Source organism: Streptomyces sp. NPDC049915 (assembly GCF_040656475.1).
Taxonomy (GTDB): Bacteria; Actinomycetota; Actinomycetes; order Streptomycetales; family Streptomycetaceae; genus Streptomyces.
The window spans coordinates 115,344-196,897 of the sequence record NZ_JBFAMH010000014.1 but is presented as its reverse complement, the minus strand read 5'-3'; the positions used below and the strand labels follow the sequence as shown (position 1 = coordinate 196,897).

Annotated in this window: 80 protein-coding genes (1 of these 80 only partly in view); 31 read left to right on the top strand and 49 right to left on the bottom strand. The window is 71.7% G+C overall.

Annotation, left to right across the window (positions count from 1 at the left end):
• Window positions 1-570: 570 nt before the first annotated feature.
• The 6 genes from proC to AB0J12_RS24335 form a co-directional block, all read right to left on the bottom strand.
• Entirely contained in the window at window positions 571-1,383 is an 813-nt protein-coding gene (proC, locus tag AB0J12_RS24360; protein WP_363266489.1) for a pyrroline-5-carboxylate reductase, read from the bottom strand.
• Between the two features lie 135 nt (window positions 1,384-1,518).
• Complete coding sequence (locus tag AB0J12_RS24355; RefSeq protein ID WP_363266488.1) at window positions 1,519-2,295, bottom strand: ABC transporter permease; 777 nt, start codon at window positions 2,293-2,295, stop codon at window positions 1,519-1,521.
• Window positions 2,292-3,083, bottom strand: a complete 792-nt coding sequence (locus AB0J12_RS24350; RefSeq protein ID WP_363266487.1) for an ABC transporter ATP-binding protein — start codon at window positions 3,081-3,083, stop codon at window positions 2,292-2,294. Before AB0J12_RS24350 ends, AB0J12_RS24355 begins: the two co-directional genes overlap by 4 nt.
• Window positions 3,084-3,180: 97 nt before the next feature.
• The gene (locus AB0J12_RS24345) at window positions 3,181-3,996 is read right to left on the bottom strand and encodes a class I SAM-dependent methyltransferase (protein ID WP_363266486.1); all 816 of its coding nucleotides are present in this window, start codon (window positions 3,994-3,996) and stop codon (window positions 3,181-3,183) included.
• 72 nt (window positions 3,997-4,068) lie between these two features.
• Complete coding sequence (locus tag AB0J12_RS24340; protein ID WP_363266485.1) at window positions 4,069-4,563, bottom strand: EamA/RhaT family transporter; 495 nt, start codon at window positions 4,561-4,563, stop codon at window positions 4,069-4,071.
• Between the two features lie 79 nt (window positions 4,564-4,642).
• On the bottom strand, window positions 4,643-4,954 hold the full coding sequence (locus tag AB0J12_RS24335) for an SH3 domain-containing protein (protein WP_363266484.1): 312 nt from the start codon (window positions 4,952-4,954) through the stop codon (window positions 4,643-4,645).
• Window positions 4,955-5,133: 179 nt separating this feature from the next.
• Here AB0J12_RS24335 and AB0J12_RS24330 point away from each other — a divergent pair, with 179 nt between their 5' ends.
• Window positions 5,134-7,305 carry a serine/threonine-protein kinase gene (locus AB0J12_RS24330; protein WP_363266483.1) on the top strand — a complete coding sequence of 724 codons (2,172 nt, stop codon included), beginning with the start codon at window positions 5,134-5,136 and terminating at the stop codon, window positions 7,303-7,305.
• 148 nt (window positions 7,306-7,453) lie between these two features.
• Here AB0J12_RS24330 and ilvD read toward each other — a convergent pair whose 3' ends face one another.
• The 4 genes from ilvD to AB0J12_RS24310 form a co-directional block, all read right to left on the bottom strand.
• Window positions 7,454-9,307: a dihydroxy-acid dehydratase gene (gene ilvD, locus AB0J12_RS24325; protein ID WP_363266482.1), complete on the bottom strand. Its 1,854-nt coding sequence runs from the start codon at window positions 9,305-9,307 to the stop codon at window positions 7,454-7,456.
• Window positions 9,308-9,433: 126 nt separating this feature from the next.
• Window positions 9,434-10,072 carry a TetR family transcriptional regulator gene (locus AB0J12_RS24320; protein WP_363266481.1) on the bottom strand — a complete coding sequence of 213 codons (639 nt, stop codon included), beginning with the start codon at window positions 10,070-10,072 and terminating at the stop codon, window positions 9,434-9,436.
• Entirely contained in the window at window positions 10,069-10,893 is an 825-nt protein-coding gene (locus AB0J12_RS24315; protein ID WP_363266480.1) for a sugar phosphate isomerase/epimerase, read from the bottom strand. Before AB0J12_RS24315 ends, AB0J12_RS24320 begins: the two co-directional genes overlap by 4 nt.
• Before the next feature lie 344 nt (window positions 10,894-11,237).
• Entirely contained in the window at window positions 11,238-12,170 is a 933-nt protein-coding gene (locus AB0J12_RS24310; RefSeq protein WP_363266479.1) for a Ppx/GppA phosphatase family protein, read from the bottom strand.
• Between the two features lie 179 nt (window positions 12,171-12,349).
• On the opposite strand from AB0J12_RS24310, the gene AB0J12_RS24305 reads away from it, so the two are divergent.
• On the top strand, window positions 12,350-13,156 hold the full coding sequence (locus tag AB0J12_RS24305; protein ID WP_363266498.1) for a hypothetical protein: 807 nt from the start codon (window positions 12,350-12,352) through the stop codon (window positions 13,154-13,156).
• Window positions 13,157-13,221: 65 nt separating this feature from the next.
• Here AB0J12_RS24305 and AB0J12_RS24300 read toward each other — a convergent pair whose 3' ends face one another.
• Window positions 13,222-14,961 carry a hypothetical protein gene (locus tag AB0J12_RS24300; protein ID WP_363266478.1) on the bottom strand — a complete coding sequence of 580 codons (1,740 nt, stop codon included), beginning with the start codon at window positions 14,959-14,961 and terminating at the stop codon, window positions 13,222-13,224.
• A gap of 220 nt (window positions 14,962-15,181) precedes the next feature.
• On the opposite strand from AB0J12_RS24300, the gene radA reads away from it, so the two are divergent.
• Both radA and disA read left to right on the top strand, forming a co-directional pair.
• Complete coding sequence (radA, locus tag AB0J12_RS24295; protein WP_363266477.1) at window positions 15,182-16,591, top strand: DNA repair protein RadA; 1,410 nt, start codon at window positions 15,182-15,184, stop codon at window positions 16,589-16,591.
• An 80-nt stretch (window positions 16,592-16,671) separates the two neighbouring features.
• Window positions 16,672-17,796, top strand: coding sequence for a DNA integrity scanning diadenylate cyclase DisA (gene disA / locus AB0J12_RS24290; RefSeq protein WP_363266476.1), 1,125 nt, complete (start codon window positions 16,672-16,674; stop codon window positions 17,794-17,796).
• Between the two features lie 58 nt (window positions 17,797-17,854).
• Here disA and AB0J12_RS24285 read toward each other — a convergent pair whose 3' ends face one another.
• Window positions 17,855-18,694 (bottom strand): hypothetical protein, encoded by an 840-nt coding sequence (locus AB0J12_RS24285; protein ID WP_363266497.1) that lies wholly within the window; start codon window positions 18,692-18,694, stop codon window positions 17,855-17,857.
• Between the two features lie 507 nt (window positions 18,695-19,201).
• On the opposite strand from AB0J12_RS24285, the gene AB0J12_RS24280 reads away from it, so the two are divergent.
• From AB0J12_RS24280 to cseC, 5 genes are all read left to right on the top strand, one after another.
• Complete coding sequence (locus tag AB0J12_RS24280; protein ID WP_363266475.1) at window positions 19,202-20,131, top strand: A/G-specific adenine glycosylase; 930 nt, start codon at window positions 19,202-19,204, stop codon at window positions 20,129-20,131.
• Window positions 20,132-20,462: 331 nt separating this feature from the next.
• Window positions 20,463-21,002, top strand: coding sequence for a SigE family RNA polymerase sigma factor (locus AB0J12_RS24275; RefSeq protein WP_363266474.1), 540 nt, complete (start codon window positions 20,463-20,465; stop codon window positions 21,000-21,002).
• Entirely contained in the window at window positions 20,990-21,658 is a 669-nt protein-coding gene (locus AB0J12_RS24270) for a hypothetical protein (protein ID WP_363266472.1), read from the top strand. Before AB0J12_RS24275 ends, AB0J12_RS24270 begins: the two co-directional genes overlap by 13 nt.
• Before the next feature lie 131 nt (window positions 21,659-21,789).
• Window positions 21,790-22,494 (top strand): two-component system response regulator CseB, encoded by a 705-nt coding sequence (gene cseB / locus AB0J12_RS24265; RefSeq protein ID WP_363266471.1) that lies wholly within the window; start codon window positions 21,790-21,792, stop codon window positions 22,492-22,494.
• 12 nt (window positions 22,495-22,506) lie between these two features.
• Entirely contained in the window at window positions 22,507-23,862 is a 1,356-nt protein-coding gene (gene cseC / locus AB0J12_RS24260) for a two-component system sensor histidine kinase CseC (RefSeq protein WP_363266470.1), read from the top strand.
• Window positions 23,863-23,942: 80 nt separating this feature from the next.
• On the opposite strand, the gene AB0J12_RS24255 is transcribed toward cseC, so the two are convergent.
• Entirely contained in the window at window positions 23,943-25,514 is a 1,572-nt protein-coding gene (locus AB0J12_RS24255; RefSeq protein WP_363266469.1) for an MDR family MFS transporter, read from the bottom strand.
• A 151-nt stretch (window positions 25,515-25,665) separates the two neighbouring features.
• Here AB0J12_RS24255 and AB0J12_RS24250 point away from each other — a divergent pair, with 151 nt between their 5' ends.
• The gene (locus AB0J12_RS24250; protein WP_363266468.1) at window positions 25,666-26,253 is read left to right on the top strand and encodes a TetR/AcrR family transcriptional regulator; all 588 of its coding nucleotides are present in this window, start codon (window positions 25,666-25,668) and stop codon (window positions 26,251-26,253) included.
• 28 nt (window positions 26,254-26,281) lie between these two features.
• Here AB0J12_RS24250 and AB0J12_RS24245 read toward each other — a convergent pair whose 3' ends face one another.
• Window positions 26,282-27,010 (bottom strand): M23 family metallopeptidase, encoded by a 729-nt coding sequence (locus AB0J12_RS24245; RefSeq protein ID WP_363266467.1) that lies wholly within the window; start codon window positions 27,008-27,010, stop codon window positions 26,282-26,284.
• A gap of 437 nt (window positions 27,011-27,447) precedes the next feature.
• On the opposite strand from AB0J12_RS24245, the gene AB0J12_RS24240 reads away from it, so the two are divergent.
• Complete coding sequence (locus AB0J12_RS24240; RefSeq protein ID WP_363266466.1) at window positions 27,448-28,086, top strand: HAD family acid phosphatase; 639 nt, start codon at window positions 27,448-27,450, stop codon at window positions 28,084-28,086.
• 87 nt (window positions 28,087-28,173) lie between these two features.
• On the opposite strand, the gene AB0J12_RS24235 is transcribed toward AB0J12_RS24240, so the two are convergent.
• Window positions 28,174-30,699 (bottom strand): ATP-dependent Clp protease ATP-binding subunit, encoded by a 2,526-nt coding sequence (locus AB0J12_RS24235; RefSeq protein WP_363266465.1) that lies wholly within the window; start codon window positions 30,697-30,699, stop codon window positions 28,174-28,176.
• A gap of 430 nt (window positions 30,700-31,129) precedes the next feature.
• On the opposite strand from AB0J12_RS24235, the gene AB0J12_RS24230 reads away from it, so the two are divergent.
• Entirely contained in the window at window positions 31,130-31,945 is an 816-nt protein-coding gene (locus AB0J12_RS24230) for an SCO3374 family protein (RefSeq protein WP_363266464.1), read from the top strand.
• Here the strand turns inward: AB0J12_RS24230 and AB0J12_RS24225 are convergent.
• The 10 genes from AB0J12_RS24225 to AB0J12_RS24180 all read right to left on the bottom strand — a co-directional run bounded on the left by AB0J12_RS24225 (window position 31,924) and on the right by AB0J12_RS24180 (window position 40,374).
• Window positions 31,924-32,259 carry an Lsr2 family protein gene (locus AB0J12_RS24225; RefSeq protein ID WP_363266463.1) on the bottom strand — a complete coding sequence of 112 codons (336 nt, stop codon included), beginning with the start codon at window positions 32,257-32,259 and terminating at the stop codon, window positions 31,924-31,926. The genes AB0J12_RS24230 and AB0J12_RS24225 overlap by 22 nt on opposite strands.
• Before the next feature lie 250 nt (window positions 32,260-32,509).
• On the bottom strand, window positions 32,510-33,043 hold the full coding sequence (locus tag AB0J12_RS24220; protein ID WP_361633733.1) for an amino-acid N-acetyltransferase: 534 nt from the start codon (window positions 33,041-33,043) through the stop codon (window positions 32,510-32,512).
• 9 nt (window positions 33,044-33,052) lie between these two features.
• A complete protein-coding gene (locus AB0J12_RS24215) occupies window positions 33,053-33,529 on the bottom strand; it encodes a BlaI/MecI/CopY family transcriptional regulator (protein WP_363266462.1) in 477 nt (158 codons plus the stop codon).
• A 196-nt stretch (window positions 33,530-33,725) separates the two neighbouring features.
• On the bottom strand, window positions 33,726-33,905 hold the full coding sequence (locus AB0J12_RS24210) for a hypothetical protein (RefSeq protein ID WP_363266461.1): 180 nt from the start codon (window positions 33,903-33,905) through the stop codon (window positions 33,726-33,728).
• Window positions 33,906-33,994: 89 nt separating this feature from the next.
• Window positions 33,995-34,651 (bottom strand): hypothetical protein, encoded by a 657-nt coding sequence (locus AB0J12_RS24205; RefSeq protein ID WP_363266496.1) that lies wholly within the window; start codon window positions 34,649-34,651, stop codon window positions 33,995-33,997.
• Window positions 34,652-34,926: 275 nt separating this feature from the next.
• Window positions 34,927-35,724 carry a type III pantothenate kinase gene (locus tag AB0J12_RS24200; RefSeq protein WP_363266460.1) on the bottom strand — a complete coding sequence of 266 codons (798 nt, stop codon included), beginning with the start codon at window positions 35,722-35,724 and terminating at the stop codon, window positions 34,927-34,929.
• A gap of 9 nt (window positions 35,725-35,733) precedes the next feature.
• On the bottom strand, window positions 35,734-36,711 hold the full coding sequence (gene nadC / locus AB0J12_RS24195; protein WP_363266459.1) for a carboxylating nicotinate-nucleotide diphosphorylase: 978 nt from the start codon (window positions 36,709-36,711) through the stop codon (window positions 35,734-35,736).
• A 5-nt stretch (window positions 36,712-36,716) separates the two neighbouring features.
• Complete coding sequence (locus tag AB0J12_RS24190; RefSeq protein WP_363266458.1) at window positions 36,717-38,450, bottom strand: L-aspartate oxidase; 1,734 nt, start codon at window positions 38,448-38,450, stop codon at window positions 36,717-36,719.
• Window positions 38,447-39,439, bottom strand: a complete 993-nt coding sequence (gene panC, locus AB0J12_RS24185; protein ID WP_363266456.1) for a pantoate--beta-alanine ligase — start codon at window positions 39,437-39,439, stop codon at window positions 38,447-38,449. Before panC ends, AB0J12_RS24190 begins: the two co-directional genes overlap by 4 nt.
• Complete coding sequence (locus tag AB0J12_RS24180) at window positions 39,436-40,374, bottom strand: DUF2520 domain-containing protein (protein ID WP_363266455.1); 939 nt, start codon at window positions 40,372-40,374, stop codon at window positions 39,436-39,438. The genes panC and AB0J12_RS24180 overlap by 4 nt, the downstream gene beginning before the upstream one ends.
• A gap of 217 nt (window positions 40,375-40,591) precedes the next feature.
• Here AB0J12_RS24180 and AB0J12_RS24175 point away from each other — a divergent pair, with 217 nt between their 5' ends.
• Entirely contained in the window at window positions 40,592-41,815 is a 1,224-nt protein-coding gene (locus AB0J12_RS24175; protein WP_363266454.1) for a beta-eliminating lyase-related protein, read from the top strand.
• On the opposite strand, the gene AB0J12_RS24170 is transcribed toward AB0J12_RS24175, so the two are convergent.
• On the bottom strand, window positions 41,787-41,978 hold the full coding sequence (locus AB0J12_RS24170; protein WP_363266453.1) for a hypothetical protein: 192 nt from the start codon (window positions 41,976-41,978) through the stop codon (window positions 41,787-41,789). The genes AB0J12_RS24175 and AB0J12_RS24170 overlap by 29 nt on opposite strands.
• A 209-nt stretch (window positions 41,979-42,187) precedes the next feature.
• Between AB0J12_RS24170 and AB0J12_RS24165 the strand changes: the two genes are divergently transcribed.
• A complete protein-coding gene (locus tag AB0J12_RS24165; RefSeq protein WP_363266452.1) occupies window positions 42,188-43,294 on the top strand; it encodes a DUF5937 family protein in 1,107 nt (368 codons plus the stop codon).
• Window positions 43,295-43,362: 68 nt separating this feature from the next.
• On the opposite strand, the gene AB0J12_RS24160 is transcribed toward AB0J12_RS24165, so the two are convergent.
• The 3 genes from AB0J12_RS24160 to AB0J12_RS24150 are packed head-to-tail and all read right to left on the bottom strand — an operon-like array spanning window position 43,363 to window position 45,936.
• The gene (locus tag AB0J12_RS24160; protein WP_363266451.1) at window positions 43,363-43,995 is read right to left on the bottom strand and encodes an AAA family ATPase; all 633 of its coding nucleotides are present in this window, start codon (window positions 43,993-43,995) and stop codon (window positions 43,363-43,365) included.
• A 33-nt stretch (window positions 43,996-44,028) separates the two neighbouring features.
• Window positions 44,029-44,700 carry a response regulator transcription factor gene (locus tag AB0J12_RS24155; RefSeq protein ID WP_363266450.1) on the bottom strand — a complete coding sequence of 224 codons (672 nt, stop codon included), beginning with the start codon at window positions 44,698-44,700 and terminating at the stop codon, window positions 44,029-44,031.
• A 33-nt stretch (window positions 44,701-44,733) separates the two neighbouring features.
• Entirely contained in the window at window positions 44,734-45,936 is a 1,203-nt protein-coding gene (locus AB0J12_RS24150; protein ID WP_363266449.1) for a sensor histidine kinase, read from the bottom strand.
• Between the two features lie 118 nt (window positions 45,937-46,054).
• Between AB0J12_RS24150 and AB0J12_RS24145 the strand changes: the two genes are divergently transcribed.
• On the top strand, window positions 46,055-47,077 hold the full coding sequence (locus tag AB0J12_RS24145) for an SAM-dependent methyltransferase (protein ID WP_363266448.1): 1,023 nt from the start codon (window positions 46,055-46,057) through the stop codon (window positions 47,075-47,077).
• A 48-nt stretch (window positions 47,078-47,125) separates the two neighbouring features.
• Here the strand turns inward: AB0J12_RS24145 and AB0J12_RS24140 are convergent, their stop codons facing one another.
• A complete protein-coding gene (locus AB0J12_RS24140; protein WP_363266447.1) occupies window positions 47,126-48,277 on the bottom strand; it encodes an NADH-quinone oxidoreductase subunit D in 1,152 nt (383 codons plus the stop codon).
• A gap of 31 nt (window positions 48,278-48,308) precedes the next feature.
• On the opposite strand from AB0J12_RS24140, the gene AB0J12_RS24135 reads away from it, so the two are divergent.
• The gene (locus AB0J12_RS24135) at window positions 48,309-48,836 is read left to right on the top strand and encodes a PH domain-containing protein (RefSeq protein ID WP_363266446.1); all 528 of its coding nucleotides are present in this window, start codon (window positions 48,309-48,311) and stop codon (window positions 48,834-48,836) included.
• Window positions 48,833-50,167: a PH domain-containing protein gene (locus AB0J12_RS24130; RefSeq protein WP_363266445.1), complete on the top strand. Its 1,335-nt coding sequence runs from the start codon at window positions 48,833-48,835 to the stop codon at window positions 50,165-50,167. Before AB0J12_RS24135 ends, AB0J12_RS24130 begins: the two co-directional genes overlap by 4 nt.
• Window positions 50,168-50,707: 540 nt before the next feature.
• On the opposite strand, the gene AB0J12_RS24125 is transcribed toward AB0J12_RS24130, so the two are convergent.
• Both AB0J12_RS24125 and AB0J12_RS24120 read right to left on the bottom strand, forming a co-directional pair.
• Window positions 50,708-51,721 (bottom strand): hypothetical protein, encoded by a 1,014-nt coding sequence (locus AB0J12_RS24125; RefSeq protein WP_363266444.1) that lies wholly within the window; start codon window positions 51,719-51,721, stop codon window positions 50,708-50,710.
• Window positions 51,722-51,844: 123 nt separating this feature from the next.
• Window positions 51,845-52,972 carry an alpha/beta hydrolase-fold protein gene (locus AB0J12_RS24120; RefSeq protein ID WP_363266443.1) on the bottom strand — a complete coding sequence of 376 codons (1,128 nt, stop codon included), beginning with the start codon at window positions 52,970-52,972 and terminating at the stop codon, window positions 51,845-51,847.
• Between the two features lie 234 nt (window positions 52,973-53,206).
• Here AB0J12_RS24120 and AB0J12_RS24115 point away from each other — a divergent pair, with 234 nt between their 5' ends.
• The 6 genes from AB0J12_RS24115 (at window position 53,207) to AB0J12_RS24090 (ending at window position 58,353) form a co-directional block, all read left to right on the top strand.
• On the top strand, window positions 53,207-55,018 hold the full coding sequence (locus tag AB0J12_RS24115; protein ID WP_363266442.1) for a phosphatidylglycerol lysyltransferase domain-containing protein: 1,812 nt from the start codon (window positions 53,207-53,209) through the stop codon (window positions 55,016-55,018).
• Window positions 55,019-55,128: 110 nt separating this feature from the next.
• Window positions 55,129-56,052, top strand: coding sequence for a dihydropteroate synthase (gene folP / locus AB0J12_RS24110; protein ID WP_363266441.1), 924 nt, complete (start codon window positions 55,129-55,131; stop codon window positions 56,050-56,052).
• Window positions 56,049-56,552, top strand: coding sequence for a nuclear transport factor 2 family protein (locus tag AB0J12_RS24105; RefSeq protein WP_363266440.1), 504 nt, complete (start codon window positions 56,049-56,051; stop codon window positions 56,550-56,552). The genes folP and AB0J12_RS24105 overlap by 4 nt, the downstream gene beginning before the upstream one ends.
• A 259-nt stretch (window positions 56,553-56,811) precedes the next feature.
• The gene (gene folB / locus AB0J12_RS24100; protein ID WP_363266439.1) at window positions 56,812-57,171 is read left to right on the top strand and encodes a dihydroneopterin aldolase; all 360 of its coding nucleotides are present in this window, start codon (window positions 56,812-56,814) and stop codon (window positions 57,169-57,171) included.
• Window positions 57,168-57,779, top strand: a complete 612-nt coding sequence (gene folK / locus AB0J12_RS24095) for a 2-amino-4-hydroxy-6-hydroxymethyldihydropteridine diphosphokinase (protein WP_363266438.1) — start codon at window positions 57,168-57,170, stop codon at window positions 57,777-57,779. Before folB ends, folK begins: the two co-directional genes overlap by 4 nt.
• An 85-nt stretch (window positions 57,780-57,864) precedes the next feature.
• A complete protein-coding gene (locus AB0J12_RS24090; protein WP_363266437.1) occupies window positions 57,865-58,353 on the top strand; it encodes a DUF3180 domain-containing protein in 489 nt (162 codons plus the stop codon).
• A gap of 40 nt (window positions 58,354-58,393) precedes the next feature.
• Here AB0J12_RS24090 and folE read toward each other — a convergent pair whose 3' ends face one another.
• The 6 genes from folE to dacB form a co-directional block, all read right to left on the bottom strand.
• Window positions 58,394-58,999, bottom strand: coding sequence for a GTP cyclohydrolase I FolE (gene folE, locus AB0J12_RS24085; protein ID WP_363266436.1), 606 nt, complete (start codon window positions 58,997-58,999; stop codon window positions 58,394-58,396).
• 133 nt (window positions 59,000-59,132) lie between these two features.
• Window positions 59,133-61,172 (bottom strand): ATP-dependent zinc metalloprotease FtsH, encoded by a 2,040-nt coding sequence (ftsH, locus tag AB0J12_RS24080; RefSeq protein ID WP_363266495.1) that lies wholly within the window; start codon window positions 61,170-61,172, stop codon window positions 59,133-59,135.
• 183 nt (window positions 61,173-61,355) lie between these two features.
• A complete protein-coding gene (gene hpt / locus AB0J12_RS24075; RefSeq protein ID WP_031165039.1) occupies window positions 61,356-61,916 on the bottom strand; it encodes a hypoxanthine phosphoribosyltransferase in 561 nt (186 codons plus the stop codon).
• 64 nt (window positions 61,917-61,980) lie between these two features.
• Entirely contained in the window at window positions 61,981-63,021 is a 1,041-nt protein-coding gene (gene tilS, locus AB0J12_RS24070; protein WP_363266435.1) for a tRNA lysidine(34) synthetase TilS, read from the bottom strand.
• A 191-nt stretch (window positions 63,022-63,212) separates the two neighbouring features.
• Entirely contained in the window at window positions 63,213-64,346 is a 1,134-nt protein-coding gene (locus tag AB0J12_RS24065; RefSeq protein ID WP_363266434.1) for a zinc-dependent metalloprotease, read from the bottom strand.
• 154 nt (window positions 64,347-64,500) lie between these two features.
• Window positions 64,501-66,069, bottom strand: coding sequence for a D-alanyl-D-alanine carboxypeptidase/D-alanyl-D-alanine-endopeptidase (gene dacB, locus AB0J12_RS24060; protein WP_363266433.1), 1,569 nt, complete (start codon window positions 66,067-66,069; stop codon window positions 64,501-64,503).
• A gap of 79 nt (window positions 66,070-66,148) precedes the next feature.
• Between dacB and AB0J12_RS24055 the strand changes: the two genes are divergently transcribed.
• Both AB0J12_RS24055 and AB0J12_RS24050 read left to right on the top strand, forming a co-directional pair.
• Window positions 66,149-66,640, top strand: coding sequence for an inorganic diphosphatase (locus AB0J12_RS24055; RefSeq protein ID WP_363266494.1), 492 nt, complete (start codon window positions 66,149-66,151; stop codon window positions 66,638-66,640).
• Window positions 66,641-66,753: 113 nt separating this feature from the next.
• Window positions 66,754-68,415 (top strand): threonine/serine exporter family protein, encoded by a 1,662-nt coding sequence (locus AB0J12_RS24050; RefSeq protein WP_363266432.1) that lies wholly within the window; start codon window positions 66,754-66,756, stop codon window positions 68,413-68,415.
• Between the two features lie 101 nt (window positions 68,416-68,516).
• Here AB0J12_RS24050 and AB0J12_RS24045 read toward each other — a convergent pair whose 3' ends face one another.
• On the bottom strand, window positions 68,517-69,425 hold the full coding sequence (locus AB0J12_RS24045) for a VTT domain-containing protein (protein ID WP_363266431.1): 909 nt from the start codon (window positions 69,423-69,425) through the stop codon (window positions 68,517-68,519).
• Between the two features lie 140 nt (window positions 69,426-69,565).
• Here AB0J12_RS24045 and AB0J12_RS24040 point away from each other — a divergent pair, with 140 nt between their 5' ends.
• Complete coding sequence (locus tag AB0J12_RS24040) at window positions 69,566-69,931, top strand: YbjQ family protein (RefSeq protein WP_363266430.1); 366 nt, start codon at window positions 69,566-69,568, stop codon at window positions 69,929-69,931.
• Between the two features lie 21 nt (window positions 69,932-69,952).
• On the opposite strand, the gene AB0J12_RS24035 is transcribed toward AB0J12_RS24040, so the two are convergent.
• Window positions 69,953-70,720: a MerR family transcriptional regulator gene (locus tag AB0J12_RS24035; protein WP_363266429.1), complete on the bottom strand. Its 768-nt coding sequence runs from the start codon at window positions 70,718-70,720 to the stop codon at window positions 69,953-69,955.
• Between the two features lie 101 nt (window positions 70,721-70,821).
• Here AB0J12_RS24035 and AB0J12_RS24030 point away from each other — a divergent pair, with 101 nt between their 5' ends.
• The gene (locus AB0J12_RS24030) at window positions 70,822-72,228 is read left to right on the top strand and encodes a glutamate decarboxylase (RefSeq protein ID WP_363266428.1); all 1,407 of its coding nucleotides are present in this window, start codon (window positions 70,822-70,824) and stop codon (window positions 72,226-72,228) included.
• Window positions 72,229-72,251: 23 nt separating this feature from the next.
• Here the strand turns inward: AB0J12_RS24030 and AB0J12_RS24025 are convergent, their stop codons facing one another.
• The 4 genes from AB0J12_RS24025 to AB0J12_RS24010 all read right to left on the bottom strand — a co-directional run bounded on the left by AB0J12_RS24025 (window position 72,252) and on the right by AB0J12_RS24010 (window position 76,042).
• Window positions 72,252-72,893, bottom strand: coding sequence for a PadR family transcriptional regulator (locus tag AB0J12_RS24025; RefSeq protein WP_363266427.1), 642 nt, complete (start codon window positions 72,891-72,893; stop codon window positions 72,252-72,254).
• A 69-nt stretch (window positions 72,894-72,962) separates the two neighbouring features.
• Window positions 72,963-73,517, bottom strand: coding sequence for a DinB family protein (locus AB0J12_RS24020; protein WP_363266426.1), 555 nt, complete (start codon window positions 73,515-73,517; stop codon window positions 72,963-72,965).
• Window positions 73,518-73,633: 116 nt separating this feature from the next.
• Window positions 73,634-75,094 carry an aldehyde dehydrogenase family protein gene (locus AB0J12_RS24015; protein WP_363266425.1) on the bottom strand — a complete coding sequence of 487 codons (1,461 nt, stop codon included), beginning with the start codon at window positions 75,092-75,094 and terminating at the stop codon, window positions 73,634-73,636.
• Window positions 75,095-75,181: 87 nt separating this feature from the next.
• Window positions 75,182-76,042, bottom strand: a complete 861-nt coding sequence (locus tag AB0J12_RS24010) for a helix-turn-helix transcriptional regulator (protein ID WP_363266424.1) — start codon at window positions 76,040-76,042, stop codon at window positions 75,182-75,184.
• Window positions 76,043-76,349: 307 nt separating this feature from the next.
• On the opposite strand from AB0J12_RS24010, the gene AB0J12_RS24005 reads away from it, so the two are divergent.
• Complete coding sequence (locus AB0J12_RS24005) at window positions 76,350-76,844, top strand: ATP-binding protein (RefSeq protein WP_363266423.1); 495 nt, start codon at window positions 76,350-76,352, stop codon at window positions 76,842-76,844.
• An 80-nt stretch (window positions 76,845-76,924) separates the two neighbouring features.
• On the opposite strand, the gene AB0J12_RS24000 is transcribed toward AB0J12_RS24005, so the two are convergent.
• From AB0J12_RS24000 to AB0J12_RS23985, 4 genes are all read right to left on the bottom strand, one after another.
• The gene (locus AB0J12_RS24000; protein WP_363266422.1) at window positions 76,925-77,194 is read right to left on the bottom strand and encodes a DUF397 domain-containing protein; all 270 of its coding nucleotides are present in this window, start codon (window positions 77,192-77,194) and stop codon (window positions 76,925-76,927) included.
• A gap of 146 nt (window positions 77,195-77,340) precedes the next feature.
• Window positions 77,341-77,799: an SRPBCC domain-containing protein gene (locus AB0J12_RS23995; protein WP_363266421.1), complete on the bottom strand. Its 459-nt coding sequence runs from the start codon at window positions 77,797-77,799 to the stop codon at window positions 77,341-77,343.
• A 31-nt stretch (window positions 77,800-77,830) separates the two neighbouring features.
• A complete protein-coding gene (locus tag AB0J12_RS23990; protein WP_363266420.1) occupies window positions 77,831-78,184 on the bottom strand; it encodes a metalloregulator ArsR/SmtB family transcription factor in 354 nt (117 codons plus the stop codon).
• A 7-nt stretch (window positions 78,185-78,191) separates the two neighbouring features.
• Window positions 78,192-78,566 (bottom strand): VOC family protein, encoded by a 375-nt coding sequence (locus AB0J12_RS23985; protein WP_363266419.1) that lies wholly within the window; start codon window positions 78,564-78,566, stop codon window positions 78,192-78,194.
• 181 nt (window positions 78,567-78,747) lie between these two features.
• Between AB0J12_RS23985 and AB0J12_RS23980 the strand changes: the two genes are divergently transcribed.
• Together AB0J12_RS23980 and AB0J12_RS23975 are read left to right on the top strand one after the other, a co-directional pair.
• Window positions 78,748-79,233 (top strand): hypothetical protein, encoded by a 486-nt coding sequence (locus AB0J12_RS23980; protein WP_363266418.1) that lies wholly within the window; start codon window positions 78,748-78,750, stop codon window positions 79,231-79,233.
• A gap of 61 nt (window positions 79,234-79,294) precedes the next feature.
• On the top strand, window positions 79,295-79,831 hold the full coding sequence (locus tag AB0J12_RS23975) for a DUF4232 domain-containing protein (protein WP_363266417.1): 537 nt from the start codon (window positions 79,295-79,297) through the stop codon (window positions 79,829-79,831).
• A 135-nt stretch (window positions 79,832-79,966) separates the two neighbouring features.
• Here the strand turns inward: AB0J12_RS23975 and AB0J12_RS23970 are convergent, their stop codons facing one another.
• The gene (locus AB0J12_RS23970) at window positions 79,967-81,058 is read right to left on the bottom strand and encodes a DUF2786 domain-containing protein (protein WP_363266416.1); all 1,092 of its coding nucleotides are present in this window, start codon (window positions 81,056-81,058) and stop codon (window positions 79,967-79,969) included.
• Window positions 81,059-81,187: 129 nt separating this feature from the next.
• On the opposite strand from AB0J12_RS23970, the gene AB0J12_RS23965 reads away from it, so the two are divergent.
• Window positions 81,188-81,554, top strand: partial view of a Clp protease N-terminal domain-containing protein gene (locus tag AB0J12_RS23965; RefSeq protein ID WP_363266415.1) — the 5' portion only. Its footprint extends 362 nt past the window's final position; only the first 367 of its 729 coding nucleotides appear in the window; its start codon is at window positions 81,188-81,190; its stop codon lies off the right edge, out of view.

Sequence of the window (81,554 nt, the reverse complement as noted above, 5' to 3'; positions counted from 1 at the left end):
TATCAACATATCTGGCGTTGACTTTTGGCACGCTGTTGAGTTCTCAAGGAACGGTCGCTTCCTTTGTACTCACCCTCTCGGGCTTTCCTCCGGGCGCTTCCCTTCGGTCTTGCGTTTCCGACTCTATCAGATCTTTCCGACCCGATTTCCTCGGTGCTTTCCAGGTTCCCGCTCTCGCGGTTTCCTTTCCGGCGTTTCCGACTCTATCAGACCCTTTCGGCGCCTGACCCCCAGTCAGCGGGGTTCGCCTTCCCGGCCCTTGGGCCGTTCCGACGAGTGAGACTTTAGCGGATTCCCGGCTCCCGAGCTAATCGGGCCCCTGCGTCCTTTCGAACGTGGATTCCTCATTTCGCAAATGCGCGCGCCTGCAACACGACAGCAGCGCAGTGAAACGACTGGCCGTCGAGAAGTGGGTGGTGCTTGCGGAATGGCTGTCCGGGGACCGACCGGAGTCGGCTCTCACGTCGGACAACTCGAAGAACCCTACGGATGCCACCGGGGTGTGTCAACTCATGGCGGGACCACACCCCGGCGCGCCTGCTGGACCTGCGGCCCTGCCTGCCGGCGGGCTCAGTCCTTCGTGCCGGCGGCCAGCGCGCGGCTGCGGTCACGGGCGGCTTCCAGGGCGGCGATCAGGGCGGCCCGTACGCCGTGGTTCTCCAGCTCGCGGATGGCGTTGATGGTGGTGCCGGCCGGAGAGGTGACGTTCTCGCGCAGCTTGACCGGGTGCTCGCCGCTGTCGCGGAGCATGGTCGCGGCGCCGATCGCGGACTGCACGATCAGGTCGTGCGCCTTGTCGCGGGGCAGGCCGAGCAGGATGCCGGCGTCCGTCATCGCTTCGACCAGGTAGAAGAAGTACGCCGGGCCGGAGCCGGACAGGGCGGTGCAGGCGTCCTGCTGGGACTCGGGGACGCGGAGCGTCTTGCCGACGGCGCCGAAGATCTCCTCGGTGTGGGCCAGGTGCGCCGCGGTGGCGTGGCTGCCGGCGGAGATGACGGACATGGCCTCGTCGACGAGGGCGGGGGTGTTCGTCATGACGCGGACGACCGGGGTGCCGGCGGCGAGGCGCTCCTCGAGGAACGCGGTGGTGATGCCCGCGGCACCGCTGATGACCAGGCGGTCGGCGGGGACGTGGGGGGCGAGTTCGTCGAGGAGGGTGCCCATGTCCTGCGGCTTGACCGTGAGGATCAGGGTGTCCGCGGTCTTGGCGGCCTCGGCGTTGGTGACCGGGGTGACGCCGTAGCGGGTGCGGAGTTCGTCGGCGCGTTCCTGGCGGCGGGCCGTGACGAGGAGGTCGGCCGGGGTCCAGCCGCTGCGGATCATTCCGCTGAGCAGGGCTTCACCGATCTTGCCGGTGCCGAGAACTGCGACTTTCTGCGTCATGGCGGGGGATGCCTCCGAAGGGTGCGTCGTCCTGGAGGCATCCTCGCACCCGGGGCGGGGGCGGGCCCGTGTTGTCCGGTGGGCGGGACGGGCGCGCGGGACGGTGTGCGGGACGCCTCGGCGGTCGGCCTCGGGTCAGGCCGTACGGCGTCGGAGGGTGGCCGCGCCGAGGGCGAGGACGAGCAGGGCGCAGCCGGCCACGATGAGGACGTCGCGGACGAAGGTGGCGGTCATGTCGGTGTGGTGGAGGACCTCGTTCATGCCGTCGACGGCGTACGACATGGGCAGGACGTCGGAGATCGCCTCGAGGGCGGGGTGCATGTCGGACCTGGGCGTGAACAGGCCGCACAGGAGGAGCTGGGGGAAGATCACTGCCGGCATGAACTGGACCGCCTGGAATTCCGAGGCCGCGAAGGCCGAGACGAAGAGACCGAGGGCCGTGCCGAGGAGGGCGTCGAGCAGGGCGACCAGGAGGAGCAGCCAGGGGCTGCCGGTGACGTCCAGGCCGAGGATCCACAGCGCGAGGGCGGTGGCGAGGGCGGACTGGACGATCGCGACGGCGCCGAAGGCGAGGGCGTAGCCGGCGATCAGGTCGCCCTTGCCGAGGGGCAGGGCGAGGAGGCGTTCGAGGGTGCCCGAGGTGCGTTCGCGCAGGGTGGCGATGGAGGTCACCAGGAACATCGTGATCAGCGGGAAGATCCCGAGCAGGGACGCGCCGATGCTGTCGAAGGTGTGCGGGCTGCCGTCGAAGACGTAGCGCAGCAGGAAGAGCATCACGCAGGGGATGAGGAGCATCAGCGCGATGGTGCGTGGGTCGTGGGTGAGTTGGCGCAGGACCCGGGCGGCGGTGGCGGTGGTGCGGGCGGGGTGCAGGGCGCGGGTGGGGGCCGGTGCGGTCGTGTGGGTGCTCATCGGGTGGTCTCCTGAGCGCGGGCTGCGGCGTTGGCCTGGTCGACCAGGTGGAGGAAGGCGGCCTCGACGGTGTCGGCGGCGGTGCGGTCGCGCAGGGCGTCGGGGGTGTCCTCGGCGAGGATGCGGCCGTCGCGCATGAGCAGCAGGCGGTGGCAGCGTTCGGCCTCGTCCATGACGTGGGAGGAGACGAGGAGGGTGGCGCCGCGGTCGGTGAGGGTGTGGAAGAGGTTCCACAGGTCGCGGCGCAGGACGGGGTCGAGGCCGACGGTGGGTTCGTCGAGGACGAGCAGCTCGGGGGTGCCGAGCAGGGCGACGGCGAGGGAGACGCGGCTGCGCTGTCCGCCGGAGAGCTTGCCGGCGAGGGTGTCGGCGTGCCGGGTGAGGTCGACGTCGGTGAGGACGCGGTCGACGTCGGCGCGGCGGTCGGGGGTGGGTTGTGCGGGGTTGAGGACTGCGGCGAAGTAGTCGAGGTTCTGGCGGATCGACAGGTCGTCGTAGACGGACGGGGCCTGGGTGACGTAGCCGATGCGGGTGCGCAGGGCGGGGTGGCCGGCGGGGAGGCCGAGGACGTCGAGGGTGCCGGTGACCTTGGCCTGGGTGCCGACGATCGCGCGCAGGAGGGTGGACTTGCCGCAGCCGGAGGGGCCGAGCAGGCCGGTGATACGGCCGCGCGGGACGGAGAAGTCCAGGCCGTGCAGGACGGTGCGGGGGCCGCGGACGGCGGTGAGGGCGGAGGCGTGGATGGCGGGGGCGTCGGTGGGGGGTACGCCGGACGAGTAATTCACCATGTGATGAATATTGCGCCCGGCGCAGGGCGGCGTCAAGCGTCCGCGGGGCTCGCGGCCTTGCGGGCGCGGGGCTTGAGGGCGCGGGGAGGCTGCCCGGTCATGCGGTGCGGGCCACGAGCAGCTCCACGTCGTACGTCTCCTCCACGACACCGTCGGGGAAGACGGTCAGCAGGTGGGCGCGCTCGGCGGTGAGGAACGTCCGGGCGCTGTTCTCGCCGTGGACGAGGAAGACGGAGTGGCTGCCGATGTTGGCGAGGTGGGTGTCGACGGGGACGCGGCGGCTCCAGCGCACTCGGCGATGTGCGAAGCACAGGCGGCCGGTGGGGTCGGCGGCGGCCGGATCGAAGGCGGCCTTCTTCGCGTGGGCGTCGTCGATGCCGAAATGGCGGGCGATCCGGACCGACTGGTCGGCGATCCACGGCACGTCGGGGGCGCTGGTGTTCCACCACAGCGCGAGCGCGCCGCCCGGCCGCAGCACGCGCCGGGCCTCCGGGACCGCGCGGGCCGGGTCGGTCCAGTGCCAGGACTGGGCATAGGTGAGGAGGTCCATGGAGGCCGCGGCGAGCGGCAGGGCGTTGCCGTCGCCGCGGACGAGCGGCACCTCGGGCAGGCCGCGGTGCAGCTCTGCGGCCATGCCGGCGCCCGGTTCCACGGCGAGGACGTCGGCGCGGCGGCGGGTCAGGAGGTCGGTCGCGATACCGGTGCCCGCGCCCACGTCGGCGACGCGTGCGCCGGTGAGGGAACGGCCGGCGAGCTCTTCGACGGCGTCGAACAGGGCGTCGGGGTACGACGGGCGGTGGGCGGCGTACCGGGCCGCGGCGGCGTTGAAGGAGTGGGCGCGGGCCGCATGAAGGTGAGCGAGGTCGCGGGGCTCCGGTGTCGGGACGCGGCTGGGTTCTGACGTGGCTGCCATGGGGCCATGGTGGCCGGGACGGTCGCCGGGAGCAGACGGTTTTCGCTCACCGCGCTCACCCCACGACGGCTCCTAGGAACGCCGCTTCTTCTTGGTGGGGTTGCCCGAGCGCTTCACGGTGCGGCGTCGGTGCTGGTCGAGGGCTTCCTCGTAGTCGGCGCGGTGGAGCTTCTCGCCCGGGGCCTCGGTCAGGGAGCGGAAGAAGTAGGCGAGGAGCGAGCCGACGAAGCCGATGGCGAGCAGGCCGCGCAGGTTGGCCTGCCGTTCCGGGTCGGGGCGCGTGCCGAAGGAGTCCCAGGTGTGCCGGAAGGCGAGCGCGCTGCAGATCGCGAACATCGCGATGACGAGCACGGTGACGAAGCTGCCGGTGTCCGCGATCGCCAGCCCCTCGTAGGCGAAGCGCAGCACCAGGCAGGCGGCCGCCGCGGCGACGAGGGAGCCGACGGCGACACCGAAGCGCCGGGCGGTGTAGCCGCGCGAGTGGTCGACCCAGGTGGTGCCGAAGAATCGCAGGGGTTCCGGCCGGGGGCCGGTGGGGGTCTTCCGGGTGCCGTTGTCGTCGCTCACGCCCTCGATTATGGCGCTGTGCGCCCACCGCCCCCGGGCCGCGGCTCCTCGTCGGTGCCGCGGCCCGGGGCGGTTTCGCTCAGGCGCAGCGCGGGGCTATGTAGCCGTCGCTGCCCGTGTGCACGTACGCGTCGGAGACGAACTCGCCGTTGCCGATGTTGTCCCAGATGTTGGTCGTGCCGTAGTAGCCGGACACCGAGGTGCCCGGGGACTGGCAGTAGACCGGCACCTTGATGCCCTCCGGCAGGATCTTGACGATCGGGTAGCCGGTGCCGGGGCCGCTGCGCACGTTCAGACGGACGCCGGGCGCCACGTCGTAGGAGCGCAGCGCCGTCGCGGTCTGGGCCTGCAGTGCCTCACCTGCGGTTTCGTCGACATGGTCGACCGACATGATGACCTCCCCCGTTGCACCCCACGACAGACGTGGGGTCCCGTTGATTCCCTTTCGTCGCGCGGTGAAACACCTGTGCGCGACTCGCACGCGAACGCTAGCAAGCCGCCTCTGTCCTGTTCGAGTCATCGACTAGGCTCCGTGCGTCGCGCGCGCGGACGAAGAGCACGGGGGGTTCCATGGCGCCACAGAGGAACACCGGGGCGGGCGCGGAAGCGGAACTTCCGGAATACGCCGGTCACTATCTGCTGGAGTCCCGTCTGGGCTCGGGCGGCATGGGCGTCGTGCACCTGGCCCGCAGTGCGTCGGGCATGCGGCTCGCGGTGAAGGTCGTGCACGCCGAGTTCGCCAGGGACCCCGAGTTCCGGGGCCGTTTCCGGCAGGAGATCGTGGCCGCGCGCCGGGTGAGCGGCGCCTTCACCGCGCCCGTCGTGGACGCCGATCCGGAGGCCGACCGGCCCTGGATGGCCACGCTGTTCATCCCCGGTCCGACGCTGTCCGAGCACGTCAAGGACAACGGCCCGATGGCTACGGCGGAGTTGCGCCGGCTGATGGCGGGGCTCGCGGAGGCGCTGCGCGACATCCACCGGGTCGGGGTGGTGCACCGGGATCTGAAGCCGAGCAACGTGCTGCTCGCCGAGGACGGTCCGAAGGTCATCGACTTCGGTATCTCCCGGCCCAAGGACAGCGAACTGCGCACCGAGACCGGCAAGTTGATCGGCACACCGCCGTTCATGGCGCCGGAGCAGTTCCGGCGGCCCCGGCAGGTGGGGCCCGCGGCCGACATCTTCGCGCTCGGTTCCGTGATGGTGCACGCGGCGACCGGACGGGGTCCGTTCGACTCCGACAGTCCGTATGTCGTCGCCTACTCGGTCGTCCACGACGAACCGGATCTGACGGGCGTGCCCGGGAACCTCGCGCCGCTGGTGGGGCGTTGTCTGGCCAAAGAGCCGGAAGAGCGGCCGACACCGGACGAGCTGATGCGGGAGCTGCGCTCGGTGGCGGCCTCGTACGACACGCAGGCGTTCATACCGGCTCAGCGGACGGGGGCCCGGCTGACGGGGGACGGACCACCGCCGTCCGCGGCGAAGGACGGCCCGGACAGTGGAGCGGCGGGAGGTGGCGCAGGGGCGCAGGAGGACGACGAGGCGGGAGCAGCGGGTGCGGGTGACCGTGCGCGCAGGCGTCGGCGCGCGCGGATCGCCGCCGCCGTGGGGGCGGTGGCGCTGGTCGCGGGCGGCGCGTTCGCCGTCGTGCCGCTGATCGACGGCGGCGTCGCGGCGGGCGGTACGGCCGCGCGGTCCGCGCGGGACGGCTTCGCCGGGTGGGAGGCCGAGCCGGTGGCGGCAAGCGATGGTGCCGCCGAGTGCGCCCCGGGCGCCGGCCGGCTGCTGTGTGCCCGGCCCGGCGTGGTCTTCGCGCTCGACCCCGAGGACGGGCGGCTGCTGTGGCAGCACCCCGCCGCGCAGGGGCGCTCCGCCGGCCCGCCGGCCGTGGCGGGCGGGTTCGTGTACGCCCCGGCGGACCAGGGGCGGCGGCTGGAGGCGCTCGACCCGGCCTCCGGCCAGGTGCGCAGGCGGCAGGACGTGCCCGCGTACGCCGGGTTCCGGGCCGTCGGCGACATGCTGCTGCTCACCGGTGCGCACGGCGTGGTGACGGGCGTCGACGCGGCGACGGGCGCCACGGTGTGGAGCCACCGGATCGCGGGGCAGGCCATGCCGTCCTTCGAGTCGTTCGCCGGGGACACCCTGGCGTTCGCGGCGAGCGTGTCCGGCGACGGTAAGCACACCCGCGTCACCGCCGTGGACCCGCGCACCGGTGACGTGCGCTGGGAGACCCGGCTGGACGGGATGCTGGACCTCGTCGGGGCGCAGGACGGATCGGTGTATCTGCTCGCCCTGGACCGGACGTACGGCGAGGCGACCGCCGTCGTGCGCCACTCCCCCGCGACCGGGGCGACGCGCCGGGTCGCGCTGCCCGTCGCCCGGCAGGGGGCGCAGGCCGCCGTACGGGGGGACGTCGTCTACCTCATGGGGGACGGAGGGTCGCTGGACGCCGTCGACATGGGCGCGCGCAAGCGGCTGTGGTCTCTGGAGACGTCCGTGAGCCGCGCCTCGGCGCCGGCCGCCGACCGTGACCATGTGTATGTCACGGCGGCCGACGGGCGGCTGCTCGGCGTCGACGCCCGCACGGGCGGCCTCGTCGGACAGACCCGCGCCCGGCTCGGCACCGGCGGGGACCGCATCGCCGCGAGCCTGCCCACGCCGGTGGTCGCCGACGGCCGCGTGTACGCATCGGCGCCCGACGGCACGGTGTTCGCGGTGCCCGCGGGGGCGCCGGGCGGGTGGTAACCGTCGGGGGCGGACAGGCGACGGGCCGCCCGGGGGGAGAGAGAAAGAGACAGGCCCTGGGCCGCCCCGGGGGAGACAGGCGAAGGGCCGCCCCCGAGGGAGCGGCCCTTCATCGTCGTACGACCTGGCCGGGGCGGCCGGGAGAGGGTCAGGCCAGCTTGGACACGTCCCGCACCGCGCCCTTGTCGGCGCTGGTGGCCATCGCGGCGTAGGCACGCAGGGCGGCCGAGACCTTGCGTTCGCGGTTCTTCGGGCGGTAGGCGCCGTTCAGGGCCTGCTCGCGGCGGGCCAGCTCGGCGTCGTCGACCAGCAGCTCGATCGTGCGGTTCGGGATGTCGATGCGGATGCGGTCGCCGTCCTCGACGAGGGCGATGGTGCCGCCTGAGGCCGCCTCGGGGGACGCGTGGCCGATCGACAGGCCGGACGTGCCGCCGGAGAAGCGGCCGTCGGTGACCAGGGCGCACGCCTTGCCCAGGCCCCGGCCCTTCAGGTACGAGGTCGGGTAGAGCATCTCCTGCATGCCGGGGCCGCCCTTGGGGCCCTCGTAGCGGATGACGACGACGTCGCCCTCCTTGACCTGCTGGGTGAGGATCTTCTGGACGGCCTCCTCCTGCGACTCGCAGACCACCGCCGGACCCTCGAAGGTCCAGATCGACTCGTCGACGCCGGCCGTCTTCACCACGCAGCCGTCGACGGCGAGGTTGCCCTTGAGGACCGCGAGGCCGCCGTCCTTGGAGTAGGCGTGCTCGGCCGAGCGGATGCAGCCGCCCTCGGCGTCGGTGTCCAGTGCCTCCCAGCGCTCGGACTGGGAGAAGGCCTCGGCGGACCTCACACATCCCGGCGCCGCGTGCCACAGCTCGACGGCCTCGGGGGACGGGGAGCCGCCGCGCACGTCCCAGGTCTTGAGCCAGTCGGCCAGGGACGGGCTGTGCACGGAGTGCACGTCCTCGTTGAGCAGACCGGCGCGGTGCAGCTCGCCGAGGAGGGCGGGGATGCCGCCGGCGCGGTGCACGTCCTCCATGTAGTACGTGCGGTCCTTGGCGACGTTCGGGGCCACCTTCGCCAGGCACGGCACCCGGCGGGAGACGGCGTCGATCTGCTCCAGGCCGAAGAGCACCTCCGCCTCCTGGGCTGCGGCCAGCAGGTGCAGGATCGTGTTGGTGGAGCCGCCCATCGCGATGTCGAGGGCCATGGCGTTCTCGAACGCCTGGATCGTGGCGATGCTGCGCGGCAGGACCGAGTCGTCGTCCTGCTCGTAGTAGCGGCGGACCAGGTCCATCACGGTGTGCGCGGCGTCGACGTACAGCTGCTTGCGCGCGGTGTGGGTGGCCAGGACCGAGCCGTTGCCGGGCAGGGACAGGCCGATCGCCTCGGTGAGGCAGTTCATCGAGTTGGCGGTGAACATGCCGGAACAGGAGCCGCAGGTCGGACAGGCGTTCTCCTCGATACGGAGCATGTCCTCATCGGAGATCTTGTCGTTCACCGCGTCGGACATCGCGTCGACCAGGTCGAGCGTGCGGACCGTGCCGTCGACGAGGGTGGCGCGGCCGGACTCCATCGGGCCGCCGGAGACGAAGACCGTCGGGATGTTCAGGCGCAGGGCCGCGTTCAGCATGCCCGGGGTGATCTTGTCGCAGTTGGAGATGCAGACCAGGGCGTCGGCGCAGTGCGCCTCGACCATGTACTCCACGCTGTCCGCGATCAGGTCGCGGGAGGGCAGGGAGTAGAGCATGCCGCCGTGGCCCATCGCGATGCCGTCGTCGACGGCGATCGTGTTGAACTCGCGCGGGATGCCTCCCGCCTCCTTGATCGCCTCGCTGACGATCCGGCCGACCGGGGCCAGGTGGGTGTGGCCGGGGACGAACTCGGTGAAACTGTTGGCGACCGCGATGACGGGCTTCCGGCCGATGTCCGCACCGGGTACACCGGAGGCGCGCATCAGGGCGCGGGCGCCCGCCATGTTGCGGCCGTGGGTGACTGTGCGGGACCTCAGCTCGGGCATCGTCGCTCGCTCCTTCTAAGACCTTCGGTCAGAGAATTCTGACTGCAGTCGAGCGTACGCCGGTCATCCAGGGACCGGGACAGGGTGTCCGGAATGCGGGACGGATGTCTCGCCGTTCCGCGTCTCTCAGCCGCCCGTCAGGTGCGTCTGTACGACCGGGGCGAGGCGGGCGATGATCTGTTCGACGTCCACCGACGCCAGCGGCTCCACCTTGATCACGTACCGCAGCATCACCGTGCCGACCAGCTGCGCCGCCGCCAGTTCGGCGCGCAGCTCGGCGTCCGCGGTCCGCAGCTCTCCCGCGACCCGGCGCAGCAGCTGCGTGGAGACGAGTCGGCGCAGGGCGGCCGCGGCGGTCTCGTTGTTCACCGCCGAGCGGATGATCGCGAGCAGCGACGTCCGGGTGGCGGGGTTCTCCCAGAGGCCGAAGAGCAGGCGGGTCATGCGCTCGCCGACATCGGCGAGGGGGCCGGCCAGGGCCGCGTCGCGCATCGTCAGGGCCGGTGCGAAGGCGACCTCGATGGCCGCTTCGAAGATCTGTTCCTTGGTGCCGAAGTAGTGGTGGACGAGCGCCGAGTCGACACCGGCGGCCTTGGCGATGCCGCGCACGGACGTCTTCTCGTAGCCGCGCTCGGAGAACTCCTCGCGGGCCGCGGTCAGGATGCGGTCACGCGTGCCGGCCGACTCCGTGCGCGGCGGCCGCCCCCGGCGGCGGGCACCGGCGGGGGTGGCCGTCGTCGCCGGGGTGTCGCCACGGCTCGTCATCGCCGGGGCACCTTCACCGCGGACGCCAGGTGGAGGCGGGTGAAGGCCAGGGCCTCGGCGAGGTCGGCCTCGCGCTCCGCGCTGGACATGGCGCGGCGGGTGTTGACCTCGATGACGACATGGCCGTCGAAGCCGTTCACGGCGAGCCGCTCGAGCACCTCCGCGCAGGGCTGCGTGCCGCGGCCGGGCACCAGGTGCTCGTCCTTCGCGGAGCCGCGGCCGTCGGCGAGGTGCACATGGCCGAGGCGGTCGGCCATGCGGTCGATCATCTGGATCGCGTCGGTGCGGGCGGTCGCGGTGTGACTGAGATCGATCGTGAAGTGGCGGTAGTCGTCCTTCGTGACGTCCCAGTCGGGGGCGTACGCGAGCATCTCGCGGTCGCGGTAGCGCCACGGGTACATGTTCTCGACGGCGAACCGCACGTCCGTCTCGTTCGCCATGCGCCAGATTCCGTCCACGAAGTCCCGGGCGTACTGGCGCTGCCAGCGGAAGGGCGGGTGGACGACGACGGTGCTCGCGCCGAGCTTCTCGGCCGCCACCCGGGCGCGCTGCAGCTTGGTCCACGGGTCGGTGGACCACACCCGCTGCGTGATCAGCAGACAGGGTGCGTGTACGGCGAGGATCGGGATCCGGTGGTAGTCGCTGAGTCTGCGCAGCGCCTCGATGTCCTGGCTGACCGGGTCGGTCCACACCATGACCTCGACACCGTCGTAGCCGAGGCGCGCGGCGATCTCGAAGGCCGTGGCCGTCGACTCCGGATACACCGAGGCCGTCGACAGCGCGACCTTCGCATCCGGGATCCGTACGACTGGCTCTGCCATGGGGGACAGGTTACGGGGTGCGGCGTCGTGGACGGGGGGTGCGTAATCGCCGTTGTGGCGAGCGCCATACGCGGCTGCGGGCTGTGGCGGGGCGCCTCTTGACCGTTGTGGTGAGCACCACGCGCGTGTGCCGGCCGGGGCGAGGGGGGCCGACTCACCGCTGCGGTGAGCACCACGCGCGCGTGCCGGCCGGCGCGAGGGACGCCCACTCACCGCTGCGGTGAGCACCACGCGCGCGTACCGGCCGGCGCGAGGGACGCCCACTCACCGCTGCGGTGAGCACCACGCGCGCGTACCGGTGCGTTGTGGTTGATCGCGCAGTTCCCCGCGCCCCTTCGGGTTGGCTACGCCGAGCCCATGTGGTCCAGGCGGCGCAGGATCACTCCCTCCCGCAGGGCCCACGGACAGATTTCCAGGGCTTCCACCTCGAAGAGGTCCATCGCGCCCTCGGCGACCAGCGCGCCGGCGAGGAGCTGGCCCGCGCGGCCCTCGGAGACGCCGGGAAGCTCGGCGCGCTGGGCGGTGGTCATGTCGGCGAGCTTGGGGACCCACGCCTCCAGGCTCTCCCGCTTCAGCTCCCGCTGGGCGTACAGGCCCTCCGCGGAGCGGGCGGCGCCGGCGATGCGGGCCAGTTGCTTGAAGGTCTTGGAGGTGGCGACCACGTGGTCCGGGGCGCCGAAGCGGCTGAATTCGCCGACCGTGCGGGCGATCTGCGCGCGGACGTGACGGCGCAGGGCGCGGACGTCCTCCGGGTCGGGCGGGTCGCCGGGCAGCCAGCCGGCGGTGAGGCGGCCGGCGCCCAGCGGCAGCGACACGGCCGTGTCCGGTTCCTCGTCCATGCCGTAGGCGATCTCCAGGGAGCCGCCGCCGATGTCGAGGACCAGCAGCTTCCCGGCGGACCAGCCGAACCAGCGGCGGACGGCGAGGAAGGTGAGGCGGGCCTCCTCCTCACCGGTGAGCACCTGCAGCTCGACGCCGGTCTCCTCCCGCACGCGCGCGAGGACGTCGTCGGCGTTGCCGGCCTCGCGGACGGCGGACGTGGCGAAGGGCACCAGGTCCTCCACACCCTTGTCCTCGGCGGCCTGGAGGGCGTCCTCGACGACGGTGACCAGTTTGTCGATGCCCTCGGAGTCTATGCAGCCCTCGTCGTCCAGGAGTTGGGCGAGCCGCAGCTCCGCCTTGTGCGAATGCGCGGGCAGCGGGCGTGCGCCGGGGTGCGCGTCCACCACCAGCAGATGCACCGTGTTCGATCCCACGTCGAGGACACCGAGTCTCATGTACGGAACGCTACTGCCAGCGGCTCCGTGTTCGGCCCCCCGTGCGGTGCCGGGACGGGCACCCGGCGTTTTACCCTGGACGGGTGCCAAAGACGAAAAAGGCGAAGGACGAAAAACCGACCAAGACGGCGAAGGCCGAAAAGTCGACCAAATCCTCCGAGGTTCCTTCGCAGGCGAAGGTGGTGAAGGCTGCGAAGAAGCCCAAGAAGGCCCTGCCGGGGCCTCAGGCGCCGGTGGCCGACGAGAAGGGACTCGACTTCGCACGCGCGTGGGTGGAGTTCCCGGATCCGGCGGACGACGAGCAGGTCTTCCGGTGCGATCTGACATGGCTGACCTCCCGCTGGAACTGCATCTTCGGCAGCGGCTGCCAGGGCATCCAGGCGGGCCGCGCGGACGACGGGTGCTGCTCGCTGGGCGCGCACTTCTCCGACGAGGACGACGAGCAACGGGTCGCCGGGCATGTGGCGCGGCTCACGCCGGAGATCTGGCAGCACCACGCCGAGGGCACGGAGAACGGCTGGGTGTCCGAGGACGAGGACGGCGAGCGGCAGACCCGGCCCTTCCAGGGCTCCTGCATCTTCCAGAACCGGCCCGGCTTCGCCGGAGGCGCGGGCTGCTCGCTGCACATCCTGGCCCTGCGCGAGGGACGCGAGCCGCTGGAGACCAAGCCGGACGTGTGCTGGCAGCTGCCGATCCGGCGGACCTTCGACTGGATCGAGCGGCCCGACGACACACGCGTGCTGCAGGTCTCGATCGGGGAGTACGACCGCCGGGGCTGGGGTCCGGGCGGCCACGACCTGCACTGGTGGTGCACGTCGGCGACCTCGGCGCACGGCGCGGGCGACCCGGTGTACGTCTCCTACCGGGCGGAGCTGACCGAGCTGATGGGCAAGGCCGGCTACGACCGGCTGGTCGAGCTGTGCAAGGAGCGGCTGGCATCCCGGCTGCCGCTGCTCGCCCCGCACCCGGCGGACCCGGCCGGCTGACCCGGGCCACGGGTGGGTTTCGGCGCCGTATGCGCAAGGCGTACGGCGCCGTATCGCGTCCGGCGTCACGACGTCGACGGGGTCGGGTCGCCACTGTCGCCGGGCGGCGGGGTCGAGCTCCCGGGGTCGGTGGAGCCGCCCGGGTCGGACGGGGTGGACTCGGTGGGCGTGGGGTCCGGCGACGACGGCGGGCTGCTCGGGGTGGGTGAGCCACCGGTGTCCGAGGGAGCCGAGGTGGTGGGCGTCGGGCCGGGGTCGGACGGCGGCGGGTCCGTGGGGCTGCCCGGGCCGGGGCCCGTACCCGGGTCGGAGGGCCTGGGCGCGCTGCCGTAGCCGTCGATGGAGACGACGGCGCCGGCGGGCGCGATCGCCACCCGCGCGCTCCAGTGGCCGGACGGCTCGCGCAGGGGGTCGACGTGCACCTGGATCGTGAACGACTCGCCGGGCTGGAGGGTTCCCGAGGACTGGCTGAAGTAGAGCCAGGGGGCCGTGGTGGTGGCCGACCAGCGCACGGGGCCCGAGCCGGTCGCGGTGAGGGTGATCAGCGTGGTGTCGCCCCGGCTGCCGGCGGTGACCTCCAGGTCGCCGCTCCGGGCGCCGGTTCCGGCGACGCTGACGACCTCGGCGGAGACATCGCCGTCGTCGCCCCGGCCGAACCGGGCGCCGGGCCGGGTGCTGGCGTTGCCCGCGTTCTCGTACGCGCCGCTCGCCGTCTCGCCGTCGAGCATGCCCGCGTTGTGGTCCTGGCGGGCGGTGGCCGGGCCGCCGGCGGCGTCCTCGCCGACGGGTGCGCCGCGGTAGGCGGCCCACAGGGCGAGCACGGGGGCGGCGACCACGGTGGCGACGACGGTCGTGGTCACGGCACGCGCGCGCAGCCGGTCGCGGCGGGCCGCGCGGTCCTTGGGGTCCAGGGGGAAACCGCGCCGGTCGAAGCGCGGCACGGCGAGGCCACGCGCGCGTGGGTGGTGGGCGAGGGCGACGTGCAGGGCCGCGCGGGGCGCCTCCAGCACGGGCAGCTCGGCGGGGGTGACGCTGGCGCCGGGCCAGCGTCCGGGGACCGCGCGTTCGGCGGTGCGACGGCAGCGGGGGCAGTCGTCGACGTGCCGGACCAGTTCGCGGCGCAGGGTGCTGCTCAGCACGAACCGGCCGTCGCCGGTCAGGCGGGCGACGCTCGAGCAGGTGCCGGTCTCCACGACGGCGAGCGCCGCGCGGGTGCGCTCCACCTCGCAGGCCGCGGCGGCGAGCAGGTCGCGGGCGGCGGCGAGATCCATGCCGAGCACGGCGGCGACCTCGTGGCCGGCCAGGTGGTGGCGCACGGCGAGTTCCAGGGCCTCGCGCTGCTCGGGTGTGGTGCCGGCGGCCTCCGGCCAGGCGAGCAGGCCCAGTTCGCGGCGCCGCCGCTCCTGCACCTGAGGGGCGACCCGCACGGCGGCCTCGGGCTCCTTGCCGGTGCCCGCGCGGCCCGCGGCGTGGGTGGCCTGACGTTTCTGCTTGGCCTCGGCGAGCTTGCGCAGGCACACCCAGCGGGCCAGCGCGTACAGCCAGGCCCGGCGGTCGCCGGCGGCGTCCGGCACGCGCGTGCCGCGCCGCTCGGCGAGGGTGAGCGCGTCGGCGAGGGCGGCGGTGGCCGAGTCGTGGTCGCACAGGACGGACAGGCAGTAGGTGAACAGCCCGTCGAGATACGGCTCGTAGCGCGCGGGCGGGCGCTGCGCCAGCGTGCGCGCCGCGGCGCGATCGCGCGCCTCCCGGTGCGCCCGGTGTGCGCCGGTGGTGCGGGTCGGGGTCTCCGGAATGCTGCTCGTCACCCGTGCGACCGTAGGCGGCATGAGCAGGCCTTCTCGGGCGCCTTGAGCACTTTTAATCCGTACGGGTGAAACGATCCCTCAATAGGGGACAGCGGCCCTTCGGTCCGCGGCCGGTTCCGGGTTGCGGGTGGCCGGTTCCCGTCGAGGGATACAGGCATCCCCGCTCCGCCGTACCGCCGGCGAGGGCCCGCTGTCAGACCCGGCCGCTACGGTGTGGTCCATGGCTGCCCGTACCAAGACCACCAAGGACCGTCCCTCCTACCGCTGCACGGAATGCGGCTGGCAGACGGCGAAGTGGCTCGGCCGCTGCGCCGAATGCCAGGCCTGGGGCACGGTCGAGGAGTACGGCGCGCCCGCGGTCCGCACCACCGCGCCGGGCCGTGTCACCACGTCCGCGCTGCCCATCGGCCAGGTCGACGGCCGGCAGGCCACCGCCCGCCCCACCGGCGTGCCCGAGCTGGACCGCGTCCTCGGCGGCGGCCTGGTCCCCGGCGCGGTCGTACTCGTCGCCGGTGAGCCCGGCGTCGGCAAGTCCACCCTCCTCCTCGACGTCGCCGCCAAGTCGGCCAGCGAGGAGCACCCCACTCTCTATGTCACCGGCGAGGAGTCCGCGAGCCAGGTCCGGCTGCGCGCCGACCGGATCAACGCCATCGACGACCACCTCTACCTCGCCGCCGAGACCGACCTCTCGGCCGTGCTCGGCCATCTGGACGCGGTCAAGCCGTCCCTGCTGGTCATGGACTCGGTGCAGACCGTGGCCTCGCCCGAGATCGACGGAGCGCCCGGCGGCATGGCCCAGGTCCGCGAGGTCGCGGGCGCCCTGATCCGCGCCTCCAAGGAGCGCGGCATGTCCACGCTGCTGGTGGGCCATGTCACCAAGGACGGCACGATCGCCGGCCCTCGTCTGCTGGAGCACCTCGTGGACGTGGTGCTGCACTTCGAGGGCGACCGGCACGCGCGTCTGCGCCTGGTGCGCGGCGTGAAGAACCGCTACGGCACCACGGACGAGGTCGGCTGCTTCGAACTGCACGACGAGGGCATCACGGGCCTCGCCGACCCGAGCGGACTTTTCCTGACCCGTCGTGACGAACCGGTTCCGGGCACCTGTCTGACGGTCACCCTGGAGGGCCGCCGCCCGCTGGTGGCCGAGGTCCAGGCGCTCACCGTGGACTCGCAGATCCCCTCCCCGCGCCGTACGACGTCCGGTCTGGAGACGTCCCGGGTGTCGATGATGCTGGCGGTGCTGGAGCAGCGCGGCCGGATCAGCGCCCTGGGCAAAAGGGACATCTACTCCGCGACGGTCGGCGGCGTGAAGCTGTCGGAGCCGGCCGCGGACCTGGCGATCGCGCTCGCCCTGGCCTCCGCCGCCAGCGACACTCCCCTGCCGAAGAACCTGGTCGCGATCGGCGAGGTGGGGCTGGCGGGCGAGGTCAGACGGGTCACGGGCGTGCAGCGGCGCCTCTCCGAGGCGCACCGGCTGGGCTTCACGCACGCGCTCGTGCCGGGCGACCCGGGGAAGATCCCGCCCGGTATGAAGGTCCTGGAAGTCGCCGACATAGGGGACGCGCTGCGGGTCCTGCCGCGCTCCCGTCACCGAGAGGCCCCACGGGAGCCGGAGGACCGCCGGTAGACTTTGCCCTGGTCTCGCCCGTCCGTACGAACCGAGTGCGCAACGGGAGCGCCCACAGAACCTGCGACCGGAGGAGTGCAGTGGCAGCCAACGACCGGGCAGCAGCTCCCGGAAAGTCCGGTGGGAGTGCCGGTTCCGATGGCCTGATGCGCGCCTCGCTGAGCGCTGTGGCACCGGGCACGTCCCTGCGGGACGGTCTTGAACGGGTACTGCGCGGCAACACCGGCGGACTGATCGTGCTCGGCTTCGACAAGACGGTCGAGACGATGTCCACCGGCGGCTTCGTCCTGGACGTGGAGTTCACCGCGACCCGGCTGCGCGAGCTGTGCAAGCTGGACGGCGGCATCGTGCTCTCCACGGACCTGTCGAAGATCCTTCGGGCGGGCGTCCAGTTCGTCCCCGACGCGACGATCCCGACCGAGGAGACCGGCACCCGGCACCGCACGGCGGACCGCGTCTCCAAGCAGGTCGGCTTCCCGGTCGTCTCCGTCTCCCAGTCCATGCGGCTGATCGCCCTGTACGTCGACGGGCAGCGCCGCGTCCTGGAGGACTCGGCGGCGATCCTGTCCCGCGCCAACCAGGCACTGGCCACCCTGGAGCGCTACAAGCTGCGCCTGGACGAGGTCGCGGGCACGCTGTCGGCGCTGGAGATCGAGGACCTGGTGACGGTCCGGGACGTCTCCGCGGTGGCCCAGCGGCTGGAGATGGTGCGCCGCATCGCCACCGAAATCGCCGAATACGTGGTCGAACTGGGCACCGACGGGCGGCTGCTCGCCCTCCAGCTCGACGAGTTGATCGCCGGGGTCGAGCCCGAGCGCGAGCTGGTCGTGCGGGACTACGTGCCCGAGCCGACCGCGAAGCGTTCCCGCACGGTCGAGGAGGCGCTGGCCGAGCTGGACAAGCTCAGCCACGCCGAGTTGCTGGAGCTGTCCACGGTGGCCCGCGCCCTGGGCTACACCGGCTCCCCCGAGGCCCTCGACTCCGCGGTCTCGCCGCGTGGCTTCCGGCTGCTGGCGAAGGTCCCGCGGCTGCCCGGTGCCATCATCGACCGCCTGGTGGAGCACTTCGGCGGCCTGCAGAAGCTGCTCGCCGCCAGCGTCGACGATCTCCAGACCGTCGACGGCGTCGGCGAGGCCCGCGCCCGCAGCGTCCGCGAGGGCCTGTCCCGGCTGGCGGAGTCGTCGATCCTGGAGCGGTACGTCTAGCCGCCGGCGATCCGGCCTCCGGCGGTTCGCGCCCCACTGACAAGTCGCAGTGTCGCGGTCAGTCCGCCGCGAGTACGAACGACGTCTGCGCCTTCTCGAACCCGGGCGCCTTCGCCTCCACCAGATACGTCCCCGGCGTGGCCGTCCGGGCCGGAGGCGTCGCGCACTGCGGCGCGCTCGCCCGGCGGTCCCACGTCACGACGTACGTGATGCTGCTGCTCGCCGGCACCCGGTACAGCAGACTCCCGCCGCCCTTGGGGCAGTCGGCGGAGGACCAAAAGTGATCGCCTTCCTGACTGATCGTCACGACTGCGCTCCTCGGCCCCAGATCGACCTTGCAGTCGTGGGCGGAGGTGTTGCGCGCGACGATCTGGAACGTCGGCGTCTGGTCCGGCGTGTAGCTGTTGCGAACGCTGCGCAGCGTCAACGTGACCGTGCTGGACGTGCAGTTGGGAAGCGGGGAGCCGGCGGGCAACGCCGCGCCCGCGCCGGTGCCGCCGCCAGCGCTGCCGTTGATTCCGTCGTCCGGCCCACCGGCCGAGCCCGCACCACCGCCGGATCCCCCGGCACCGCCGGCGCCGGCGCCGTCGCTGCCGCCCGAGCCGGCGCCCGCACCGGACCCGGCACCGGAGCCGCTGGAGTCCCCACCGCTCGACTCGTCGCGCCCGCCAGGGTGTTGGCTGATCGCCGGACCGGAACCGGACGGTCCAGGAGTGATCGAGGACGCGGGGTTCTTGCCGTTGGACCCACCGGCGTCGTTGTTGCCGCCGCCGTCACCCGAGGTGACGACCCACGTGATCAGCAGCGCCAACAGCGTGACCACAGACAGCAGTACAGCCCTCCGTCGCCAATAGATGGAGGAGGGAAGCGGCCCGACCGGATTGCGCAGAGATCCCACGGCGCAAACTGTACGAGAGATCGCTGCGTTCGCTTGCGCCACCCGCCGCCCGCGACGCAACTTTTCCGGATCATCATTCCGGAGACCAGCCTTCGAACGTCCCTCGGCCCACGGGAGCGTTCACGATCGCGGCCCTTGCGCCTGTGGCCACGGCTGTGGTGTGCGGCGTTTCAAGTGATCCACGCGGACGAGGCGTTCGCTGCTCTCGCGCCCGTACCCTCGTGTTCGAGGAGTCGGGCGCGTGCCGCTCGTGATCGAAAGGGCCGGGCACGGGACGGGGCACGGGCCCGCCGGGCTCCGGGCTCCGGGCTCCGTCCGTACGTCCGTCCGTACGTCCGTCCGTCCGTCCCGTATCAACGATCACACGGTCCCGTCCCCCTGGCCGCCACCCGCCACTCCGCGTCCGCTCCCCCACTCCCACTCCGCCACCTCAGCGCGCCCGCGCTCCGACCCGCCCCCGTCGGTGCGCACGCGCGCGTGGTGGCGCATGGCAGGATCGGTAGCGCCATGACTGCGCCCACGAAGCTTTCGCACAGCAGCCCCGTCCCGTCGGCCGCGCCGGCCGGGGAGGAACTGCACATCCCTGTCATCGCCTGGTTCGAAGCGCACGCGCGTGATCTGCCCTGGCGGCGCCCGGAGGCGGGTGCCTGGGGTGTGATGGTCAGCGAGTTCATGCTCCAGCAGACGCCGGTCAGCCGGGTGCTGCCCGTCTACGAGCAGTGGCTGGCCCGCTGGCCCCGCCCCGCCGATCTGGCCGAGGAGGCGCCCGGCGAGGCGGTGCGCGCCTGGGGCCGGCTCGGCTACCCGCGCCGCGCGCTGCGTCTGCACGGGGCGGCGGTTGCGATAGCGGAGCGGCACGACGGCGACGTACCCGCCGACCACGCCCAGCTGCTCGCGCTGCCCGGCATCGGCGAGTACACGGCCGCGGCGGTGGCGTCGTTCGCGTACGGGCAGCGGCACGCGGTGCTGGACACCAATGTGCGCCGGGTCTTCGCGCGCGCGGTGAGCGGTGTCCAGTACCCGCCGAACGCCACCACGGCCGCCGAGCGGCGGCTGGCCCGCATGCTGCTGCCGGAGGACGAGCGGACCGCCGCGCGCTGGGCCGCGGCCTCGATGGAGCTGGGCGCCCTGGTGTGCACGGCGAAGAACGAGGACTGTCGCCGCTGCCCGATCGCCGCGCAGTGCGCGTGGCGGCTGGCGGGCAAGCCGGAGCACGACGGGCCGCCGCGGCGCGGCCAGACGTACGCCGGCACCGACCGGCAGGTGCGCGGCAAGCTGCTCGCCGTCCTGAGGGAGGCGCACGCGCCCGTGCCGCAGGCCGCGCTGGACCGGGTGTGGCACGAGCCGGTGCAGCGCGCCCGGGCGCTGGACGGTCTCGTCGCGGACGGTCTGGTGGAGCCGCTGCCGGACGGGCTGTACCGGCTGCCGCTGAGCTGACGCACGGGCTCAGCCGAACACGCGGCCGGTTCGCACACGGGCACCTCCGGGCTGACGTACAGACACTTCACAGCGTCCGGCGGCGTGTTACGGTCCATCACAGACCTCGAATCAGGACATACTTCACCAAATCGACCAACCTCCTTACCCACAAGCGGCTTCCGTTACACAACCGACGTACAGCCGAGTGCTGGCCGCAGGCTGCTCCGCACAGCGCCGTGACAACGCCTCCGTACCTTCGTTGTCGTGCCCGTCAGGGACACGACGACCACAGGCAGGACACCGGCAGCAGGCAGCCGGCACCACGGGGATGTTTCGGAGGCGGTTGATCATGGCGCAGGGCGAGGTGCTCGAGTTCGAGGAGTACGTCCGCACCCGGCAGGACGCGTTGCTGCGCAGCGCCCGCCGGCTGGTTCCGGACCCGGTGGACGCCCAGGACCTCCTCCAGACCGCTCTGGCCCGCACCTACGGCCGCTGGGACGGCATCGCCGACAAGCGGCTGGCGGACGCCTATCTGCGACGCGTCATGATCAACACGCGTACCGAGTGGTGGCGGGCCCGCAAGCTGGAGGAAGTGCCCACCGAGCAGCTCCCGGACGCCTCCGTGGACGACTCCACCGAGCAGCACGCCGACCGCGCCCTGCTGATGGACATCATGAAGGTGCTCGCCCCGAAGCAGCGCAGCGTGGTCGTGCTGCGACACTGGGAGCAGATGTCCACGGAGGAGACGGCCGCCGCCCTCGGCATGTCGGCCGGAACGGTCAAGAGCACGCTGCACCGGGCGCTCGCCCGGCTCCGCGAGGAGCTGGAGGCCCGCGATCTGGACGCACGCGCGCTGGAGCGTGAGGAGCGGGAGCGGTGCGCGGCCTGACGGACGGGGACGACTCCCCGTCCCGGGGGAGTCTTCAGGCGGTGATCACGGCGGCGGCCGTGCTCGCCGCCCTCGCCCTTTTGGTTTCCGCGTGCGCCACCGGCGGCACCGGAACCCGTGACGAGGGTCCCGCCCGCGCCGACTCGGTCGCGGGCGCGGCCGCCTCGCCCTCCCCCAGCCCCGTGCGCACCATGCAGACGGTGGACCCGGTCCGGCTCGTCAAGGAGGACCCGCTGGTCTCGGACGCGGTCAAGAAGAGCCTGCGGCCGTGCGTGGGGGACGACTACCCCGTCGACGTCTCGTACGGCGATCTGACCGACGGCTCGGTCGACGACGTCGTCATCAACGTGCTGACGTGCGGTGACGCGGTGGGGGTCGGCTCGTACGTGTATCGCGCGGACGGCGACCGGTACCAGAATGTGTTCCAGTCCGAGGAATCCCCGGTCTACGCCGAGATAGACCGCGGCGCTCTGATGGTGACCAAGCAGGTGTACAAGAATGGCGACGCGGTGGCGAACCCGTCCGGCGAGAACGTGATCACGTACGTCTGGAAAGCGGGCCGGTTCGTGCAGGACAGCTTCCACCACACCGACTACGGCACCACGGTGGACACCGATCCGACAAAGGTGCCCGCACCGGCGCCGGCGGACAACTGACGCGGACATCGCGGCGGGCGTGAACCGATCGGACCGCTCGTTCCGATGGAGGAGTGAACGCACCGCGAGTTCCACGCGTCCATGCAGAGAGCCGTACGACCGAGAAACACACAAGGACTGAGAGCACCGGGATGGCAGACCAGACCCACGTCCTGTTCGTCGAGGACGACGACGTCATCCGCGAGGCCACCCAGCTCGCCCTGGAGCGGGACGGCTTCGTGGTCACCGCCATGCCCGACGGCCTGTCGGGTCTGGAGGCGTTCCGGGCGAACCGCCCCGACATCGCCCTGCTGGACGTCATGGTCCCGGGCCTGGACGGCGTCAGCCTGTGCCGGCGCATCCGCGACGAGTCCACCGTCCCCGTGATCATGCTGTCGGCGCGCGCCGACTCGATCGACGTGGTCCTGGGCCTGGAGGCGGGCGCCGACGACTACGTGACCAAGCCGTTCGACGGGGCCGTGCTGGTCGCCCGCATCCGCGCGGTACTGCGCCGCTTCGGGCACGCCGGCGGTGACCGGCAGGCGGACGGCGCGGCCCCGGCGGACGACGGCGGTGTGCTGACCTTCGGCGACCTGGAGGTCGACACGGACGGCATGGAGGTGCGCCGGGCCGGCCACCCCGTGGCGCTGACCCCGACCGAGATGCGCCTGCTGCTGGAGTTCTCCTCCGCGCCGGGCACGGTCCTGTCGCGGGACAAGCTCCTGGAGCGCGTCTGGGACTACGGCTGGGGTGGGGACACCCGCGTCGTCGACGTCCATGTGCAGCGGCTGCGAACCAAGATCGGCCAGGACCGCATCGAGACGGTCCGCGGCTTCGGCTACAAGTTGAAGGCCTGAGCGGGGCCCGGCATGCGGGGGATCGTGCGACGTCTGCTTCCTGAGCGTCTGCAGCGGGCTGGTATCCGGACGGGGCTGAGATGGAAGCTCAGCGCTGCCATCGCGCTGGTCGGCGCGCTGGTGGCGATCGTGCTCAGCCTGGTCGTGCACAACGCGGCACGGGTGTCGATGCTGGACAACGCCCGCGATCTGGCCGTGGAGCGAATCGAGATCGCCCAGCGGAACTACGACCTCACCCACCGGGCGAACTTCCCCGGCGTCGCGATCAACGACGCCGGTCTGCCCACACCGCTGCGTGAGCGGGTCCTGGCCAACCGAGTGGCGACCTATGTCTCCGATCACCGGGGTCACCCGCCGGACATCTGGGCCGCCACCCCGGCGAAGGACGGGCGCATCCTCTCGCTGCACACCCACTTCACCGACCGCAGCACGGACATCCTGCGCGACCTCGACCAGGCCCTGGTCATCGGTTCCATCGCCGTCGTACTGGGCGGCAGCGCGCTCGGCGTGCTCATCGGCGGGCAGCTGTCGCGCCGGCTGCGCAAGGCGGCGGCCGCCGCCAACCAGGTCGCCCGCGGGGAGACGGAGGTGCGGGTGCGGGACGCCATCGGCGGGATCGTCCGGGACGAGACCGACGACCTGGCGAGCGCGGTGGACGCCATGGCGGACGCGCTCCAGCAGCGGCTGGAGGCCGAACGCCGGGTGACCGCCGACATCGCGCACGAGCTGCGCACCCCGGTGACCGGACTGCTCACGGCGGCCGAGCTGCTGCCGCCCGGCCGCCCGACCGAGCTGGTGCTGGACCGGGCGAAGGCGATGCGCACCCTGGTGGAGGACGTCCTGGAGGTGGCCCGCCTGGACGGCGCCTCGGAGCGGGCAGAGCTGCAGGACATCCTGCTGGGTGAGTTCGTCGCCCGCCGAGTCGCGGTCAAGGACCCGGAGATCGAGGTCCGGGTCGTCCACGAATCGGAGGTCACCACCGACCCCCGCCGGCTGGAACGCGTGCTGTTCAACCTGCTGGCCAACGCCGCCCGGCACGGCAAGCCGCCCATCGAGGTCACCGTGGAGGGCCGCGTCATCCGGGTGCGCGACCACGGCCCCGGCTTCCCCGAGGACATCCTCGCCGAGGGACCGAGCCGCTTCCGCACCGGCAGCACCGACCGCGCCGGCCACGGCCACGGACTGGGCCTGACCATCGCCGCCGGCCAGGCCCGCGTCCTCGGCGCCCGCCTGACCTTCCGCAACATCCGCCCGGCCGGCGCCCCACCCCACATACCGGCCGAGGGCGCGGTAGCAGTCCTGTGGCTACCGGAACACGCCCCCACCAACACAGGCAGCTACCCCATCCTCCCGCCCTCCGTCCCGTAACCGGTGGGCAGCACCGCCGACGCCGGACACAACAAGGCGCCCGCCGAAATCGACGGGCGCCCCGCATCACCAGCTACACGTCACACGGCCTCGACGACCGCCGCCTGCGCGGCCGCCTCCGCACCGCCCGCCTGAGGGCCGGCCCCCCGCAGCGGCACCTCCTTGACGAACAGCGCCGACACCAGCACGACCACGGCAACCACCGCACCGAGCAGGAACGCCGCATGCGTCCCGGAGGACACCGCATGCTGGTACGCCTCCCGCGCCGCGGCCGGCAGCTTCGCCAGGCTCGCCGCATCCAGCTGCGCGGACTTCTCCGTGATCTTCGACCCCAGCGACCCGGCCTTCTCGGCCATGAGGTCCTGCACCCGGTGGTTGAACAGCGCGCCCATGATCGCGACACCGAAGGACGAACCGAGCGTCCGGAACAAGGTGGTGGAGGAGGACGCGACGCCCATGTCCTTCATCTCCACGCTGTTCTGCGCGACCAGCATGGTGATCTGCATCAGGCAGCCCATGCCGAGACCGAGCACGGCCATGTAGAGCCCGGACGTGAACCGCGACGTCCCCGTGTCCATCGTCGACAGCAGATACAGCCCGACGACCATCAGCACACCGCCGACGATCGGGAAGACCTTGTACCGCCCGCTGTTGGTCGTGACCCGCCCGGCCACCATCGAGGTGACGAGCATCGCGCCGAGCATCGGCAGCAGCAGCAGCCCGGAGTTCGTGGCGGACGCCCCCTGCACGGCCTGCTGGTACAGCGGCAGGAACAGCGTGGCGCCGAACATCGCGAAACCGGTGATGAAGCCGATGATCGACATCAGCGTGAAGTTGCGGCTGCGGAAGATGTGCAGCGGCACGACCGGCTCGGCGGCCTTGGTCTGCCAGAAGACGAACCCGATCAGCGCGACGACGCCGATGCCGATCAGCTCCATGATCCGCGCGGAGGTCCAGGCGTACTCGGTGCCGCCCCAGGTGGTGACCAGCACGATCGCGGTGATGCCGACGGTCAGCAGCGCGGCGCCCAGATAGTCGATGCGGGCCTGGGCCCGCTTCTTCGGCAGGTGCAGCACCACGCTGATCAGGCCGAGCGAGACGACACCGAGCGGCAGGTTGATGTAGAAGGCCCAGCGCCAGCCCCAGTGGTCGGTGATCGTGCCGCCGACCAACGGGCCGCCGATCATCGCCAGCGCCATGACGCCGGCCATCATGCCCTGGTACTTGCCGCGCTCCCGCGGCGGGATCAGGTCGCCGATGATCGCCATGACGCCGACCATCAGACCACCGGCGCCCAGGCCCTGCACGGCCCGGAAACCGATCAACTGACCCATGTCCTGCGCCATGCCGCTGAGCGCCGAGCCGATCAGGAAGATCACGATCGAGGCCATGAACGAGCCCTTGCGCCCGTACATGTCACCGATCTTGCCCCACAGCGGGGTGGAGGCGGCGGTGGCGAGGGTGTAGGCGGTGACGACCCAGGAGAGATGCTCGAGACCGCCCAGGTCACCCACGATGGTCGGCATCGCGGTGCCGACGATCATGTTGTCCAGCATGGCGAGCATCATCGTGATCATGAGCGCGAGCAGGACGACCCGCACGCTCCTGGGGCGTTTGCCCGTGTCTGTCTCGAGTGTTTCTGTGGCGGCCATCGTCCCCACTTCCCCCAGCAACTGCTACTTACTTGCCGACCGGCTAGTTATCCCTACACTGGGAAGGTAGCTCCGTAACTAGCCGGTCGTCAAGTAAGTTTTACCAGCCGGGCGGCAGGTAAGTTTCCGGGGAAGCCCTAGGAGGACGAAGATGGACGTCACCATGGACGGCACCAAGCAGCAGCGTCGCGGGAACACTCGCCAGCGCATCCAGGACGTCGCGCTCGCACTCTTCGCCGAGCAGGGCTACGAGAAGACCTCCCTGCGGGAGATCGCCGAAGGCCTGGACGTCACCAAGGCGGCGCTGTACTACCACTTCAAGACCAAGGAAGAGATCCTCGTCAGCATCTTCGAGGATCTGTCCCGGCCGATCGAGGACCTGATCGAGTGGGGCCGGCAGCAGCCGCACACCCTCGAGACCAAGCAGGAGATCGTCCGCCGCTACAGCGACGCGCTCGCCGGCGCGACCCCGCTCTTCCGCTTCATGCAGGAGAACCAGGCGACGGTGCGGGAGCTGCGCATCGGCGAGATGTTCAAGGAGCGCATGCTCGGGCTGCGGGACATCCTGGTCGACCCGGACGCCGACCTGGTCGACAAGGTCCGCTGCGTCAGCGCGATGTTCACCCTGCACGCCGGGATGTTCGTCCTGCAGGACGTCGAAGGCGACCCCGAGGAGAAGCGCAGGGCCACCCTCGAGGTCGCGTTCGATCTGGTGGCTCAGGCGCACAAGGGCGCCTGAGCGTCCGCCCCCGTGGGGCGGCGGCGGGTCAGACGGACAGACCCTTGGCCCGCAGGAAGGTGACCGGGTTGATCGCGGAGCCGTAGTTCGGCGTCTTGCGGATCTCGAAGTGCAGGTGCGGACCGCTGGAGTTACCGGTGTTGCCGGACTTGGCGATGTGCTGGCCGGTGGCCACGACCTGCCCGATCTTCACGTCGATACGGGACAGGTGGGCGTACTGGGAGTACGTCCCGTTGCCGTGCCGGATGACGATGGCGTTGCCGTAGGCGGGGCCGTCACCGGCGCCGTTGCCGCCGGCCTTGACGACCGTGCCGCCGTGGGCGGCGACCACGTTGGTGCCGAGCGGCACAGCGAAGTCCTGGCCGGAGTGGCGGTGCGACCACATGCCGCCGGCCTGGTTGAAGCTCGCGGACAGCGTGTAGTGCGCCACCGGGTGCACCCAGGAGGCGGCCTTCTTCTTCGCGGCGGCCTTCTGAGCGGCAGCCTTCTTCGCGGCGGCCTGCTTGGCGGCAGCAGCGGCCTTGGCCTTGGCGGCAGCGGCGGCCTTGGCGGCCTGCGCGGACTTGGCCTGCGCGGCGGCCTGCGCCTCGACCGCGGTGGCGGTGGCGGTGGCGGTGGTGGAGGCGGACGTGGCGTCGGCGGCGGCCGCGACCCCGGCTCCCAGCGCGACCGAGACCCCCAGACCGGCGGCCAGCACAGCGGCACGGGTACGGATGGCGGACGTACGGGACGGACGGGACGTGACGCGCTGGGACATGTGAACCTCGTGAAGCCGGGGACAGAGAAAGGCCACCCGACGCAAGGCATCTCGCCGGATGGGCTCATCCTTGGTAACCCCCCGGGGCAGATCAGCTCAAATGTGTGATCTACGACGAGTCCTAGTACTCCAACGCAAAACCTTCGACTTCCGGCGGAACTAACATTCCGGGCAAAACACCCCTGAACACCCCACCAGCAGGGCGGTTCCGGACCGAAAGTCCTTTTTGCGGATCTCCCCCGGCCACTATTCCGCCTCGTACGTGACGCAGGTCGCGTGCGGCACGTCACCGCCGAGGCGCCCGGACGCCTGTGTGAATGTGGCGCAGACCTCTAGCTACTTACCAGCCGGTAACCCTACGGTTCCTCCCGCGCCACCCTCACCAAAGAGCATGCACACGACACCACCGTGTGTACGGACGGGAGAGGAACCCCCACATGACGATCAGACGCGCCTGGCTGCGCCGGACCTCGACGGCCGCCGTCTCAGCGGCCGCCGTGACGGCCCTGGCCGCCCCCGCGCACGCGGCGGAGACGGCGGCCCCCGCGGCACCCGCCGCGGTGGGCACGACGACGGCCGGGGCCGTCGACTACACCACCTGGCAGCGGGACTGCCAGAGCGTGATGGACCAGGCGCTGCCGTACCTGCAGCAGCGGATCGCCGCCGCCCGGCCGGGCGAGCGCCAGGCGATCGTCCTCGACATCGACAACACGACCCTGGAGACCGACTTCGGCTTCCACTTCCCCCAGCCGGCCAACAAGCCGGTCCTTCAGGTGGCCCGGTACGCCCAGCAGCACGGCGTCTCGCTCTTCTTCGTCACCGCCCGCCCCGGCATCCTCTACGCCCCCACCGAGTTCAACCTGGAGCACGACGGCTACGACGTCGCAGGCCTGCGTGTCCGCGGCCTGTTCGACCTGTTCAAGGACGTCGCCGCCTACAAGACCGCGCAGCGCGCCCAGATCGAGGAGCAGGGCTACACGATCATCGCGAACATCGGCAACAGCGCCACCGACCTCTCCGGCGGCCACGCCGAGAAGGCGTTCAAGCTGCCGGACTACGACGGACAGCTGTCGTAGGACGTCCGCAGACGGACGAGGCGTCCGGACATGCCGAAGGGGGCCGGTGCTCGAAAGCACCGGCCCCCTTCATTTGGCCCCTGACGCTTACGCGTCCTTGCTCAGGTTCGGCCCGGCACCGCCGGCCGCCTGCTCGATCGGCGGGACGTCGGGCAGCGCCGACTTCTCCTCACCGCGGAAGGTGAAGGTCTTCTCGTCGCCCTCGCCCTCGGTGTCCACGACCACGATCTGACCGGGGCGCACCTCGCCGAAGAGGATCTTCTCCGACAGCGAGTCCTCGATCTCGCGCTGGATCGTGCGGCGCAGCGGCCGCGCGCCCATCACCGGGTCGTAGCCCTTCTGGGACAGCAGCTCCTTGGCGGCCTGGGACAGCTCGATGCCCATGTCCCGGTCCTTCAGGCGCTCGTCCACCTTGCCGATCATCAGGTCGACGATCCGCAGGATGTCGTCCTGGGTCAGCTGCGGGAAGACGACCACGTCGTCGACGCGGTTGAGGAACTCGGGGCGGAAGTGCTGCTTGAGCTCGTCCGACACCTTGTTCTTCATGCGCTCGTAGTTGGTCTTCGTGTCACCCGCGGCGGCGAAGCCCAGGTTGAAGCCCTTGGAGATGTCCCGGGTGCCGAGGTTGGTCGTCATGATGATGACCGTGTTCTTGAAGTCCACGACCCGGCCCTGGGAGTCGGTCAGGCGACCGTCCTCCAGGATCTGCAGCAGCGAGTTGAAGATGTCCGGGTGGGCCTTCTCGACCTCGTCGAAGAGGACGACCGAGAACGGCTTGCGGCGCACCTTCTCCGTCAGCTGGCCGCCCTCCTCGTAGCCCACGTAACCGGGGGGCGAACCGAAGAGACGCGACACCGTGTGCTTCTCGCTGAACTCCGACATGTCGAGGGAGATCAGCGCGTCCTCGTCACCGAAGAGGAACTCGGCGAGGGCCTTGGACAGCTCGGTCTTACCGACACCGGACGGGCCGGCGAAGATGAACGAGCCACCCGGACGCTTGGGGTCCTTCAGACCGGCACGCGTACGGCGGATCGCCTTCGACAGCGCCTTGACGGCGTCGTTCTGGCCGATGACCCGCTTGTGCAGCTCCTCCTCCATACGGAGCAGGCGGCTGGACTCCTCCTCGGTCAGCTTGAAGACCGGGATACCGGTGGCCGTGGCGAGGACCTCGGCGATCAGCTCGCCGTCGACCTCCGCGACGACGTCCATGTCGCCGGCCTTCCACTCCTTCTCCCGCTTGGCCTTCGCCGCCAGCAGCTGCTTCTCCTTGTCACGGAGAGACGCCGCCTTCTCGAAGTCCTGGGAGTCGATCGCGGACTCCTTGTCGCGGCGGACACCCGCGATCTTCTCGTCGAACTCACGCAGGTCCGGCGGAGCGGTCATCCGGCGGATGCGCATCCGCGAGCCGGCCTCGTCGATCAGGTCGATCGCCTTGTCCGGCAGGAAGCGGTCGGAGATGTACCGGTCGGCCAGGGTGGCGGCCTGGACCAGCGCCTCGTCGGTGATGGAGACGCGGTGGTGCGCCTCGTACCGGTCGCGCAGGCCCTTGAGGATCTCGATCGTGTGCGGCAGGGACGGCTCGGCGACCTGGATGGGCTGGAAGCGGCGCTCCAGGGCCGCGTCCTTCTCCAGGTGCTTGCGGTACTCGTCCAGCGTCGTCGCACCGATGGTCTGCAGCTCACCGCGGGCCAGCATCGGCTTCAGGATCGAAGCGGCGTCGATGGCGCCCTCGGCGGCACCCGCACCGACCAGCGTGTGCAGCTCGTCGATGAACAGGATGATGTCGCCGCGGGTGCGGATCTCCTTGAGCACCTTCTTCAGGCGCTCCTCGAAGTCACCGCGGTAGCGGGAGCCGGCGACCAGGGCGCCGAGGTCGAGGGTGTAGAGGTGCTTGTCCTTGAGGGTCTCGGGCACCTCGCCCTTGACGATGGCCTGGGCGAGGCCCTCGACGACGGCGGTCTTGCCGACGCCGGGCTCACCGATCAGGACCGGGTTGTTCTTGGTACGGCGGGACAGCACCTGCATGACCCGCTCGATCTCCTTCTCGCGCCCGATGACCGGGTCGAGCTTGGACTCACGAGCGGCCTGGGTGAGGTTCCGGCCGAACTGGTCGAGGACCAGGGACGTCGAGGGGGTGCCCTCGGCAGGGCCGCCCGCAGCGGCGGTCTCCTTGCCCTGGTAACCGGAGAGCAGCTGGATCACCTGCTGCCGCACGCGGTTGAGATCTGCGCCCAGCTTGACCAGGACCTGGGCGGCGACGCCCTCGCCCTCACGGATCAGGCCGAGCAGGATGTGCTCCGTGCCGATGTAGTTGTGGCCCAGCTGCAGCGCTTCGCGCAGCGAGAGCTCCAGCACCTTCTTGGCACGGGGTGTGAAGGGGATGTGGCCGGACGGTGCCTGCTGGCCCTGCCCGATGATCTCCTCCACCTGCTGGCGGACCGCCTCGAGCGAAATCCCGAGGCTCTCAAGGGCCTTGGCGGCGACACCCTCACCCTCGTGGATCAGGCCCAGGAGGATGTGCTCGGTGCCGATGTAGTTGTGGTTGAGCATCCGGGCTTCTTCCTGAGCCAGGACGACAACCCGCCGCGCGCGGTCGGTGAACCTCTCGAACATCGTTAATCGCTCCTCAGAGCGGTCAGGCAGTGGGGGGAACTTCCCCTCCCTGTCCTTCCGCAGCTTAGTCCCGCAAGCGGGGACCGCTCATTCCAACTGCCGACACCGTCGATGGCCTCCTGACCCCGAACGCCGACATCTGCTCCAACCCGATGGTGCGAGACGATGTTCCCGCAGGCCAGGCAGTTACCCCAGTCGCCAGTACGCCGATGGCGAACGGGAGACGTCCCGGGCTGCGTGTCGCCCCCTCCCACTAGGGATGTCTTACCCGCTGCGACGGACAGTCCATGCCGCGTGCACGGCTTCCCTCCGCTACGGGCGAACAACCTTGCGCCTCCTGGCGCTCCCGCGCACCCCCAGGGCCGGAACTGTGCGCACACATCGAGGCACCCAGCGTAACCCGCAGGGGTTTTTGACTGTTGCACTTGGCATGGCTGGCGCAGTCCCCCCATGGCCCACGGTTCCCTTCCCCCGGCGGTCGCCCGAGCGGGTCGATCCGCTCCGGCACTGGTACGAGAACGAACTGGGCTGGCCGGTGGTGCCCGGGGAGCCGGTACGACTTTCCGTGGGCCCGCGCTTCGACGTCCTGGACGTCCCCGCCGAGGCGGGGCGGGCGGCGCTGCGCCACCTGGCCCCCGCCTCGCCCGTGGCCGTGCAGCGCGGGCGGATGTGGTTCCTGCTGGCCCCGGGCAGCGCGGAGGAGCTGCCGGGCCTGCTGGAGTGGCTGGAGTGGGGCCCGCTCGCCGCGTTCCTGGACCTGAGGGCGCTGGGCCCGGGCAGCGCGCTGGAGGCCCCCCTGCCGGTGGCGCCTCCCGGGCAGCCGCAGGACTCATGGGCGGATGCGCCGGCGCGGCCGGCGGGGTCCGCCCGGCCGGCCGGGGAAGGGGCCGCGGACAGGCCGGGAGAGCCGGCCGTGACCGGGCCGAGGGGATCGGCCGTCGCGGGAGGGCGGGCGCCGGCCGGAGGCGGGCCTGAGGGGCCGGCCGTCGTGAGAACGCCGGCCGGTGCCGGGGCGGTCGGCGCATGGGCGGCCGGCATCGGCCGCTCCGCCGCTTCGCAGGGGGCCGCCGTATGGCTGCGGCCCCCCGTGCCGGGGAGCGAGGCCGAGTCCTCACTGCCGACGATGTCGGCGCTGGGGGGCCGCGCGGGCACCCCAGATCTCGTACGGGTGGTGGACACGGTGGCCACGCAGTGCCACCGGATCCGCCTGAGGCGCGCGTGCGCTCAGCCGTTGGCCTTCTCGTAGGCCTCGCGAATGGACGCGGGAACCCGGCCGCGGTCATTGACCTCGTAGCCGTTCTCCTTGGCCCAGGCGCGGATCGCGGCGGTGTCCTGCGTACCGCCGGAAGCGGCACGCGCCTTTCCGCGACCGCCGGACGCACGGCCTCCGGTACGACGCCCATTCTTCACGTACGGCTCGAGAAGCCCGCGCAGCTTGTCCGCATTGGCGGTCGTGAGATCGATCTCGTACGTCTTCCCGTCCAGCGCGAACGTCACGGTCTCGTCTGCCTCGCCGCCGTCGAGGTCGTCGACAAGAAGGACCTGAACCTTCTGTGCCACCGGATTTCCTTTCATCGAAAACACTGAGGGTCGGGGAGCGTGGCGTCCGCCCGTTTCGCCACCGCCCCTGTTATATGCAGTGCAGCAGTACGTCGGAAAGCAAACCGCTTTTGCCGGAAAAACACAAACCCCTGGCGGAGACCGCTCCATCCGCCCCGGGACGGAAACGTGCGCGTTTCGGACATAGGGAACCAGGGCAGCCTGTCGTCGCGCCGAATAGGCGTTGACCCGCTTGCCCGTTGCCCGGCGATCACAGATGCAGAAGCATCCGGCTGTTGCCCAGGGTGTTCGGTTTCACTCGTTCGAGACCGAGGAACTCCGCGACACCCTCGTCATAGGAACGCAGGAGCTCCGCGTAGACATCGCGGTCCACCGGTGTCTCACCGATCTCCACGAAGCCGTGCTTGCCGAAGAAGTCGACTTCGAAGGTCAGGCAGAATACGCGGCGAACACCCAGCCAGCGCGCGGTCTGCAGCAACTTCTCCAGGACCCGGTGGCCAACGCCCGCGCCCTTCAGGCCGGGTTTCACGGCGAGAGTGCGTACTTCCGCGAGGTCTTCCCACATCACGTGCAGCGCGCCGCAGCCGACCACCTCGGCGTTGTCGTCGCGTTCCGCGACCCAGAACTCCTGGATGTCCTCGTAAAGCGTCACCATCGCTTTGTCGAGCAGGATGCCGTCACGGGCGTAGGCGTCGAGGAGTCGGCGCACGGCGGGGACATCGCTGGTGCGCGCCCGCCGGACGGTGATGGCTTTAGCGGTGGGTTCCGGGCTTCGTGCGGACATGACGGGACGCTATCGCCCGCCGCCCCTCGTCGCCGAGCCGGGGTTCTCCTGTGCATCGGCGGGGTTCGGGCCGGCTCCTTCCGCGTCTTCGGGAGCCGCCGCCGTTTCCGCGACGGGTTCCTCGCCGCCGTCGCGGATGATGCGCAGGGCGTCGCGCAAGGCCTGCCGTTGTTCGTCGCTCATCATGCCGAAGAAGGCGACGAGAGCGGCGGCGGGGTTGTCGCTCTGGGTCCAGGCGTCGTTCATCAGGGCAGCGGCGTAGGCGGCTCTGGTGGAGACCGCCTCATATCGATAGGCCCGGCCTTCCGCTTCACGGCGCACCCAGCCCTTCTGATGGAGATTGTCCAAAACGGTCATGACCGTCGTGTAGGCGATCGACCGTTCCTGTTGCAGATCTTCCAGGACTTCTCGAACCGTGACGGGGCGGTTCCACTTCCACACCCGCGTCATGACCGCGTCTTCGAGTTCTCCCAATGGGCGAGGCACAACTCGACACAATAGTGGGACATCCCGCCATTGGCGTGCCGGACGTGCACTTCGGCGGCGAACACGAACAAAAAGGGCGTACGACTCGGCGGCGGAGGCTGCACGGGAGTCGTACGCCGGGGAGGGTGCCGCGACGCGGTGATGGACGGCCGGTGCGGTCATGGACGGCTGACGCGGTGGTGGACGGCCGGTGCCGTCAGGCGTCGCCGCCGGCGGAGACCTGACGGGCGCCCTCCGCGCGCGCGAGGGCGGCGTCGACGGCCGCGTCCTCCTTGGCCTTGTTGGCGCCGCCCTGGGTCTTGACGATCACCCGGATCACGCCGACGAAGAACACGGCCATGACGACCGGGGGCAGGAGCGCGGAGACGTAGTCCATGGCTCCAGAGTAGCCACGCGCGCGTGCGGATTTCGGGCGGGGTCGGACGATTCGGCCGGCCCCGCCCGGGTGGGTGAACGCGGCAGGCGTCAGCCGACCGCCAGATGCTGGGGCGGCTTGGCGGGCGAGGATGCGGGCTTGCGGCGCGGGAAGACCTCGCCCGGGGTCGGGACGGGGCGGCGGTCCGGTGCGGGATCCGACGGGGACGGCGGGGTGGCGGGCGCCGGCTTCTGCGCGGGCTGCTTCTCCGGCTTGTCGCCGTCACCCGCGGGGCCTTCGTCCGCTGCCGTGCGGCCGCCCGGCAGGGCGAGCAGACGGGTGCGGCAGGCGGGCACGGTCGGTACGTCCGTGCCGGTCGCCCCACGAACCGCCGTGCCGCGCGCCAGGCGGGCCCGCACGTCCTGCTCGGCCATGGTCCGGCAGCGGTCGAGCAGGGCGGCCGCGACGGGGTTGCCGCGCAGGGCGCGCAGGGCGGCCAGGTCGTCCGGGTCCGGCCGGTATCCGGCGCCCAGCGCCTCGTCGAGCAGGGCGAGGTAGCCGGCGGCGGTGCCCGGGAGCGCGGCGCGGTAGCGGCCGAGGTCGGCCACGAGGAAGGCCCTCAGCCGGGCGCCCTCGCGCATCGCCTCGTCTAGGGACTCGGCGAGGCGGAGGCAGTCCTGGACGTCCTCGGCCGAGGCGGGGGCGGGGTTCAGGGCGAGGGCGAGAGCGCGGCGGAGCACACGCAGCTCCTCCACACCGAACGCCATGCCGCCGCGGGATCCGTATGGCGTGGGCATGCGGCGACCATACGCGCTAATCAGACAAACCAGACACATCGCCAGCGCGTCGCGCAACGAGCCACCCGGGTGGGCGCGGCGAGAACCACACGGCCGGCGCCACACGGACGGCACCATGCGGGCGCCGGCCCTGAGCCCGCGGGCTTCGGGCCGGCGGCTGCCCGGGACACGGCACCCACCGCCCGGCGCGGCGGGGGTAAGGGCGCCCCGTCCCCGCCACCGCACCGGAGCCGCCGGCTCGCGTCTCACATGCGCGACACGTTCCGCTCGTAGACCATCCGCAGGCCGATCAGCGTCAGCCACGGTTCGTGTTCGTCGATGGCCGAGGACTCGCCGAGGACCATCGGTGCCAGGCCGCCCGTCGCGATGACCGTGACGTCCTCGGGGTCGTCGGCGAGTTCGCGGGCCATGCGGCTGACGACGCCGTCGACCTGACCGGCGAAGCCGTACACGATGCCGGCCTGCATGGCCTCGACGGTGTTCTTGCCGATGACGCTGCGGGGGCGGGCGACCTCGATCTTGCGCAACATCGCGGCCCGCACGCCGAGCGCCTCGACGGAGATCTCGATGCCGGGCGCGATGACCCCGCCGACGTACTCCCCGCGCGCGGAGACGGCGTCGAACGTGGTCGCCGTACCGAAGTCGACGACGATCGCCGGGCCGCCGTACAGCTCGTTCGCCGCGACCGCGTTGATGATGCGGTCGGCGCCGACCTCCTTGGGGTTGTCGAAGAGGATCGGCACGCCCGTCTTCACGCCCGGCTCGACCAGCACGGCCGGCACGTCGCCGTAGTAGCGGCGCGTCACCTCGCGCAGCTCGTGCAGCACGGAGGGCACGGTCGCGCAGATGGCGATGCCGTCGATGCCGGCGCCCAGGCCGTCACCGAGCAGCGGGTGCTTGCCCATCAGGCCCTGGAGGAGGACCGCCAGTTCGTCGGCGGTACGGCGGGCGTCGGTGGAGATGCGCCAGTGCTCGACGATCTCCTCCCCGTCGAACAGCCCGAGGACGGTGTGCGTGTTGCCTACGTCGATCGTCAGCAGCATGGCCGGTCCCTACTCCGCCTCGCGCAGGTCCAGGCCGATGTCGAGGATCGGCGAGGAGTGGGTGAGCGCGCCCACGGCGAGGAAGTCCACACCGGTCTCCGCGTACGCGCGCGCGGTGTCGAGCGTCAGCCGGCCCGACGCCTCCAGCAGTGCCCGTCCGCCGACGATCCCGGCGGCCTCGGCGCACTCGGTCGGCGTGAAGTTGTCCAGCAGGATCAGGTCGGCGCCTGCCTCCACGACCTCGCGCAGCTGGTGCAGCGTGTCGACCTCGACCTCGATCGGCACCTCGGGGAAGGCCTCCCGTACGGCCTTAAAGGCCTGGGCGACGCCGCCCGCGGCGACAACGTGGTTGTCCTTCACGAGGGCCGCGTCGGACAGCGACATGCGGTGGTTGACGCCGCCGCCGCAGCGCACCGCGAACTTCTCCAGCGAGCGCAGGCCCGGCGTCGTCTTGCGGGTGTCCCGCACGCGTGCCTTCGTGCCCTGCAGCACGTCCGCCCACGCGCGCGTGGCGGTGGCGATGCCGGACAGACGGCACAGGATGTTCAGGGCGCTGCGCTCGGCGGTGAGCAGGTCACGCGTGCGCGTGGTGACCGACAGCAGCTTCTGCCCGGCCTCGACGCGGTCGCCGTCCTCGACGTGCCGCTCGACCTCGAACTCGTCGGTGCACACGACCGAGAGCACCGCCTCGGCGACCCGCAGGCCGGCGACGACGCCCGCCTCACGCGCGGTGAAGTCGGCCGTGGCGACGGCGTCCTCCGGGATCGTCGCGACGGTCGTCACGTCCACGCCACCGTCCAGGTCCTCCTGGATGGCGACGTTGGCGATGTCCTCGACCTCGACCGGGTCGAGTCCGGCGTCGGCGAGGAGGCCGGCGAGCGCGGGGTCGAGGCCGCACTCCAGGTACTCCTCGTCGGTTTCCGCGCCGCAGGCGCAGCCGTCGCCGCAGCCGCCGTTCGAGGCGAGGGGAAGGTCCTGATCGGTCACTTGGGTCACTGCTCCTGGGGACGCCGGGGCGCGTGGGCCTCGGGGCGGGTCGGGGGGAAGTCGGCGGTGTCGGTGGTGTGCACGGCGAGCGACCTGCCCGGGTTCAGCCGTACGACGATGTGGCGGCGCCAGGTGGTGTCGTCGCGCTCGGTGCGGTCCTCCCGCCAGTGGCAGCCGCGGGTCTCCTCGCGCTGCTGGGCGGCCGCGACCAGCACGCGGGCCACGCACAGGAGGTTGGTGGCCTCCCACGTGTCGACTCCGGGCTCGGCGGTCTTGCCGTTCTCCTCCAGCGCGTCACGGGCCTCGGTGTGCAGGCGCTGGAGCTGGTCGGCGGCCCGGCCGAGGGACTCGGCCGAGCGCAGCACGCCCGCGCCCTCGGACATGATCCGCTGGATGGCGAACCGGGTCTCGGGGCTGAGCAGCGGGTGCGCGGGCTTGTCCGGGTACGGCACCGGCTCGGGCACACGCGCGTGCAGGTCGCTCCCGGCGTGGCTGTCGGCGATGTCGGCGGCGATGCGCTCGGCGTAGACCAGGCCCTCCAGCAGGGAGTTGGAGGCGAGCCGGTTCGCGCCGTGCACGCCGGTGCAGGCGACCTCGCCGCACGCGTACAGGCCGGGGACGGTGGTACGCCCGTGCAGGTCGGTGCGTACGCCGCCGGAGGCGTAGTGGGCGGCCGGGGCGATCGGGATGGGCTCGTGGACCGGGTCGATGCCGTGGGCGCGGCAGGCGGCGAGGATGGTCGGGAAGCGCTGTTCCCACATGTCGGCGCCGAAGTGCCGGGCGTCGAGGAACATGTGCTCGGCGTCCTGCTCCAGCATGCGGCGCATGATGCCCTTGGCGACGATGTCGCGCGGTGCCAGCTCGGCCAGTTCGTGCTGCCCGATCATGAAGCGCACGCCGTCGGCGTCGACCAGGTGGGCGCCCTCGCCGCGCACTGCCTCGGAGACCAGCGGCTGCTGGCCCTCCGCCTCGGGGCCGAGGAAGAGCACGGTCGGGTGGAACTGCATGAACTCCAGGTCGGAGACCTCCGCGCCCGCGCGCAGGGCGAGCGCCACGCCGTCGCCCGTGGACACGGACGGGTTGGTGGTCGCGGAGAACACCTGGCCCATGCCGCCGGTGGCGAGGACGACCGCGGGCGCGTGCACGGCGCCCACGCCGTCGTGCTGGCCCTCGCCCATCACGTGCAGGGTGACGCCCGCGGTGCGGCCGTCGGCGTCGGTGAGCAGGTCGAGCACGAGCGCGTTCTCGATGGCGCGCACGCCACGCGCGCGTACCGCCTCGACGAGCGCCCGGGACACCTCGGCGCCGGTCGCGTCGCCGCCGGCGTGGGCGATACGGCGCCGGTGGTGACCGCCCTCGCGGGTGAGCTGGAGGCCGCCCTCGGCGGACTCGTCGAAGTGGGCGCCGGTCGCGATGAGCCGCCGTACGGCGTCGGGGCCCTCGGTGACCAGGACGCGCACGGCCTCCTCGTCGCACAGCCCGGCGCCGGCCACGAGGGTGTCCTCGAGGTGCTGCTCGGGGGTGTCGCCCTCGCCGAGGGCGGCAGCGATGCCGCCCTGCGCCCAGCGGGTGGAGCCGTCGTCGAGGCGGGCCTTGGTGACGACGACCGTGTTCAGGCCGGCGGCCTCGCAGCGCAGGGCCGCGGTCAGGCCGGCGACGCCGGAGCCGACGACCACCACGTCCGCGGCGATGGACCACCCGGGGGCGGGCGCGTGCAGTCGTATGCCTGTGCTGTTCACGAGGCGGCTCCGAAGGTGAGAGGAAGGTTGTCGATCAACCGGGTCGAGCCGACCCGGGCGGCGACGGCGAGGACGGCCTCGCCGGTGAAGTCGTCCCCGATCTCGCTGAAGTCGGACGGGTCGACGAGTGCGAGGTAGTCCAGTTCGAGCGGCGGGTCCAGACGGACGGCCTCGTCGAGGACGGCCCGCGCGGCGGCGCGTACGGCGGCCGGCCCGCCGGGGGCGACGGTGGCCACGGCGTGCGCGTCGGCGGCGGCGCGGGACTCGCCCAGGGCGCTGAGGGCCTCGGCACGCGCGTGCGTGGCGGGCACCTCACGCGCGCGTGCGCGCAGTGCCTCCTGGGCGGCGTGCCGGTCGCGGCCGGCGAACAGGGCGCGGGAGAGCGCGAGCGCGGTGCGCCGCTCCTGCGGGGAGAGATAGCGGTTGCGGCTGGACAGGGCCAGTCCGTCGTCCTCGCGGACGGTGGGCACGCCGACGATCTCCACGCCGAAGTTCAGGTCACGGACCATGCGCCGGATCAGCGCGAGCTGCTGGGCGTCCTTCTGGCCGTACAGGGCGACGTCGGGGCGGGTGAGGTGCAGCAGTTTGGCGACGACGGTGAGCATGCCGTCGAAGTGGCCGGGGCGCGAGGAGCCCTCCAGCCGCTCCCCCATGGGGCCGGCGCTGACGCGGACCTGGGGCTCGCCGCCCGGGTAGACCTCCTCGACGGACGGCGCGAAGACGGCGTCCGCGCCGGCCTGCTCGGCGATCTTGAGGTCGGCGTCCAGGGTGCGGGGGTAGCGGTCGAGATCCTCGCCCATGCCGAACTGCAGCGGGTTGACGAAGACGGTGACGACGACCTCACCGTCGGCGCCGGCGATCCCGCGCGCGGTGCGGATGAGTGTGGCGTGGCCCTCGTGCAGGGCGCCCATGGTCATCACGACGGCGCGGCGGCCGCCACGCGTGCGTGCGTGGAGTTCGTCGGCGGTGCGCAGCAGGGTGGTGGTCATCGGGCGTCCCCTTCGGTGCCGTCGATCCCGTCGGTCCCGGTGGCGAGTACCCCGAGGAGGTCCTCCGCGAGTTCCGGCTTGAGCAGTCCGTGGGCGAGCGCCCGGTCGGCGGTGGCGCGGGCCATCGCCAGGTATCCGGCGACGGTCTGCGGCGCGTGCTTGCGCAGCTCTTCGACGTGCGCGGCGACCGTGCCGGCGTCGCCGCGCGCGACGGGGCCGGTCAGGGCCGCGTCACCGGAGCGCAGGGCGTTGTCGAGGGCGGCGCCCAGCAGCGGGCCGAGCATCCGGTCGGGGGCCTCGACGCCGGCCTCGCGCAGCAGCTCCATGGACTGGGCGACCAGGGTGACCAGGTGGTTGGCGCCGAGGGCGAGCGCCGCGTGGTACAGCGGGCGCCGCTCCTCGGCGATCCACTCCGGTTCGCCGCCCATCTCGATCACCAGGGCCTCGGCGGCCAGCCGCAGCTCCTCGGGCGCGGTGACGCCGAACGAGCAGCCGGCCAACCGCTGCACGTCCACGGGCGTGCCGGTGAACGTCATCGCCGGGTGCAGGGCCAGCGGCAGCGCGCCCGCGCGCAGCGCCGGGTCGAGCACCTTCGCGCCGTACCGCCCGGAGGTGTGCACGAGGAGCTGGCCTGGCCGGACGGCGCCGGTCTCGGCGAGGCCCGCGACAAGGCCGGGCAGGGTGTCGTCGGGGACGGTGAGCAGGACCAGGTCGGCGCGCGCCAGGACCTCGGCGGGCGGCACGAGGGGGATGTCGGGCAGGAGCTGCGCGGCGCGCCGCCGGGAGGCGTCGGAGACGGCGGAGGCGGCGACCGGGCGGTGCCCGGCGAGCTGGAGGGAGGCGGCGAGCGCGGGGCCCACGCGTCCGGCGCCGACGACGCCGACGGTGAGCCGCGCGGGGCGGTCCCTGGGATCTGGCTGTTGGCTTGTACTCACGCGACGGCGGCCTTCCGTTCCAGTCCGCTCGGGGTACCGGACGATTTCTCGTCATGTTAACGCTATCGGGTCGGGAGGCGTCCGTTCGTCCACAGGCTGTGGGTTACGCCACGCCGCGCAGGGGCGGCGTGGAGCCGGGCCCCGGCCGCGCCTGGGAGGCGCCACGGAGGAGAAATGCGGATGCCCGTCTTGTCCGGCGCACGGCATGATCGCGCGCATGAGCGATGCGGCGGAGCAGGACGGACAGCCGGCGGACGAGACGGGTCATCCGGCGCGGCAGTCGGAGGAGCCGGCGGCCGACGGGTGGCGCGAGCAGATGCGCGATCGGCGCCTTGTTGCACACAGGGGCGCACAACGGGTGCTCTCGCGCCCCGGTTATCTGGCAACGCTACGGGAGCGCCTGGCGTTCCTGGAGCGCGCGGCACGGCTGCACGACCTCGACGACCGCCCCGACCAATACGGCGACGGCATCGTCGAGACGCTGGAGGCCAGGACCGCGGAGCTGCTCGGCACCGAGGCGGCGGCGTTCTTCCCGACCGGCACCATGGCGCAGCAGGTCGCCCTGCGCTGCTGGGCGGCCCGCACCGGCGACACCACCGTCGTCCTGCACGCGCTGGCCCACCCGCAGGTGCACGAGGGCGGGGCGTTCACCGCCGTCAGCGGGTTGCGCACGGTCCCCCTGACGAGCGAGCCACGGATGCCGACGGCCGAAGAGGTGCGCGCCTTCCCGGAGCCTTTCGGGGCGCTGATGCTGGAGCTGCCCCTGCGCGACGCCGGTTTCCTGCTGCCGTCGTGGGAGGAGCTCACCGAGGTCGTGGAGGCGGCACGCGAGCGCGACGCGGTGGTGCACATCGACGGCGCGCGCCTGTGGGAGACCACGCCCCACTTCGGCCGCCCGCTCGATGAGATCGCCGGCCTGGCGGACAGCGTGTACGTGTCGTTCTACAAGTCCCTCGACGGCTTCGGCGGCGCGGCCCTCGCCGGCCCCGCGACGCTGGTGGAGGACGCGAAGACGTGGCGGCACCGCTACGGCGGCATGATCCTGCAGCAGTTCCCGACCGTGCTGTCGGCGCTCGCCGGTCTCGAGTGGGAACTGCCCCGGCTGCCGGAGTACGTGGCGCACGCGCGCGTGGTGGCCGCCGCACTGCGCGAGGGGTTCGCCGAGGCAGGCCTGCCCTGGACGCGCGTACACCCCGAGGTGCCGCACACCCACCAGTTCCAGGTCTGGCTGCCCTACGGCCCGCAGCTGCTGTCCGAAGCGGCGGTGCGCCAGGGCGAGGAGACGAGGACGCTCCTCTTCCAGAGCCCGTGGGCCCAGGCCGGGCCGGGTCTGTCCCACACCGAGGTCACGGTGCGCGCCGCCGGCCTGGAGTGGAGCGAGGCCGACGTGCGCGCCGCGGTGGCCGACTTCGTCACGCGCGTGCGTGGCCTCGCCGGCTAGGGCACCGGCGGACCAGACGCCCGGCGAGCACCGCGCGGAACCGGCCGTGGCACCACAGCTCGCGCACCAGCTGCCACTCACCGGTTCCCGGCGCGGGCGGGGCCGCCTCGCCGTGCTGCCGGGCGCGGTGGGTGTCGAGGAGGTACTGCTGGGTGATGCTCATGGCGGATCGCCTCTTCGGGACGTGACATCCAGGGATGTGGCGTGCAGAGATGTGGAGTGCAGGGACGTGCAGTGCAGGAAGGGTCCGGAAGGCTCCGCGACTGCCTCGGTGACCTCAGCCTGCGCCCGGCCCGCCGCACAAGTCCCGCCGATTGACGGCTGCCGTCAATCGGCGGGGGCGCTGTCAGTGGTGGGGTGCACCATGGGGTCATGAGCGTGCGGATCGACATCACGGGGCTGCGGCCGGAGCAGGTGGCCGTCGTGCCCTCGGCGCTGGCCGAGCTCGGCATGGCGCTGCACGCCCTGTGCGAACCGGGACACCACCCGGGCCTGCAGGGCTGGGTGACCGGGGTGACGGCCCGGCTCGATCCGCATCTGGCCGACCGGATGTGCGAGGCCGACTTCCTGTGGCGGACGACGTTCTCCGACCTGTTCATGCCCTTCGCCGGCATCCCCGGCCGCAGCACCCTGCCCGGGGCCACGCTCGCCGAGGACCTCGACCTGGTCGACAAACTGACGGACGGGCAGTTCGTCGACGCGGCGCTTGAGTTCACCTGCACGCCCGCGTCCGCCGCGCCCCAGGAAGGAATCCTCGACGATCCGGCGGTGCGCTGCCGGGCCCTGGAGGTGGCCGCCTCCCGGGGGCCGCGGCAGGTGCGCTTCACCCGGCGGCTGCTGGACGACCCGCCCAGCGTCCGGGCCTGGCTGCGTCGTTTTCTGGAGGACTGCGAGGAGGCCTTCTTCGCCGACGTCTGGGCCCGGCTGCGCCACCAACTGGCCGCCGACGCCCGGCACAAGACGGACCTGCTGCGGCGCAAGGGCCTGGCGGAGGCCCTCACCGCGGTCTCCCCCGCGACGAGCCTCGACGAGGAGAGCGGGCACATCGTCGTGGACAAGCTGGCCCAGGCGCTCACGATCACCTCGGGCGGCGGTCTCCTGCTCGTCCCGACCAGCCTCGGCTGGCCGCATCTGAACGTGCTGCACCGAACGGGCTGGCAGCCCCTGCTGCACTACCCCGTCGGCTCCCTCGATCTGACCGCGCCCACGTCGGTCGAGGAACTCACCCTGCGGATGACCGCCCTGTCCCACCCGGTGCGCATGCGCATCTGCCGCCATCTGGCCCGCAGCGCGTACACCACGGGCGAGCTGGCCCGCGTGCACGACATGACGCCGCCCGAGATATCCCGGCACCTCGGCGTGCTGAAGAAGGCGGGCCTGATCACCACGCGCCGCCGCGGACGGTATGTGCTGCACCAGCTGGACGTGACCGTGGTGGCCCGGCTCGGCAGTGACTTCCTGGAGGGGATCCTCCGGTAGCCCGCCCGGGTGGCCCGGAGTCAGCGGAGCGTCGGCCGCCGACGACGGACCGCCCCCCTCGGGCCGTATCAGTCGAAGCGGATGTGGCGCAGGCCCACCGCCGTCTGGCGCAGCCGCGTCCGCAGCCGGCCCTCGGTGTTCGGGGTCAGCCGCAGGCCGGCCAGGACCGCGATGCGGTCGGCTGTCTTCGGCACCGTGGTGTGGTCGGTCCACAGATGCTCCGCGAACTCCGGTTCCTGCAACCGCTCCAGGCAGTGGTCGAGCTGCTGCACGGCCCAGCTCTCGCGGCGCAGTCCGGCCTTCTTGCCGCCGACGAACGCCGCGAGGTGACCGAAGCCGCGCTCACGCAGCCGCTTGAGGACGGTCTCCCGCTCGGCGAGCAGCGCGAAGTGCCGCACATCATGGCCCAGTTCGCGCAGCCGGCCGACGGTTTCCGCGAAGTACCCGGGGTCCGTGACCGTCATGGGGACGATCACCACGCCGTCGTGCCGGGTGAGCGCGAGGTCGAGCACCTCGACGACGCCCTTCCGCCAGGAGACCAGGTCCTGGAAGTCACCACGCAGTTCGGGCGGCAGCATGCGGCGCAGACCGAAGCCGGCGTGCTCGGGGTCGCAGATGACACTGCCGGGCAGCCGCCGCCGTATCTCATGAGCCGTCTGTGTCTTGCCGCCGCCGAAGGGGCCGTTGATCCACAGGAGCATGGCCCGACACCCTACCGGCGCCGCACCGGCCGGTCAGCCGTGTCCGCCGGCCCGCACCAGACCCGTCTCGTACGCCAGGACCACCACCTGCACGCGGTCGCGCAGCCCCAGTTTGGTCAGGATGCGGCCCACGTGCGTCTTCACGGTCGCCTCGGACAGCACAAGGTGGGCGGCGATCTCCCCGTTGGACAGGCCCTGGGCCACCAGCACCATCACCTCGCGCTCCCGCTCGGTGAGCCGCTCCAGCTCCTTGACCTGCGGCTCCCCGCCGGCGGACGGCAGCATCGGCGCGAACCGGTCCAGCAGCCGGCGCGTGGTGGACGGCGCGACGACCGCGTCACCACTGTGCACGGCCCGGATCGCGGCGAGCAGGTCGCCGGGCGGCACGTCCTTGAGCATGAAACCGGAGGCGCCCGCCTTCAGCCCGGAGAAGGCGTACTCGTCCAGGTCGAAGGTGGTCAGGATGAGCACCTTGGGCGGGTCGGGCTCGGAGCAGACACGGCGGGTGGTCTCCACGCCGTCCAGCTTCGGCATGCGCACATCCATCAGGACGACGTCGACAGCCGTCGAACGCAGCACCTGAAGGGCCTCGACACCGTCACCCGCCTCCGCGACGACCTCCATGTCCGGCTGCGCGGCAAGCACCATCCGGAACCCGGTGCGCAGCAGCACCTGGTCGTCGACGAGCATTACGCGGATCGTCATCGGGCCTCTTCCGTTCTTGGGTCACAGGGTCGGTCAGTGCGCCGGCTTGAGCGGCAGGAGGGCGCTGATGCGGAATCCTCCGCCCGGGCGCGGCCCGGCGTCCAGGGTGCCGCCGACCATGCCGACCCGCTCCCGCATGCCGATCAGTCCGTGGCCCCGGCCGTCGATGCCGCCCTCCTCGTACAGCTCGTGCGGGGCGCCCTTGCCGTCGTCCTCGATGAGCAGGCCGAGCCCGTCGTCGAAGTACACCAGGCGCACGCTGGCGCCCGCGTTGGGCCCGCCGTGCTTGCGCGTGTTGGTGAGCGCTTCCTGCACGATCCGGTACGCGGTCAGCTCGACGCCGCTGGGCAGCGGGCGCGGCGTGCCCTCGACCCGGAAGTCGACGGGCAGGCCGGAGCCCCGGCACTGCTCGACCAGGTCCTCGATCTGCTCCACATCGGGCTGCGGGACGTACTCGCCGCCCTCCTGGTGCTCGCCGGTGCGCAGCACGCCGAGCAGGCGGCGCATCTCGGCGAGGGCCTGCCGGCCGGTGGAGGAGATCGTCTCCAGGGCCTTCTTCGCCTGGTCGGGAGCAGCGTCCAGCACATAGGCCGCGCCGTCGGCCTGGACCACCATCACCGACACGTTGTGCGCGACCACGTCGTGCAACTCGCGCGCGATGCGGGCGCGCTCGGCGGCCACCGCGACCTTCGCCTGCGCCTCGCGCTCCTTCTCCAGGCGGGCGGCGCGCTCCTCCAGCTGGGCGTAGTAGGCGCGGCGGGTGCGTATCGAGTCGCCCAGCACCCAGGCCAGGGCGAACGGGACGGTCTGGAACACCACCACGGCGACGTTGCCCGCCACGCCGGTGTCCTCGTTGGGCCAGCGCATCTGCGCCACGGTGGCCGCGCTCAGGCCCACGCCCAGCGCCAGCCGGGACGCCCAGCGGGCCCCGGTGGCGGCGACCGTGTAGACGATCACCAGCATCGCGAAGTCCGCGGCCATCGACTCGACGTCCAGCGCCAGCTGCGCCACGCCCAGCGCGACGGCCAGCAGCAGCATCTTCTCCGGCATGCGCCGCCGCAGCGCGACCACCAGGCTCAGCAGCAGCGCCACCGGGACGATCAGCGCCAGGGCATCGGTGCCCCGGTTCGTCTGACCGGCCCCCGCGGACATCAGCGAGAGCCCGAACAGGACGACGGCCCAGAAGGCGTCGACACCGATCGGGTGTCTGCGGAGGAAGTCGTAGAGGCGCTGCACGTAACCCAGCGTAGGCAAGTGAGATAGGTGCAGGGGTCAACCGGAGGGCCGATCCCCGCCCGGCGAGCGTACTCCCCAAGGTGGAGGCCGCGATCACCTGTGCGCCTAGTCTGTGCGCGTGGGCGAGGAGACTGCGGACCGCGCGGGCGGCACGGACGGCTGGCGGGGCTGGCGGGGCTGGCGGGCCGCGGCCGAGGACGCGCTGTACGGCGCGCAGGGTTTCTACCGGAGGCCGGAGGGGCCGGCCGGGCACTTCCGTACGTCCGTGCACGCCTCCCCGCTGTTCGCACGGGCCGTGGCGGCGCTGCTGGGCCGGGTGGACGAGGCCCTGGGCAGGCCCGCCGTGCTGGACTTCGTGGACATGGCCGCCGGGCGCGGAGAGCTGGCCGCCGGGGTGCTGGCCGCGCTGCCCGCCGAGGTGGCCGCCCGCACGCGCGTGCGCGCCGTCGAGGTCGCCGCCCGCCCCGCCGGGCTCGATCACCGGATCGAGTGGCTTCCCGAGCCGCCGCGGGGGATCACCGGGCTGCTCTTCGCCAACGAGTGGCTGGACAACGTACCCGTCGAGGTCGCCGAGGTGGACGCGGCGGGCACCGCCCGGCTGGTGCTCGTCCGGCGTGACGGCACCGAGCGGCTCGGCGGGCCCGTGTCGGGCGCGGACGCCGCGTGGCTGGCGCGCTGGTGGCCGCTGACCGGGGAGCCGGGGCTGCGCGCGGAGATCGGACGGCCGCGGGACGAGGCGTGGGCGGCCGCGGTGGGCGGCGTCGCGCGGGGGCTCGCGGTGGCCGTGGACTACGCGCACACGGTGGCGGCGCGCCCGCCGTTCGGCACGCTGACGGGCTTCAGGAAGGGGCGCGGGACGGCGCCCGTACCGGACGGGTCGTGCGACATCACGGCGCATGTGGCCCTGGACGCGTGCGCCCTGCCGGGCGGGCGGACACTCCCCCAGCGCGACGCGCTGCGCGCCCTGGGCATCACCGGCGCACGCCCCCCGCTCACGCTCGCCTCCACGGACCCCGCCGCCTATGTGCGCGCCCTCGCGAGCGCCGGCGAGGCCGCCGAGCTGACCGCGCCGGGCGGCCTCGGCGACTTCGGCTGGCTGCTCCAGCCGGTGGGCGTACCCGACCCGCTCGCTGCCGGGTGACCTGCCGGCCGTGTTCACGGGACGGCCGGCCGATGGCCTCCGCGTGCCCTACTTGTCGATGTCCCCGACCACGAAGAACATCGACCCCAGGATCGCCACCATGTCCGCGACCAGCGTCCCCGGCAGCAGCTCGGTCAGCGCCTGGATGTTGTTGTACGACGCCGAGCGCAGCTTCAGCCGGTACGGGGTCTTCTCCCCCTTGCTGACCAGGTAGTACCCGTTGATCCCGAGCGGGTTCTCGGTCCACGCGTACGTGTGCCCCTCGGGCGCCTTCAGGACCTTCGGCAGCCGCTGGTTGATCGGTCCCGGCGGCAGCTCGGCCAGCCGGTCGAGGCAGGCGTCGGCCAGGTCGAGCGCGTTGTGCGTCTGCTCCAGCAGGCACTCGAAGCGGGCCAGGCAGTCGCCCTCGGTCCGGGTGACGACCTTCAGCGTGTCCTGCAGCTCCGGATAGGCGAGATAGGGCTCGTCGCGGCGCAGGTCGAAGTCGACCCCGGAGGCACGCGCGACGGGGCCGCTCACGCCGTAGGCGTGCACCGTCTCGGGCGCGAGCGTGCCCACGTCCCGGGTGCGCCCACGGAAGATCTCGTTGCCGAGGACCAGGTCGTCGAAGACGTCCATACGGGAACGCACGGCGGCCACGGCGGCACGCGCGCGTGCGCTCCAGCCGGCCGGCAGGTCCTCCTTGAGGCCGCCGACACGGTTGAACATGTAGTGCATACGCCCGCCGGAGACCTCCTCCATGACGTTCTGCAGCACCTCGCGCTCGCGGAACGCGTAGAAGACCGGCGTGATGCCGCCCAGCTCCAGCGGGTAGGAGCCGAGGAACATCAGGTGGTTGAGCACCCTGTTCAGCTCCGCCAGCAGCGTGCGCGTCCACACCGCGCGCTCGGGCACCTCCATGCCGAGCATCCGCTCGACGGCGAGGACCACGCCCAGCTCGTTGGAGAACGCCGACAGCCAGTCGTGGCGGTTGGCGAGCACGATGATCTGGCGGTAGTCGCGCGCCTCGAAGAGCTTCTCCGCGCCGCGGTGCATATAGCCGATCACCGGCTCCGCGCGCATGATGCGCTCGCCGTCCAGCACGAGCTTGAGCCGCAGCACGCCGTGCGTCGACGGATGCTGGGGGCCGATGTTGAGCACCATGTCGGTGCTTTCCGCGGCGCCGCCGATCCCGACCATGGTCTCCGTCGTAGGAGTCATGGACACAGTCTCTCCTACGTACGCTGGCGGCATGGAGACGGGGAGCCCGCACGACCGGCGGGATGCGGCGGACATGGGGACGACGGAACAGGTGGCGGAGCCGGTGTGGACCGGGCTGCCGCCGGGACTGCTGCGGATGCGGCGGCTGCTGCTGGTGGTGTGGCTGGGGCTCATCGCCCTGGCCGCCGGGCTGCTGCCCGGGCTGCTCGTCGGGCCGGCCTGGGCGGCGTTCGCGCTGCTGCCCCTGGCGCTCGCGGCGTGGGGCTGGGTGCTGCTCGGCCGCAACTGGCGGTCCTGGCGGTACGCCGAGCGCGCCGACGACCTGCTGATCAGCCGGGGTGTGCTGTGGCGCGAGGAGACCGTCGTGCCGTACGGGCGGATGCAGCTGGTGGAGGTCACCTCCGGTCCCGTCGAGCGGTACTTCGGGCTGGCCAGCGTGCAGCTGCACACGGCGGCCGCCGCGACCGACGCGACCATCCCCGGACTGGACCCGGCCGAGGCGGAACGGCTGCGCGACCGGCTCACCGAGCTGGGCGAGGCCCGATCGGCGGGGCTGTGACGGCGCCGGACGCCGCCCAGGGCGTACCCGAGGAGCGGACCCCGGGCGAGCGGCGGCTGCACCCGGTGACGCCGCTGCGGCGGGCGTGGGCGCCGATCGCGGTGATCGTCGGCTGGGCCGTGCACGACCCCGACCAGGCGCAGCGGCAGCTGACCCGGCTGACGACCACGACGCTGCTGCTCGCGCTCGCCGTGATCGTCCCGGCGGCCGCGTTGTACGGCTTTCTGACGTGGTGGTTCACGCACTTCTCGGTGACCGACACGGAGTTGCGCATCCGCACCGGGCTGCTGTTCCGGCGTACCGCGCACATCCGGCTGGAGCGGATCCAGGCGGTCGACGTCACACAGCCGCTGCTCGCGCGGATCGCGGGCGTGGCGAAGCTGCGGCTCGACGTGGTCGGCGCGGAGAAGAAGGACGAGCTGGCGTTCCTCGGCGAGCGCGAGGCGCGTGCGCTGCGCGCGGAGTTGCTGGCGCGCGCCGCCGGGTTCGCGCCCGAGACGGCGCACGAGGTCGGGGAGGCGCCGGCGCGCGAGGTGCTGCGCGTACCGCCTCGGGCGCTCGCGCTCTCCCTGGTGCTGACGGGCGCCACCTGGGGTTCGCTGGTCGCCGCGCTCGTCGTCCCGCCGGTGCTGTGGCTGGCCACCCACAGCCTGTGGACGGTCCTCGCGGCCGCGGCACCGCTGCTCGGCACGGCGGGGGCGAGCAGCGTGGGGCGGTTCGTCGCGGAGTACGACTGGACGGTCGGCGAGTCGCCGGACGGGCTGCGCATCGACCGGGGGCTGCTGGACCGCAGCCACGAGACGGTGCCGCCGGGGCGGGTGCAGACGGTGCGGATCGTGCAGCCGCTGCTGTGGCGTCGGCGGGGGTGGGTGCGGGTGGAGCTGGACGTGGCCGGGTCGTCGAACTCCGTGCTCGTGCCGGTCGCTCCGCGGGAGGTCGCCGAGGCGGTCGTCGCGCGCGTGCTGCCGGGGGTGGTCGTGCCGGCGATGTCGTCCTTGTCGCGGCCGGGGCGGCGGGCCGGGTGGTGCCTGCCGGTGTGGTGGCGGGGGTACGGGCTGGCCGTCGACGGCGACGTGTTCGCCGCGCGGCGCGGGTTGCTGCGGCGGCACGTCGCGCTCGTGCCGCACGCCAAGGTGCAGAGCGTGCGGGTCACTCAGGGGCCGTGGGAGCGGTTGTGGGGGCTGGCCGATGTGCATGTGGACACGGGGGCCGACAAGACGGTCACGGCACGGTTGAGGGGGGCCGGGGAGGCGGCGGAGCTGCTGCGGGGGCAGGCGGAGCGGTCTCGGACGGGGCGGAGGGCTGCGCGGGCTGATCGATGGATGGCGTGAGGCTTTGACGGTTCTTCGTCTGCGGGTGCGTGGGGGCTGGTCGCGGTTGCCTGCGGCGGCCTGTGCGGGGTGCGTTGTGGCTGGTCGCGCAGTTCCCCGCGCCCCTTATATGCCTGCGGCGGCCCGTTGCGGTGTGTGGGTGGCTGGTGTCGCGCCTTCGGTTCGCTGTGGGTCGGGGCCGGGGTGGGGGGTGTCCGTCCTCGGTCCGGCCGCCCGTTTCCGACAAGGGCGCGCGGTGGCGTAGCGGCGCAGCAGGGCCGCGTGCTCGTTGCGCAGGCCCGCCAGTTCCCGGTGCCGGCCGCTGCGGGCGGACACCCCCCACCCCGTCCCCTCGCCGCCGTCGGCGACTGCACCAACGCCGTGGCGCGCGCCTTCAGCTCGCTGAGCTGCGGGCAGTCGTGCCCCTGGGGCGGCACGGGTGGGCTGGGGGCCCCTGCTCGAAGAGCTTGGGGGAGGCACCCCGCCAGCGCCGGTGAGCGCACCCCCCCCTGCGGCCAGCCACAGCACCGGGCAACACAAACGCCGGGTCGGCCGACGGAGTCAGGACGCCGCGCTGCGCAGGCTCTGGACGTCTATCTGTTCTGTTTCGTCGTGGGCCGTCAGGTCGATGACCTGGCCCGCGCGGGGTGTCGCGTCGTCGGCCGGCTTGAAGTCGGCCTCCGTCTCCGCCTTGTGCAGCGCGAGGGCCTCCTGGCCGACCACGTCGGCGAGGTCCTCGTTCTGGACGGCCTCCAGGGCCGCCGGCGTCGGCGTCGCCTTCGTGCCGAAGAAGTCGAACTCACCGTTGGTCACGGGACGCCGTACCGGCGGGGCGGGCGGTACGACGGCCACGGCGGTCGGCACGGCGAAGTGGCCGCCGGGCTGGGTCTCCGGCGTCTCGCCGGTGGCGGCCGCGTGCTCCTGCGCGTCGGCCGCCCGGGGCTTCCCCTCCGCCTCGTCCTCCCGCTCGGCGCCGGTGGCGAGACGGATCAGTGCCGCGTTCGCCGCCTGGTACAGCCGCGCGCCCTCGCGGGAGAAGACCGCCGGGGCCGGGCTGGCCGGCTGGTCCCCGATCGTCGTCGCGTCCTTCTTCGAGGGCGCCGGCGGCAGTGCGCGTACCGGGGCCTCGAGTTCGAGCAGGCGGCGGCCCTCCAGGGCGCTGGCCCGCTCCGTCTCCGCCGTGGCGTAGCGGCGCAGCAGGGCCGCGTGCTCGTTGCGCAGGCCCGCCAGTTCCGTGCGCTTGGCCCGCAGCCGCTGCTCGAGCTTGGCGCGCAGTTCGCGCGACTCCTCCAGGTCGGTCTCCAGTTCGGCGACCCGCTCCTCGTACCGCCACTCGTCGCCGGCACGGGCGCGCGTGAGGTCGGCCACCTGCTTGCCCGCCTGGATGTCCCAGCGCCGCATGACGAACGCGCCGAGGACGGCCGTCACCGCACCCGCCCCGGCCAGGACCCGCAGCACCAGGGCGTCCGTGGACACCCAGGGGCCTAGGGCACAGACGACCGAGACGCCTGCGATCGCCGACGGCGGCAGCACCCTGTGCAAGGGCGGGGAATGGCGGTGACGTCCACGTGGCATGGCCAGAAACTTACCGCGCGTAGGCGGTTCGTGAAGCCCCGGGCCGTAAAAACCAAGCCATCGGCAAGGGTTCAGGAGGCATCAGCGAAAGCCAAGGGGCGCAAGGGCTGCGGTCAGCCCACGTCAGCCCGCCGTCAGCCGCCCGCTGAGCCACGCCAGCGACTCGGGGATCTCGCGCCGCCACGTGTTGAAGTTGTGCCCGCCGCTGTCGAGGATGATGGACGAGATGCGGGTCGTGCCGGTCGCCTTCACCGCGCCGATGAACTTCGTCGTGCTCTTGTAGTTGTTCTCCCCCACCTTGCTGCTGGTGACGAGCAGTGAGGTGTCGGGTGCCGGCATGTGCTTGAGGCACCACATCAGGTCGGCGCGGTTGCGCAGCTGCTTGTCGCCGTGGAAGAGGTCGCCCGTCGTGGGGTCGATCGGCGCCTTGTAGTAGGGGGACAGGCCCACGGCCGCGGCGTACACGCTCGGGTGGTGCATGGCGAACTTCAGCGCGCAGTAGCCGCCGGTGGAGTCGCCCACGACGCCCCAGGAGCCGGGACCGCGGCCCACCCGGTAGTGCGCCGACACCGCCTGCGGCAGGTCCTTGGCGAAGAACGTCTCCGTCTGCGGGCCGCCCGGCACGTCCACGCACTCGGTGTCGCGCGGGGGCGCGACCGTCGGGCGCATCATCACCAGGATCATCGGCTGCATCCGGCCCTGCTTGGCAAGATCGCGCGCGGTGCGCGGATAGTGCAGCTTGTCCACCAGCGCCTCGGCCGTGCCCGGGTACCCGGTCAGCACGACGGCCGCGGGGAACGCGCGCGTGCGGTACTGCGCCTGGAAGTACTCAGGCGGCAGATAGACGTACGCGGGCGTGGCTATGTGGGTCGTGGGTCCGGTGATGGCGACCTTCTGGATCTGCCCGCCGATCTCCGGCCGGCCCCCGCCCGACTTGCTCACCTTGCGGGTGTCGAGCACCTGGAGCGGGCCGCCGTCGGGGCCGTTCGCGTTGTGGTCGACGACCACGCCCTGGCCGTTCTCCTGCCCGAAGAGGTCGGCCCAGCTGGCGTAGAAGCCGAAGGAACGGTTCGCCCCGAGCCCCACGCACGCGAACAGCGTCACCTGCGTCACGAACAGCAGCCCGATCCGTCCGGCGACCGCACGCCAGTTGCGGCGCGACAGACGCGGCCACAGCCACACCGTGCCGACGAACAGCACCGCGGCGACCACGATCGCCAGCAACAGCACTTTCTTGCTCGTGAGACCCATGGGGTGTTCCTGCCTGCGCTTTCCATCCGGGCACCGGGCGCATCCCCGTTTTCTCCGCGAGGGCTTGCCCCGAACTTTCCTCGGCCTTTGGACCGGCTTTGACGGGGCGAGTGAACCTCTCCCCCCGAGACACCGTCCTAGAGGACGCAATGTCGCCGGATGCCCGATACGGCACCGGGTTCAAGGTCTCTCGCAGAACTACGGGATGCGATGTCTGTCAGGGAAGATGGGGAAATGTCGGACGGGGTTCCGAGCCGATCAAGCCGGGTGCGGCGCGTCGTGCGCGGCCCGCGCCCCGAGGCCAGTCCGGTCCTCGTCGGCAGAGCGTGCGCACTCGTGGGTGTCCTGGACATCGCCGCGGGGGTCTTCCCGCGGTTCAGGCACAGCCGTATGCACGCCCTCGCCGAGGTGCTGCCCGGATCGTTCGGGCCGTTCGCGGCGGCGCTCTCGCTGAGCGCCGGCGTTCTGCTGCTGCTGCTCGCCCACGGCCTCAAGCGCGGCAAGCGCCGCGCCTGGCGCGCCGCCGTCGTCCTGCTGCCGGCCGGCGCGGTGGCCCAGTTCGTGTACCGGCACTCGGTCATCGGGGTGCTGATCTCCGTCGCGCTGCTCGCGCCGCTGATCATCCACCGCGAGCAGTTCACGGCTCTGCCCGACCCGCGCAGCCGCTGGCGGGCCCTGGCCAACTTCGTCCTCATGAGCGCCGGTTCCCTCGTGCTGGGTCTGATCATCGTCAGCGTCCATCCGAACCGGATGGTCGGCGACCCGAGCCTGGCCGATCGGATCACGCACGTGATCTACGGCCTGTTCGGCTTCGAGGGCCCGGTCGACTACCAGGGCAACACCTCCTGGACCGTCGCCTTCTCCCTCGGCGCGCTCGGCTGGCTGACCGCCGTCACCACCATCTACCTCGCCTTCCGCCCCGAGCACCCGGCCGCCCGCCTCACCGAGGACGACGAGGAGCGGCTGCGCGACCTGCTCGCCAAGCACGGCGGACGCGACTCCCTCGGCCACTTCGCGCTGCGCCGCGACAAGGCCGTCGTCTTCTCCCCCAGCGGGAAGGCCGCCGTCACCTACCGCGTCGTCTCCGGCGTGATGCTCGCCAGCGGCGACCCCATCGGCGACGTCGAGGCCTGGCCGGGCGCCATCGAGCGGTTCATGGACGAGGCCAAGGCCCACTCCTGGACGCCCGCCGTGGTCGGCTGCTCCGAGACCGGCGGCGAGGTGTGGACCCGCGAGACCGGCCTCGACGCCCTCGAGCTGGGCGACGAGGCGGTGGTGGACGTGAAGGATTTCTCCCTCTCCGGGCGTGCGATGCGCAACGTGCGCCAGATGGTCAAGCGCATCGAGCGGGCCGGCTACGAGACGCGGGTACGGCGTATAGGTGACCTCGGCGAGGCCGAACTCGAGCGCATCCGGCGCGCCGCCGACGACTGGCGCGGCACCGACACCGAGCGCGGCTTCTCCATGGCGCTGGGCCGCCTCGGCGACCCCGCCGACGCCGACTGCCTCATCGCCACCGCCCACAAGGCCGACGACGAGCCCGGCGCGTACGGCGACCTCAAGGCGATCCTGCACTTCGTGCCCTGGGGCACCGACGGCGTCTCGCTGGACCTGATGCGGCGCGACCGCAGCGCCGACCCCGGCATGAACGAGCTGCTGATCGTGGCCGCCCTCCAGGCCGCCCCGAAGCTCGGCATCGAGCGCGTCTCGCTGAACTTCGCCGTCTTCCGCTCGGCGCTGGCGCGTGGCGAGAAGCTCGGCGCCGGCCCGGTGCTGCGCGTCTGGCGCGGACTGCTGATCTTCCTCTCGCGCTGGTTCCAGATCGAGTCGCTGTACAAGTTCAACGCCAAGTTCCAGCCGCGCTGGGAGCCGCGCTTCATCGTCTACCGCGCCTCCGCCGACCTGCCCCGCATCGGCTTCGCCTACATGCAGGCCGAGGGCTTCGTGAACCTCGCCCCGCCGCTGCCGCGCTTCCTGCGCCGCCGCGCCGCCACCCGGCGCCCGTGCGCCCACGGCGTGGCCGAACGCGACGTGCGCGCGGCCTGACCCACCCCTGCGACGGACACGACCGGCCCGGGCGCGGGTCCCCGAAGCACCGGGGCCCGCGCCCGGGCTGTACGGCGATACGGCCCCGGTGAGGGGCCTACGCTGAACATATGAGCAACCACAGCGGACGCCGACGCGTCGCGGGCCTTCCGGACTGGGGCCGCTGCGCGGTCATGGGTGTTGTGAACGTCACTCCCGACTCCTTCTCCGACGGCGGCCGCTGGTTCGACACGACCGCGGCCGTCAAGCACGGTCTCGACCTCGTCGAGCGGGGCGCCGACCTGGTCGACGTCGGCGGCGAGTCCACCCGCCCCGGCGCCACCCGCGTCGACGAGGAGGAGGAACTGCGCCGGGTCATCCCCGTCGTGCGGGGCCTGGCCTCCGAGGGCGTCGTCGTCTCCGTGGACACCATGCGCGCCCGGGTCGCCGCCCAGTCCCTCGCGGCCGGCGCCGCCCTCGTCAACGACGTCAGCGGCGGCATGGCCGACCCCGCGATGATCCCCGCCGTCGCCGACGCCGGCGCTCCCTTCGTCGTCATGCACTGGCGCGGCTTCCTCCAGGGCGGCAACGTCCCGGGCCACTACGCCGACGTCGTCACCGAGGTCGTCGACGAGCTCCACGCACGCGTGCAGGCCGCCCTGGACGGCGGCATCGCCCCCGAGCGCGTCATCGTCGACCCCGGCCTCGGCTTCTCCAAGGACGCCGAGCACGACCTCGCCCTCCTCGCCCACGCCCACCGGCTCCACGCGCTCGGCCACCCGCTGCTCATCGCCGCCTCCCGCAAGCGGTTCCTCGGCCGCATCCTCGCCGGTTCCGACGGCGCGCCCCCGCCCGCGCGCGAACGCGACGCCGCCACGGCCGCCGTCTCCGCGCTCGCCGCGCACGCCGGCGCCTGGGCGGTCCGCGTCCACGAGGTCCGCGCCACGGCGGACGCGGTACGGGTCGCACGCGCCGTGGAAGGGGCGCGTACGGCGCCCGAAGCGCCCCCTGCATCGCCCGCGCCCGGCGCCCACGGGCCCGAAGGAGCCCGGTGAGCGCCCCGCACACCGACGTCGAACAGGTGGAGGCCGCCAACACGGCCTTCTACGAGGCACTCGAACGGGGCGACTTCGAGGAGGTCGCCTCGACCTGGCTCACCCCGGCCGACCTGGGCGTCGACGAGACCTACCACGATCCGGCCGACGCCGGCGTGGTGTCCTGTGTGCACCCCGGCTGGCCCGTGCTCACCGGCCGCGGCGAGGTCCTGCGCTCCTACGCGCTGATCATGGCGAACACCGACTACATCCAGTTCTTCCTCACCGACGTGCATGTCTCGGTCACCGGGGACACGGCCGTGGTCACCTGCACCGAGAACATCCTCAGCGGCGGCCCCGCCCCCACCGAGGGCGAGGAGCTTGGGCCGCTCGTGGGCCAGCTCGTGGTCGCCACGAACGTGTTCCGGCGCACGTCGGCGGGGTGGAAGCTCTGGTCGCACCACGCCTCGCCCGTTCTGGCCGAAAACGACGAGGACGAGGGCGAGGAGTCACCCTCCTGAGTGGGTAGGCGATCTACGGGTCCGCCCGCAGGAACAAGGAAGTGGTCGGAATCACGGGCACCCGGGCCGGGGACGGCCACCAGCCCGTGAGCCAGCGGGTTTCCCAGGGGAAACACGCGGTGAACCTTCCGGAACCGCGCCGGCCCGCCGCCCCGTGGCCCTGCCCTGTCAGTGCCCGCAGGTAGATTCGACCGAGGCCGACGCACCGCCCGCACGCGGTACGGACCGGCCGCACCCGACGATTGCAGGAGTGATTCGCGTGGATCGTGTCGCGCTGCGCGGCCTGAAGGCCCGCGGGCACCACGGTGTGTTCCCCAAGGAACGCGAAGAGGGCCAGACCTTCATCGTGGACCTCGTCATCGGCCTGGACACCCGGCCGGCCGCGGCGGACGACGACCTGGCGAAGACCGTGCACTACGGCATCGTGGCCGAGGAGGTCGTGGCCGTCGTCCAGGGCGAGCCCGTGGACCTCATCGAGACCCTCGCCGAGCGCATCGCCCAGGTGTGTCTGAAGCACGAGGGGGCCAAGGAGGTCGAGGTGACCGTCCACAAGCCGGACGCGCCGATCACCGTCCCCTTCGACGACGTGACCGTCACGATCACCCGGAGCCGAGTATGACCGCACCCTTCACCAAAGGTCACAGCGACCCGACCGTCCAGCCGGTGCCCGCCTCCGTCGTCGAACAGGTCGACGCCGCCGACACCACGCTGCAGAACCCGAAACGGGCCGTGATCGCCCTCGGCTCCAACCTCGGCAACCGGCTGGAGACCCTCCAGGGCGCCATCGACGCCCTGGAGGACACGCCGGGCGTGCGCGTCAAAGCCGTCTCCCCGGTCTACGAGACCGAGCCGTGGGGCGTGGACCCCGGCAGCCAGCCGTCGTACTTCAACGCCGTCGTTCTGGTGAAGACCACCCTGCCCCCGTCCTCCCTGCTGGAGCGGGCGCACGCGGTGGAGGAGGCCTTCCACCGGGTGCGCACCGAGCGCTGGGGCGCGCGCACCCTCGACGTCGACATCGTCGCCTACGCCGGTGTGGTGTCCGACGACCCGCATCTCACGCTCCCCCACCCGCGCGCCCACGAGCGCGCCTTCGTCCTCGCTCCCTGGTACGACGTCGAGCCCGGCGCCGAGTTGCCCGGCCGCGGCATGATCGGGCAGCTCCTGGACAGCGTCACCCGAGAGGGTGTCGCGCCCCGCAAGGACCTGGAACTCCACCTGCCCGAGTAGTCGTTAAGGTCGAGGCGGGCCGCATGCGCGGCCGCACAGGACGGGAGCCGCCCGTCACCCGGTCCGGGGGAGCTGAAGGGTCACCGTGAGAGAGCTGCGCATCAGGGTGCTGGCCGGTGTGTTCGTCGTCGCCGGCATCCTGTCCTGGGCGGGCGCCCGCCTGTGGAACTCGGTGGGGACTCTGCCCGGCGTCCCCCTGGCCGCACCCATCGTCCTCGCGCTGATCGCGGTGGTCCTACTGGCCACCGCGCTGTCGCTGCGCGCCCGCCTCAAGGCCCAGCGCGACCGCGTCCCCGAAGCCAAGGGCGTGGACCCGCTGATGGCGGCCCGGGCGGTCGTCTTCGGCCAGGCCAGCGCGCTGGTCGCCGCCCTCGTCGCCGGCATGTACGGCGGCACGGGCGTCCTCCTGCTGGAACTCCTCGACATCCCGGCCCGTCGCGACCAGGCCATCTACGCCGGCTTCTCGGTCGTCGCGGGCATCGGCGTGATAGCGGCGGCGATCTTCCTGGAGCGCGTCTGCAAGCTCCCGGAGGACGAGGACGACAACAACCAAGGGGCGGCGCACCCGGCGTGACACCGCCCCGCGGGAGCCTTCCGGCTCAGGCTTCCCGGCTTCAGCCGGACATGATCAGGCTCATCGCCTCGTTGCGGGTCGCCGCGTCCCGCAGCTGACCGCGCACCGCCGAGGTGATGGTCTTCGCGCCGGGCTTGCGGATGCCGCGCATCGACATGCACATGTGCTCGCACTGGATGACCACGATGACCCCGCGCGGCTCCAGGATCTCCATCAGGGCGTCCGCGACCTGCGTGGTGAGACGTTCCTGCACCTGCGGGCGGCGGGCGTAGACGTCCACGAGCCGTGCCAGCTTGGACAGCCCGGTGATCTTCCCGCTGGTGGACGGGATGTAACCGACATGGGCGACGCCGCGGAACGGCACCAGATGGTGTTCACAGGTGCTGAACACCTCGATGTCCTTCACCAGCACCATCTCGTCGTGCCCCAGGTCGAACGTCGTCGTCAGGACGTCCTCGGGCTGCTGCCACAGGCCCGCGAATATCTCCTTGTACGCCCGCGCGACGCGGCCGGGCGTCTCCCTGAGGCCCTCGCGGTCCGGGTCTTCGCCGACCGCGATGAGGAGTTCGCGTACGGCGTTCTCGGCACGCTTCTCGTCGAACTCGCCGATGGGGCCGTCGCCGTCCAGCGTCACGGGGTCGGTCATCTGGATCCTCGTTCCTGTACCTGTCACACGTGGGACGCCCACGCGTTTCGAACCGCGGTATACGAAAAGCCGCGCCCCCCAGGCTAGAACCCGGGGGGCGCGGCATCCATTCCGGCCCGGTGGCCGGAACGGCTCAGCTCTCGGGGCGGTCCTCACGCGACGGCTCGGTTGTGGAGGCGGGGTCCGCCGCCGTCGACTTCACCGTGCTGATCGCGGCCGTGGCGCCGTTGGCACCGTTCGTCAGGGCGAGCTCCTTCGGGGAGAGCACCGGCGGACGGGTGGACGGCGTACGCCGGGAGGAACCGGTCCAGGCGGGCCGCGGCGGGCGCTTGACGATGGTGGCGAAGATCTCGGCGATCTCCTCCTTGCCCAGCGTCTCCTTCTCCAGCAGCTGCAGGACGAGGTTGTCGAGCACGTCGCGGTTCTCGACCAGGATTTCCCAGGCCTCGTTGTGCGCCGTCTCGATGAGTTTCTTGACTTCCTCGTCCACCAGCGCGGCGACCTCCTCGGAGTAGTCGCGCTGGTGGGCCATCTCACGGCCCAGGAACGGCTCGCTGTTGTCGCCGCCGAACTTGATCGCGCCGAGACGCTCGGTCATGCCGTACTGGGTGACCATCGCGCGGGCCAGGTTGGTGGCCTTCTCGATGTCGTTCGCGGCGCCCGTGGTCGGGTCGTGGAAGACCAGTTCCTCGGCCGCGCGACCGCCCAGCATGTAGGCGAGCTGGTCGAGCATCTCGTTGCGGGTGGTGGAGTACCTGTCCTCGTCCGGCAGCACCATCGTGTAGCCCAGGGCACGGCCGCGGGACAGGATGGTGATCTTGTGGACCGGGTCGGAGTTCGGTGAGGCCGCCGCGACCAGGGCGTGACCGCCCTCGTGGTAGGCGGTGATCTTCTTTTCCTTGTCCGACATGATGCGGGTCCGCTTCTGCGGGCCGGCCACGACGCGGTCGATCGCCTCGTCGAGCATCTTGTTGTCGACCAGCTTCTGGTTCGAGCGGGCCGTGAGCAGCGCGGCCTCGTTCAGCACGTTGGCGAGGTCGGCACCGGTCATGCCGGGGGTGCGCCGGGCGACGGCCGACAGGTCGACGTCCGGGGCGACCGGCTTGCCCTTCTGGTGGACCTTGAGGATCTCCAGACGGCCCTGCAGGTCCGGCGGGTCGACGGCGATCTGCCGGTCGAAGCGTCCGGGGCGCAGCAGCGCCGGGTCCAGGATGTCGGGCCGGTTGGTGGCGGCGATCAGGATGACGCCGCCCTTCACGTCGAAGCCGTCCATCTCGACGAGCAGCTGGTTCAGGGTCTGCTCGCGCTCGTCGTGACCGCCGCCGAGGCCGGCGCCGCGGTGGCGGCCGACCGCGTCGATCTCGTCGACGAAGACGATCGCCGGGGCGTTCGCCTTGGCCTGCTCGAACAGGTCACGGACCCGGGAGGCACCGACACCGACGAACATCTCGACGAAGTCGGAACCGGAGATCGAGTAGAACGGGACGCCCGCCTCGCCGGCCACGGCGCGCGCGAGCAGGGTCTTGCCGGTACCCGGGCGGCCGTACAGCAGCACACCCTTGGGGATCTTGGCGCCGACGGCCTGGAACTTGGCCGGTTCCTGGAGGAACTCCTTGATCTCCTGGAGCTCCTCGACGGCCTCGTCGCAGCCGGCGACGTCGGTGAACGTCGTCTTGGGGGTGTCCTTGGTGATGAGCTTGGCCTTGGACTTGCCGAAGTTCATCACGCGGCTGCCGCCGCCCTGCATCTGATTCATCAGGAACAGGAACACGACGACGATGAGGACGAAGGGCAGCAGGGACAGCAGGATCCCGAGGAACGGGTTCTGCTTCGAGGGCGAGACCGTGTAGCCCTTCGGAATCTGCTTGTCCTGGTACTTGGTCTGCAGCGTGCCGGCGATGGTCACGCCCTGGTCGCCGATGTAACTGGCCTGGATCTTCGAGCTGCCCTGAACCTTGACGCCGTCCTTGAGCTCGACCTTGATGGTCTGCTCGTCGCCGGTGGTCAGCTTGGCCTGCTCGACCTTGTTGTCGTTGATGGCCTGGACGACCTGGGAGGTGTCCACCGTCTTGTAGCCGCCGGACGAGCCGACGACCTGCATCAACACGACCACGGCAAGGACGGCCAGCACGATCCACATGACCGGCCCACGGAAGTATCGCTTCACGTCCATCCACACGGAGCGGTGCCGCCCCGTCCCTCCTGCCATAGTGAGTTTGATAAGACAGTTCTTCTGACGGTACCCCAGCCTTGGCGTCCGAAGCCGCACAGGACCGCTGACGAACCCGTCTGCATGCTCCAACGGCGGGAGACCCTCCGGGGTTCCCGATCGTCGCGGGGACCGTGCCCGGGTGGGCTAGCCGCCGTAGACGTGGGGCGCGAGCGTACCGACGAACGGCAGGTTGCGGTACTTCTCGGCGTAGTCGAGGCCGTAGCCGACGACGAACTCGTTGGGGATGTCGAAGCCGACCCACTCCACGTCGATGGCGACCTTCGCGGCGTCCGGCTTGCGCAGCAGCGTGCACACCTTCAGCGAGGCGGGCTCGCGCGAGCCGAGGTTGTTGATCAGCCAGGACAGGGTCAGGCCGGAGTCGATGATGTCCTCGACGATCAGGACGTGCTTGCCCTTGATGTCGGTGTCGAGGTCCTTGAGGATCCGCACCACACCGGAGGACTGGGTGCCCGCGCCGTAGGAGGAGACGGCCATCCAGTCCATGGTGACGGGGGTGGACAGCGCCCGGGCCAGATCGGCCATGACCATCACGGCGCCCTTGAGGACACCGACGATCAGCAGGTCCTTGCCCGCGTACTCCGCGTCGATCTTCGCGGCCAGCTCGGCCAGCTTCGCGTCGATCTCTTCTTTGGTGATGAGCACCTGCTGAAGGTCGGCACCCATGTCTTTCGCGTCCACCCGCATCACTTTCGGTCGGTCGTCCCACCGGCCGGTCCGCCCCCGCCGCAGGTGCGAAAGGGGTCGGGACTCAGCCTTGCCGAATCACCAGTCTGCCACCCTGGCGCCGGGCGACGACTTTGCCGGGCAGATTGATGGCCCCCTGACCACGCCAGCCGGTGATCAGCCGGTCCATCTCCTCGATGTGCCGGGCGAAGAGGGAACCGGCCGGGGCGCCGGCCTCGATGGCGGCGCGGCGCAGGATCCGGCGGCGTACGGCGGGCGGGAGGGCGTAGAGCTTGGCGCACTCCAGCCGGCCGGCCGCGTCGCGCACCCCGGCCTCGGCCTGGCTGGCCCAGGCGTCGAGCGCGTCGGCGTCGTCGCGGGAGAGCTGGGCCGTACGGGCGAGGGCCTCGACGACGCCCTTGCCGAGGGCCTTCTCGAGGGCGGGCAGGCCCTCGTGGCGCAGCCGGGAGCGGGTGTAGGCGGGGTCGGCGTTGTGCGGGTCGTCCCAGACGGGCAGGGACTGGACCATGCAGGCCTTGCGCGCGGTCTGACGGTCGAGCTGGAGGAAGGGGCGCCGGTAACGGCCGCCGGCCCCCGAGACCGCGGCCATGCCGGACAGGGAGCGGATGCCGGAGCCGCGGGCGAGGCCGAGCAGGACGGTCTCGGCCTGGTCGTCGCGGGTGTGGCCGAGGAGGATCGCGGCGGCGCCGTGGCGCTGCGCCGCGTCGTCCAGGGCGGCGTAGCGGGCGTCGCGGGCGGCGGCCTCGGGGCCTCCCTCGCGGCCGACGGTGACGGCGGTGGACTCCACGGGGGCGAGGCCGAGGTCGGTCAGGCGCAGGACGACTTCGGCGGCGCGCAGGTCGGAGCCGGGCTGCAGGCCGTGGTCGACGGTGACGCCGCCGGCGCGGATCCCGAGGCGGGGGGCCTCGAAGGCGAGGGCGGAGGCGAGCGCCATGGAGTCGGCGCCGCCGGAGCAGGCCACGAGCACGAGCGGCGCGGGCGGGCGCTCGAGCAGCGCGGTCCCGGCGGAGGCGGCAGTCGGGGAGGCGTGCTGTTCGGTGAGGATGTCGTGGAGGACGCGGCGGACCGCCAGGCGTATCGCCGCGACCGCAGGATGGGGACCCATGTCCGGTTCCCTTCAGGAAGCTCGTCGGGGGTGAACCCGTGTCAGTCACTCAGAGTGTGTAGATGGTGACAGAAACGGGCGGTGACCCGAGCATTGCACGCCTGTCCACGGCTCACGGTCCCTCGGACGGGTGATTGAAGGGGCGTTCGCCTGCCGTCGGCCGGATCGTGTTCACCACCGTGGTCCGCCGTTCACCCCTCGGGCCTGCGGTGCACCCGCGCGACCCAGTCCGCCGGTTTGGAGATCTCCGCCTTGGTAGGGAGTGTGTTCGGGGAAGTCCACGCACGGTTGAAGCCGTCCATGCCGACCTCGTCGACCACCGCGCGCACGAAGCGCTCGCCGTCCCGGTACTGCCGCAGCTTGGCGTCCAGGCCGAGCAGTTTGCGCAGGGCGAGGTCCAGACGGGAGGCGCCCTTGGCGCGGCGCTGCTGGAACTTCTCGCGGATCTCGGCGACGGAGGGGACGACGGACGGGCCGACGCCGTCCATCACGAAGTCGGCGTGGCCTTCGAGCAGGCTCATCACGGCGGTGAGGCGGCCGAGGATCTCCCGCTGGGCGGGGGTCTGCACGATCTCCACGAGGGAGCGGCCGCCGTCGTCCTCCTCGCCCTCGGGACGGCCGCCGGCCAGCGACTGGGCGGCCTCCCGGACGCGCTCCAGGATGGTCATGGGGTCGACGTCGGTCTCGGCGAGGAACGACTGGATCTCGCCCTCCAGATGGTCGCGCAGCCACGGCACGGCGCTGAACTGGGTGCGGTGCGTCTCCTCGTGCAGGCACACCCAGAGGCGGAAGTCGTGCGGCTGGACGTCGAGTTCGCGCTCGACGTGGACGATGTTGGGGGCGACGAGCAGGAGGCGGCCGCCGCCGTGCTCGCCGGCCGGGAGCTCACGGGTGGCGGGGGCGAAGGTCTCGTACTGGCCGAGGACGCGGGAGGCGAGGAAGGACAGCAGCATGCCCAGTTCGACGCCGGTGACCTTGCCGCCGACGGCGCCGAGGACCTGACCGCCGGGGGTGCTGCCGCGGCGCTCCTGCATCTTCTGCAGCAGCGGCTTGAGGATCTCGCGGAAGCCGGCGACGTTGGCCTTCACCCAGCCGGGGCGGTCGACGACGAGGACGGGGGTGTCGTGGATCTCGCCGGTCCCCATCCGGGTGAAGCCCCGGACGTGTTCCTCCGAAGCCTTGGCGTGACGGCGCAGTTCCGCGACGACGTCACGGGCCTCCTCGCGGCTGACCTCGGGGCCCGGCCGTACGAGCCGGGTCGCGGTCGCGACCGCGAGATTCCAGTCGATCATCCCAGCAGATGCGGCACCACCGATGCTCGTCATGTGTCAACCGTACGTGAGCGTCACCGCTTGGGGCAGGCCGTGGGGTTGGGCAACGCCCGGAGTGTCCCCGGGGGTGCCGAGGTGGTCGCGTCGCCAGCGGACCCCGCCGTTTGCCGGGCATGCGGCACTGCGACCGCACGGCCGGTGGCGTGGTTCAGCCCGCCAGTGCCGTGGCCGCCCGGTCCAGGGCGCGTTGGGCTGCTTCCGGGTCCGTCGTGCCGGAGGCCAGGAAGGCGAAGGCCAGGACGTGGCCCTGGTGGTCGACGACCGTGCCGGCGAGGCTGTTGACGCCCGTCAGGGTGCCGGTCTTGGCGCGGACGATGCCGGCCGCGCCGCCCGCGTAGCGGGTGGTCAGGGTGCCGGTGAAGCCGGCGACGGGGAGGCCGGTGAGGACGGGGCGCAGGTCGGGGCGGGCCGGGTCGCCGGCGGTGACCAGGAGGGCCGTCAGGAGGTGCGCCGTGAGGCGGTCGGAGCGGTCGAGGCCGCTGCCGTCCCTGAAGGCGGCCCCCGCAGGCGGCAGACCGAGCCTGGCGAGCTGCCGCTGGATCGCCTCGCCGCCGCCCGTGAAGTCGGGGCGGACACCCGTGGCGAGGGCGGTCTGGCGGGCCAGGTGCTCGGCGATGTCGTTGTCGCTGTTGGTGAGCATCCGCTCGACCAGGTCGGACAGCGGCGGGGACGTCACCGTCGCGAGCGGCAGGGCGCGCGCGGTTGCCTTGGAGGGGCCGGGGGACTTGGTGCGGATGCCCTGCGCGTTCAGGAGGTCGGCGAAGCGGCGGGTGGCGTCGGCCGCGGGTTCGGCGGTGCGGGGTGCCGGCCCGGACGACGAGTCGTCGGTGCGGGCCTCGTCGACCATGAGGGCGGTGACGGGGGCGAGGTTCTCGTTGACCCCGATGGGGTGAAGTTCGGAACCGGCGTACAGGCTCGTGTCGTACGACAGCGTCACCTCGTTCACGCCGCGCTTCTTCAGGGCGGTGGCCGTGGACGCGGCGAGGGTGCGCAGGCTCGCCCAGCCCCCGGCGTCCGCGCGGGCGGTGAGGGTCGGGTCGCCGCCGCCGACCAGGATCAGCTCGCGGGTGTCGGGCTCCAGCACCGCGCGCGTGGCGAGGCGGTGATCGGCGCCCAGGGCCGAGAGCGCGGCGACCGCCGTGGCGATCTTCGTCGTGGACGCGGGGGTGAGCGGGTCGTCGGCGCCGACGCCGTACAGACGCCTGCCGGTGGCCAGGTCGACGACGACGGCCGCGCGCCGGTCGCCGAGGGCGGGGTCCGTCATCAGCGGGTCGAGGAGGCCGGCCAGGGCCGGTCCGCCGGGCGCGGACCGCACCGAGGTCGCGGCCCCGCCGAGGCCGGTGAGGACCGCTGCCGCGCTCGGCGCGGGCCGGGGCACCCCGCCCGCCGCCCCGGAGGATCCGGATGAATCGGACGTACGGCCGTGATCTGCGCCACCCGTGCCTTCCTGGGCGGCTGCCCACTCCCGTTCGGCCGTACGCTGACCCGAGTCCCAGGGGCCGGCGGCGGTGACGACGCCGGCGGCCAGTGCGAGACCGACAGTGGCGGCACCGGCTGTGTACTGCCAGGTTCTGACGGGCTGCGGCCGGGTGGCACGCGTGCCGCGCAGCCGGCCGGCGACGGTGGCGGCGCTTCGCAGCCGCGGCCGTACGCTGTCCGCGATCCGCGCCATGTGCCCTCTCGCGGCCCGCCAGGGCCTCAGTTCCGGCACGACCACCAGCCCCTTTCGCGATCACACACTGGCGTGAGGGACACTTAATCACCCGAAGTATGTGTTGATCATGGAGGAGCCACCGGTGGAGTTCGACGTCACGATCGAGATCCCGAAGGGTTCGCGGAACAAGTACGAAGTGGACCACGAGACGGGTCGGATCCGCCTGGACCGGCACCTCTTCACCTCGACGGTCTACCCGGCCGACTACGGCTACATCGAGGGCACCCTGGGCGAGGACGGCGACCCGCTGGACGCGCTGGTCATCCTGGACGAGCCCACCTTCCCCGGCGTGCTGGTGAAGTGCCGCGCCATCGGCATGTTCCGCATGCGCGACGAGGCCGGCGGCGACGACAAGGTGCTGTGCGTGCCCGCGTCCGACCCGCGGATGGAGCACCTGCGCGACATCCACCACGTCTCGGAGTTCGACCGCCTGGAGATCCAGCACTTCTTCGAGGTCTACAAGGACCTGGAGCCGGGCAAGAGCGTCGAAGGCGCCAACTGGGTCGGCCGCGCCGACGCCGAGACCGAGATCGAGCGCTCCATCAAGCGCGCCGGCGAGCACGGCGGCCACTGAGGCCCCGTAAGCCCGCTGACCGGTGACGGGCCGCACGCGCACGCGTGCGGCCCGTCCGGCGTCTGTGCGCATACTGAGGGCTACGGAGTGTCGTACAGGGAGCGCTGCTGCAAGTGACCGAGGCGGAAGATCGCAAGCCGCAGTCGGACGAGGCGAGGAGCGTCTACGACCCCGAGATCACGTCCGAGTTCGCCATTCCCGACGGGCTCGCCGTGCCCAAGGTGGGCGGGGAGTCGGAGACGACGTCCGAGTTCGCGCTGCCGGACGGCCTGGAGGCGCCGCAGCCGGCCGGGGCCGAGCCGGAGGGGTCGGCGTTCAGCCCGCCGCGCACCTACAGCGCCAAGAGCGCCCCGCCGGCCTTCACGCCGCCCGGCGGCACACCGGCCGTCAGCCTCACCAAGGACGTGCCGTGGCAGGACCGGATGCGCACGATGCTGCGCATGTCGGTGACCGAGCGGCCGGCCCCGGAGAAGGCGCACAAGCCGGAGGAGGGCGGCCCGGCCGTCCCGCGCGTGCTGGACCTGACGCTGCGTATCGGCGAGCTGCTGCTGGCCGGCGGCGAGGGAGCCGAGGACGTGGAGGCGGCGATGTTCGCGGTGTGCCGCTCCTACGGTCTGGACCGCTGCGAGCCGAACGTCACCTTCACCCTGCTGGCGGTCTCCTACCAGCCCTCCCTCGTGGAGGACCCGGTCACCGCGTCCCGGACCGTAAGGCGCCGGGGCACCGACTACACGCGCCTCGCGGCCGTGTTCCGGCTCGTGGACGACCTGAGCGACCCGGACACCCACATCTCCCTGGAGGAGGCCTACCGGCGCCTGGCGGAGATCCGCCGCAACCGGCACCCGTTCCCGACCTGGGTGCTGACCCTGGCCAGCGGGCTGCTCGCGGGCGCGGCCTCCCTGCTGGTCGGCGGTGGTGCGCAGGTGTTCGCTGCGGCCATGGTGGGCGCGATGCTCGGCGACCGGCTGGCATGGCTGTGCGCCGGACGCGGGCTGCCGGAGTTCTACCAGTTCACGGTCGCCGCGATGCCGCCGGCCGCGATCGGCATCACACTGACCCTGGCGCACGCGAACGTGAACGCGTCCGCCGTCATCACCGGTGGGCTGTTCGCGCTGCTGCCGGGGCGGGCGCTGGTGGCGGGCGTACAGGACGGCCTGACCGGCTTCTACATCACCGCCTCGGCGCGGCTGCTGGAGGTGCTGTACTTCTTCGTCGGCATCGTCATCGGCGTGCTGGTGATGCTCTACGTCGGCGTGCAGCTGGGGGCCCACCTAAACCCCGACGCGGCGCTGCGGCTCCAGGAACGGCCGCTGATCCAGATCGCCGCGTCGATGCTGCTGTCGGCGACCTTCGCGGTGCTGCTCCAGCAGGAGCGGTCCACGGTCCTCGCGGTGACCCTCAACGGGGGCGTGGCGTGGGTCGTGTACGGCGCGATGCACTACACCGGGGGTTTCTCGCCGGTGGCGTCCACGGCCGTCGCGGCAGGGCTCGTGGGGCTGTTCGGGCAGCTGCTGTCGCGCTACCGGTTCGTGTCGGCGCTGCCGTACACGACGGCGGCGATCGGGCCGCTGCTGCCGGGTTCCGCGACGTACTTCGGGCTGCTGTCGATCGCGCAGAACGACGTCGACAAGGGGCTGGTGTCCCTGACGAAGGCGGCGGCGCTGGCGATGGCCATCGCGATCGGGGTGAACCTGGGGTCGGAGATCTCCCGGCTGTTCCTCAGGGTCGGCTCCGCCGACAAGCGCCGCGCCGCCAAGCGCACGCGCGGCTTTTGACGCGGGGCGCCTGCCGGCTCGGTGGGTGTGCTCCACGCCGGCGGGTGCGGGTCCGTGCGGCTTGATCGCGCGGTTCCCCGCGCCCCTTCGGGTCGGCTCCGTCAGCCCTGGTTGTAGGGGTACTGGCCGTTGTACGGCTGCTGCCGGCCGTAGCCCTGCGGGTACGGCTCCTGCGGGTACGACTGCTCCGGGTACTGCTGCTGGTACTGCTCGCCGTAGTACTGGTCGCCGTACTGGTCACCGTGCTGGTCGCCGTACGGCTGCTGGGGCTGCCGCTGGTGCTGGTGCTCGTAGTTAGGCGTCGGGTCGATGCGGCGCAGCTGGGTCGTCGCGTCGTCCATCGCCGGGGGCACCGGGGACGGGGCCTGGGCGGGCCGCTGCTGGGCCTTCTTGTTCTTGCTGCGGGCGCGCAGGAACTCGATGGCGATGGGGACCACCGAGACGAGGACGATCAGGATCAGGATCGCCTCGATGTTGTTCTTGACGAAGTCGACGTTGCCCAGCCAGGAGCCCAGCAGGGTCACACCCGCGCCCCACAGGACGCCGCCGATGACGTTGAACAGCAGGAACGAGCGGTACCGCATGCCGCTGACGCCGGCGATGATCGGCGTGAACGTGCGCACGATGGGCACGAAACGGGCCAGCACCAGGGACTTCGGGCCGTACTTCTCGAAGAACTCGTGCGCCTTGGTGACGTTCTCCTGCTTGAACAGGCGCGAGTCGGGGCGGTTGAACAGGGACGGCCCGACCTTCTTGCCGAACATGTAACCCGCCTGGTCGCCGAGGATCGCGGCGGCGCAGATCAGGGCGATCGCTCCCCACAGAGGGAAGTTCAGCTGGTGCGAGGTGATCAGCAGGCCGCAGGTGAACAGCAGCGAGTCACCCGGCAGGAAGAAGCCGATCAGCAGTCCCGACTCCGCGAAGACGATCAGGAGCAGGCCCCAGATGCCGAACGTGTCCAGGAGATGGTTCGGGTCGAGCCAGCTCGGGCCGAGGGCAAGCGTCGTCACGGTTCCGGGCTCCTGAGAGGGTGGGGAAAGTACGGCGGCAGGTACCGCGCACCCAAAGCTATCAACGCCCGGTGAACGGTCCGGGTTCCCCGGGTTCTCTCAGGATGCACACGGCGCCGCCCCGTACGAAGCTGTGGACCATGGGCATCGACGATTACGGCGGCGGCCAGACACCCCAGTCGGATGTGCTGGTCGTCACCACGAACGACGTACCGGGTCACCGCGTGCAGCAGGTCATCGGTGAGGTGTTCGGGCTGACCGTGCGCTCCCGGCACATCGGCAGCCAGATCGGCGCCGGGCTGAAGTCGCTGGTCGGCGGCGAGCTGCGAGGGCTGACCAAGACCCTTGTGGAGACCCGCAACCAGGCGATGGAACGGCTGGTGGAGCAGGCACGCGCGCGTGGCGCCAACGCCGTGCTGGCGTTCCGCTTCGACGTGACGGAGGCGGCGGACGTGGGCACGGAGGTGTGCGCGTACGGCACCGCGGTGGTCGTGGCCCGGGAGTGACCCGCCCGGGCCACGATCACCTCAGGCGGTGTGCCGGGCCGCGTTCGCCTTGATGGCGTCGCGCAGGTGTTCGGCCAGGCCGGGGCGCATGGCGTCGTAGTACGCCTTGAAGCGCGCGTCGGAGGCGTACATGTCGCCGAGGCACTGGTGCATCTCGTGCCCGCACTCGTAGAACCACGTGCTGATGTGCTGCCGGTGCTCCTCGGCCAGGTCCATGGCGCGTGCGCCGGTGGCGGGCTCACCGGCGGTCACCAGCGCGACGTACCGCTCGCTCCAGTCGTCGACCTCGGCCTTGATCCGCTTCCAGTCCTCCTTGGTGTAGCGGGAGGCGCGCCGCTGCGACTCGGCCCACGAGTCGGTGGCGCCCCAGCGCTCCTCCGCCTCCCGGGCGTACTCCTCGTTGAAGGGGTCCTTGTCCCCGAACACCTCGAACCGCTCCTCGGGTGTGAGCTGGATTCCCATCGTGCGTGCCTCCATGGCGTGCTCCACGGCCTCGGCCATCTTCTGCAGCTTCTCGATCCGGGCGCTCAGCAGCTCGTGCTGGCGGCGCAGGTGCTCCCGCGGGTCCGCGTCCGGGTCGTCGAGCAGGGCCGCGACCTCCTCGAGCGGGAAGCCGAGCTCCCGGTAGAACAGGATCTGCTGCAGCCGGTCGAGGTCGGCGTCGCTGTAGCGCCGGTGGCCCGCGTGGCTGCGCTCGCTCGGGACGAGCAGACCGATGTCGTCGTAGTGGTGCAGGGTGCGCACCGTGACCCCGGCGAAGCCGGCGACCTGTCCCACGGAATAGCTCACTTCCGCTCCCTTCTCTCGTGCGCCCTCCACCCTGGGTCCTCACGCCACGTGAGGTGCAAGCCCGCGTGCGGGCCCGCCGGAGCGGACTTAGCGTCGGATGCATGCCCCTGCACCAAGGCGCCCAGCAGCCCGCCGACCGTCCACTGGCCGTCAACCCGTTCTACGGCCAGGCGAATCCGGTCGGCGAGATGACACAGGCCCCGCCCACACACCGCCTCCCCGACTCCCCGATGCCGCCGACCACGGCGTACCAGCTCGTGCACGACGAGCTGATGCTGGACGGCAACTCCCGGCTGAACCTGGCCACCTTCGTCACCACCTGGATGGAGCCGGAGGCCGGCGTGCTGATGGCGGAGTGCCGCGACAAGAACATGATCGACAAGGACGAGTATCCGCGCACCGCCGAACTGGAGCGGCGCTGTGTGGCGATGCTCGCCGACCTGTGGAACGCGCCGGACGCGTCGGCGGCCGTGGGCTGCTCCACGACCGGTTCCAGCGAGGCGTGCATGCTGGCCGGGATGGCGCTCAAGCGGCGCTGGATGCGGCGCAACGGCGACAGGTACCCCGGGGCGCGGCCCAACCTCGTCATGGGCGTCAACGTGCAGGTCTGCTGGGACAAGTTCTGCTCCTTCTGGGAGGTGGAGGCGCGGCAGGTGCCCATGGAGGGCGAGCGCTTCCATCTCGACCCGCAGGCCGCGGCGGAGCTGTGCGACGAGAACACGATCGGCGTCGTCGGCGTCCTCGGCTCCACCTTCGACGGCTCCTACGAGCCGATCGCCGACCTGTGCGCCGCCCTGGACGCACTCCAGGAACGCACCGGCCTGGACATCCCGGTGCACGTCGACGGGGCGTCCGGCGCGATGGTCGCGCCGTTCCTCGACCCGGATCTGGAGTGGGACTTCCGGCTGCCGCGGGTGGTGTCGATCAACACCTCCGGGCACAAGTACGGGCTGGTGTACCCGGGGGTCGGCTGGGCGCTGTGGCGGGACGCGACGGCGCTGCCGGAGGAGCTGGTGTTCCGGGTCAACTACCTCGGCGGCGACATGCCGACCTTCGCGCTGAACTTCTCCCGGCCCGGCGCTCAGGTCGTGGCGCAGTACTACACGTTCCTGCGGCTGGGCCGGGACGGCTACCGGGCGGTGCAGCAGGCCTCCCGGGACGTGGCGCGCACGCTCGCGGAACGGATGGAGGCGCTCGGCGACTTCCGGCTGCTGACCCGGGGCGACCAGCTGCCGGTGTTCGCGTGCACCACGGCCGAGGACGTCACGGCGTACGACGTCTTCGACGTCTCCCGGCGGCTGCGCGAGCGGGGCTGGCTGGTGCCGGCGTACTCCTTCCCGCCGAAGCGGGAGGACCTGTCGGCGCTGCGGGTGGTGTGCCGCAACGGCTTCTCCTCGGACCTCGCCGAGCTGTTCGTCCAGGACCTCACCCGCCTGCTGCCCGAACTGCGCCGCCAGTCGCATCCGATGACCCAGGACAGGGGCGCGGCGACCGGCTTCCACCACTGAGCCCCGGCCCAGAAAAATTGCCCCTAGTGCACGTCCCCCGGGTGCCGCTCCCCCGTCGCGTACGGGTTCTCCTGGCCCTCGGCGAGGACGCCGACGAACGGTTCGCCCTCACCGGCGAAGGTGTAGGCGCCGGCCTCGATGCGTTCGATCAGACCCCGCGTCCAGGCCGCCTCGCCGTCCGCAGTGTGCACCCACATGTTCATGATCTCGCCGATGTGGCCGAACTGCTGTGGTCCGTCCTCGGGGATGTAGTGCTCGGTGACGGTGTCCCGCCACGCGTCCAGCCGCCGCAGGCGCTCGCGCAGCAGCGCCACCACCTCCGCGCGCTCCAGGTCGACCATGAACCCGATCGCCGCGGAGAGCAGGTCGACGCCGCGGTCCCGGGCGACGAGCGCCTCCCTCAGCAGCGTGAGGTACTCCCGCGTGCCCCGCTCGGTGATCTCGTACTCCGTACGCGGCGGACCGCCGGCCGTGGACGGCGCCGTCTCGTGCGCGTGCAGCAGTCCCTGCTTCGCCATCTGCTTCAGCGCGTGGTAGATCGACCCCGGCTTGGCGTGGGACCACTCGTGCGCGCCCCAGTACTCCAGGTCGCCGCGCACCTGGTACCCATGGGCCCGCCCGTGCTGCCGGACGGCGCCCAGCACGAGCAGCCGGATGGTTGACATGGGGTCCAGGTTATGGCCGTACCCTCTCCCGGCCCGCCCCGGACCCCCGCTCACCCGGGTCCCCTCCCCCTACCCGGCGCTGCCCTGACCCGCCTGGTCCAGCGCCACCAGCTCGAAGGCGGTCTTGCCGTCCAGGGACTCGCGGATGATGTCCGCGTGGCCGGCGTGGCGAGCCGTCTCGCGGATCAGGTGCAGGCACAGCCAGCGCAGCGACACGCGCTCGTCCGGCGGGAACCACGGGTCGTTCGGCAGCGGGAAGGTGTCGTCCAGGCTGGGCGCCGAGCGGATGTAGGCCTCCGTCTCGGCGGCGACCTCCTCCCAGTACGCCAGCTGCTGCGCGAGCGTCTCGTTCTCGGCGAGCCGGAAGCACTCGTGCCAGTTCGACTCGTCGCGCTTGACCGCCGGCGGCTCGCCCTTGGCCCGGGCCACCCAGGTCTGCTCGACCTCGACGACGTGCTTGAGCAGGCCGGACAGTGACAGCTCGCTCGCGCTCGGCCGGCTCGCGGCCTGTTCCTCGGTGAGACCGAGCACGGCGCGGCGGATGCCGCCCCGCTGCTCCTCGATGAAGGACAGCAGCGCCCCCCGCTCGTCGCCCAGCGCTTCGGCTCGCACGTGAGTGACCATGACCGGCCGCCTTTCGTCCGTCGTCCGCCGGGCTCCCTGCCCGACACCGAAGACGTTACGGGCCCTTGCGGTCAACCTCTGTCCGCAAGGGTCCGACGACTCGCATCGGGCCCGCGTCAGAAGGGGAACCGGCTGCGCCCGTGCTGCACCGAGATCCACTTCAGCGTCGTGAACGCCTCCAGCGTCGACTCGCCGTTCAGCCGCCCGGCCCCGGAGTGCTTCTCGCCGCCGAAGGGGACGATCGGCTCGTCGTGCACGGTGCCGTCGTTCACATGGAACATCCCGGTGTCGATCTGCCGTGCGAAACGCACGCCCCGCTCGACGTCGGCGGTGAACACGGCGCCGCTCAGCCCGTACGGGGTGTCGTTGACGAGCCGTACCGCCTCCTCCTCGCCGTCGAAGGGGATGACGAAGGCGACCGGGCCGAAGACCTCCTGCCGCAGCAGCGGCGAGTCGGCGGGAACCCCGGTCAGCACGGCCGGCTCGACCAGCGTGTCCGTCGTGGCGCCGCGCACCAGCGCGGTCGCGCCCTCGGCGAGGGCCTGCTCGATCACCCCGGAGACGTCCTCCGCCTGCCGGGAGTCGATCAGCGGCCCGATGACGGTCGCCGGATCGCTCGGGTCACCGGCCTTGAGCCCGGCGACCCGCTCGGCGAACTTCGCGGAGAACTCCTGTGTCACGGACCGGTCGACCAGCAGCCGGTTGGCGGCCATGCAGACCTGCCCCTGGTGCACGAACCGGCTGAAGACGGCCGCGTCGACGGCGTAGTCGACGTCGGCGTCGTCCAGGACCACCAGCGCGCTGTTGCCGCCCAGTTCGAGCACCACGCGCTTGAAGTGGGAGGCGCAGACGGTGGCCACGTGCCGGCCGACCTGGTCGGAGCCCGTGAAGGAGATGACCTTCGGTACCGGGTGCTCCAGGAACGCGTCACCGATCTCCGCTATGTCGGTGACGACGACGTTGAGCACCCCCGCGGGCAGCCCGGCGTCCTCGAACAGCTTGGCTATCAGGGTGCCGCCGACCACGGGTGTGTTCTGGTGCGGCTTGAGCACGACGGCGTTGCCCAGCGCCAGCGCCGGGGCGACCGACTTCAGCGACAGCAGGAAGGGCACGTTGAAGGGGCTGATGACGCCGACCACCCCGACCGGCACCCGGTAGACGCGGTTCTCCTTGCCGTCGATCGGTGACGGAACGATCCGCCCCTCGGGGCTGAGCGCCACATGAGCCGCCTCGCGCAGGAACTCCTTGGCCAGGTGCAGCTCGAAGGCCGCCTTGCCCCGGGTGCTGCCCAGCTCGGCGATCATCGCCTCGGTGATCTCGGCCTCGCGCTCCTCGACGAGACGCAGCACCTTCTCGAACACCGTCCGCCGGGCGAAGGGGTTGGTGGCCGCCCACTGCTTCTGGGCACGCTCGGCGGCGCGGTAGGCCGCGTCGACCTCATCGACCGTGGCGATCGTGATCGAGGCCAGCTTGTCGTTGTCGTACGGATTGAAGTCGATGATGTCCCAGGAGCCGGTGCCCGGGCGCCACTCACCGTCGATGTACTGCTGCGCCAGGTCGGAGAAGTACGGCGACATGCGATCCCCCTGAATCCCTGCCTGCCGGGGCAGGCGAGTCGGCCTCGCTCACCTCACGGTCTGATGGCACGTCATCGTACTTGTGCATCAAGAGAGTTGAAGGAGGCCCCGCAAAAGGTCACGGGTCTCGGACGGCCCGGGGCTGTCCTGCTGCAACTCCTTGAGCGCCTGCTCGTACTGGGCGACGTCCTCCGGCTTGTCCAGGTACAGCGCGCTGGTGAGCTGCTCGATGAACACCACGTCCGACAGGTCGGACTCCGGGAACCTGAGGACGGTGAACGCGCCGGACTCGCCGGAGTGCCCGCCGAAGCTGAAGGGCATGACCTGCAGCCGGATGTTGGGCCGCTCGGACATGTGGATCAGGTGCTGCAGCTGCTCGCGCATCACCGCGCGGTCGCCGTACGGCCGGCGCAGGGCGGCCTCGTCGAGGATGACGTGGAACTCGGGGGCGTTCTCGGCGACGAGGTACTTCTGCCGCTCCAGCCGCAGTTCCACCCGCTTGTCGACGTCGGCCTCGCTCGCACCCTTCATCCCACGCCGCACCACGGCACGCGCGTACGCCTCGGTCTGCAGCAGGCCGTGCACGAACTGCACCTCGTACGTGCGGATCAGGGACGCGGCGCCCTCGAGGCCGACGTAGGTGGGGAACCAGCTCGGCAGGACGTCGGAGTAACTGTGCCACCAGCCCGCCACGTTGGCCTCGCGGGCCAGGTTGACCAGGGCCGTGCGCTCCGCTTCGTCCGTGATGCCGTAGAGCGTCAGCAAGTCCTCCACGTCCCTCGTCTTGAAGCTCACCCGGCCCAGTTCCATCCGGCTGATCTTCGACTCGGAGGCACGGATCGAGTACCCCGCCTGCTCGCGCGTGATCCCGCGTGCCTCGCGCAGCCGCCTGAGTTGCGAGCCGAGCAGCATGCGCCGCACCACTGATCCAGGCTCTCCCGCACTCATGTCCGCTGCCTCCCTACCCTCTCCCGGGGCCGCAGTCTGCCACTAAAACACTTCGAGCAGTACTCGTCCGATTACACAGACGGAAATGACTCCTGCCGCACTCGTGCGACTTCTGGCCATCAAGGGGTAAGGGACATGCGGAAGTTGGGGGGAAGAAGGCAGAAAAAATAGCCAACAAGCGGCACGTGGGCATCCATTTCGGTCACGTGCACGTGCATCTGCCCTTGCATCTGGTCTGCGCATCCGAAACCATGGTCCCGCGCCACCGCTGCATCGCAACGACCGCGAACTCCCGGGAGTGCCTCGCATGGGGACGAATGGATCGACCATGCTCCAGCCGTTACGGCAGGGCCTTCCGCCGCTGGATCCCGCAGCCGTCTCCAACGCCGCCTCCTGTTCCCTGCCCGCCCGTTACGAAGCCGTCCGCGAGGCGCGCCGGTTCACCCGCCACACCCTGGACCAGTGGGAGCTGGGCGACCGCTTCGACGACGTGTGCCTGGTCGTCTCCGAACTCGTCACCAACGCGCTGCGGCACGCCACCCCGGCCGGCGGCGGGCCGGCCGGCGATCCGCCGCCGTCCGTGCGGCTGCACCTGATGCGCTGGAGTGAGCGACTGGTGTGCGCCGTGCGCGACGCGAGCAAGGACGGCCCGGTGGCGCGCGAGGCCGACGACTTCGCGGCGGAGTCCGGCCGCGGGCTGTTCCTCGTCGAGTCCTTCAGCGACAGCTGGGGCTGGCACCCGCTGACAGGCGCCCTGGGGGGCAAGGTCGTCTGGGCCCTGTTCCGGCTGCCCGCCTCGTGACACCACCCGGCGCTCTTCGACGCCGGGTTTCTACGCGCGTCAAGCAAGCGCTGTCATACAGGGCATGCGTAAATCCGTGATCATCCGCCGACGAGATGGTCGAACTCCCCGTCCTTGACGCCGAGCAGCATGGCCTCGATCTCCGCTCGCGTGTAGACGAGCGCGGGCCCGTCGGGGAACCGCGAGTTGCGCACGGCCACGTCCCCGCCGGGCAGCCGCGCGAACTCCACGCACGATCCCTGGGAGTTGCTGTGCCGGCTCTTCTGCCAGGACGCCCCGTGCAGGCGCGTGGCGGCGATGCCGTTGTACACGCCGGACACGTTTCCAGCGTCGTACACGTCGTGGTCCACAGTCGCTCCCCGGTGGTGCACTGGCTGACAGGGCCATTGATGCAGTGGTCAACTGATCCGGATCATAACCCCGTTCACGTGCGGATGCGTGAGCAGATGCACGTGCACGCCGGGTGTTCCCCTGGTTACAGCTTTTGACGAGCGCTTTACGAGAACCGTTCCAGCGCCTGCCCCAGAGCAGGCAGAACATGCGCGGCCCAGCCACCACTCATGATGCGCCGGGCCATCAACTGCGCCGGGTCGTCCGGATCGAAGCCCTCGTGCACCAGAAAGAGACGCGTTCCGCGGCCCTCCTGTTCCAGCCGCCAGGTGATCGTCCAGTCGGCGGGGTTGGCGGGATCGGCGTCCTGCCACCGCACGGCCAGCATCCGCTCGACCTCGAAGGCCAGGACCTCCGCCTCGACGACACCGGAGAACCCGGTGTTCGGCCGCGGCACGGAGGTCATCCGGTACCGGTGACCGACCGCGAGCCGGAAGTCCCCGGAGCCGGGCATCTGCCACTGCGCGACCAGCGCCGGCTCGGTCAGCGCACGCCAGACCTTGGCGGGCGGATGCGGAAAGAACTGGTCGACGCGGACAGTGGTGAGATCGTCGTCGGTGCTCATGAAGGGCCAGCGGTGAGATCGTCGTCGGTGCTCATGAAGGGCCATCGTCGGGCATGCGGTCGAGCAGATCCCCGAGGCCCTTCAGCTGTTCGCGCCAGAACCGCTCGTACGGATGGAGCCACTCCTGCACCTCGGCGAGCGGCACCGCCCGCAGCCGGTAGACGCGCTGCCTCCCGGATCGCTGCTCGGCGACAAGTCCGGCGTCCCGGAGCACCTTCAGATGCTCCGACAGACTCGGCCGGCGCATGTCGAAGTGATCGGCGAGCGCCTGCACGGGCTGCGGCCCGCCCTCACGCAGCAACCGCAGCACCTCACGGCGCGTGGCGTTGGCGAGCGCGGCGAAGACACGGTCCTCGGTCGCGGTGTCGCCGGCCCCGGTGGTCATAACGGCTTCAGAAGCCTTCCTTCTCCGTCAACAGCATCAGACCGTTGCCGTCGGGATCGGCGAAGGAGGCCATACGGCCCCACGGCTGCTCCTCCGGCCCCCGCACCGCGACACCCGCCCCGGCGAGCCGGGCACAGTCGGCGTCGACATCGGTCGTGACCAACATGATCCCCCGCGCCGACCCCGCCTCGAAATCGCCCATCCCCGGCCCCGCCAACGTGAACACGGTCTGCGCCCCCACCGGCGCAACCTGCAGCCAGCGTCCCGCGGGCATCCGCAGATCGGCGACGACCTCGAAGCCGAGCACATCCCGGTAGAACCGCAGGGCCCGGTCCTGGTCGGCGACGGGGAGAGTGACGAAGGAGGCGTGACTGATGCTCATACCCAGGACGATACGTAGGCATTTCCCTACGCGTCAACCGTAGGGTTCTTCCTACGCATCACATCTGGCCTCCCTTTACGCCGCACCGCAGGCGCTGCCTGAGCGACCGCCACGCAATCCGTACCCGAACGTCCGCCCCCAGGTCTGGCAAGCCTTCCGTACCCGTTGGTAGCGTGCCCCGGTGACTTCCCCGACCCCCGCAGGCCGCCGACGCCTCACGATCGCGGCCGCAGCCCTCACCGCCGCCCTGACCCTCGCCGCGTGCAGCGGCGGCAGTGGCAGCGACGACAACGGGAAGAAGACACCGCCCGCGAGCACCCCACAGCCCTCGGCGAGCACGGGTGCAGGCACCTCGCAGCCCACCGGCACCTTGCAGGGCAACTGGCTGACCACCACCAACGGCAAGGCAGTCGTCTTGGTCCTCACCGACAAGCAGGCCGCCCTCTTCACCACCGGCGGCAGCGTGTGCAGCGGCCCGATCCAGGACCGCACGATCCGGCTCACCTGCAAGGGCGCCGCCACCGGCCACACCACGGGCCACATCGATTCCGTGGACAAGACCACCATGAAGGTCACCTGGGTGGGTGACGTCGGCACGGAGACGTACACCCGCTCCGAGAACGGCGGAATGCCCTCCCGCTTCCCGACGGCGGGCCTCGGCTCGTAGGACCGAGCCCCCGCATGCGCGATGATCCTGAGGCACTGTCTCGTTCTCAGGGGATTCACACATGCGCGCCATGCCGATCACCGTCACCGCCCTCGCGGCAGCCCTCCTCCTCACCGCCTGCGACAGCGGCACCGACAGCAACGCCAAGGCGGGCAGCGGCGACGCCAAGGCCGCGAAGAGCACCGCCTGCCGCCTCGACGGCGTGGGCGCCGAGGTCGGCCCCGTCAGCACCGCGCCGGCCGCCGGCGACACCGGCACCGTCACCGTCACGCTGACCAACACGGGTTCCGACTGCACCCTCGAGGGCTTCCCGAAGGTCGTCCTGCAGGCCGGGGAAACGAAGGCGGACGTCCCCGCGGACCAGGCGGCGCAGAGCCAGAAGCTCTCGCTGACCAAGGACGCGACGACGTCCTTCACGATCACCTACACGCGCGCGGCGGCAGCGGCCGGCACGCAGAGCCTGGCCGTGAAGACGGCAACGTTCGCCCTGCCCGGCACACAGGACACACACGACTTCCCGTGGTCGTACGGCGAGGTCGCACTCAAGGGCAGCACCCCGGACGCCACGGTGAGCGGCTTCGAGCAGACGGGCGACTGACGCCGGCGCCACCCCCGCGGTGTCACGGCGCCGGTGACCCCCCGGCCACTGGCCTCGTGACGCCGCCACCCCGCCGCACCGCCGCACCGCAAAGCCCCACCGCACCGCAGAGCGACGACACCGCGCCGCGGAGCGTCACGGCAACCGAGGCCGCTCCCCCACCCGCGCCCGATCCGCCGCGCGGGAGCCCTCGGTCCAGCCCGCCGCGTCACTCACCCCGCGCAGCCGGGTGGAAACGGTCTCGGGGAACATCCGGTCGGCCGCGGCGCCGACGGCGACCTCGCGGGAGGCGAGCACCGGCAGCAGGTCGTCGCTCACCTGCGTCTCCGCGGCGGCCGCGAGCCGCCCGCCTATCCGATGCGCGTACGCGGCGAGGAACGACTGCCGGAAACTCTTCGTCCGCTTGCGCCCGCCCTTGCGCTGCGCGGCCTCCGCCGTGGCCAGCGCGGACTGCGCCTGCACCAGCAGCGAGGTGTAGAGCAGCTCGACGGCCTCCAGATCGGCCTCGAAACCGACCACGGTGGAGAAGCTCAGCGCCTCGTTCCACACCGCGCGGCAGTGGTTGGCAGTGGCGACCGCGTCGAGCAGGACCGCCTTGGCCTGCTCGTACGGCGGCTCGACACCGATCCGGCAGGCACCGGGCGCGTCGGGGGCGGGCGCCTGCGCGTCGAGCAGCGCCTCATCGACGCTGTGCCGGGCCATCAGCTCCTGCGCCTTGGCCGTGAGCGCCTCGGCCTCCTCCGGGTAGCCGGTCGCCTCCGCCTTGGCGAGCAGCGCGCGGATCCGGCCCAGCATCCGGGAGTCGGAGCCGCGCGGCCGGCGCGGTTCCTCCAGGGGCTCCAGCCCGGGCAGGCGGACCAGCAGCCGGTACAGCTCGAGGACGGCGGTGGCGTGGGTGAACCGGTCCGCGCGCACCGGCGCCGTACCCGGCAGCTCCTCGATCTGCGCCCGCCAGCGCGCGCTGCGGGGCCTGTCGTCGGGCACCTGAGCCCGTACGAGATCGGCGGCCAGCCGCACGTGTACGTCGTCCAGTTCGCGCCGTACGATCCGCACCAGGTCGGCGGGCTGCCAGCCACGCCGCCAGAGCACCGCGACGAACTCCCGCCCGCGCCGCTCGACGTCGGCGTCGGCCGCCGGGTCGGCGGCCAGCAGGGAGGCACCGGTGTCCAGGGCGGTCACACCGGTGTCGTACAGGGCGGCCTCGAAGGCACGGTCGGCAGTGCTCACCCGACGATCGTGACACGGGGCACTGACAACGCGAGGACCGGTTTCCCTCCGTGCCGGAGCCCGCCCACCCCCACCGCCATCCGTCAACCAAGGGTTGACGCTCATGGTCCGTCAACCTACGGTTGACACATGTCGAAGAATCCCGCGCTGACGACAGCCGTACGCCTCGACGACCTCATCGCGGCCATCAAGAAGGTCCACGAAGAACCCCTCGAACAACTCCAGGACGCGGTGATCGCGGCGGAGCACCTCGACGAGGTGGCCGACCACCTGATCGGCCACTTCGTCGACCAGGCCCGCCGCTCGGGCGCCTCCTGGACCGACATCGGCAAGAGCATGGGCGTCACCCGGCAGGCGGCACAGAAGCGGTTCGTGCCCAAGGAGTCGGCCGACATCGACCCCAGCCAGGGCTTCAGCCGCTACACCCCGCGCGCCCGCAACGTCGTCGTGGCCTCCCACAACGAGGCCAAGGCGGCACACAGCGCCGAGAGCGTCC

What these genes read in the sequence shown, in the direction of transcription:
- AB0J12_RS24135 (WP_363266446.1), top strand. Translation starts at nt 48,309, where the DNA reads ATGGAGACGGGGAGCCCGCACGACCGGCGGGATGCGGCGGACATGGGG.
- AB0J12_RS24240 (WP_363266466.1), top strand. Translation starts at nt 27,448, where the DNA reads ATGACGATCAGACGCGCCTGGCTGCGCCGGACCTCGACGGCCGCCGTC.
- AB0J12_RS24275 (WP_363266474.1), top strand. Translation starts at nt 20,463, where the DNA reads ATGGCGCAGGGCGAGGTGCTCGAGTTCGAGGAGTACGTCCGCACCCGG.
- folP (WP_363266441.1), top strand. Translation starts at nt 55,129, where the DNA reads ATGAGCAACCACAGCGGACGCCGACGCGTCGCGGGCCTTCCGGACTGG.
- cseB (WP_363266471.1), top strand. Translation starts at nt 21,790, where the DNA reads ATGGCAGACCAGACCCACGTCCTGTTCGTCGAGGACGACGACGTCATC.
- AB0J12_RS24350 (WP_363266487.1), bottom strand. Translation starts at nt 3,083, where the DNA reads ATGGTGAATTACTCGTCCGGCGTACCCCCCACCGACGCCCCCGCCATC.
- proC (WP_363266489.1), bottom strand. Translation starts at nt 1,383, where the DNA reads ATGACGCAGAAAGTCGCAGTTCTCGGCACCGGCAAGATCGGTGAAGCC.
- radA (WP_363266477.1), top strand. Translation starts at nt 15,182, where the DNA reads ATGGCTGCCCGTACCAAGACCACCAAGGACCGTCCCTCCTACCGCTGC.
- AB0J12_RS24115 (WP_363266442.1), top strand. Translation starts at nt 53,207, where the DNA reads ATGTCGGACGGGGTTCCGAGCCGATCAAGCCGGGTGCGGCGCGTCGTG.
- AB0J12_RS24025 (WP_363266427.1), bottom strand. Translation starts at nt 72,893, where the DNA reads ATGTCAACCATCCGGCTGCTCGTGCTGGGCGCCGTCCGGCAGCACGGG.
- AB0J12_RS23985 (WP_363266419.1), bottom strand. Translation starts at nt 78,566, where the DNA reads ATGAGCATCAGTCACGCCTCCTTCGTCACTCTCCCCGTCGCCGACCAG.
- AB0J12_RS24330 (WP_363266483.1), top strand. Translation starts at nt 5,134, where the DNA reads ATGGCGCCACAGAGGAACACCGGGGCGGGCGCGGAAGCGGAACTTCCG.
- AB0J12_RS24255 (WP_363266469.1), bottom strand. Translation starts at nt 25,514, where the DNA reads ATGGCCGCCACAGAAACACTCGAGACAGACACGGGCAAACGCCCCAGG.
- AB0J12_RS24040 (WP_363266430.1), top strand. Translation starts at nt 69,566, where the DNA reads ATGGGCATCGACGATTACGGCGGCGGCCAGACACCCCAGTCGGATGTG.
- AB0J12_RS24015 (WP_363266425.1), bottom strand. Translation starts at nt 75,094, where the DNA reads ATGTCGCCGTACTTCTCCGACCTGGCGCAGCAGTACATCGACGGTGAG.
- AB0J12_RS23995 (WP_363266421.1), bottom strand. Translation starts at nt 77,799, where the DNA reads ATGAGCACCGACGACGATCTCACCACTGTCCGCGTCGACCAGTTCTTT.
- AB0J12_RS24220 (WP_361633733.1), bottom strand. Translation starts at nt 33,043, where the DNA reads ATGTCCGCACGAAGCCCGGAACCCACCGCTAAAGCCATCACCGTCCGG.
- AB0J12_RS24235 (WP_363266465.1), bottom strand. Translation starts at nt 30,699, where the DNA reads ATGTTCGAGAGGTTCACCGACCGCGCGCGGCGGGTTGTCGTCCTGGCT.
- AB0J12_RS24200 (WP_363266460.1), bottom strand. Translation starts at nt 35,724, where the DNA reads ATGCTGCTGACGATCGACGTAGGCAACACGCACACCGTCCTCGGGCTG.
- AB0J12_RS24170 (WP_363266453.1), bottom strand. Translation starts at nt 41,978, where the DNA reads ATGAGCATCACCCAGCAGTACCTCCTCGACACCCACCGCGCCCGGCAG.
- AB0J12_RS24320 (WP_363266481.1), bottom strand. Translation starts at nt 10,072, where the DNA reads ATGACGAGCCGTGGCGACACCCCGGCGACGACGGCCACCCCCGCCGGT.
- AB0J12_RS24120 (WP_363266443.1), bottom strand. Translation starts at nt 52,972, where the DNA reads ATGGGTCTCACGAGCAAGAAAGTGCTGTTGCTGGCGATCGTGGTCGCC.
- AB0J12_RS24280 (WP_363266475.1), top strand. Translation starts at nt 19,202, where the DNA reads ATGACTGCGCCCACGAAGCTTTCGCACAGCAGCCCCGTCCCGTCGGCC.
- AB0J12_RS24345 (WP_363266486.1), bottom strand. Translation starts at nt 3,996, where the DNA reads ATGGCAGCCACGTCAGAACCCAGCCGCGTCCCGACACCGGAGCCCCGC.
- ftsH (WP_363266495.1), bottom strand. Translation starts at nt 61,172, where the DNA reads ATGGACGTGAAGCGATACTTCCGTGGGCCGGTCATGTGGATCGTGCTG.
- ilvD (WP_363266482.1), bottom strand. Translation starts at nt 9,307, where the DNA reads ATGCCCGAGCTGAGGTCCCGCACAGTCACCCACGGCCGCAACATGGCG.
- AB0J12_RS24065 (WP_363266434.1), bottom strand. Translation starts at nt 64,346, where the DNA reads ATGACGAGCATCGGTGGTGCCGCATCTGCTGGGATGATCGACTGGAAT.
- AB0J12_RS24030 (WP_363266428.1), top strand. Translation starts at nt 70,822, where the DNA reads ATGCCCCTGCACCAAGGCGCCCAGCAGCCCGCCGACCGTCCACTGGCC.
- AB0J12_RS24230 (WP_363266464.1), top strand. Translation starts at nt 31,130, where the DNA reads ATGGCTGGCGCAGTCCCCCCATGGCCCACGGTTCCCTTCCCCCGGCGG.
- panC (WP_363266456.1), bottom strand. Translation starts at nt 39,439, where the DNA reads ATGACCACCACCCTGCTGCGCACCGCCGACGAACTCCACGCACGCACG.
- AB0J12_RS24140 (WP_363266447.1), bottom strand. Translation starts at nt 48,277, where the DNA reads ATGACTCCTACGACGGAGACCATGGTCGGGATCGGCGGCGCCGCGGAA.
- AB0J12_RS24125 (WP_363266444.1), bottom strand. Translation starts at nt 51,721, where the DNA reads ATGCCACGTGGACGTCACCGCCATTCCCCGCCCTTGCACAGGGTGCTG.
- cseC (WP_363266470.1), top strand. Translation starts at nt 22,507, where the DNA reads ATGCGGGGGATCGTGCGACGTCTGCTTCCTGAGCGTCTGCAGCGGGCT.
- AB0J12_RS24250 (WP_363266468.1), top strand. Translation starts at nt 25,666, where the DNA reads ATGGACGTCACCATGGACGGCACCAAGCAGCAGCGTCGCGGGAACACT.
- AB0J12_RS24315 (WP_363266480.1), bottom strand. Translation starts at nt 10,893, where the DNA reads ATGGCAGAGCCAGTCGTACGGATCCCGGATGCGAAGGTCGCGCTGTCG.
- AB0J12_RS24005 (WP_363266423.1), top strand. Translation starts at nt 76,350, where the DNA reads ATGGGGACGAATGGATCGACCATGCTCCAGCCGTTACGGCAGGGCCTT.
- AB0J12_RS24245 (WP_363266467.1), bottom strand. Translation starts at nt 27,010, where the DNA reads ATGTCCCAGCGCGTCACGTCCCGTCCGTCCCGTACGTCCGCCATCCGT.
- AB0J12_RS24010 (WP_363266424.1), bottom strand. Translation starts at nt 76,042, where the DNA reads ATGAGTGCGGGAGAGCCTGGATCAGTGGTGCGGCGCATGCTGCTCGGC.
- AB0J12_RS24335 (WP_363266484.1), bottom strand. Translation starts at nt 4,954, where the DNA reads ATGTCGGTCGACCATGTCGACGAAACCGCAGGTGAGGCACTGCAGGCC.
- AB0J12_RS24155 (WP_363266450.1), bottom strand. Translation starts at nt 44,700, where the DNA reads ATGACGATCCGCGTAATGCTCGTCGACGACCAGGTGCTGCTGCGCACC.
- AB0J12_RS23975 (WP_363266417.1), top strand. Translation starts at nt 79,295, where the DNA reads ATGCGCGCCATGCCGATCACCGTCACCGCCCTCGCGGCAGCCCTCCTC.
- AB0J12_RS24210 (WP_363266461.1), bottom strand. Translation starts at nt 33,905, where the DNA reads ATGGACTACGTCTCCGCGCTCCTGCCCCCGGTCGTCATGGCCGTGTTC.
- AB0J12_RS24160 (WP_363266451.1), bottom strand. Translation starts at nt 43,995, where the DNA reads ATGCTCCTGTGGATCAACGGCCCCTTCGGCGGCGGCAAGACACAGACG.
- AB0J12_RS24355 (WP_363266488.1), bottom strand. Translation starts at nt 2,295, where the DNA reads ATGAGCACCCACACGACCGCACCGGCCCCCACCCGCGCCCTGCACCCC.
- tilS (WP_363266435.1), bottom strand. Translation starts at nt 63,021, where the DNA reads ATGGGTCCCCATCCTGCGGTCGCGGCGATACGCCTGGCGGTCCGCCGC.
- AB0J12_RS24165 (WP_363266452.1), top strand. Translation starts at nt 42,188, where the DNA reads ATGAGCGTGCGGATCGACATCACGGGGCTGCGGCCGGAGCAGGTGGCC.
- folE (WP_363266436.1), bottom strand. Translation starts at nt 58,999, where the DNA reads ATGACCGACCCCGTGACGCTGGACGGCGACGGCCCCATCGGCGAGTTC.
- AB0J12_RS24020 (WP_363266426.1), bottom strand. Translation starts at nt 73,517, where the DNA reads ATGGTCACTCACGTGCGAGCCGAAGCGCTGGGCGACGAGCGGGGGGCG.
- AB0J12_RS23990 (WP_363266420.1), bottom strand. Translation starts at nt 78,184, where the DNA reads ATGACCACCGGGGCCGGCGACACCGCGACCGAGGACCGTGTCTTCGCC.
- AB0J12_RS24205 (WP_363266496.1), bottom strand. Translation starts at nt 34,651, where the DNA reads ATGGCGTTCGGTGTGGAGGAGCTGCGTGTGCTCCGCCGCGCTCTCGCC.
- AB0J12_RS24310 (WP_363266479.1), bottom strand. Translation starts at nt 12,170, where the DNA reads ATGAGACTCGGTGTCCTCGACGTGGGATCGAACACGGTGCATCTGCTG.
- folK (WP_363266438.1), top strand. Translation starts at nt 57,168, where the DNA reads ATGACCGCACCCTTCACCAAAGGTCACAGCGACCCGACCGTCCAGCCG.
- AB0J12_RS24175 (WP_363266454.1), top strand. Translation starts at nt 40,592, where the DNA reads ATGAGCGATGCGGCGGAGCAGGACGGACAGCCGGCGGACGAGACGGGT.
- hpt (WP_031165039.1), bottom strand. Translation starts at nt 61,916, where the DNA reads ATGCGGGTGGACGCGAAAGACATGGGTGCCGACCTTCAGCAGGTGCTC.